This is a genomic window from Acinetobacter sp. ANC 4779 (genome assembly GCF_004331055.1).
Lineage (GTDB): Bacteria > Pseudomonadota > Gammaproteobacteria > Pseudomonadales > Moraxellaceae > Acinetobacter.
Window position 1 is genome coordinate 1 of sequence record NZ_SJNU01000018.1, and the last position, 83,719, is coordinate 83,719.

General features: G+C 36.3%; 85 protein-coding genes, 3 pseudogenes and 1 other annotated feature. Of the genes and pseudogenes, 32 read left to right on the forward strand and 56 right to left on the reverse strand.

All coding sequences use genetic code 11. The annotated features are described in order from the left end of the window. From E0H80_RS15555 to E0H80_RS15575, 5 genes are all read left to right on the forward strand, one after another. The coding region (locus E0H80_RS15555) for an MFS transporter (RefSeq protein ID WP_131367220.1) at nt 1-1,251 on the forward strand (1,251 nt) is incomplete at its 5' end. Then, nucleotides 1,244-1,927, forward strand: coding sequence for a 3-oxoacid CoA-transferase subunit A (locus E0H80_RS15560; protein WP_131367222.1), 684 nt, complete (start codon nt 1,244-1,246; stop codon nt 1,925-1,927). The genes E0H80_RS15555 and E0H80_RS15560, both read left to right, overlap by 8 nt. A 2-nt stretch (nt 1,928-1,929) precedes the next feature. Continuing rightward, nucleotides 1,930-2,583, forward strand: a complete 654-nt coding sequence (locus tag E0H80_RS15565) for a 3-oxoacid CoA-transferase subunit B (RefSeq protein WP_131367224.1) — start codon at nt 1,930-1,932, stop codon at nt 2,581-2,583. A gap of 81 nt (nt 2,584-2,664) precedes the next feature. Continuing rightward, on the forward strand, nt 2,665-3,828 hold the full coding sequence (locus E0H80_RS15570; protein ID WP_131367226.1) for an MFS transporter: 1,164 nt from the start codon (nt 2,665-2,667) through the stop codon (nt 3,826-3,828). Nucleotides 3,829-4,157: 329 nt separating this feature from the next. Beyond that, a complete protein-coding gene (locus E0H80_RS15575) occupies nt 4,158-5,036 on the forward strand; it encodes a SphA family protein (protein WP_165494328.1) in 879 nt (292 codons plus the stop codon). Between the two features lie 78 nt (nt 5,037-5,114). Here the strand turns inward: E0H80_RS15575 and E0H80_RS15580 are convergent, their stop codons facing one another. Genes E0H80_RS15580 through E0H80_RS15595 form a run of 4 tightly spaced genes read right to left on the reverse strand, consistent with a single transcriptional unit; the run spans nt 5,115 to nt 9,042 of the window. Next, nucleotides 5,115-6,644 (reverse strand): FAD-dependent monooxygenase, encoded by a 1,530-nt coding sequence (locus tag E0H80_RS15580; protein WP_171457843.1) that lies wholly within the window; start codon nt 6,642-6,644, stop codon nt 5,115-5,117. Nucleotides 6,645-6,654: 10 nt separating this feature from the next. Continuing rightward, complete coding sequence (locus tag E0H80_RS15585; RefSeq protein WP_131367230.1) at nt 6,655-7,473, reverse strand: alpha/beta fold hydrolase; 819 nt, start codon at nt 7,471-7,473, stop codon at nt 6,655-6,657. A 24-nt stretch (nt 7,474-7,497) separates the two neighbouring features. Continuing rightward, nucleotides 7,498-8,133, reverse strand: coding sequence for a TetR/AcrR family transcriptional regulator (locus tag E0H80_RS15590; protein WP_131367232.1), 636 nt, complete (start codon nt 8,131-8,133; stop codon nt 7,498-7,500). A 36-nt stretch (nt 8,134-8,169) separates the two neighbouring features. Beyond that, nucleotides 8,170-9,042: a VOC family protein gene (locus E0H80_RS15595; RefSeq protein ID WP_131367234.1), complete on the reverse strand. Its 873-nt coding sequence runs from the start codon at nt 9,040-9,042 to the stop codon at nt 8,170-8,172. Between the two features lie 145 nt (nt 9,043-9,187). Here E0H80_RS15595 and E0H80_RS15600 point away from each other — a divergent pair, with 145 nt between their 5' ends. Together E0H80_RS15600 and E0H80_RS15605 are read left to right on the forward strand one after the other, a co-directional pair. After that, nucleotides 9,188-10,096, forward strand: coding sequence for a LysR family transcriptional regulator (locus E0H80_RS15600; protein WP_165494329.1), 909 nt, complete (start codon nt 9,188-9,190; stop codon nt 10,094-10,096). A gap of 69 nt (nt 10,097-10,165) precedes the next feature. After that, nucleotides 10,166-10,870, forward strand: a complete 705-nt coding sequence (locus E0H80_RS15605) for an IS6 family transposase (protein ID WP_131367238.1) — start codon at nt 10,166-10,168, stop codon at nt 10,868-10,870. A 140-nt stretch (nt 10,871-11,010) separates the two neighbouring features. Here E0H80_RS15605 and E0H80_RS15610 read toward each other — a convergent pair whose 3' ends face one another. Beyond that, entirely contained in the window at nt 11,011-11,442 is a 432-nt protein-coding gene (locus tag E0H80_RS15610; RefSeq protein WP_131367240.1) for a MarR family winged helix-turn-helix transcriptional regulator, read from the reverse strand. A 6-nt stretch (nt 11,443-11,448) separates the two neighbouring features. Continuing rightward, on the reverse strand, nt 11,449-11,874 hold the full coding sequence (locus E0H80_RS15615) for an organic hydroperoxide resistance protein (protein WP_131367242.1): 426 nt from the start codon (nt 11,872-11,874) through the stop codon (nt 11,449-11,451). 215 nt (nt 11,875-12,089) lie between these two features. On the opposite strand from E0H80_RS15615, the gene E0H80_RS15620 reads away from it, so the two are divergent. Together E0H80_RS15620 and nadS are read left to right on the forward strand one after the other, a co-directional pair. Further along, nucleotides 12,090-12,410 carry a type II toxin-antitoxin system RelE/ParE family toxin gene (locus E0H80_RS15620; protein ID WP_131367244.1) on the forward strand — a complete coding sequence of 107 codons (321 nt, stop codon included), beginning with the start codon at nt 12,090-12,092 and terminating at the stop codon, nt 12,408-12,410. Next, the gene (nadS, locus tag E0H80_RS15625; protein WP_004896911.1) at nt 12,403-12,675 is read left to right on the forward strand and encodes a NadS family protein; all 273 of its coding nucleotides are present in this window, start codon (nt 12,403-12,405) and stop codon (nt 12,673-12,675) included. Before E0H80_RS15620 ends, nadS begins: the two co-directional genes overlap by 8 nt. A 396-nt stretch (nt 12,676-13,071) precedes the next feature. Here nadS and E0H80_RS15630 read toward each other — a convergent pair whose 3' ends face one another. After that, a complete protein-coding gene (locus E0H80_RS15630; protein ID WP_131367246.1) occupies nt 13,072-14,019 on the reverse strand; it encodes a LysR family transcriptional regulator in 948 nt (315 codons plus the stop codon). An 88-nt stretch (nt 14,020-14,107) separates the two neighbouring features. On the opposite strand from E0H80_RS15630, the gene E0H80_RS15635 reads away from it, so the two are divergent. The 3 genes and pseudogenes from E0H80_RS15635 to E0H80_RS15645 all read left to right on the forward strand — a co-directional run. After that, nucleotides 14,108-14,875, forward strand: coding sequence for an SDR family oxidoreductase (locus tag E0H80_RS15635; RefSeq protein ID WP_131367248.1), 768 nt, complete (start codon nt 14,108-14,110; stop codon nt 14,873-14,875). A 24-nt stretch (nt 14,876-14,899) separates the two neighbouring features. Next, nucleotides 14,900-15,349 carry a lipocalin-like domain-containing protein gene (locus E0H80_RS15640; RefSeq protein WP_228260011.1) on the forward strand — a complete coding sequence of 150 codons (450 nt, stop codon included), beginning with the start codon at nt 14,900-14,902 and terminating at the stop codon, nt 15,347-15,349. 372 nt (nt 15,350-15,721) lie between these two features. Then, a pseudogene (locus tag E0H80_RS15645) lies at nt 15,722-15,868 on the forward strand (addiction module antidote protein); the annotation flags it as partial. A gap of 101 nt (nt 15,869-15,969) precedes the next feature. On the opposite strand, the gene E0H80_RS15650 reads toward E0H80_RS15645, so the two are convergent. After that, the gene (locus tag E0H80_RS15650) at nt 15,970-16,536 is read right to left on the reverse strand and encodes a hypothetical protein (RefSeq protein ID WP_131367253.1); all 567 of its coding nucleotides are present in this window, start codon (nt 16,534-16,536) and stop codon (nt 15,970-15,972) included. A 493-nt stretch (nt 16,537-17,029) separates the two neighbouring features. Between E0H80_RS15650 and E0H80_RS15655 the strand changes: the two genes are divergently transcribed. The 5 genes from E0H80_RS15655 to E0H80_RS15675 all read left to right on the forward strand — a co-directional run bounded on the left by E0H80_RS15655 (nt 17,030) and on the right by E0H80_RS15675 (nt 21,833). Continuing rightward, nucleotides 17,030-18,019, forward strand: a complete 990-nt coding sequence (locus tag E0H80_RS15655; RefSeq protein WP_131367255.1) for a hypothetical protein — start codon at nt 17,030-17,032, stop codon at nt 18,017-18,019. Beyond that, nucleotides 18,016-19,119, forward strand: coding sequence for a hypothetical protein (locus E0H80_RS15660; protein ID WP_131367257.1), 1,104 nt, complete (start codon nt 18,016-18,018; stop codon nt 19,117-19,119). The genes E0H80_RS15655 and E0H80_RS15660 overlap by 4 nt, the downstream gene beginning before the upstream one ends. A gap of 48 nt (nt 19,120-19,167) precedes the next feature. Further along, a complete protein-coding gene (locus E0H80_RS15665) occupies nt 19,168-19,800 on the forward strand; it encodes a hypothetical protein (RefSeq protein ID WP_131367259.1) in 633 nt (210 codons plus the stop codon). A gap of 390 nt (nt 19,801-20,190) precedes the next feature. Continuing rightward, nucleotides 20,191-20,406 (forward strand): helix-turn-helix domain-containing protein, encoded by a 216-nt coding sequence (locus tag E0H80_RS15670; protein WP_131367261.1) that lies wholly within the window; start codon nt 20,191-20,193, stop codon nt 20,404-20,406. Continuing rightward, complete coding sequence (locus E0H80_RS15675) at nt 20,406-21,833, forward strand: hypothetical protein (RefSeq protein ID WP_131367263.1); 1,428 nt, start codon at nt 20,406-20,408, stop codon at nt 21,831-21,833. Before E0H80_RS15670 ends, E0H80_RS15675 begins: the two co-directional genes overlap by 1 nt. A gap of 43 nt (nt 21,834-21,876) precedes the next feature. On the opposite strand, the gene E0H80_RS15680 is transcribed toward E0H80_RS15675, so the two are convergent. The 20 genes from E0H80_RS15680 to E0H80_RS15780 all read right to left on the reverse strand — a co-directional run bounded on the left by E0H80_RS15680 (nt 21,877) and on the right by E0H80_RS15780 (nt 42,700). Further along, nucleotides 21,877-23,028: a DNA methyltransferase gene (locus tag E0H80_RS15680; protein WP_131367265.1), complete on the reverse strand. Its 1,152-nt coding sequence runs from the start codon at nt 23,026-23,028 to the stop codon at nt 21,877-21,879. 2 nt (nt 23,029-23,030) lie between these two features. Further along, the gene (locus E0H80_RS15685) at nt 23,031-24,293 is read right to left on the reverse strand and encodes a hypothetical protein (protein ID WP_131367267.1); all 1,263 of its coding nucleotides are present in this window, start codon (nt 24,291-24,293) and stop codon (nt 23,031-23,033) included. A gap of 230 nt (nt 24,294-24,523) precedes the next feature. After that, the gene (locus E0H80_RS15690) at nt 24,524-24,748 is read right to left on the reverse strand and encodes a transposase (protein WP_131367269.1); all 225 of its coding nucleotides are present in this window, start codon (nt 24,746-24,748) and stop codon (nt 24,524-24,526) included. Between the two features lie 10 nt (nt 24,749-24,758). Next, a complete protein-coding gene (locus E0H80_RS15695) occupies nt 24,759-25,145 on the reverse strand; it encodes a hypothetical protein (RefSeq protein WP_131367271.1) in 387 nt (128 codons plus the stop codon). 354 nt (nt 25,146-25,499) lie between these two features. Next, nucleotides 25,500-26,762 carry an LPD7 domain-containing protein gene (locus E0H80_RS15700; RefSeq protein ID WP_131367273.1) on the reverse strand — a complete coding sequence of 421 codons (1,263 nt, stop codon included), beginning with the start codon at nt 26,760-26,762 and terminating at the stop codon, nt 25,500-25,502. A gap of 21 nt (nt 26,763-26,783) precedes the next feature. Next, the gene (locus E0H80_RS15705) at nt 26,784-27,065 is read right to left on the reverse strand and encodes a hypothetical protein (protein ID WP_131367275.1); all 282 of its coding nucleotides are present in this window, start codon (nt 27,063-27,065) and stop codon (nt 26,784-26,786) included. Between the two features lie 10 nt (nt 27,066-27,075). Beyond that, nucleotides 27,076-29,502, reverse strand: a complete 2,427-nt coding sequence (locus E0H80_RS15710) for a type IV secretory system conjugative DNA transfer family protein (protein WP_131367277.1) — start codon at nt 29,500-29,502, stop codon at nt 27,076-27,078. Further along, a complete protein-coding gene (gene virB11 / locus E0H80_RS15715; protein ID WP_131367279.1) occupies nt 29,499-30,611 on the reverse strand; it encodes a P-type DNA transfer ATPase VirB11 in 1,113 nt (370 codons plus the stop codon). The genes E0H80_RS15710 and virB11 overlap by 4 nt, the downstream gene beginning before the upstream one ends. Next, complete coding sequence (gene virB10, locus E0H80_RS15720; RefSeq protein ID WP_131367281.1) at nt 30,592-32,016, reverse strand: type IV secretion system protein VirB10; 1,425 nt, start codon at nt 32,014-32,016, stop codon at nt 30,592-30,594. The genes virB11 and virB10 overlap by 20 nt, the downstream gene beginning before the upstream one ends. After that, the gene (locus tag E0H80_RS15725; RefSeq protein WP_131367283.1) at nt 32,016-32,909 is read right to left on the reverse strand and encodes a TrbG/VirB9 family P-type conjugative transfer protein; all 894 of its coding nucleotides are present in this window, start codon (nt 32,907-32,909) and stop codon (nt 32,016-32,018) included. Before E0H80_RS15725 ends, virB10 begins: the two co-directional genes overlap by 1 nt. Before the next feature lie 15 nt (nt 32,910-32,924). Further along, a complete protein-coding gene (locus E0H80_RS15730) occupies nt 32,925-33,692 on the reverse strand; it encodes a virB8 family protein (RefSeq protein ID WP_265937231.1) in 768 nt (255 codons plus the stop codon). 219 nt (nt 33,693-33,911) lie between these two features. Then, entirely contained in the window at nt 33,912-34,613 is a 702-nt protein-coding gene (gene virB5 / locus E0H80_RS15735) for a P-type DNA transfer protein VirB5 (protein WP_131367288.1), read from the reverse strand. An 11-nt stretch (nt 34,614-34,624) separates the two neighbouring features. Continuing rightward, nucleotides 34,625-35,650, reverse strand: coding sequence for a type IV secretion system protein (locus tag E0H80_RS15740; protein WP_131367290.1), 1,026 nt, complete (start codon nt 35,648-35,650; stop codon nt 34,625-34,627). A 23-nt stretch (nt 35,651-35,673) separates the two neighbouring features. Further along, a complete protein-coding gene (locus E0H80_RS15745) occupies nt 35,674-35,973 on the reverse strand; it encodes a hypothetical protein (RefSeq protein WP_131367293.1) in 300 nt (99 codons plus the stop codon). Nucleotides 35,974-35,975: 2 nt separating this feature from the next. After that, entirely contained in the window at nt 35,976-38,438 is a 2,463-nt protein-coding gene (locus E0H80_RS15750) for a VirB4 family type IV secretion/conjugal transfer ATPase (RefSeq protein WP_131367295.1), read from the reverse strand. A gap of 7 nt (nt 38,439-38,445) precedes the next feature. Next, nucleotides 38,446-38,772: a type IV secretion system protein VirB3 gene (locus tag E0H80_RS15755; protein WP_005407440.1), complete on the reverse strand. Its 327-nt coding sequence runs from the start codon at nt 38,770-38,772 to the stop codon at nt 38,446-38,448. Further along, a complete protein-coding gene (locus E0H80_RS15760) occupies nt 38,772-39,077 on the reverse strand; it encodes a TrbC/VirB2 family protein (RefSeq protein WP_131367297.1) in 306 nt (101 codons plus the stop codon). The genes E0H80_RS15755 and E0H80_RS15760 overlap by 1 nt, the downstream gene beginning before the upstream one ends. Nucleotides 39,078-39,209: 132 nt before the next feature. Further along, nucleotides 39,210-39,887: a lytic transglycosylase domain-containing protein gene (locus E0H80_RS15765; RefSeq protein WP_131367299.1), complete on the reverse strand. Its 678-nt coding sequence runs from the start codon at nt 39,885-39,887 to the stop codon at nt 39,210-39,212. Next, nucleotides 39,887-42,139 (reverse strand): type I DNA topoisomerase, encoded by a 2,253-nt coding sequence (gene topA / locus E0H80_RS15770; RefSeq protein ID WP_131367301.1) that lies wholly within the window; start codon nt 42,137-42,139, stop codon nt 39,887-39,889. The genes E0H80_RS15765 and topA overlap by 1 nt, the downstream gene beginning before the upstream one ends. Nucleotides 42,140-42,421: 282 nt before the next feature. Beyond that, nucleotides 42,422-42,700: a hypothetical protein gene (locus tag E0H80_RS15780; protein WP_131367305.1), complete on the reverse strand. Its 279-nt coding sequence runs from the start codon at nt 42,698-42,700 to the stop codon at nt 42,422-42,424. A 476-nt stretch (nt 42,701-43,176) separates the two neighbouring features. Here E0H80_RS15780 and E0H80_RS15785 point away from each other — a divergent pair, with 476 nt between their 5' ends. Next, the gene (locus E0H80_RS15785; protein WP_131367307.1) at nt 43,177-43,410 is read left to right on the forward strand and encodes a hypothetical protein; all 234 of its coding nucleotides are present in this window, start codon (nt 43,177-43,179) and stop codon (nt 43,408-43,410) included. A 354-nt stretch (nt 43,411-43,764) separates the two neighbouring features. Here the strand turns inward: E0H80_RS15785 and E0H80_RS15795 are convergent, their stop codons facing one another. Further along, complete coding sequence (locus E0H80_RS15795) at nt 43,765-44,037, reverse strand: hypothetical protein (protein ID WP_131367309.1); 273 nt, start codon at nt 44,035-44,037, stop codon at nt 43,765-43,767. A 1,185-nt stretch (nt 44,038-45,222) separates the two neighbouring features. Here E0H80_RS15795 and E0H80_RS15800 point away from each other — a divergent pair. From E0H80_RS15800 to E0H80_RS15845, 9 genes are all read left to right on the forward strand, one after another. Further along, nucleotides 45,223-46,419, forward strand: coding sequence for a replication initiation protein (locus E0H80_RS15800; RefSeq protein WP_131367311.1), 1,197 nt, complete (start codon nt 45,223-45,225; stop codon nt 46,417-46,419). Nucleotides 46,420-47,319: 900 nt separating this feature from the next. Next, the gene (locus E0H80_RS15805; RefSeq protein ID WP_131367313.1) at nt 47,320-47,451 is read left to right on the forward strand and encodes a J domain-containing protein; all 132 of its coding nucleotides are present in this window, start codon (nt 47,320-47,322) and stop codon (nt 47,449-47,451) included. Nucleotides 47,452-47,456: 5 nt separating this feature from the next. Next, a protein-coding gene (locus E0H80_RS15810; protein ID WP_107010335.1) for an IS5 family transposase occupies nt 47,457-48,279 on the forward strand; the annotation gives its coding sequence in 2 pieces (ribosomal slippage) (nt 47,457-47,837 and nt 47,839-48,279; 822 coding nt in all). 28 nt (nt 48,280-48,307) lie between these two features. After that, entirely contained in the window at nt 48,308-48,724 is a 417-nt protein-coding gene (locus tag E0H80_RS15815; protein WP_228260012.1) for a molecular chaperone DnaJ, read from the forward strand. Between the two features lie 766 nt (nt 48,725-49,490). Next, a complete protein-coding gene (locus E0H80_RS15825; protein WP_131367317.1) occupies nt 49,491-49,871 on the forward strand; it encodes a DUF6573 family protein in 381 nt (126 codons plus the stop codon). Between the two features lie 157 nt (nt 49,872-50,028). Beyond that, entirely contained in the window at nt 50,029-50,805 is a 777-nt protein-coding gene (locus E0H80_RS15830; RefSeq protein ID WP_131367319.1) for a ParA family protein, read from the forward strand. A gap of 3 nt (nt 50,806-50,808) precedes the next feature. Further along, complete coding sequence (locus tag E0H80_RS15835; protein WP_131367321.1) at nt 50,809-51,843, forward strand: ParB/RepB/Spo0J family partition protein; 1,035 nt, start codon at nt 50,809-50,811, stop codon at nt 51,841-51,843. A 211-nt stretch (nt 51,844-52,054) separates the two neighbouring features. Further along, nucleotides 52,055-52,726, forward strand: coding sequence for a plasmid mobilization protein (locus tag E0H80_RS15840; RefSeq protein ID WP_131367323.1), 672 nt, complete (start codon nt 52,055-52,057; stop codon nt 52,724-52,726). Further along, complete coding sequence (locus tag E0H80_RS15845) at nt 52,726-53,790, forward strand: relaxase/mobilization nuclease domain-containing protein (RefSeq protein WP_131367325.1); 1,065 nt, start codon at nt 52,726-52,728, stop codon at nt 53,788-53,790. The genes E0H80_RS15840 and E0H80_RS15845 overlap by 1 nt, the downstream gene beginning before the upstream one ends. Before the next feature lie 59 nt (nt 53,791-53,849). Here the strand turns inward: E0H80_RS15845 and E0H80_RS15850 are convergent, their stop codons facing one another. Next, nucleotides 53,850-54,935, reverse strand: a complete 1,086-nt coding sequence (locus E0H80_RS15850) for a hypothetical protein (protein ID WP_131367327.1) — start codon at nt 54,933-54,935, stop codon at nt 53,850-53,852. Nucleotides 54,936-55,001: 66 nt separating this feature from the next. On the opposite strand from E0H80_RS15850, the pseudogene E0H80_RS15860 reads away from it, so the two are divergent. Then, nucleotides 55,002-56,235: pseudogene (locus E0H80_RS15860) on the forward strand (IS3 family transposase). Then, nucleotides 55,291-55,407: a sequence feature (AL1L pseudoknot), on the forward strand. Its footprint overlaps the pseudogene before it by 117 nt. A 306-nt stretch (nt 56,236-56,541) precedes the next feature. Here E0H80_RS15860 and E0H80_RS15865 read toward each other — a convergent pair. The 11 genes from E0H80_RS15865 to cadR form a co-directional block, all read right to left on the reverse strand. Then, entirely contained in the window at nt 56,542-56,988 is a 447-nt protein-coding gene (locus tag E0H80_RS15865; RefSeq protein ID WP_131367329.1) for a hypothetical protein, read from the reverse strand. A 130-nt stretch (nt 56,989-57,118) separates the two neighbouring features. Further along, nucleotides 57,119-58,054 carry a hypothetical protein gene (locus E0H80_RS15870; RefSeq protein ID WP_131367332.1) on the reverse strand — a complete coding sequence of 312 codons (936 nt, stop codon included), beginning with the start codon at nt 58,052-58,054 and terminating at the stop codon, nt 57,119-57,121. 73 nt (nt 58,055-58,127) lie between these two features. Continuing rightward, nucleotides 58,128-58,517: a DUF192 domain-containing protein gene (locus E0H80_RS15875; protein WP_228260013.1), complete on the reverse strand. Its 390-nt coding sequence runs from the start codon at nt 58,515-58,517 to the stop codon at nt 58,128-58,130. A gap of 65 nt (nt 58,518-58,582) precedes the next feature. After that, nucleotides 58,583-59,878: a Y-family DNA polymerase gene (locus tag E0H80_RS15880; RefSeq protein ID WP_131367334.1), complete on the reverse strand. Its 1,296-nt coding sequence runs from the start codon at nt 59,876-59,878 to the stop codon at nt 58,583-58,585. A 24-nt stretch (nt 59,879-59,902) separates the two neighbouring features. Then, nucleotides 59,903-60,481 carry a LexA family protein gene (locus E0H80_RS15885; protein WP_114541742.1) on the reverse strand — a complete coding sequence of 193 codons (579 nt, stop codon included), beginning with the start codon at nt 60,479-60,481 and terminating at the stop codon, nt 59,903-59,905. Between the two features lie 191 nt (nt 60,482-60,672). Continuing rightward, nucleotides 60,673-61,572, reverse strand: coding sequence for a cation diffusion facilitator family transporter (locus E0H80_RS15890; RefSeq protein WP_016165559.1), 900 nt, complete (start codon nt 61,570-61,572; stop codon nt 60,673-60,675). Between the two features lie 85 nt (nt 61,573-61,657). After that, nucleotides 61,658-64,816, reverse strand: a complete 3,159-nt coding sequence (locus E0H80_RS15895) for an efflux RND transporter permease subunit (protein ID WP_131367336.1) — start codon at nt 64,814-64,816, stop codon at nt 61,658-61,660. Continuing rightward, the gene (locus E0H80_RS15900) at nt 64,806-66,041 is read right to left on the reverse strand and encodes an efflux RND transporter periplasmic adaptor subunit (RefSeq protein WP_131367339.1); all 1,236 of its coding nucleotides are present in this window, start codon (nt 66,039-66,041) and stop codon (nt 64,806-64,808) included. Before E0H80_RS15900 ends, E0H80_RS15895 begins: the two co-directional genes overlap by 11 nt. Before the next feature lies 1 nt (nt 66,042). Further along, nucleotides 66,043-67,410: a TolC family protein gene (locus E0H80_RS15905; RefSeq protein ID WP_004781067.1), complete on the reverse strand. Its 1,368-nt coding sequence runs from the start codon at nt 67,408-67,410 to the stop codon at nt 66,043-66,045. A gap of 49 nt (nt 67,411-67,459) precedes the next feature. Next, nucleotides 67,460-67,870 carry a hypothetical protein gene (locus E0H80_RS15910; protein WP_131367341.1) on the reverse strand — a complete coding sequence of 137 codons (411 nt, stop codon included), beginning with the start codon at nt 67,868-67,870 and terminating at the stop codon, nt 67,460-67,462. Nucleotides 67,871-68,012: 142 nt separating this feature from the next. After that, nucleotides 68,013-68,405 (reverse strand): Cd(II)/Pb(II)-responsive transcriptional regulator, encoded by a 393-nt coding sequence (cadR, locus tag E0H80_RS15915; RefSeq protein WP_004281856.1) that lies wholly within the window; start codon nt 68,403-68,405, stop codon nt 68,013-68,015. A 90-nt stretch (nt 68,406-68,495) separates the two neighbouring features. Here cadR and E0H80_RS15920 point away from each other — a divergent pair, with 90 nt between their 5' ends. From E0H80_RS15920 to feoB, 3 genes are read left to right on the forward strand one after another with little or no spacing between them, the layout of a single operon-like run. Next, on the forward strand, nt 68,496-69,776 hold the full coding sequence (locus E0H80_RS15920) for a cation transporter (RefSeq protein ID WP_005105969.1): 1,281 nt from the start codon (nt 68,496-68,498) through the stop codon (nt 69,774-69,776). An 11-nt stretch (nt 69,777-69,787) separates the two neighbouring features. Continuing rightward, on the forward strand, nt 69,788-70,048 hold the full coding sequence (locus tag E0H80_RS15925) for a FeoA family protein (protein WP_004665962.1): 261 nt from the start codon (nt 69,788-69,790) through the stop codon (nt 70,046-70,048). Further along, the gene (gene feoB / locus E0H80_RS15930; RefSeq protein ID WP_005105970.1) at nt 70,038-71,867 is read left to right on the forward strand and encodes a ferrous iron transporter B; all 1,830 of its coding nucleotides are present in this window, start codon (nt 70,038-70,040) and stop codon (nt 71,865-71,867) included. Before E0H80_RS15925 ends, feoB begins: the two co-directional genes overlap by 11 nt. Nucleotides 71,868-72,194: 327 nt before the next feature. On the opposite strand, the gene E0H80_RS15935 is transcribed toward feoB, so the two are convergent. From E0H80_RS15935 to arsC, 7 genes are all read right to left on the reverse strand, one after another. Further along, nucleotides 72,195-73,283 (reverse strand): ArsO family NAD(P)H-dependent flavin-containing monooxygenase, encoded by a 1,089-nt coding sequence (locus tag E0H80_RS15935; RefSeq protein ID WP_131367343.1) that lies wholly within the window; start codon nt 73,281-73,283, stop codon nt 72,195-72,197. A 106-nt stretch (nt 73,284-73,389) separates the two neighbouring features. Continuing rightward, nucleotides 73,390-74,343: a thioredoxin-disulfide reductase gene (gene trxB, locus E0H80_RS15940; protein WP_131367345.1), complete on the reverse strand. Its 954-nt coding sequence runs from the start codon at nt 74,341-74,343 to the stop codon at nt 73,390-73,392. A gap of 17 nt (nt 74,344-74,360) precedes the next feature. Then, nucleotides 74,361-75,065 carry an arsenical resistance protein ArsH gene (gene arsH, locus E0H80_RS15945; RefSeq protein ID WP_131367347.1) on the reverse strand — a complete coding sequence of 235 codons (705 nt, stop codon included), beginning with the start codon at nt 75,063-75,065 and terminating at the stop codon, nt 74,361-74,363. A 4-nt stretch (nt 75,066-75,069) separates the two neighbouring features. After that, complete coding sequence (gene arsB / locus E0H80_RS15950) at nt 75,070-76,110, reverse strand: ACR3 family arsenite efflux transporter (protein ID WP_010116223.1); 1,041 nt, start codon at nt 76,108-76,110, stop codon at nt 75,070-75,072. A gap of 5 nt (nt 76,111-76,115) precedes the next feature. Next, a complete protein-coding gene (locus E0H80_RS15955; RefSeq protein ID WP_005253624.1) occupies nt 76,116-76,589 on the reverse strand; it encodes an arsenate reductase ArsC in 474 nt (157 codons plus the stop codon). A gap of 4 nt (nt 76,590-76,593) precedes the next feature. After that, nucleotides 76,594-76,917, reverse strand: a complete 324-nt coding sequence (locus E0H80_RS15960; protein ID WP_058869063.1) for a metalloregulator ArsR/SmtB family transcription factor — start codon at nt 76,915-76,917, stop codon at nt 76,594-76,596. Nucleotides 76,918-76,961: 44 nt separating this feature from the next. Next, nucleotides 76,962-77,396, reverse strand: a complete 435-nt coding sequence (gene arsC / locus E0H80_RS15965) for an arsenate reductase (glutaredoxin) (RefSeq protein WP_131367349.1) — start codon at nt 77,394-77,396, stop codon at nt 76,962-76,964. A gap of 447 nt (nt 77,397-77,843) precedes the next feature. On the opposite strand from arsC, the gene E0H80_RS15970 reads away from it, so the two are divergent. Beyond that, nucleotides 77,844-78,299 carry a universal stress protein gene (locus E0H80_RS15970; protein WP_131367351.1) on the forward strand — a complete coding sequence of 152 codons (456 nt, stop codon included), beginning with the start codon at nt 77,844-77,846 and terminating at the stop codon, nt 78,297-78,299. Between the two features lie 77 nt (nt 78,300-78,376). On the opposite strand, the gene E0H80_RS15975 is transcribed toward E0H80_RS15970, so the two are convergent. From E0H80_RS15975 to E0H80_RS16010, 8 genes and pseudogenes are all read right to left on the reverse strand, one after another. Then, nucleotides 78,377-78,616, reverse strand: a complete 240-nt coding sequence (locus tag E0H80_RS15975; RefSeq protein ID WP_131367353.1) for a thioredoxin family protein — start codon at nt 78,614-78,616, stop codon at nt 78,377-78,379. Between the two features lie 21 nt (nt 78,617-78,637). Beyond that, on the reverse strand, nt 78,638-79,657 hold the full coding sequence (locus E0H80_RS15980; protein WP_131367355.1) for a permease: 1,020 nt from the start codon (nt 79,655-79,657) through the stop codon (nt 78,638-78,640). A gap of 10 nt (nt 79,658-79,667) precedes the next feature. Then, the gene (locus E0H80_RS15985) at nt 79,668-79,946 is read right to left on the reverse strand and encodes an ArsR/SmtB family transcription factor (RefSeq protein ID WP_131367357.1); all 279 of its coding nucleotides are present in this window, start codon (nt 79,944-79,946) and stop codon (nt 79,668-79,670) included. Between the two features lie 272 nt (nt 79,947-80,218). Beyond that, nucleotides 80,219-80,584 carry a hypothetical protein gene (locus E0H80_RS16935; RefSeq protein ID WP_228260014.1) on the reverse strand — a complete coding sequence of 122 codons (366 nt, stop codon included), beginning with the start codon at nt 80,582-80,584 and terminating at the stop codon, nt 80,219-80,221. Then, a pseudogene (locus E0H80_RS16940) lies at nt 80,548-81,098 on the reverse strand (cation diffusion facilitator family transporter). The gene E0H80_RS16935 and the pseudogene E0H80_RS16940 overlap by 37 nt, the downstream one beginning before the upstream one ends. A 362-nt stretch (nt 81,099-81,460) precedes the next feature. Further along, on the reverse strand, nt 81,461-82,027 hold the full coding sequence (locus E0H80_RS16000) for a recombinase family protein (RefSeq protein ID WP_131367359.1): 567 nt from the start codon (nt 82,025-82,027) through the stop codon (nt 81,461-81,463). A 500-nt stretch (nt 82,028-82,527) separates the two neighbouring features. Continuing rightward, nucleotides 82,528-83,280, reverse strand: a complete 753-nt coding sequence (locus E0H80_RS16005) for an IclR family transcriptional regulator (protein WP_131367361.1) — start codon at nt 83,278-83,280, stop codon at nt 82,528-82,530. A gap of 12 nt (nt 83,281-83,292) precedes the next feature. Next, on the reverse strand, nt 83,293-83,719 hold a 427-nt coding region (locus tag E0H80_RS16010; RefSeq protein ID WP_131367363.1), incomplete at its 5' end, for a VOC family protein.

Genomic DNA, 83,719 nt, shown 5'->3' on the forward strand with positions numbered 1-83,719 from the left:
TTATTTATTTTTTCTTTTCTCGACAGAATTAATATCGGTTTCGTTGGCAAACAACTTAGTGCGGACTTAGGTCTAACTGCATTAAGCTTTGGTCTAGCTAATACTATTTTTTATGTCTTTTATATTTGTTTTGGTATGCCAAGCAACCTGATGTTGCGAAAACTAGGTACTCGAATTTGGATTGGATTCATCATCATTGTTTGGGGGGTTGCATCAAGTTGTACTGCCTTTGCTACAGATGAAAAATCGCTATACATCATTCGAGCGATTGTGGGTATTGCTGAAGCAGGTTTTATGCCTGGCATGCTACTGTATTTAACCCAGTGGTTCCCCTCTAGCCATCGTTCTAGAGCAAATGCAATCTTTATGTTAGCTATGCCATTTACTGCGATGTTTGGTTCTGTCGTTACTGGCTATATCTTAAATATGCACGACTTTCAGGGTTTATCAGGATGGCAATGGGTATTTTTATTGGAAGGCTTACCATGCATACTCTTAGGTTTTATTGTTTTTGCTAAACTTCCTAATACCCCTAAAGAAGCAAAATGGCTGAATGAGGATGAAAAAAATATTCTCATAAATGCGCTGGAAAAAGAGCAGACAAATGAAAAATCTAAATCCACGGTAAAAAGTAGCTCGTTCTCTTTTATTAACTCTTCCGTTATCCGCTGTGCATTAGTCTATTTTTGTATCGTAACCACATGTGGCATGGTCAATATCTGGGTCCCTCAAATTGTTTCAACAGCTTTACCTAATGCTAGTACTGTAATGACTGGTATTGTTGTTGCAATTCCTCATCTTGTCACTATTTTTGCCCTATTTTTTCTATGCAGTCATTCCGATAAAAAACAAGAACGCTATTGGCACACCTTTATTCCAATGCTATTAGGCGGTATAGGGTGGCTCATGGCAGCATATCTTCAGATAGGAAGCCTACAACTGATTGGCCTATGTCTAGCTTGTATGGCAGGTTTCAGTACCATGGGTATTTTTTGGGCTTTTGCTGATGAAAGCCTTGATAACAGTGCCAAATTCCTAGGGATTGCATTTATTAATGCTGTTGGTAATTCAGCAACCATTGTTAGCTCATTCTTAATCGGCTTCTTAAAAGATCTAACTCAATCATTTGCAACAGGCATGCTTTACGGCAGTACTTTAATGTTTATTGGATCTGTCATCATGTTGAGTTTTGCACTGAAGATAAATCAACAGAGAAAAAACTTAGAAAACGGAATTTACATCAATGAATAAAATCACAACATCAATTGTGGATTTAATGCAAAACATCAAAGATGGTTCGACCATTTTAATTGGTGGATTCGGTACTGCTGGACAACCTGCAGAGTTAATTGATGTTCTCATCGAAATCGGTGCAAAAGACCTCACGATTGTTTGCAATAATGCCGGCAATGGTGATTATGGACTTGCCAAATTGCTTAAAGCAGGTCATGTCAAAAAAATGGTCTGCTCCTTTCCCCGCCAAGCTGATTCTTATGTATTTGATGAGTTGTATCGTGCAGGGAAAGTGGAACTTGAATTGGTTCCACAAGGAAATTTAGCCTGCCGAATTCAAGCTGCAGGTATGGGTCTTGGTGCTATTTTCACCCCAACGGGATTTGGAACATTGCTAGCTGAAGGCAAAGAAACCCGTGCAATTGATGGGAAAGACTATGTTTTAGAGCATCCAATTAAAGCAGATTTTGCTTTAATCAAAGCGCATAAAGGTGACCGTTGGGGTAATTTAATTTACAACAAATCTGCGCGTAATTTTGGTCCCATTATGGCAATGGCAGCCGAAGTTACCATTGCACAAGTGAATGAAATTGTTGAATTGGGTGCTTTAGACCCAGAACACATCATCACACCAGGTATATTTGTACAACATGTTGTACGGCTAAGTCCTGTAGAACTTAGCAAGGCAGGTTAACAATGAGCTATAGCAAACTTTCTCGTGCTCAAATTGCAGCACGTGTTGCACAGGATATTCCTGATGGTGCCTATGTAAACTTAGGCATTGGTTTACCAACTAAGATTTCAAATTATCTACCCAAGGATAAAGAAATTTTTCTACATTCTGAGAATGGGCTGTTGGCATTTGGTCCACCGCCTGAGCCAGAACAACAAGATGCTGACTTAATTAATGCAGGTAAAGAATACGTCACCATGCTTACAGGTGGAAGTTTTTTTCATCACGGGGATTCATTCGCAATGATGCGTGGCGGACATTTGGATATTTGTGTATTAGGGGCTTTTCAAATTGCAGAAAATGGTGACCTCGCTAATTGGCATACAGGCGCATCAGATGCAATCCCTGCCGTTGGTGGTGCCATGGACTTAGCTGTCGGTGCAAAGAAAGTGTTTATTACCACAGAACATGTCACAAAAAACGGGAAACCTAAAATCGTAAAAGAATTGAGTTATCCCGTGACCGGCAAGCAATGTGTAGATCGAATTTATACAGATCTATGTGTCATTAATGTCACAACTGAAGGACTAAAGGTTGTTGAGATCGTTGAGGGCCTTCATTTTGATGAGCTCCAAAACCAGACTGCAGCACCTCTCATCAATAGTCTTGAAGACTAACATCTCATACATCTTAAAACTTGAGCAATTGCAAAAATTGCTTATCAAATAACATAAAAATATTCAAATGGATTGAATTATATGAAAAATTTAAATAGTAAAACAGGAATACTTGCATTAATGAGTGCACATTGTGCTGGGATGGTAGATATTATTGCGTTACCAATCTGGATTGGAGTACTCATTAGCACATACAAGTTTGACTCCCAACAAGCAGGTGGCTTAGTCACATTATTTCTATTCGGTGCAACAATATCCAGTGTAATTTTAGCGCCATTATTTAACCGTATACCAAAGAAAATTATTGTTTGTTCAAGTTTTTTTATAGCAAGCCTTTGCTTTTTCTTAATTTCTATAAAAGTAGACTATATAGTTTTAGCTCTTTTGCATTTGTTTGGCGGTTTCGCAGTAGGTGCTGGCCTTAGTTTAACTCATGGCATGGTCGGGCAATCAAAGAATCCTCATAAGCTTTTTTCATTATTAGGTACAGCTTTAGGCATTTTTGGCATCATTTTTATGGGCTCTTCTATATTCGTGACCAAAACCTTTGGTGGTAATAATCTATTTATTGTTATCAGCATTATTATGTTTATTGCATCATTAACATGCTTTTTATTTTTCCCCCATTTAAATCATAATCACTCATTAAGCATTAAACATGCCATTCCGAAATTAAGAAAACATATATGGTTTTGTATTTTAGGAATTTCACTCCTTTCAATGACTCAAGCCATGACAATCAGTTTTTTTGATCAAATTGGTGAGTTTAGAGGGTTCAGTAGGGAAATAATTTCAATTGCTTTAATGATATATGTATCTGTTTGTATTTTTCCAGCTCCACTCGCAGCATTCCTGCAAAACAAATTTAATGCCACTACAGTTATCTGCTTAGGTCCTGTATTCCAAGCTATATTTGCATTGACCATTACACAAACAACCAACCCATTGATTTACTGTATTACCGGTGGGCTTATGGCTTTCACTATTCTCTTCACACATATTTTTGCATTTGGATTGCTTTCTAAATTAGATACCAGTAGTAGAGCTGTAGCTGCTACGCCAGCAATGCTAATGTTCGGATCAGCTATTGCACCAATTTTAAGTGGCAGTTTGGTTAAATATATCGGTTTCGAAGCCATAGGTTATGCTGCATGTCTTCTGGTATTCATCCAAGTTTGCTGTTTTTATTATGTAAGAACTAAAGTACAAAAAAGTTCAATTCTTGAAAGTTCGCTCAATGCATAATTAGCAATATAAAAATGGAGGGGAATTCCAAATTAATAATACTACACACTATTAATTTGGACCCTACTACATAAAAAATTAAATTATTATAAAACACAATAAATATTTAAAAAACAAACATCCTTTATTAATATTCAAGTTAAATTTTTAATAATAAAATCACCTAAAACACACTCAAAAAAAATAAAAAATATAATTTCTTTATAGGTAAAAGCTATGTATTTATAACATATAGCAATACATAGAAATAATACTTCAATATATTATAGATATATAATAAATTCATAATGTTTAAATCTATAAACACTAATCATCAAAAAGGAAAATTTATGATTAAGAATAAGATTTTTTTCGGGATTCTATGTGCTTTGAGTACAAGTGCATTTGCAGTTGAAAATGGCAATTCAAATTATGCGAATGGTGCTGAAAACTTTATGTCAGGTGTAGTACCTCCACCAGGGATTCATGGAATGATTTATACAAATCACTATAATGCTGACAGATTAAATGATTATAAAGGAAACAACCTTAATGTCCCAAACTTTGAAGTTAAATCTACAGCTATAGTTTCTCGATTAGTTTGGGTCACGGATAAACAATTTTTTGGTGGTAATCTCGTTTTTGAAACGCTTATTCCTCTTGTAGACCTAAAAGTCCAATCGTTGGATATGAGCCAAAAGCAACAAGGTCTTGGAGATATAACGATCGGAAGTGCATTGGGTTTTCATCACTCTCCTAATTTACATAGTGCAATTGGATTCGATATATTTCTTCCTACTGGCGAATATAACAAAAATGATTTAGCAAATCTTGGCTTAAATAGAACAACTATTGAACCGATGTACACAATATCCTATCTTAAAGAAAATGCTTTAAGCGCGGATGTGAAGCTAGGATATCTGTTTAACGGTAAAAATAAAGATACCAACTATTCAAATGGGGACCAATTCCATTTAGATTATTCTATCGGCAAAAACTATAAAAATATGACTTTTGGCATTGGTGGCTATTATTCAACTCAAATCAATAATGATAAAATAAATAATGAGGAAATTAAAAATAGTAAAACCAGTGGTTTTGCAATTGGTCCATCATTTAAATATCAAGGAAAAAAATGGTTTACTACTATTAAATGGGAAAAAGATTTAATTGCAGAAAATAAAAGTGAAGGAAACTCACTCTGGATCAAGACAGCACTTCCATTTTAAATATTTTTAATTAATAATATTTCATCAAGAAAATACCGCAAGTTAACTTGCGGTATTTTTATATTGATAAATTTTTATTTAAAATGTAAATGAAGGTCGATTTAAATTAATATCATCAGCCACAATAAATTTATCTGGACGGACCACTACTGTCTTCGCCTTATGCTGATTTAGCCAATCAATTAATGTGTTATTAATATCAATGATATCATCATAGCCTTTACCATCATCTTCAGCACTCAGTAAAGTAAAATATTTTACATTCAGCTGATCCCACTGTGAAATTTGTTCAGCGCTCATGACTAATTTCGGATCTATACGGTTGCCAAGCACGAAAATACTATCATCCGTAATATCGTCTAAATAACCCAGCTTCCCACGTGAATCCGTGACTTTTGGCTGCGGTAGTATTTTCCCTACTGCACTGCTTGATACATTTTGTACCCAGCCTGCTTCAATTTCAGGTAACTTCAAAACTGGCGGCTCTGCACTTAATTGTGGGCCAATCACAGCCATTTCTTCTTCTGTCACTTGTTGTTTAATAATTCGTCCCAATTGAACTGCAACCTGTGTATAGAACTCTACATTTGGTGCTCTTTCAATTTCATAGCTGTCTAATACAGACTCAGGCATGCGTTCATTTAAAACTTCGACCAATTTCCAGCACAGATTAAATGCATCACGGATACCGGACTGCATACCTGCGCCAGCCCAAGGCGGCATCATATGTGCAGCATCGCCTAATAGAAATACTCGGCCATCACGCCATTTTTCTGCACGTCGCACATGATGGCGGTAAAAAGCATGCTGATATAACTCTACTTCTTTATCCGTCACACCCATTGAGTTCAATAACGGCCAGATCTGTTCATTAGTTTGAAAGTCTTGTTCTGTTTCATGACTTTCTAATGGGATTTCCCAACGATGGTTGCTCAAAGATAAAGCAATATCAACAACTGGACGCTTTTGATCAGACCAGAAGGTTAGTAAATTACGATTTTTCCACCAACGCTTAACCCTTGCATCAATCACTACCCATTTGGTATCTACTGTATCCCCTACAAGCTGAATATTTAGGCTTTCACGTGTTTTACTCGATCCACCATCACAGCCCAAAGCATACTTTACACGAACTATTCGTTGCTCTTGATTTTCATCTATAATATTCAGCTCAACGCATTCCGCATTTTGAGAAACAGTATTTACTGTTGATCCAAAATAAATTTGACAATGATCCTTGTATCGTTCTACGCCTTTGCGCAATGTTTCTTCCATTTTCGGCTGGTAAATCGCGTACGAAGTTGGATGTTTGCCTAGAATACTTGGCGGGAATCCCATGCGTAAAATTTCTGTACCATCATATTTAATCCAGCGAAGGCCAGCGGTTTCATCCATATCCTTTGCAACTGCATCATCCAAGCCAATTGCTTGAAAGCAACGCATAGTCCAGTCGCTAACAGTAACAGCACGTGCGCGTGAATATAGGTCTTTATCTTTTTCAAAAATAATAGTTTTTATGCCATGCTTACCTAGAATATTGGCAGCTGCCACACCTGAAGGTCCATAGCCAATAATCGCAACATCAGCATCAAATTGCATTGTATTCATCCTTGAATCCTTATTTTTCATCTTTTAAAAATTGCATGACAGCATGGTTAAACCATTCTGGGTATTCAAACTGTACCCAGTGACCACATTTACTGATGACACGCAGTTCACAGTTCTCCAAACGTTCCACAGCGCTATATCCACCTTGAACTGGAAGTACAGCATCCTCTTTACCCCAAACCAGCAATACCGGTGCTTTAATATGCTCTAAAACTGGTAATAAGTTTTCAGGTAAGAAATTGCTTTGCTGTGCAGTTGCAATCACTTCAGGATTTTGCGCTTCTAAATAACGTTCCTGCAGCAGTTGTTCAGTCAGTAATGACTGATCATATGCAATCTGCTTTAAAAAACCGTATACATTTTCTTTTGAAGGATCCCCACCTAATGCTTTCAGCATAAGCAGTAATGCTGGTGATAAAGCACCACCCTTTTCCATTAAGCCACCAGGCGCCATTAAAATCAGCTTATCTACAAGAGATTGATCCTGCTCAGCGATTTTAATCGCAGTGGCACCACCTAAAGAATTGCCGATAAAAGATGCTTTATGAATATTGAGTTGTTTAAGTGCTTTGTAAATGTATTCACCTAGCGCTTGAAAAAATGAACCATTAATAACTGGCTTGTCTGATAGTCCATAACGCGGTAAATCAAAAATGATATTGGTAAAATTTTCAAAATATGGAAAGTTTTTAGAATAGTTGCTTAAACCATTTGCTCCGGGACCGCCACCATGCAGCCAAACCAGATAAGGGCCAGTGCCAAATGTTGAATAATGTATTTGTACATCGTCAACCTGAACAAAATTGGAATTGAGTTTGCTTTGTTTCATTAAAATACTCACAAGAAATGGAAATCATTTTTTGTACTCCGTTATCAACTGTTTAATGATTTTGACCTGCATTTCACAGCCTAGATCAATATTGACTTTGCCTGGTTCCAATTGATTCGCCAGAATAAATCCATCACCAATGGCCATCGCCATATCGGCAATTGCATTAATCATCTCAGTTGATAAAAGAGCGCCTTGTAGAGCTGCTAAACCTTGTATATGCTGCATCAGAATCTGCCGTGCATGTTCTCGAATACGTTGTACCGCACGCTGAACATTTTGATTGCTACCATCGCTTTCTAAACCAATCAGAAACATCATGCGCAAGACTTTCGGCGGATTTTTTAAAAATTCCGCATCAATCAGGGCGATGTGCTGTTCTATGCTAGCCATTGTTTTTGACCTGAATTTCAGCGTGCTATTCAGGTTTTCAATTGCACCATATTCCAGCGCTGCCAACAGCAACTGTTCCTTATTGCCGAAATGCCAATAAATTGAAGTTACAGGATAACCGCTCAATTCACAGATCATTGAAATACTGGTGCCGGAATATCCATGAGTAGACATCAGCTCCAAAGTTGTTTCTAAAATCTTTTTCGGGTTGGTCGGATTCCGCAGTCTTTTCTTTTGGGAGTCAACTTGAGCACTATCATTTGGCATATATAATCTAAATTCTAAAGCAGCTTATAGGGTTTATTATGCTCGATGTTGCTTATGCCCCCAAGAACTTAATTTTGAAAAGCTCTCAGTTTGCCAGTTTTCAAAATCAATAATTTTCCCTCCGTACCCTACTTCAACTGCAATTCCACTTGGAGACAGTACGTAGAAAGAGAACATTTCATCATTCGGATGCTTACCCAAGGTCATAACCATTGGGTCTTGTGCCTCCTGACATCGATCATAAGCTAAGCCAACATCATCCACGGATTCAACTTCGACCATTAAATGATGCAACCGTTTTGCTTCAGGAGGCATGGGTGCAAAAGCGAAAGAATGATGGCGCTGATTTACATGCATAAATGTTGCATCAATAACAATACCTGGCGCAATTTCTTCAGTAATGGTGTCTGTAATCGTTAAGCCTAAATTTTGGTAAAAATCGATTGAAGCCTGTTTATTTTGTGTCGAAATCAACACATGACCCAAACCTTGATCTGTTAGGTATCTAGATTTCAACTGCTGACTGGCAAATGGTTGCGAGGTAAGTTGCATACCTGTGACAAATTCATGCTGAATACCATTCAAATCGATGACACGGTATAAAGCATTTACATTGCGCTGTACGGCTTCCTCAGCACTAGCATGTTCAGCAACAATACCCTGTAGTGCTAAATTTTGAATATGTTTATACAACTCATCTTCATTTGGAAATTGCCATCCAATACTTTTCAGATCATCTAAAGGACCTTTAGAAATAATGATCCGATATACTTGCTGATCCATTCGAAGATGCATTTCATCTTCACTAATTTGAATTGTCTGAAACCCTAATCGGTTAGCAAATGTCTGCCAAGCGGGCAAGTCACTTGCTTCTATAACCAGATAACTGAGTGTTGAGATTCCTTTCATACGCCTTTCGTCCAATTTGATTGCAATTTACGCGTGAACAATTAATAATCATGTATGTAGCGCTCATTACATATTTTTAATATAGTTTTAAAGCGTAATGAAATAGTTAAAAGTTATGGATAAACACCTCAGCGGAGTAGGACAAATGGAATTAAGACATTTAAGATATTTTATTGCCGTAGCCGAAGAATTAAATTTCACTAAGGCTGCAGAAAAACTTTGCATCGTACAACCCTCCCTGAGTAAGCAAATCCGTGATTTGGAGGATGAGATAGGGGTGATTTTATTTGAGCGTGATAAGCGGAGCGTTCACTTAACGAAGGCTGGTTCAGGCTTTTTAGAGCATGCTTATAAAGCAATAGAAAGTGCAGAGCGTGCGATTGGTGCGGCCAAGCAGATTATATTATCTAGCAATAAACAGACAAAAATCGGTTTTAATCCTTTAGCTGAAATTATGATTGCACCGCATATCGTTGTGATGTTGCGTAATAATGGCTACCAAGCAGAATTCAAAAGCATGAGCTGTGGAGATCAAATCCAAGCATTAAAAAATTCAAAGCTCGATTTAAGCTTTACTCGCTATAAGCTGGAAGATTCTGAATATGAGAACATCTTAATAAAGAATGAGCCTTTATACTTGTTTTATAGAGAGAATTATAAAGATTTAGATGATTCCATAAAAATTGAAAATTTAGAAAAGAGTCAGTTCATTGCTTTTTCTGCTTATGAAGCTCCTGTGTTGTCAGAAAAAGCTCAGTTATTTTTAAAGAGTAAAAAAATCCATCCACAGCACAAAATTATCTGTACCAATATTATGCAGCATATCAATTTTTTAAATACACTGAATTGCTGGAGCATCATTCCTGAATACGCTATTGGTTTTTTAAAAGGAAAATTTAATGTAAAAAAATTAGATTTAACGGCACCCCTGTATGCTAATTACAGAAAACGTAGTAATAACAGCTCTTTAGATATTATTTTGCCATTACTTAAAAAACTAAATAAAATTGAAAATGATCTTTCTCTTCCTATAATTAACCTAAATCACAGATAAAAATTTGGGCACTGTTGCAAATAACCACTAATGGTAAGCTGAATGCTCTTTTAGCTAAAAGTGCAGCATATGAATCCCTTCCATGGTCGGCATTTTCAGGGTGAAATCATTCTTTGGGCTGTGCGCAGGTATTGTAAATATGGTATTAGCTATCGTGAACTTCAGGAAATGCTTTCCGAACATGGTGTGAATGTTAATCACACGACTATTTACCGTTGGGTTCAACGTTATGCTCCTGAAATAGAAAAACGTCTACGCTGGTATTGGCGTCATCCTACAGATCTGAGCTCATGGCATATTGATGAAACTTATGTAAAAGTGAATGGACGATGGGCTTATCTGTATCGGGCAGTCGATCTTCGTGGTCATACCATTGATTTTTATCTTTCTTCTAGACGCAATACCAAATCAGCATATTGTTTTCTTGGAAAAATCTTAAATAATGTGAAGAAGTGGCAAATTCCACAAGTGATCAATACGGATAAAGCACCCACATATGGAGGCGCTTTGTCACGGTTAAAACGGGAAGGAAAATGTCCACCAGACCTTGAGCACAGGCAGGTTAAGTACAAAAACAACGTGATCGAATGTGATCATGGCAAGCTAAAGCGGATCATCAGGGCCACCTTAGGATTCAAATCTATGAAGACGGCTTATGCCACAATCAAAGGTATTGAAGTCATGCGTGCACTACGTAAAGGACAAGCTTCTTCATTTTATTATGGTCAGCCTCAGGGTGAAGTGTATCTGGTGAATAGAGTTTTCGGTCTCTAAGCACTTTTTAAAGGGAACATCATCGACTCAAATCTCTATTTGCAACAGTGCCCTAAAAAGCCAGATCAATATGATCTGGCTTTTCTTAGAAAAACCAATTTTGAGAATGAGGAAAAATTATACAAAGAAAATAAAATTTCCTAGATTTTCTCTGATAAGGCTTTGACTAATAACTTTAATTGGTCTTTTAAATCACTTAAATTCTCAAGTTTAATACTTTGAGACAACTCTTTGGGAATCTTTTCTGCTGACGCTCTTAATTGTCTTCCTTTTTCTTTTAATGAAATAAGAACTCTTCTTTCATCCTTAGGATCACGTGAACGGCTGATAATTTCAGACTTTTCCATTCTTTTAAGTAATGGCGTTAATGTCCCACTATCCAAGTGTAAAATTTGTCCAAGATCACCCACACTTATAGAATCTTTTTCCCATAAAACTAACATAACCAAATATTGAGGATAAGTTAGCTCTAGAGGTTCAAGAAATGGTCTATACGCTTTCACTATTAAATTTGATGCCGCATAAATGGGAAAACATAGTTGTTCATCTAAGCAAAGCTGATTCTTGGACATATCTTTCTATTTTGTATGAACGGTTGTAGAAACCTGTATATTACCTCGAATAGCATTTGAATAAGGACAGACTTGATGAGTTTCTTCAACAATTTGCTCTGCTTCAGTTTGAGAGATACCCGAAATAGTTACATCTAAATTCACTGTTAAGGCAAACCCACCATTACCATTAGCTACCATACCAACAGTACTAAGAACCTCTACGTCATTATCATGGATTTTATGCTGTTTATTACGAGATACATGGATAATGGCATTACCAAAGCATGCTGCATAACCAGCTGCAAATAATTGTTCTGGATTAGTCTCACCCCCTCTACCGCCTAATTCTTTTGGTAGAGCTAAGTTAAGTTCTAAAATACCATCTTCACTATGGATAGTTCCTGAACGTCCGCCAATTGCTTTAACCTTAGTAGAATAAAGAGTACTCATTTTTGTTACTTTCCTAAATAATTAGATTGTGTACAATATAGTTGTACACAATCTAATTATTGTCAATTATTTTTTATTTAACATGATGACCATTACATGAAGTGAAACACAAAAAGGCTAGATATTATGTCTAGTCGAGAGAGTGAGCTTAAGGTTCTCGTTTTTTTATCTTAAAACTGCTAATATACCTATACGCCATTGACGTACTTTAATTCATGTTATTTATAGAAACTAGTTTCTTTACCAAGCAAATCAAAGATCTTGTCACTGATGAAGAATATCGTCAGCTCCAGCAAGATCTATTGGTACAGCCTGATAAGGGTGACTTGGTAAAAAATGGTGGAGGTATTCGTAAAGTACGTTGTGCTCAGGGCAATAAGGGAAAAAGTGGTGGTATTCGTGTGATCTATTACTGGGTCACAGAGGATGACCAGATCTTTTTCCTGGTGGCTTATCCAAAGTCTGTGAAAGATAATCTGACAGACAAAGAAACTTCGATCCTGCGTCAATTAGTGAAGGAGCAATTTCATGGATAATAACTTATTTGATGACCTGGTTGCTTCGATTAAAGAAGCTGGCGCCATCAAACGCAATGAAATGAAAGCAAGTCGAGTGACTGAGCTTGAGTTGCCGGATATTAAAGAAGTACGTGAGAAAACAGGCTTAACCCAGGCTGAATTTGCTGCACGTTTGCATATTAGCGCGAGAACCCTACAAAACTGGGAACAAGGCCGTCGCTATCCAACTGGTCCTGCAGCGACTTTAATCCGTATTCTTGATGCTCATCCGACTTTGATTTAAAAAATTAGATAACAAAAAACCCCGACATCCTGTCGGGGTTTTTTATTTTTTTGTTCCGAAACATCCTGTTCTTATATCTTTATGATATGAAAAAATAATTGAATCTGCTATCCGGCAAATCCCTAAATTGACGTAAGTATATGCTTACATATGCCTAAAAACTGTCCCAAATTTATCCGCAGAAATTGGGGATATTTTTTATCTTGGGAAGACCGGGAACATTGAAAAAATCCTCGATTTGATTAAAAAATAATCAATTTTATTGGCGGAATATATCAAAACTGTTTAAAAAAAAGCCGACTTGTTGCGAAGCCGGTTTTTTGGGTTTTCTATTTTAATATAATCAATTGATATTAAAAGATTATTACAATCGCGTTTTGTATAAGCGCCATTATGTTAAATGGTGGAGTTGTTACTTATAGTTTGTCCTTTAATTAAAAAATATATTTTATTTCTTAGCCATTGAATTGCAGGATTATTCTGCTTTTTAGAATGCCACAACATTCTTAGTTTATAGCGCGGTGACGTAAAAGGTAAATCCAAAAAATCCAATGGATAATTGGATTGTTGCACGAGATGTCTAGGCAAAGTACAAACAGATTGGCTTTTATATAAATATTCTGTCGCAACGGAAAAATGAGAAAGACTATGTTGAATATTGCGTTTATAGCCCAAACCTTTTAGCGTAATATCAGTATATCCACTAAAACTATTATCATCTGTATTTACAATGACATGCTGTAGAGAACAATATTCTTCAATACTTAACGATTCTTGAGTTTTAATCGGGTGATGTTTACCAAAACACAGTACAAAGTCTTCATCGATTAATAGCAAACTCGGCAATTGATCAGGTAGATTATTTTCCAAGTCAATTACAAGATCAATTTCATCCTGTTCCAGCTGTTTGTTTATCTGCTGTGGTACATAATGAACGAACTCTATTTTGATATTCCCATTGGGTAAATCACAGAGAAATTGAACAATCGTATTTGAAATACTGACGACAGCGCTATCCGAAACAGCAATTCTGAAAATCCGCTGATCAAGTTCTGGGTTGAAAGCCGGTTCCGTATCATGAATCAGATGTAATTGGGTGATTAAAATATTTAATGGCTCTATAAGCGCAAGAGCCTTTTCTGTCAGCACCATCCCCTTGCCATTGGCTGATGGAATCAGCAATGGATCTTGGAAAGATTTTCTCAGGCGCACCAATTGAGCTGAAAGTGCAGGCTGGCTGATATGCAGAGCCTGCGCGGCATGGGTCACATTCTTAAATTCTAATAACGTATGTAAGGATAATAAAAGATTTAAATCAAAATGGCGTAAAGATGAGCTATCCATAAAAGTTATATCTAGATATATATGCAATCAATTTCAAATATATCATAAAAATTTCTATATTACTGATATAGGAAATGAGGAGAATCAGATGAGACAACAAAAAGTATTAATCAGTGCTGGTGCATCAGGGATCGGAAAAGCGATCGCAGAAATCTTTTTAAAGCATGGTGCAAAAGTCTGCATCATCGATATTAATCAACAAGCCTTAGATGCTTTTCAGCAAGAGCAGCCAGAGATTCTTGCTTTTTCAGCAGATCTAAGCAATTTAGATGATCTTGCCCGTGTATTTCAAAATGCGATTCAAGCTTTGGGCAATGAACTCGATGTACTGATCAATAATACTGGTGTTTCAGGTCCAACGATGCCGATGCATGAACTGGATATTCAAGAGTGGAACAAAGTCATTCAAATTAATTTGAATTCGACTTTTCGTTTAACCCAACTGGTTATTCCTTATTTACAACAATCTGAAAATGCTGCCATTGTGAATATGTCTTCAGCAGCTGGGCGTTTTGGTTATCCGAATCGGATTGCTTACTCAACCACCAAATGGGGCCTTGTTGGCTTTACGAAAACTTTGGCGATGGAATTAGGAAAATTTAATATTCGTGTCAATGCCATTGCACCAGGGGCAGTTGATGGTCCACGTTTCCAGGGAGTGCTTGCACAGCGTGCTGCGGTGAGTGGTCGAACATTACAAGAAGAAACGATGGATGCACTTGCAGTACAGTCTTTGAAATATATGGTGAATCCACAGCATATTGGTGAGCTTGCTTATTTCCTGGCATCTGAAGCGGGCCGCTCTATCTCTGGGCAGTTAATTCCAATTGATGGTGATACGCAAAACGTCGGCTAAATATTTTTGATGAAGGTTATAGAAATGAGCTTAAGAGAACAGTTAATTGGTGCATGGAAACTTCAATCGTATGTTGAAATACCTGTAGATGATTCAGAACCCTTTTATCCATTGGGTAAGAATGCGACAGGTATCATTATGTACACCCCAGATGGCTATATGTCTGCGCAGTTGATGGGCGAACAGCGCCAGCACTTTGTAACAGGTGACTGGTTCAATGGTAGTCCTGAAGAATATATTGAAGAAGCAAAAACTTATATTGCTTATTCTGGACGTTTTTTTGTGAATGAAGAAACCCAGCAGCTGGAACATGAAATGATGGTCTCATTGTTTCCAAACTGGATTGGCCAGCAGCAACAGCGAATTGTATCTTTGGATGGAGATACTTTAAAACTGGGCCCAGCTTCACCAATAATGTCTAAAGGCAAACTTGTGATGAGCCAATTGATTTGGAAACGAGCCCAGGAAAATTAAATATAGTGTAATTTTTTAGGACTCTATTTTTGTAGAATTTTTAAAATTAACATAATACACGTTATACGAAATTCCATTGTTTTATCTTTTAAAATCAGTACAGTAAAACATTGCAAAAGCCCATTCACCCTCGAATGGGCTTTTTTATGATTTCTCATATTCCACGATTCTGATTAGCTTGACTGCTTAATCTAAACAAATGAGGGGGCCTACTTTATGAATAAGAACACACTCTGTACTCAAGTATGTAACTTTAAACTATAGCTCAAAGATACAAGCTTTACTGATCATCACGGCATAGTCTTTCTCATCAGGCGACACATAGAATGTCATTGAACGACACATAAGTTGTCATAAAAAAAGCCCATTCCAAGAGGGATGATCCAAATTGCCAAAGAGGCAGGTATTGGACGTGAAGCTCTTTATAAAGCACTTCGCCAGGACTCTGCACCTCGTTTTGATACTATTAATCGTGTAGTGAATGCTTTAGGTTTAAAACTTACAGTGCAACATGCTTAAAATTTAAAAAATTTGCAAAAATGGGAGCTTATGCTCCCATTTTTTTCTTTCGCATAAGGTGGTTTTTATAAGCATTTTAATAAAATTAAATAAAACCTTTTTTATTTATTTTGTTCCAACAAAACTTGCTTAGTTATTTTCCATCCTTCATCTTCAACAAGACTTACTGTATAACGAAATTTATTAGCTGGTCCCATATTTCCACTATCCACACCACCGAACTTATCATCGGCATAATCATATGAGACTATTTCAAATTCATCTGGGCTAACTTGTTTAATTGACTGGATAAAACGGTAATTTATTGAAGCTTTATCAGTATTCCAGAAAGCTTCATTGTTATCACCAAAAGCATCATTTGTTGTGACCAATAATGGTCTATTTGGTGAAAATCTAGAAACCTCAGAAACATAATGAGAGTGTGTCCCTGTTCCACCATTACATCCGATATCTCCATTCCAGAGGATATAGTAGATTGAGCCATTTTCAGAAGGCTTATCTATAGTAAAAATATCTTTTAATTCAACTTTATCATTCATACAAGAAATCGAAGATATGTAGTTATTCATAACGTGAACAACTTCTTTTTTTTCTGATAGCTCAGATGCATAAGCTACACTCAATGAAAAACTACTAAGTAAAATACTAGCAAAAACTTTTTTAAACATAAATTTCCCCTATAAATCAATAATTTTAAAAGTTGCCTATATTAACTTGAGTTCGATTTAAGAAAAGTAAAATTTCCCCAAAAGTTTCTTAGCTTTTATAAATGAATATTTCAGTAATTAGCCTGCATTTAACATACTGGAGGTTATACGAACAAACCTTGTTATGGGTATTGAATCTAAAAAATCATTTATCGAAAAATGACACAGGTTGAGTCGCAATATGATGTCATTATGGTTCGTTAGAAGAACTAAGATACTGATTTGATTATCCTGCTAATGATAAGCTATGTGTCGTTTGACGTTTCTGTATCGTCATGCGACACAAAATTTTCATTGAATTCATGAGTGTCAGTGACAAAAAAAAAAGCACTATTAAAAAAAAGTGCTTTTTAATTCTAAATAAAAAAATTTAAATTACTTTAATATTATCAAATTAAGTATACATAATTAGTTTAGAAAAAATTTCCAACAAGATTTGATTCAAGGAATACAAATGGCAGAAACTGAAAAAATAGCTCAGATGGCAGAGATTCTATCTAATGATTTATTCTCTGAATTTTTTTGGCAGAAAAGTGGTACGACGAATCATAACTGGACTTGTGAAAATCAAGAGAAGCACGGGAATAAAACCCATCCTTCTGATGTAGTATTTTATTACGATGAGCCATATTCACAATCAAGAACCTATATCAATTGTGATTTAAAAAGTTACGCAAAAGGAACTATCAAGGCGGCAGCAATAAAAGATGCTATTGAGAGTCTAGCCAAACAAGTTTCATGTGCAGAAAAAAGTCCAGAATGGAACCAACTATATATTCATGACCATGTAACTCCTGAAATTTGTGGTCTTCTTTTTGTCTATAATCATGATGGTGAATATGATAAGGATTTTTCTAACGTCTTATCAAACGTTAAAGCTGATCAACTAGATATTCCACGAGGATCTAAAATTGTAGTTTTAGGTCCAAAAGATATCTTTTGGTTAGATAACATTCGATATGATTTATGTATCTTAAGAGGAAAGTCTGGTTCAGATAAAATACCTAATGGAGATCAATGTAGATTTTTCTATCCACAATTAATTAGAAAAACAAATGTACAAATAGAAAAGGCTAAAGCAGCTACGTTAGAAATGCTTGTTGGTCCCTGGATTATTTTAGAATACAAAAAAGAAAATAGTCGAAAAGGATTTATTATTTATTATAAAAGAAAGGGGGAAACTACGGAAGAATTCATCTATTTGATTGATTATTTAAGACATTATCAAGTTTTATCTGATGACACAGACATTCAAATTCGAACATTAGATACAGCACCGATTGCTGCTGCCACTTTTAAAAAAGCCGTTGACCGTTATATTGAAGAAATGACTGAAAGTAATGAAGAAAGTGATTTTTCAAAGTTAGTCAGAAACATCAAGTTCTCCACAATGCCTCAAGTTATAAGCACGTTTTCAGAAGTCGAAATAGGGATGGATCTATGAATAAACTATCATTTCAACAACTATGTGCGACTGATCATGATATTTTTTCTTTATTAACATCTGGAAAACAACGCATAACTGATATTACATTAAATGAACTCGCAAAAGACAGAGGAATATTTTATTCACCAAAATCCTCACGTAATGATCTTATTGAAGAAATCTCCATTTGGACTCATGACTATAATGACATTACTGGATTAATCGAAAAGAGGGATTATAAAAAGCGTAATGAAAAAATGACATCTGTTATTTTACCAATTGAACTCACAGTTGAGGAAATGAAAGATATTGTTAAAGACTATAAAAAAGATGTTCAAAAACAAGAAAAAGTTACGTCTCATCAAAAAGGTGATGATGGCATTGTAATGAATACGGAATATGATGAATATGACTATTCAAAAACACGCTTAATTCAACGACAGCGTAAAGATGCCAGCATACATATTGAAAGTAAAAAAGGACAAACTATTATCCGTATGCCCGCTTCTGAAAAAGCATTAAACATCGTTGAAGGCTTTAAAAATAAAGTTGAAGCATACAAAAAAACTGAAATTCCTCTTAAAAAGATTGAGGTAGATCACTTATTAAGTCCTGAAGAAAGAAATAATTTCTTTATGAAATTAATATCAAACATACCAATGTTTGATTTAGAAACTGTGACTAATTTAAAAGTAGACTGCTTTGAGGAAGATGAGGATATAGATGATCAAGAGCTAGAAGAAGATATGGTAATAAAGCAAAATATGATTGGAGTTGTTCATAGTGCTGTTTTCCATGGTCAAAATCTAGTTGCAGCGGAGCAATATACTCAGCTACGAGATGGGGGCTTTTTTATTACATCAATCACATGGCGAGCAAAACAAAATAAAGCTCCTTATTATTTAGTCCAATTTGAAGCTTCATTTGAAAATGGAAAATTAGGTACTGGATTTAAATATGGAGCTAAATACTCAACTAGAATCGCAAATACTACTGAATATACTAAAAACTTTAAATCAGTAGAAGGTGAAGAAAAATCAGCTTTACTAGGCCTAATTGAAACATCCGCACGTAAAGTACTAGATGAATTATCTTCAAATCTATCAGCAGAGGAATAGAAAGCTATGAACAGATATCAATGGTTCAAGACAAAATGGCCTCTCTCAATGTCTGAGTTGGCAATAAAGTTAAGAGAATACTCCTTTGATGAAAATCAAATGAATGGATTTATTATTGATAGAGCTAGAGAGCACTTTATTGAAGCGAGGTACATAGAAAAATTTGAATTTCAAGAAATTATTAAAGACCCTTTTGGGAATGAAACTATTTACAACAAAATATCCTATAAGGAATCTAGTATAAGAATTTCAGATGACACATCTATAGGATTAGAATTTATTAACCCTCCTAGAGGCATTCAAGGGTTAATTAGCAAACTATTACAAGCTTCAAATTTTATGCTCACAATTACCCCATTAAAAATAGATCTATTAAAATGGATTAATTGTTTAGATAACGCTCTCAGTAAACAAGCTAATATTAAATCTATTCAAATTTCTGGTTTAGATTTAGGATCTGGTGTTTCAGCAAAAACAGTAATTAAAGGACAAAAAAATGTTTTAGAGGCCACTAAGACCCTAACATTAGAAAGAAAGTTCAATTTGGAAAAAATCCAAGCAACTTATAATGAATTAGGTTCAATTTTAATTACTAATAATGGTTGTGCGAAACTTGATAAAGATATTTACCATGGACACATACAAGCATTTAGACAATCATTATCTTTAATTATAGATTAATTTTGTTAAGAAAGGCTGAAGTATCAATGTCTAAGGCTTTAACTAATCCAATAACTCAATGAAATCTATTCTGTATTTTCTCAGAAGCCAACCTGCGTATCGAAATACTGATCAATTAAGCTGTCATAGATAAAAAAACCGCCATTTTGCCGGTTTTTTTATTTCTGGATGATCTTGAATAATCAACATGATGCTAATTTTATAAAATAAATCATAACTCATTGAGATCAAATATTTTTAAATTTCATGAGAAGCACTTATTCTTTATATAAAACCCTCTCATTAATATAAAAGAATATTAATCAACTTTGAAATGTGACTCATCGTCCGTGGACTCATAGTCTACAAAACTTATTATAAGAACAATCAAAAAATTGGACCGCTTCTGCAATGGAAGAAGAACTCCTAAAAAATTTTGGAAATCATCTAAAAACCCTCAGAAAAGATTATGGCTTATCTCAAGAAGCTTTAGCAGATAAAGCTTGTCTAGACCGAACCTATGTTAGTGGAGTTGAAACAGGGAAAAGAAATATTTCTTTAAAAGCTCTGAATTCCATTGCGAAGGCATTAGACAAAAACTTATCTCAGCTATTTGATGGTATGTAATGGTTATTGAATATACAGGAAATAAACTACCTGGGAAGACTCAGTTTTCTGGTAGAAGACGAACAACAACCCGAAAATCTGGATTTTCTAGTCATGAAAATTCGACGGGAGGAGAATATAAAATTGAAAATCAAGACACCTATATCTTAGAAAAAGGTGAATGTCTTAGCTTGATATTTAATATTCCAGATCATAATCCTGATGACTTAGTTGCTTTTGGTGGATGGTATTTTTCAGATCATTTCCTAGATATAAATATTGAATTGGGTGGTTTTACAAAAAAAACACTCACTGATTGGAAAGAGGGTAATTGGGCAAAATTTGGTTCTATGGGTTTTTCTAGCACCAAAGAAAACATTCCATGGACAAGAATATCGTTTAAAGCGTTAGAAGATACGAAAATATCTTTCTATGATATCGGATGTGGAATAGTTGCTCATAAGCATATAGATGCCGCTAAAGCTAATCCCGATAAGAAACATTTACTAAATAATATGTATCAATTTGCACCAGAAGCAAATTTCTACGTAACAGAGGGTGAGGTTTCAATTGTAATCAATGATGATAGAAATTTGGAATTAGAAAGTACAAAACCCACTTCTATATATCTAAAATCTTGCAATCGTTGCGCTAGGTTCTTGCCTATTAATATTAAAGACGAAAGATATCATTTAAGTTTTTCAAGTCATTGTGTGGCAAATGCTCCTTGCACTCACACCGGGTTTGGAAAACTTAAGAATATTCAAGATGAGACTTATTTAAACTTACATCATGGTTTTCAACTCGAATGTAGATACTGTAAAAAGTTTGAGGTTAATGCAGCACACAATCCTCAACGTACCGCAGATCAAATGAAAGAAGATGGTACTAGAAGACGACACTTTGAGTTACTTTTAACTCATCTTTTTAAAGGTAGTCCTCAATTAAACTATAGAAAAGAGAATCCTGGAAAAGAATTAACAACCGATATATGGGAGAAATTCGGGAAAAAATGCTTTAAATGTCAGGCCGATATTCCATCTGCTAGGGAAATGAACTTAGATCATACACGACCTCTAGCTTTACTTTGGCCATTGGATAAAACAGCTACTTGCTTATGTAAAGGATGTAACTCCCAAAAAAGGGATAGACCACCTTCTGAATATTACGCAGAAAATGAAATTGAAAAATTATCAGTTATTACAGGCATTTCTATTGAAGATTTAAATAATCCAGGACCAAATTTAATAGCAGTTAATAAATTAGTTTCTGATTTAGATTGGTTAATACTAGAGTTCTGTCACAAACCTGAGTTAGCAAAAGAAAGAGATGGAAAATTAACAGCTGAACTTTTCCTAAAGGCGTTGCAAAAGACATTAAATAAAACTGAGTTAGGTCAGGTTTATGATCTTTTAAAAATATATAATCAAAAAAATGCAGCTAAATAGCTGCATTTTATTTAAATAAATAAGATACCTTAAGGTATCTTATTTATTTTTTTGATAAAACTAGATATTGATGTCCTTTTACTCCACCTTTATCCTTAATCCCATGTTTTTCACAGTGCTCTACAGACTCTGTGAATATATCTTCAACTTTAAAGTATTTTTCAGCATAGCTCTTTAATGATTCAGCCATATCACACTTATCACTATGTCCCAAATGGAAGACGGCTACACCATTATCTACAAGACGCTCATAACTTTGTTTGAAAATAAAATCATAAACATCAAAATTCTTTTTCTGCATTACTTCTATAAAAGACTTAGGGTTTTCTTGAAAATTTTGCTTATTCCATCCACAAAACCAATATCTCATCCAATTAGTCATATAGAATTTTGTACTATCAAAGAAAGGAGGTGATGTAATAATCGCATCAACTTTTTGAATTTCCAGAGGCCATTCGTGAAGAATATCTGCTAAAAAACATTTAGCTGGAGCTAAATCTAATAATTCCTGAGCTTCAATAGATTTTTTTACTTTATTCGTTAGTTTTTCCACCACATTTTTATATATGAAATCACCTGTTGGTGCATAAGGAGTAATGGGATGACTATTACGGCTTAAAGCATATGGTCTATTTCCATGCAAAATATGCAACATACATGAAAAAACTAGAGACCAATTTTCTGATTCAGGCTCTTTATATTTAAGAAAAAACTCTCTAGCTAAGAGGATTTCTCGAAAAGTATCTTCATGAAAATATTCTGGAATTGTCTTATTAAAAGCTACTTCTTTTGATTCAGATATACTTTTTTCTTCGGGAGTATTATTACTGATAAAGTCACTTAGCATATCAATAATTTTAAAGACTTCTGTTGGATTATGCCTTTTCAATTTAGCATTTGATACTGATGTAGCAAGCAAACCAATATCCAAACCAAAAGAATAACGGCCATTTATAGCAGCCTCAAACGGAATAGTGCCTGAACCACTGAATGGATCTAAAACAGTATCCCCTTCTGAAGAAAATGTATCAATTAGATGGTATGCTAAAGCAGGTTTCATTTTACCTTGATAAGAACAAACTGAGTGTAAATCAGATCCCCAATTTCTTTTTGAGAATGGTTCATTCATATGAGGAAATTCTATTTTAAAGCTTTCCCATTTCACTAAAATGTCAGATAGTTTTGTACTATTCATATTTATTTACTATCCTCTTTTTTAAATACTAATAAAAACTGACCTAACTCAGCTCCACCGTTAGAGTGTCTTTTCCTTAATAAAATTTCTTCGTATAAAGAAAAACCTAGTTCTTGAGCAATTTTGATTAGAATTTTATGAGTTGGGATATATACATTTGCATAAATACTATCCCCAATATCAATGCATATCACACCATCTGACTTTGTATGATGCATTAGGCCTTCTAAAACTATTTTCATTTCATAAAAATATGCAGACATCATTTTAGCAATTCTAGAATCATATGCTTTTTCTAAGAGTTCGATATATAAATCAGATATTAAAGGTAGGATTTCTTTACCTTTATCTTTTGTTACATCATTTATTCCAGATGTTACTACCTGATCTCTAAAGGTTCGAAGACTTTTATTATTCAAAAGCTCTCTTATAAACCATAGTTCAAGCTTTGTATTTCTGAAATAATTGGTCCCATTCAAATAAGGAGGGCTAGTGATAACTATGTCTGCTTGAACACTTTTAATTTCTAAAGTTTCTTTTGAGTTATTTGCTAATAAATACATTGGAGCTATGGCTTGAGGACAATTTTTACAGTCTTCCATCATCAATTTTAGCTGTTTAATTACTGAAGAAATTAATTCAGGTACTCCTTTGGAAAGTTCTTTAGCTGTTTTAAAACGGACATCTCCTGATCTTTTTAATAAAGAGCACTTCACTAGACAAGATATTACTGCCACCTCCAAAGCCTCAGCTAAAAGTATATCTTTTGACAAAATCTGATCAATTAATGCTCTAAACTTTAGTACTTTTTCAAAGGTGTCTTGAGAGAAAAACACACTTTTATCAAAACAATCATAATATTTAGCTCTTAGCTCCTCAGAAGCTTCGATCCCTAGAATATTTTTACTTAGATTTTCACTTAATTCATTAATATTTATTAAAAAATTAACTTTATCCTCATCTGACAAATTAAGAATTTTATTTTTAATTGCAGTTACTTTCCGAAGAACAGGGTTAATTTCGCAATAATAAGATGTACAGCCTAAAATTGAACTATTAACAGGAGTAGTTCCAACTCCAGCAAAAGGTTCTAAAACAATTTCAGCATTAGGAGCATATGTTTTTAAAATTTGGTTAACAAATGATGATGAAAACCCTTCTAAGTATGAGTACCAATCATGTAAGTACTCTCCTTTACCACCTGAATGGGTAGTATGTTTACCTTCAATTTCAAAAGAGGATTTTTGGAACAGTTCTACTTGCATAATTTAAATAATCTATTAGCTAAGATTGAAACTCTTAGCTCTGAGCAATAAAAATAAATGATAACATTATGTTGCTTATAGTCAACATAATACGAAGATTATCCCCACTATTGAAAACTCATTTTCAGAAAAATAACACTGATTGTATAGCTAAACTTAAAAATTACATTATATGTCGCAATGTTATTTCAGTTACTGAATTCTAATTTTCGGAAGTGAAAACTTATGTATCACATAACATCCTTTTCTTCTTTTATATCTTCAGTGATTTTTATCATCCAGTACATAAGAGCAAAAAATGGAATAAGCAGAATTAAAAAATAGAGAACACTAAAATTCAGAAAGTATCTGGAAAAAGATAAGCCTGTCAGTAAGACCAATACAGAACAGACTGTATAGACAATTTTATTGCGCTTGCTAATCAGCTCGACAATAGAAAGACCCTCATTTTTCATTCAGTGTTCCTTAATAGCTTGTGCAGTATTGCACCTCTCTGTAGCCATGCAGAATATTCACCAAAACCATCAATTGATTAAGATAAGTGCATGGCAATCCATTTAATTCAGGAAATTTTTCCCACATTAATTGCTTATCTTTATAAAGAAATCCATTTTTAATAAATTTCTCCTGTCCAGATAGATTAAATTTCATCTGTTCAAGATTCTTAAAATGGCCGACTACATCGTCTGGAATTGGCATATTGAGAGCCACGCTCTTACCATTTAACCAGTATTGGATTGGTCGGACGTTGATAGATTCATTAAAGCCAATAGTTTTGAAATAATCCCGAATTGCTTCGGCATTATAGAATCCCAATGATTCAGTTAGCAGCTTAAAATCTGCATTTGTCATTATGTGCCGTCCTTATTTAGATTAAATTTGATTATATAGTCCACAGGTGGACAATACAAGCAATATTAAAAGTTTAACCCGCTATTAGTTTTAGTCAGATATAGACTGCAAACAAAGTTGTCTGGTACATATTTGCTAAAACGTCTAATTTCAATGCCTGGACAATCGCTGCAAGCTGCAGCAATTGTCCAGGCATCTACTTTACCCATTTACTTGAGATCCGCACATGGTAGATCAGAGCAAAGTGTCTACTTTCCGAACTGACGCAATCAGTTAAATTTCTCCCTCCCTGATTACCGTTTAATTTTCAAGCGAGATATAAAAAACCACCCTAAATAGGTGGCGACTTGGATACTATCGGGATATGTCTTTATTTTTATTTCTTTCTTGAGTTTTAACTGGTTGTTGTGCGGGTTGCTGTTTTGGCGAATTAACATCATAAGCTGTTAATTTTGGCTTGTGAAATTTCTGATTTTGAATATCGGCACTATGTTGAATCTGAAGCTTAGTTTTATCGTTTTTAGTTAGAGCTTTTTCTGTGGTTTCTTTCAGTTTACTTAAACTTTGAGCTTCCCACTTTCCTTTATTTGCTAGAGTTTGGACTCTTGCTCCTGTCGGCACTCCTGTTTTTGGATCAATTTCTTTTGTATTAACTTCGACTTTGCTAGAACCTTTATAGGTTAAGACAATATCATCATTTTTAATGATATTTTGTTCTTTCAGAGTACGTTCCAGATCTTTAGCCCAGACTGTATTTTTTTCACCTTTACTATTTTCAATAGTTGCAAAGTAACTGCTGCTATTTTTAGGATCATGCTGATATGGGGCTGCGCCATGATCAACTAGCTTTCCAACATGCATTTTTTTCTGATTAAGTTGATCAATTGCAACGTCTATACTTGCTGTCCGTTGCTTGTCTGTGAAGCCATCAGCTTTCATTTTTTTATCGAAAACTGTCAAAAGTACTTTTTCCTGTTCTGACAGATTATTCATTTTTTCCTTACGTTCCTGTTCTGGATTTGCTTTGGCCTGATCCTTTAGAGGTTTCTCTTTTTGGCGATCTGCGTCCTTATTAATAGTGTTTTGAACTACCTCTTTACCCTGTGATTTTTTCATATCATTGAGTAAGGCTATATCTATATCACGAGGTTCATAGCCTTTTACTTTCATGTCTTTCATTGAAGCTTCAAGCCAGACATTACGTTTAAATTCTTCAGATCCTTTAACCTTAATTGTTTCCCATTTTTTAGCTTGTGCCACTTCCACCATTGAAGCAGCTATATGTTTATCATCAATTGTGGTTTTTAAGGTTTTTCCAGAATCTTCAAATGCTACTTTTTCAGGATTACCTTTAAAGTGATATTTATCATCTACAACATAATATTTATTGAGTAATGCTTTTGATAAGCCTTCCTCACTAGATTCCTTATCATCATTTTTTAGCTTTTTAGTATTAATTACCTTTGTTTCTTCAGATTCCTGATTGATATCTTTTAAACCTTTTGAATGGTCTATATTTTCGACTTGTTCAATTGAATTAACTTCAGCTTTTTTAGTTTCTAAAGTTTGACCAAGTTTGGTATAGCCTGCTAATTGTTCTTTATTTGCTTCAGTCATGATCAAGTCCTTAATACAGTTTTATTGAATAGAGATATTTTGGCGACGTGCTGCTTCGTCAATAATCATTTTTGTTTGAATATATTTATCTGTTAAAAGCGCAATTTTTCTTTCAGTTTCAGTGCTTAAGTCTTGATTTTCCTGATACAAAGCTATGCTTTGCATATAATCTTTTACAGTATCAGGTTGATTAACCACTTTAGAAGAAAAGCCGTTAGGACTGGTCACAGCTTTATTTGAAGTACAGCCCACAACTGGAACAGATAGAGCAAGGCTAATTAATGTAAGAGAGATTTTTTTCATAATACTTTCCTTATTTAGAATCTAATTGGTTTGAAAACGCCTGATAAACGTCATCAATATCTGAATTAGTTATTTGTTGATCATCAACTGCAACCATGCTGGCCATTGGATCTGGTTCATCCACTGCAACCAGATTTTCCATTTCTGCAATCATGACCATTGGATCTGGTTCATCTACTGCAACCAGATTTTCCATTGGATCTGGTTCATCTACTGCAACCAGATTTTCCATTGGATCTGGTTCATCCATTGCAACCAGATTTTCCATTTCTGCAATCATGGCCATTGGATCTGATTCATCTACTACAACTAGATTTTCCATTGGATCTGATTCATCTACTACAACTAGATTTCCCATTTCTGCAATCATGGCCATTGGATCTGATTCATCTGCTGCAACTAAGTTTTCGACTTGATCAGATTCATCTTCAGGACTAGCTTCGACCTGGCTAAAGAAGTCATCAACAATACTTTGCGCTTCAGTATCTTCTTCCCATACAACAGCCCCAAAAAATTGGTCTACAACTTGCAGACATTCTTCTTCTTTAGGATTTTCTGGATCTTTAAATACTGATTTATCGAGCTTAAATTCAGGGATAACCAAGCTAGAAATATCTAACTGCTCCGCCTGTTCTACTGTAGTAATTGCAGTTATACGCTTTTCAATTTTTGCCTTATGCAGCTTTACGTCCAGATCAGGAATAGGAATTGAAAGTTCTAGATCTTCAAAGGCAATCTTTTCTAATTGTTTATGGGTTGGAAAACCTTTAATTGTTGACATGCTAGGAGAAACTGACTTTAAGCGATCCACAAAAGCACTATCATTAAAATATTTTGCCTTCTCACACATGATCGGCTTTGTACTTTCCATAAAGATAATTTCTTTATCTTGTGACAATTCTTTTAGCTCTTGAGGAAGCATCAAAGCTCGTCTTTGGTCTGATTCATTTTCTGAATTAGAGCCACCTTGCCCCCATGCCATAGAACGGCTTTGGCCTTTAGATTTTGCTTTAAAAGTGAAATAGCCAAGCATTTCGCTATATTCATTAGCATCTCGTTGTTCTCTCGGCGGGTAGATGATTTGCAAAGCATGGTTAGTCACCAATCCTCTAGTTTGGGTTTTATAAACGTCCTCTAACTGGCCAATAGACTGAATAATTGTTAATAAACGAATGTTATAACCCGCAATAAATGAGTTGGCGTCTGCAATTTTCGCCACTTTACCAACAGCCGTTGCTTCATCATTTACAACCAAGCACTGATATTTTAAAGATGAATCTTGTTGTGGTAGGGTTTTCAAATTCACATCAATCAATAGTGAATAGAATAGATTGATTAAGTTTTTAGCATCCCCTAAGCGGTTCGGTTGGACACCAAAGTAAATAGACATTCTTTGTCTACGTACATCTTCAAGTCTAAAATCACTTGATGAGGTTGCAGCATCCACAATCGGGTTTGCAAAAATTGTTAGAGGTGATGTGAAAGTAGAAATGATGTTGCCGAGTGTATTATCTGGTGAGCTTAAAAAACGGTTTAAGGCATCTAAACAGGTATCACTTAACGGCTTATCACTTTGCTGTCTTTCTTCAATGATAGATCTAATATGATCTTGAATCGGCTTGCCTTTACCCGAACTCTGTCTTAAAACTTCCCCCATAGTTACAGGCAGATCTTCAGTTTCAAATAGGTATAAAGCTAATCCAAGAAATAAGTTATTAGCATTGTCATTCCAGAAGTCAGTTTTCGCATCACCAGTCACAGGGTAAAAGCTTCGCCCAATAGCGAGAATTTCACCTACTCTAAAATTTTCGTCATGACTAACTGTGTCAAATGGATTCCATTTATGAGATTTCAGATCTTCAGAAAATGGGCTGAATAGATAAACTTTCTGGCCATTTTTAGCTCGAAATTTAGAAGTTAAAAGAAAGTTTTCGAGCTTCAGATCCAGTACAACTACACTATCCGAATAGTTCAGAAGATTAGGAATAACAACAGCTACACCTTTACCGCTTCGTGTCGGAGCAGCCAGAAGTACAAATTGCTGACCGCCAAGCATTAAATACTTATTGTTATATTTACCTACCAAGATTCCCTTATTTCCCATTAATCCTGATTTCTGAATTTCTTTAGTAGTGGCAAATCTGGCATCACCGTGTAAGGACTGCTTTTTATTAAACAGGCTAGCAATGATTAAAGCAGGGAGAACAAAAGTGATGAATAATGCAGCGACCAAGGCACCTTGCAGCTTTTTCTTTTGTGCAGGTGCAGTCTGTGAATATAAATCCCAATAATAGCCCCAAGTCGAAAGATTGACTTCAGGAAATGGATTGGTTTTATTGGATAAGTAATAAAGAACACCGGCCAGATACTTAGCGATAAAGAAACCAACAACCGCTAGAAAAAGAGCAAGGAGCAGAATCAGGATTTTTTTGTTCATGCTCGATCCCCGACAATGATTTCTGCATCTCCAAATTGAGCTTTAACTTTAGACACAGGATCAAATTTTATTTCAGAGATAAAGCGTTCTTTACCTATTAAATTGCTTTCATCATCGTATTTTTTCTTCACTTCAACATGAACAATAATATCAATTGTTAAAGCAACTAATTCTTTCAATGTGGTGGCATCATAGATATTCGCTTGCTCATGTTCTTTGCACATAAAAACATAGCGATCATAAGCCAGTGAACAGCTTTCAGCATGATAACTTGTGATAGAGCCACTGTGACCAGTTGTAAGCAGTTTCAGAAAGTCAAAAGCTTCCCCACCTCGTAATTCCGCAAGTAATACACGGTCTGGCTTCATACGCATATTACTGGCGATTAAATCTGATGGAGTTACCTTAGCTTTACCTTGACCACCTTTGGAATACAATAAGTGAACCTTGTTTTCATGAGGAACAAAAAGTTCACGTACATCTTCAATCGTTACAAGCCGTTCATCTTTAGGAATGTATTGACAGATTGCTTTCATGAAGGTGGTTTTACCCGATCCAGTATCACCAACAACCGCAATATTTTTTTTACATTGAACAGCGAATCTGAAAAACCCCTCAAGATCTTTATTTTCTAAAGACTGGACTAGCTTTATATCTTCAGCACGTAATACAGATTTAAACTGATCAAATTCTTTAGATTTCCCATATCTGAAGTGATCAAAAAATCCTTGTTCTTTGTATTCCTGAAAGGATCTGTTCGATTCATCAGGAATACGGATCGTCATTGATACTGTTCCATGTTCAATTGCTGGCGGTAAAACAATTTGAATACGCTCACCGTCAGGCAATTGAGCAGAAAGTATAGGATTCTCTTGGCCAATTCGTTGATTGGTATAAGTGGCAATAACATTTGCTAAAGCTATTATTTGTCCCATATCCAGATTAACAGAGTGTTTTTCCCATCCCTTATTTGATTCTGTCCAAACTTCATTTGGGGTGTTAATTGCAATTTCTGTTACCCCTTTAATTTTTAAGAATTTCTCTAAAGGAAGTAATAGCTGTCTAACCATTACATCCTTACTTAAAATATTATTTTGCGCGGAGTTCATACACACCTCTAAAATCAATATCTTTGGCCACGTAAATTGAAGCTACATCACCCTGATTTTTATAAATTGTTGGCTTGATATTGATTGTTTCATTCAACACTGTTTCAGCCATCGACTTACCCATGTCTGAAGTGTTTTGAAGCATGTACGGAGTGCTATTATTTCCCCCTGTTTCTTTAGAAATACCGTAAGCAATAGCATCTTGTACTAAAGAAAGCATGAAAGCTGCACCGATACGTGCGCCCCAACGGTTATCGACTCGACCACTTAAACCACCAGTGCCTAGATGATCTGCTGCGGGAGAATCAATATCGACAATTACACCATGCGGAGTTTTTAGGCGTGACCAAACAATCCCTAAGCGTCTTTGTCCTTGTGCTGCAATGCTTTTATATTCTCCAATGACTTCAGATCCCGCTTCAGCAAGTACTACACGACCATTATCAGAATAAACAGGTTGTGGAAGGACACATGAAGCCATCCCGCCAATTTCTGAAACAACTTTAACTGACAGGTTGCAACGTATTACACGACCTTTAGCAATTAAGTAATTTCGATCCCCGATGAAACGAGCTTGAACTTTATTAGATGACAGTCTAGCCATGTTTGTCGGGGCTTGTTGTGGTTGTTGTTGATGTTGCTGCACAGGTTCATCATCATGAGCCAAAGACATCAAACCAGATCCAGAGAAACTACCTGAACGACCAGTATTATTCTGATCCTGTTCATATTGACGCATCATGCCTGTTACTTGGTTATAAGCTGCTTGATGATTCGTGCTAGATGGTTGGCCAACCGCCCCGCCCTGTTGCGAAGGATTCACGAAGATCCCGCCACCGTAACGGCTACCGTTGTTTAAAGGTACATATTGAGCTTGTTGTTGTGGCTGTGGCTGAATCACTACAGGTTGTTGATTTACTTGTTGCTCAACTACTGGCGCAGCTTCAGATTGTCTTAAAATCTGCTGACCATTCTGGCATTGAAAAACCAACATACCGTTATAGGTTAAAGCATTGCCGTTATTGTCCGTTAGCTGTCTAGGAATACTTTGATCTTGGCATATGTCTAGGCTTTGAAATTGAGCATTTTGATTTGCATCCATTGGAACAGGATCAGTATTAGTAAAATCCCGTCTTTTAGTTGAAGCATCTAAGCTTGGATCTATCTGATTATCTTTTAATTGGGCTGCTTCTTCAGCATCACTACTATCTGAAAAAAAGTTATAGGCAAAGACAGCTAGAACCGTAAAAAGCACCGCCATAACTGCAATAAACGCTATTTTTTTACCTTTTCCATCTTCCTGATCCCCACGCTCATTTACAGACACAATGCCATTTTCTGAATCGTCAAATTGTTGATCAGGAGCTTGTTGATCATTTAATGGTTTTTCATCATTAATATTCATTAGTTCATATCCCCAGTAATGACACGCTTAACACCATCTACAGTAGTGCCATCTTGAGGAGCGACACCCACAGGATCATAAGATTCATTGAAAATGCTCACTACGCCTTTCCCTTGACTTAAAACAAATTTTTTAGCTAGAGCTTCAACAATTAAGAGTTTTGGATCTTCTTTACTGATGTGGAAATTAACTTTTTCTTCCCCTTCTGTACCTTCAATAAATACGACTGGAATATCTGTATTTCCTTTGAATCGCATATAAGTAAAACGTCCGTCATCAAATAGCATTTCTGGAACAAAATGCTTTCCTTTGCTGTTTGCAGATTGACGGTAATTCCAGTTTTTAGGGATTGGTGCGGCATTGGCCAAACGATGCTGTAAAACCAAAAATTCAGTCAGTTGGTTTTCTTCTTTTAATTGTGCTGCATAGGCGTTATAGCGTTGAGCTTCTTCCTGTTTCCGTTTTTCTTCTTCTTCTTGTGGATATTTAAAAACGACACGGTACATCGGTTTTTCTTTTGCATTACTTAGAACTTGAAAATCAAAACTATAATCACGCTTATTAGTGCGTAATTCTAAGTTATTCCGAGTAGCCTTATCCTTTGGCTTTACCCATACTAAATTTGATCCAGTATCCGCAAAAATACACCAATTAGTGTCATCCTTTTCACAATCTGAAGGGTATCCAGTAGCAGCACCACGTTCTAAAATTCTTTCGCCTTCACTCAATACAATGCGGGTTACAGTGCCTTTTTTAACAGTAATTCGATAAACATCATTGGGAACATAATTAATTGTTCTAATGCGTGAATCGGTAGGTAAAGCTTTAGGCGTAATGGCTGCATAAGAGATTCCATTAACAGCCAAGCCCAAAGCAAGAATTAATTTTTTCATGTAATGATCCTTTTATTACATTCCTTGTTGAGCTTGTGGAGCTTGTTGTTGAACAGCCGCCCCGCCTTGTTGGATCGGTACATAAACTCGCTGATTAGGTTCAACAACCGTAGCTTGTGCTACAGGTTTGCTAGGAGATAATTCAGGATCGACACGATAGCCCACGACCTTAAAGCCGAATGGATTTTTAATTAGATCTTTTTCTACCAGTTTATTTAGATTGTTCGGAGCATATTCATATCGAATACTTGCAATATAATATTGTGGCTGTTCATCACGATTAGCTTCGACTGAATGTAAAGTCTTAGTGAAGCGAACACTAGCGGTAAAGCCTGTTTCATCCTGATTAGTCTGGACAGAAATCACATCGACCTTTAATTCATATTGCTTGCCGTATTTTTTATCTCTGGCACTGTCACCTTCATAAAGTGAAGTAAAATCATTGCCTACCTGATTACTACTCATAGTCATGACTAAATCATAGTCTGGCTGCAATAACGGATAGAAATAACTCTCACGAGCCGTTACATAGCGAGTAATGTTATTTTTATCAATTAATTCTTGTTTGCCTTTCACTTGCTGATCATCAACAATCCCCACGTATTCAACATTTCCGTGAGCTTTATCTACTGTAAAAACAACAGGTACAGTTTGGCGCATCGGAGCTAATGTGACTAATCCTATAGCTTCTAAAACAGCCACGCCCACCGCTACTTTTGCAACAGTCCAAGCTTTACGTTCTGACTTGGCACGTATCGCATTAATATCTGCTTCCCAATCCATAGCTTTTTCATAACTTTTTGATTCTTCAGCAGCAGATACTTTTTTAAGTTTGTTCATGATAGACCCGATAGACCCTATTAGAGTTATTTCTCTAAGTATGCCAAAAAATATAAAAACCGTAAACCAAAATAATATATTTTGGTTTTAATAATTCAATGTTTTATGAAAAATTTCAAAAAAAATACCCATTTCAAAAGAAATGGGTTTTTTTTTAAAAGATTAGTTACCAGTATAGCCGTCAAGAATGTTGCCCTTTTGAGCAGCACGTTTTAAACGGCCTTCGATTTCAAGTTGCTGTGCTGCATCTTTTTGAGCTTGCGCTTGTGCCTGCATCAAAGCAATTCGGTTTGCATCATTAGCAACTTGTGTCTGTTCTGCTTGAATCCTAGCTTGTAATTCAGCAATAGCTTTAGCATCAGTAGTGTTATTGATCTGTTTACGCAGATTATCAATCTGCTCAGTACGCAGATCTGCAACCCCTAACGCTTTCTGATTTAAAGCCTGTGTTTGTGCATTGTTATTCAATGCAGCTTGACAGGCTTTATAGTTCTGGCCAGTTCTAGAAGTACAGTCATAAACCATTGTGGCATCACGAATGTTTCTAGCTGCTGAAGTCATTCCATTGACACCACCGTCTTGGATGCCTCTATAAATGTCAGCAACATCACTTGGAATCACATCATTAAGATATGGATTATTAACAGCATCACCGAAACCACGAATACCAGTGATTGAATCGTATTGCTGTTTTGCCTGTTGGATCTGGTTCACCATCTGATTGTATTGCTCACCCCAAGCCACCACATTTTGAACGGCTTGAACAAGGTTAGCACCGTCAATGACAGGAATACCTGTAGCATTGGCTTGACCACTAATGAATAAAGATGAACCTAAACCCAAAGCTAACAATTGTTTTTTCATTAGAAAAATTCCTATTTGTTTCTTTTGAGGTTAGAAAGAGTGTGTCGTTGATATAACGGCTTAGATCCTCCTGTAGTGGAGCTATTGGAATTATTAGAGCTGCTAGAATTCCCTTGAACACTTCCACCAGTCGTAGAAGTAGCTGATGAGCTATCAGATTTAGAGTTACTTCCTCCACGGCCTTTAGTCATAGCTTGAGCTACAGCACGACCAACACCTTGAACACCCGCCCCACCTGTTATGGCTGAAGCCATTGTTGGAATGTTCCACATAATCACTACAAGAATTCCCGCAACAATACAGAGAGAAACTACTGAAGTAAGAATGTCACCCGCATCAAAGTTATTTGTGATTTGCGTACACATGCCTGAAACGAAGGCAAAGAGCATACTGATAATTGCTGTGATAAAGCCTATTGTGAAAACATAGCTAAGTGTCTGGGAAAGCCAACTTTCAAAATATTTTTGTGTAGCAGGGAACATCGCACACAGAATGAATATGGGACCAACGCCTAAACAAAGTTGCAGACTAATTTTTGCCAGTAGATATAGACCAGTACCAATAAAGAACAATAAGAATTGAGCAGCAGAAACAATACCAGCAGATAAATACAAGCCAATATCAGGGAAAACACCAGAAGCTGATTGAGCTTCTTCACCTAATTTCTGGATTAATTCACCCCACGGCACACTTACCTGATCCAGTAAAGCACCTAGCGAAGTTTCACCACCTGGACTAACAATCTGAATTAAACCTATGGTCAGTCCGTTAATGGCTTCAACTACAAAGGACTGATAAACCCCTGCACTTAAAGCAATTCCACCAACAAAAGCTATCTTAAAAAACTTCCATAAAGCGGTATAAATGGAATCCTCTTGTGCGCCAGTCGCAATGTTGTAGCCAATAATCAGGATATAAATTGTTGCAGCAGTCAAAGCTATAGGAACAATTGCAGAAGCAATATTACTACTAACACCTGTAACGTAACTTGCTAATAAAGAATCAATTTTTGTTTCTAATGTAGTAATAATTGCCATTGCAATCCCCTATAAATCCTTAATTATTTTGAATCTGGGTTATATCCATCGAGGATATTTCCCGAACCCTTTTTAGTATCTGGTTTTGTTGGTTTTGGGGGTGCAGAAGGATCATATCCATCAAGGATATTCCCCTTTTGTGATGCTCTTGCTTTGCGCTCTTTCAATTCTTCTTGCTGTGCAGCACTTAAATCTTGAGGTTTCAATTGTTGTTCAGCCTTCACTTCTTCTTTTAGCTGTTTAACCTGTTCCTTATCATCGGAACATGCAGTTGTTAAAGTAGAAATAACTAACAAGCTTGAAACTACTAAAAACTTAGTCATGACTAAGACACTCCTTTTTCTGAAATTAATTTTTTACGGTCTGCAACACGTTGTAAGAAAATATCACCCCAAATATCAGGATCTTCACCAACTTCACTTATGATATTTTCGAGTAATTCAACATTATCTTTTGATCCAGAAATGATCTGTAAAACGTCACGCATTTCGCCTAGATCCATCTTACAAAGTGCGGATCGGCTACCTTGTTTAACTAGGAACATGCGTGAGTTTTCTTCTAGCTCTTTAATAATTTCAAATTCTTGCGGAGTGACTTTAAAGCCTTTTACATAGTCATCGTAATCAGCGCGAGGGTTCGGTAAAAAGATTTGAGTAACGCTTTGCTCAACCATTGTTTTACCAATGTCAGAATCTAAAACGTCACTTGGCGATTGCGTCATAAACACACCTAGACCATTCAATTTACGAATAGTTTTTTGCTTATCTTTGGCAAAGTCTTTGAAATATTCATCTGTTAATGGCTTCCAAAACTCGTCCATCCAGTAAATGAACGGATTACCATCAATCAAGGAATCTGTGATGTGCAATAGATAGGCCATGATTGGTGTACGGACTTCTGGATCATCCAAAAATTCCGTGTAGTCATAACCGAAAATTGGCATTTTGGCTTGAGAAAAGTCTTGAGTGTCATAAGGGTTATCGAATACCCACGATAAATTCCCTTCATGATCGCCAGACTTACACCATTTAGTTAAGCGGTCTTGTAATGAATCACCGCCACCAGTCACCCTTAAATTCATATATAAAGCTGAAAGTCTGCGAAGTTCTAACGGCATATCATCACGCATAATGGTACGGACAGCCTGACTAATTTCCAGATCTTCGGCAGCATTACTAACACCACCTACCAGAATTTTTACAAGCTTTTCTACAAACTGAATATTTGTTTCTGTGGGCGGTAGCTGCAACGGATTAAAGCCAGTTGGTACACCACGCTCTAAAGCATAGTATTGACCCCCTATCCGTCTAATACCAATCTCTGCGCCCCTGTCTTTATCAAAGAAAACACCCTTCAGATTTTTATACTTACAAGCAAACATCATCATGGCCATGACTAGGGTTGTTTTACCCACACCAGTTGTTCCAATGACACACGTATTACCTGGCATCTTGTCATCTGTAGAATCTTGCTTATCTGGGCTAACATGATGATTAAAGTAAAATGGTTGGCCACTTGGAGTTTTAAATAAAGCTAGTGCTTCACCCCAAGGATTGCCGTCCCGCTTACCTCTTGCGAAGTTATGAAAAGGGCTTAAAGCAGAAAAATTTAGGCTTGTGAGATATGCTTCTCTTGGACGCATACTGAAGTTACCTGCTAATTGCGAGAACCATGCACATTCAGGAACAGTGTCAATAACAGCCATTTTAAAACCTGCTTCATCTGATAAAGCAGTTCTGGCACTCGAAACATTTAGAGCAACTTGATTTGGTGAATCGCCAAAAATCGCAAGCGTATAGTGATATTCGCCTAACTGAAAATTCCCGCTATTAGCTTCACTCATAGCCAGATCAATATCACGAATCTCTTGATCTGAAACGTCCTCTACAGAATTTAGTTGGCCTTTAATTGTTTTTAATTTATCTACAGCATCACGCTTGCCATAAACCGTGAAACTTTGAGTTTCAATGTATTCATAGTTTCCATACAGGATGGAATTGCACATTCCTGATTCTGATAAACGTGGAAATTCTTGAATATCCAGAAAGCCTACATATTTTTGCGCTTCAGGATGTTTGATCTGTAAATAGCCGTTTTTGTCACCAAAGAACAAGCGACTACTTGGAATATATTGATCAAGATTAGCCTGTCTTAAAGGGATTTCTTCCCAAACTCCATTAGTTAAGAAACCAAGCAGATTACACATTTCCGAGTAGACAAAACCTTTCTTGGTATAGGTCGCCAGACGTTCTGGATTGTAGTGATATAGACTTGCTTCAACCTGTTTGGCTACATCATCCAAAATATCGAGATCCCGCTTAATCTGCTTTTTCAGGGCTACTGGATCACGACTAGCTTTACTCTTAAAAATCTTTGTTAATCTGGAAATTTCAGGACGATAAAGAATTGTTAAATACAATTCAGTAGCCATCTGTTTATTCTTTTCACCCTGAAACTGCTGATAATATCTTTCATTAAAATCAGCAATAAAATCATTTTCATAAACGCCATTTAGACGTTCATTAACTCCCCTACGAATCTTATGCGTCCAAACAGCAAAGTGACCGCCACCTAAAGCACGATAAAAATTATTTAATCCTTCTTTACGGATTCTAATAATATCGGCTTCAACTGTTTCAAACGAAATGCCTTCTAATTTCCATGTAGCAATGTATTCACCATTTTTAAGCTTAATAACATTGTTGGAAACATGATTACCAAACGGCAGATAGTCTGAAATAGCGACTTCAGCATTTGCGCTATCTTTAACTTGCTGTTTTGAACGCATGATATTGTTATTTCCTTTTCTTTAATTTAAGTGGCGAAAATGAGATTGCTCCCCATTTTTGATGGTTCTGGATCTGTTTCCCTCTTATGCGCCACCGCATCAATACTTGCTTTAGTCGTTGGTCATCTACTTTTGTTATTGCCCGCATCCAGAAGTAAATAGGCACATAAATAGCTGCTATAAATAAAGTCACATAGGCACTAAGTAGATAAAAAGACCAACCAGCTAAAAGAATTGCTACCCCCGTCACCAACAAAAAAGGCAACATTGGAACGCCAAAAAGCATGGCAGGACGAGTGCAACCCCTGAAAATTGGATCAGAAAAATTCGACATTAGTTAATCAGCCAAGCAGCGATACCCGCAGCACCACCTACCAAAATGCCCCCGATAACGATGTTAGAAATGTCTGACCACTTCGCTTGTTGCCAAGCCAATTTAAAGCCAGCCCACATAATAGTGATGGTAAATACAGTTACAGCCACACCCGCCAAGACAGACTGAACATTAGCCATAACCGTATTAACTTTTGAGATTTGAGCAAAAGCAGGACTTGTGATTAACGTCATAAACAACATCAACGCGCTTGCTTTGATACCAGTCGTTTTAGTCGTTGTTATTTGCGTTTGTTTTGCCGTCATTATTTTCTCCAAGAAGCAATTAAAACCTAGCGTGTTAAGTACCAATAACAATATTTTTGGAAAAACAAATACTATTAATTGGTGCTCAATATTTAATATATTACACTAAGTTTTAAACTTTTTGAAAATATTTTAAAAGATCATTGAAGATTTATAACTTTTTTCTTTTTCTTTGAATTCTGCGCCATTAGTTAAAAAAAATGAAGGCCGTTTTTCCACTACTGGAAGGCTTTGAAGATCTGTATTTTCTGTATATCCATTGGAATTAGGCATATCTGCATTAGCAGCAAAATATGCAAGCTGTTCAGAGCTATTCATAGGAGTTGTGGGAGGATTAAATTTTACAGGCATGGTACTCAGTGAGCCATGAGTAAAATAATTCAAATTTCTTGATACCTTAGCAACGTATCCATTTCTGAACCCTGCTGCATGATTGCCAGTGTTATAGCAAGACATAGCTTTATAAATATCTTTACCTTTTGCTCTATTTCGGCAGTCATTAAAGATAACTTGCATTGCGTTTAGATTATTGCAGGGATCAAAAACTTGTTCGACACTAAGATTTAGTCTTTTGAAATTGGCACTGTTAATTTGAGCAAAACCAACATCAATATTTCTTCCCTGGCTAATTAATCTTTTGGCCACAGATACAGCTTCATCATAGCTAGTAGGCTGTTTTTTAAGACCTGCGGCACGATTAACCCCTATCGCAAAAGGATTAAATGAGGATTCAGATTTAACAATTGCAGACGCAATATTTACATCAACTTGTGGCGCACATTGTTGTGCCAAAACTACGAAATCAATCATTACTTTTTCACCTCAAATTTTGGCTTACCTTTTTGATCTGGATAAGTAGCGGAGCATCCATTTTTATAGTTGGTACACCCCCAAAAATAGCCATTTGCCCCATTGATCCGTCTTAAATCACTGGCACATTGAGGACATGAATAAACTTCAAGGAGGGGCTTTTTATTCAGTTCAGGCAAAAAGACTTTGCAATCTGTTTCCCGATTAGGACAGAACCAAATCGGATCTTTACCTTCTTTTTTGGATCTAAATAATGGCGTTGAACATTTAGGGCAAGGATATTTGATCTTCTCTATTGGCTGACCTTTATTGTCATTCATAGAGTGCTTACATTCTTGATCGTTGCAGATCCAAAAGAATTCTTTAGTCTGGGAGTTTTGAAATTTATTTAAGCGACCTGTTTTACATTGAGGACATGAATGAATAACCTTTTCGACTGGCTGACCCTTGTGGTCATCCATCGAGTGCTTACATTCCTGATTGCTACAGATCCAAAAAAAATTGTTTGTTTTAGTATTCTTGAACTTCTTTAACTGACTTTTACATTTTGGACAAGGTAGTGCATTTAAAGCTTTTAGTTGTGAAGCCGTTTTTAGCTCTTGGGCTAGTTGAGTATATAAAGCCGAAACAACCGAATTATATGAAGCTTCACCAGATGCAATTTTATCAAGCTGCGACTCCATCTCTTTTGAATATTTCAGATCCAGAAAACTAAACTTAGCTTTCAACAGGCTACTAATTAAATCATTACCTAACTTGGTTGGTTTTAAAACTTTCTTTTCTACTTCAAGAAAGCCTTTATTTAAAATATTGGCCATGATGGATGAATAAGTCGAAGGGCGACCAATTCCACAACTTTCCAACTTCTTAATTAGTGAAGCTTCTGTATAGCGTTTGGGTGGCTTAGTTTGCTTTGCGATAACTTCACCACTTTCAACATCAATTACTGAACCAACTTCTAAGGCAGGCACCATGCCTGAAGGCTCATTTTCATCTTCATTCAGGCAATCTTTACCAAAGATCATCCACCCTTTTTTTATTAGCTCACGGCTTTTAGCATGGAAGTTATATTTTCCATCTTCAGACAATAATTCTAAAGTAACTGCTTTATATTCGGCTTTAGCCAATTGGCTTGAAAGGGTACGTTCCCAGATCAATTGATATAGGGCTTTTTGTTCTGGTGTCTTACCTAGCTCTTTATCAGCTATATGGACAGGTCGAATTGCTTCATGGGCATTTTGCGCCCCATCTTTTTCCTTAAATTTATTAGGCTTCTCAGGTAAAGAAAATTGATGTTCATTAGCATAAGTAAAAATTTCTTCTACACTTTCATCCGCAATATTTAAGCCATCCGTCCGAATGTAAGTAATTGCACCCTGTTCAAATAACGCCTGTGCCGCTTTGGTTGTTTGCTGTGGACTAAGCCCTAACGCTACACTGGCAGCCTGTAATAGTAATGCTGTAGAGAAAGGTGATGGTGCATTTGAATATTCTGTTTTTTCAGTGCAATTCAAAACTTTAACTTTCTTCGTTTTTGCAACTTCTTCAGCTAAAGCTCGATCTAAAATATAGGGCTGATCTTCAGTTACAAAATCAGTAGTAACCCATTGGGAGATCCACTTTTTAGGATCTTTATCAAAATTCAAATTAATGCCAAAATGGTTAGTAACTTTGAATTTTTGTATTTCAATTTCTCTAAGAACAACGATTAAAACGGCAGGAGATTGTACCCGCCCCGCAGATGAAGGCTGTCCCATAATGTTAGATATAATAGGAGAAACCAGATAGCCCACCAGACGATCTAAAGCCCTACGCGCTTCCTGTGCATATACAAGCAGATAATCTAAACCACGACCATTATTGACGGCTTCTTTAATAGCTTTTTCTGAAAGCTCATTAAACTCTATTCTTTCAAATTGACCATCTTCCAAACCCAAACATTCTTTTAAATGCCATGAAATAGCTTCACCTTCCCGATCTGGATCGGTAGCTAAATAGATCTTGTCTGCTTTACTCAAAATGGCTTTTATTTTTTCAATGCGCTTTTCGCCACCGTCAAAAGTCCTGTCATTTACTTTGGCATCAGGAATAAATGAATATTCCATTTCAAAATCATTGGCTATATCAATTCCTAAGCCTTTTCTTGGTAGATCTCGAACATGGCCAACACTAGCCACAACTTTAAAATCAGAACCTAAAAAACTTCCAATTTTCGAACATTTATTAGGAGATTCAACGATTACAAGATTCATGGGTTATTTCCAAATTGTAAAATTTAGGAAACTCGAAAGCCCACAAAGAAAAGATGAATATAAGAAAGCAACTACTTGAAATTTAGTGAAATCTACAATGATTTCTAAAAGCTGTGTATCTTGTGGCATGAAGCCCACAAGATAAACACATGAAATAATTAGAAAAAATATTACAAATTTTCCATATTTATTTAAACTTATAGCCATTTTCTTAAATCCCATCTTAGAGCTTTAAAGAATACAATCCAAAATATACCATATTGGAGATGGCTTTCCTATTTTTTACTTGATTCTTATTATTTTTACTTCTTCTGTATAAATTTTTTCTCTCAAAAACTCATTAAGCCTAGTCAGATCCTTAAAAATTCTAGCTTTATCTTTTTCTCGTCTGGTTGTTAAAGTCCAAACTTTTTCGCCAGACCATGCCAGTTTTGCAGTTATAAAAAAACCGCTATCAAACTCATTGATCATTATTTCCTTGATAAACCCTTGTTTATTAGATTCTTCTAACACTAATTCAGAAATAGAAAAATCAGGATCAATATTTATAAAATCAGTCATCCATAAAACCTTTTTTTTAAAGCACCCATTACAAAGGTTCATTATCAACAATTTAGGTAATTTTGGTAAAGTCTTTTAAAATAATTTAAAAAAATTAAAATACTTTTCTTATATCAACCTTAGTCATGACTAATAATCCCGATGCTTGGACAATCGCTGCAAACTACAGCAATTGTCCAGGCATCTACTTTATCCATTAGTTGAGATCCGCAACATGGTAGATCAGAGCAAAGTGTCTACTTTGCGAACTGATGCAATCAGTTAAATCTCACCTTCCCTGATTACCGTTTGATTTTTAAGTGAGCTTTAAAAATCTGTGATTTTTAAATAGTGACCGCAAAAAATAAACTACTCCCCTTCGATCCAGTAGCGGGATCTGCAAAGCAATCACGAATGGGTAGCGACAAGATACAAGTAGTAAATTATTAAAAAACAGCTTAATATCCACAGGTGGACATAATCAACTGGAGTGAGTAATGAGTGAAGAAGCGATTGCTGAAGATAGAAGAAAGAAATACAGAGCCAAGCCTACTACTAAAACGCCACTTTCAGTTTATTTCAGTATGGACGTTCCTGAAGATGTAGAAGCGCATGAAGCTTTAGAATACTTAAAAGATATTTATGGTGGAGAAAAAAACGGTAAAAGCAAAGCTGTTAAAGAAGTATTAAGAATTTTTTATAAACAACTAAAAGAAAAAAAGCCTGATTAATCAGGCTTTTTTCTTGCAAAAATTTAGGACTTTTAATTGTAGTAACTAACTTGTCATCTACATACAGATAGACCCGATTATTATGTGTATAAGATGAGATCTTAGATTGATCATCATGCCCTGTAGTAGATCCGTCTTGAACGTTGCTGACAAAAGAACAATGGGGAAAGCTTTTACCTTTAGCTAAGTCTTTTTTTACATCACGAATTGTAGATTAGCATTCAGAAATATTAATACCGCCAACAAAACACATAAAAGCACTACAGCCATAATTTTCATCTTTAGCTGCTACTAAGGCAGAAATACTAGCTAAAGTTAAACCTAAGATAAATTTTTTATACACAAGTAGTCACTCTATTTAAATGAGTTGTCCAGTACGAATAACTTGCCTTCGAAGTTTAGAGATATTGTCTTAGCGTTACCGCACATAGAACATAACTCTTGAATCAAGAAGGGTAAATTCCGTGTAAATCTGATTTTGCCTGATGCAGTATGAATGATGTGATCAACATCATTTACTTTTACAGTTACAAAATATTGGAACTGTTCATTCATACCAATTTCAACACCATAATTATTTGCGTTGAAATCATCGACTGTTTTCAAGTCATTCATCGTTAAAGCCATTTTTGCAAGATCCCTATTTTTAAAAAGTGAAGTGCGGATTCTTACAAAATATAGTTAATTTAAAAATGTAACTGAAGTGTAAATGTATGTAAAAGACACAAAAACATCAATTATTTTTAAGTACTTTAAATATACATTAAAAAGTTTAAAACTTTAGCGAAAAGTTTTAAACTTTTGTTAAAAGTTTGTATATCTAGAAGCTTATATTTTTTTCAAGAATCCCTCACTTTTTGTCATGTAAATATCTCTTTATAAATCTCATAAACATTTCAATAATTTTTTTAAAAAAACTAAAACAAAGTTTAAAAAGAGTTTAAAGAAAGTTTAGGGGTGTTTAGAACAGTTTAAGAGCTATGAATTATTTTTATAAAACATAAGCTTATAAACCCATAACTATACATTTTGTCGCTTCAACTATACATTTTGTCGCTATAACTATACGTTTTGTCGCTTCAACTATACGTTTTGTCGCTTCAACTATACGTTTTGTCACATAACTATACGTTTTGTCGCAAACAGTCCACATAGTTATCAACAACATACAAAAAGCTTCTAAATTATCCTTTAAAATCAGTAATTAATTAGTTCTATTGCTCTAACTTATTGTGATTTTGAGTGTTTTTCAGCCTAAAGGTATTGTCCTATCTCAAAACTATACGTTTTGTCGCAACTTCTCTCGATATCCATACAGATTGTCGCACCCCTGCAATCAACCCACTGGATTATGATTATATATATTTTTCAGAAATTAACTAGTTCTATATTCATTCATTAAGTTATTGTTTTATATATAAATAGATCGAAAAAAAGAATAATTCTCCTTTAGTTGGTATGGATATAATTGTATAGATATAAAATCATATCTATACGTTTTGTCGCAATATAAGTAATTGTTTTATATCAATAAATAAGAAATAAGCAAAATTGGATATTTTTTATTACTTTTCTGTGTTAAAAATAGCCATACGTTTTGTCGCATCGTAAGTATTTGAAATAAAACAAAATAGCTATGTTGGAAAATCTTTTATTTTTTTTACCATTAAAAAGTTAAATACTACTATTATTGTTTTTTTATAAATAAAATTAATTAAAACATATACTTAATAACTAATTTTATAACCATACTTGATAAATATACTTGTATAGTTATAATTTGATTAAAAGAAATTACGGATTTACAAAAAAATGCAGAAAATTATTGGCGCACAAGGCTTAGATGACTATACCCAAACCAATACAAGGGCAAAATTGACCGATCTAGTAGTGACACGCAATGATTTTCCTACAGCTAGGTACAGTATTGATCTCAACCTAGAGAAGCTCATGTACTGTGCAATGATCATCGTAAGAAAAAATGAGCTTAAGAATAAAACATCATTTACCCATGACGATTTTATCTATGTGAGTAGTGAAAATTTTGGTGAATTGACTTCGCCAATGGCCAGAAAAGAAGTGCTTACAGTTACAGATAAGCGTGAAATTCAGAGAAATGCAGAAATTGCTTTAAAGCGTATTTATACAAAATTTGATAACCCAACTATGTTGGTAAAAGATGGTGAATCTGAAGAACCTGCTAAAGTTCCGATGATGACCTATTGCCATTATGACAAGGCAACTAAATGTATCAAGGTTAGATTTGCGAAAGAATTTTTTGAATATTTTTATGAGCTGGTCAAAAAAGTTGATGAAAAAACTAAGTCATTTAGTAGTCATGAACTGAAGCACATTATCTTATTTAATTCGAGCTATTCACTTCGCTTGTATCGAATTTTGTTGAGCTATATGTGGAGAACATCTGAAGTAACTATTGATCTGAATGAATTAAGATGGATGCTTGAATGTGAAGATAAATATAAGGAATTGGCTAACTTTAAAAGTCGTGTTTTAAATGTAGCAGCCGATGAAATTAATAAGCTAAGTAATATTAATGTCAATTTTGAAAACGTGAAAAACGGAAAAGAAGTAGTCGCTATTAAGTTTATTTTTAATTTAAAGAGTGAATATAAAGAGCAAGACCAACTCAAATTCATTGAGAAAATGAAAAAGGCTTATTTAGCTGCTGCAATTCCATTTAGTGATGATGGTTCACATTTTAAGTCACCTGATAGGGTTCACTACTTCAAAGCACCGCTAAAGCTATCTTCAAAGCAAATTAGCACCTTAGTTAATTGTCCAGAATTTTTATTAGATTATGGCTATTTCTTAGGGAATTCAGATGAAGATACTTCTAAGGTTATTATGAGAACTTTACTAACCGAAAAACTAGGAAAGCTTAATGCTCATAAGCCGATAGATTTAGATTATTACTTCTGGTTACAGGTAAAAAGAGGGATTATTAAGAATGGCGATAAAGATAAAAAGCATGAGGATGATCAGGAATAATATCTAAAAAATATAACCACCATATTGTCTTAAATAGACTTCACTAATTTAAGACAATATGGTGGTGTAATTTAAAACCTTTATATAGTATTAATTCATAAAAAAAGCGTCTTTTCCTTAGTCATGACTAAATATTTGTTCTTAGCCTAAGTGGAGAATTTCGCCCATTTAAAACGGTTGTCAAAAATATAGATATTTAAATTTTTAAATAAAAACAATGGTTTATATTTTTTCTAAATTACCAGGATATAAGCTATTCAATGCAATATTATGCCAATTAAATTTTATAAACTATTGTTTATTTAGCTTAGTTTTATCTGGTGCTCCCATTCTCTATTTTTCTTAAAGTCATTATTTAGAATTGATTTCTATCTTGTCGCCACCCATTCGGGATGGCTTTGTAGATCCCGAAATAAAATTAATGGGAGCAGTTTATTTTCTGCGGTCGCTATTTAAAAATCACAGATTTTTAAAGCTCGCTTAAAAATCAAACGGTAATCAGGGAAGGTGAAATTGAACAGATTGCATCAGTTCGCAAAGTAGACACTTTGCTCTAATTTACCATGTACAGATCTTGCTAAATATCATTTTAATTTCTTAGTCATGACTAAGAAAAAATTATCTATTTATTCTGTCTGATTTAAGTCAATTATGGCGCTTTTAATGTTCGGTTAATGGGGGCTTCGGGTATAAAAAGGGCTGTTAGCAGCCTTAGAATCGCAAATATAAGCATTGAAAAAGTAGTTTAGCTAGGGTTTTTTAAATAGTTATTTTTCTTACAATTTATCCTATAAAAAACTTAGTCATGACTAAATTTTACTTGAATGTCCACAGGTGGACTGATATAATACTTTGTATCAGGACGCATCGGGCGACCTGAAATAAAACAGGTATTTAGTTATGAAACACTTTTCAGCAGTTGCATCATTAGACGAATCAAAACGCCAATACAAAAAACTAGCTTTTAAAAATCATCCTGATCGTGGCGGTAATACTAGATCTCTTGCGAAAGTAAAAACCACCTCAATCTAAGTTTCATGAGATATCAGAACTTAAACCGTTTTTCAGATTCTGAATTTAAACGCTTGGTTGGCGTACCTCGACCAGTTTTTACCGAAATGGTAGAGGTTTTAGAAAAAGCAGAATCACTCAAAAAGAAATCAGGTCGTCCTCATACTTTAGCTATAGAGGATCAGTTGTTATTAACGCTCAATTACTTACGCAACTACAGTACTCAACTGGAATTGGCGGCACACTACCATATCGCTGAAAGTAATGTGAATCGAACCATTAAAAAGGTTGAAGATGCATTGATGAAATCAAGATGTTTTACTCTGCCAAAACGAAGCATTACCACAGCAGACGAACACTTTAACTGGGTCATTATCGATGCGACAGAATGTTCAATAGAACGCCCGAAAAAAAAATCAGAGTAAGTTCTACAGTGGTAAAAAGAAGAAACATACGCTAAAAGCACAAGTGATCTATCATCCGAAGAGCAAACAAATCATAGGGCTAGATATATCGAATGGCAGTCAGCATGACATTAAACTGGCAAGAAAAACGGTTAAGAAATTCAAACATTGTGAATATGTTATGACCGATTTAGGGTACTACGGATTAGAGCAAGATGGCTTTAAATTATTGATGCCAATAAAGAAAAAGAAGAATATACCCTTATTTGATGTTGAGAAAAAGTACAATAAAATGATTGGAAAAATACGAGTTGTGATCGAACACATCAATAGTCAATTGAAGACATTTAGAATATTAAGTGAACGCTATCGAAATAGACGGAAAAGATTCGGTTTACGCATTAACTTAATCGCTGCACTGGTAAACCGGATAAATTTTCAATAATGACTTTCGCAAGAGATCTAATGAAACAATGCAGGAGATTAATAACGAATATGAAATGCTTTTAAATCGCTTTATTAATGAAGCTTCAAAAGATCAATATCAAGACAGTTCCGAAAATGGTCGCGGCTTCTGGTCAAGCCGTTCAGAACATTCTGAAGTTGAGAAAAAAGTAAAACAGGCTATTGATGCAATTATCAATTTAGATGGATTAGATATTGAAATTATTGGGGTCTGGGTTTGGGTTTCTGGTGACACTAAGCCACACAAAGAAACTCTAAAAGAGGCGAGTTTTGTCTGGAATCGAGTTCAAGCTAAATGGGTGTTTATTGGTAAAAAATCTAATGGGCGTGGAAAAATGACTTTGGATCAAATGAGAGATTTACACGGAAGCCAAAAAATTAAAAAAACAAGAATGGCAGAAGATAGACAACTTTTAACAGCTTAATGATGAAGTCCCCGAAAGGGGGCTTTTTTTTTTAAAAATATTTCTTAGTCATGACTAAACTTTTTTATTGAATGTCCACAGGCGGACTTGTATAATACTTTGTATCAGGACGCATCGGGCGACCTGAAATAAAACAGGTATCAATTATGCGAAATACAATAGTAGCCATCTTTACAAATTATCCTTCAGGTAAGCTGATTCATTTTTGTTGTCATGACGTTCTATCTGGATCTAACTCTAACATCTGGTTTCCAATCTTCGATGAAAATACACTGTTCCAAGAAATTGAAAAGATCATGATTAATTGCCGAGTAGGCCACAATGTTACTTTGATTGAAAGAATTGTAAGAGGTGACAATAAAGACGGTTATTTTGAAGATTATAGAATTACTTATAACGCACTTTAAGCCGAACCTCCCATTATGGGAGGTTTTTTATTTGTGGTGATTTTTTGGTTTTTAGCTTGTCTAAAAAACATAAAAAATTGTCTATTTGTTTTGCGTTATTTAGGCTCATGCTGGCCTGTTTTGGGTTGGGTTGGGAAATCCTGCTGCGGATATGAAAAAGGGCTGTCAGTAGCCTTTAAATCGCTAATAAGAGCAATTAGAAAAGCATTTAGCTAGGTATTTAAATAGCTCTTTTGCCTGTTAATTTTTCATATAAAAAACTTAGTCATGACTAAGTTTTTATTGACTGTCCACAGGTGGACTGATATAATGCTTTATATCAGGACGCATTGGGCGATCTGCAATTAAGGGTAAAAATTATGGAAAACTACATTTCAGTTTATACACGTAAGCAAGCCATTGAAGATGGTTTTTTAATTGATATTAATTCACTTAGTCCCGCACTAGATAAACTTGCAAAAGAGCATTATAAGTTTTCTATTTGCTTTACTTCTGCTCTTTGGGCGGTAGTTGATAAAGCAGTAAAAAATAAAAAATGGATGAATGATTTAGAAGGAATTATTCATGATATTTTGTGGATGAGTAGAGCTTATAAAATGACTTTAAGCCCTAGTTCAGTCCGTTTTACTGTAATCATTACAGGTGCAGGCAGAAAGCGAAATCATGTTTTAGAATTGCATGTGCATGGTGGGGATGAGGGAGAACCAGTGATAACAATTGGCTATCCTGAAGATTTCTAATTAAGATCCCCTTTAATAAGGGGATCTTTTTATAAAAAAACTTAGTCATGACTAAGAAAATGCTTGCAAAGTCCACAGGTGGACGATAAAATATATCGTATAAGGACGCAATAGGGCGACCCTTAATAAATGGGTAAAGCCATTAAACAGGTGAAATATGAAAAAAGTTGTAGCTTCAAATCAAAAAGGCGGTGTAGGTAAATCTGCTATTGTTTGCCAGTATGCACACTATTTAAATTCTTTGGGTTTGCGTGTCCTAGTCATTGATTTAGACCACCAAAGAAATACATCAAAAGCCTTAATTACTGGCGGTGCTGTGACTGTAGCTAATGTATCTTCTTTCGACATGCTAACCAAAGAAGATCAAACTATTTTAAATCCTGAAGCTTTTACTCTAGTACAAGCAACATCAGAATTAACTGCTATTGAAAAAAATGGCACTATGCACAATAGCTTTGCCACGAACTACCAAAAATTTTTAAAAAATGTTGATTCTTTATTTGATGTTTGCCTGATTGATACCAATCCAAATCCCGACATTCGACAAGTAGCTTCACTGATTGTTAGTGACTATGTATTAAGTCCTATTCAATTAAATCAGGAAGCGATTGATGGCATTGGTGGGCTGTTAAAGCAGATCCAAGCGATCAACCAAAAATTAAACCCAAATTTAAAATTGATCGGTATTCTCCCGAATATTGTTGAACCAACTCCATTCCAGAAAGACAACTTAAAAGCTATCGTTCAGCATTTTTCTAAGTTCCTGATTAAAAACTCCGATGGCAGTTATGCTTTTGTTAAAAAAACTACTGCAATCGCTGAAGCGCAAGCACAAGGTATACCTACAAATAAATTGGGTAAAACTAGCGGTTTTACTGCATGGGCTGAATTAAAGACAGTTTTCGAAAGCATTAACAAGTTTATGGAGATTTAAGAAATGAGCGGAATTGATTTATCAGCATTTGAAAATTTTGATCTGGGCGCAGTAAATAACCCGACACCTGTAGCAGATGGAACACCTAAACAAATTTCACTTACAGATATTCTTGAAGATCCAGAGCAGCCGCGTGTTGAATTTCCTGAAGATCAGATGCAAAAAATGGCCGAATCAATCAAAGAGCGTGGAGTGAAAACACCTATCAGTGTTAAACCTCATCCAACAGAGCAAGGGAAGTGGCTTATCAATTATGGAGCTAGACGTTTTAGAGCTTCAATCATGGCTGGTAAAGATACTATTCCCGCTTTTGTTGATAATGATCATGATGATTTTGATCAGGTGATGGAAAATAAGGAACGCCTTAACCATTCACCTATTGAGCTTGCATTGTTCATTCAAAAGAAAATTAAGCAAGGCGTGAAAAAAAATGTAATCGCTAAAAGGCTAAATGAAGATCCTGTTTTTGTATCTACTCACTTGGCTTTAGTGGATATGCCAGAGTGCCTGACTAAAGCTTATGAAGCAGGTTTTAAATCACCAAAGACCTTATATGATTTACGTAAACTTTGGGAATCATTCCCTGAAGAAGTAGAAGCTTGGGTTGATGAATCTTTAGAGAACGGTCAGGACATTATCAGATCCAGAGTGCAGGTATTATCTAAAAATTTAAAAGAACCTAAACAAGCTGTAGAGCCTGAAAAAACAGATCCAGAACCACAGGCACAAGAAAGCCAAGAGCAGACCACTATTATTGATGATAATGAATCTTTCAATTCTGGTAATGATGATCAAGCTGAAGTTAAAAAACTGATTGATCAATCAAACTTGAAAGAGCAGCCAGTGGCTAAAGAAGAAGATCCAGACAAGATTAAAAAGCCGCTATTAGTTGTCATTCATGATGGCCGACAAGCAAGCCTGATCTTAAATAAAAAGCCTATTTCTCGTGGTTCTGTGTGGATCAAATACGAAGATGGATCAGAGCAATCTGTAGACTGTAGCACTCTTGAAATAGATTATTTACAAGAAGGCAGCTAAGCTTCAAAAATGGAAAAACCTTGCAGATGCAAGGTTTTTTTTTGCGGATTTCCCGACCTGATTACATTATCCTTAGTCATGACTAAGGATAATAGGGGGAGTATAGGAGATATTTTTTCTAGGGCAGGATAGGCAGCAGCCGTTAAAAATGCTATTTTGTTAACAAAATAGCAGTGATCGAAAATATAACTTTCGATGCAGGTAATTAGTTATGACAAAAATCAAAACGTATGGTCAGGTTATAGGTGTTCGAGTTGATCAAAATATTTTTGATTGGTGGGAAGCTAAATGTAAGAAAAAAGGCTTAAAAAAAGGTGAACCTTTAAAAAAGGCATTAGAGCTTTCTTATCAAAAAGAGAATGATCCTGAATATTCAGGACAAGATTTTTCCTTAAATCTGGAAAAAGATTTAGCCGAAAAAATCTATCAGTTGGCCAAGTGTCATGAAATAGATCCAGACGACCTGATCAAAAAAATGATCAATGAAAAGTTATCTGAAATAGAAAAAGCGAATGATATTTTAGATGTATTTGAAAAAACCTCACGTAAGGAACTCAGGCTTAAACCAAGCCTAATGAAAGCCATTAATGAAAAAGCGGCACAGGTTGGCATGAAGCCGAATCAATATATCATTTCGGTTTTAACGGCTAACGTCACAAAAGATTCAATATTCTTTAGCCAGGAAGAAGCTCTTAAACTTGGCGAATCAAATAGTCAGCTTTTGGCAATTGGTAGGAACTTAAACCAAATGGCCAAGAATATGAATCAGGGTATTCATGAATCTTACGATAGAGAATTTGTCGAGCGAGTGCATCAGTTAGTAAAAGCTCAAGTTAGGCATGTTTTCTCTCTATTAGAGCGAAATAAAAAGAGGTGGGAATAATGGCTAACGGAAGCAGCAAGACTACCAGAGATGTGCAAAGCACTTTGCTTACTCATGGTGAGCAGCTACTTAACGGCTCAAAAGTTAAACGTGTTAATCAGACCCAAAGTTTAGATACTTTTTTAAATGATCTATCCAAGCCTAAAAACGGTTCTGGCCATTCAGCTAAATCAGCCCCTAAATCATCTCCAAATAGCGTTAAAGCAACTTTAAATAGAATCAGTAAAAAGACCCCTGAAGTAATGATCAAGGTTACTGGCGGGGGTAATTCTATGGGGAAGGTAAAAGCCCACATGGGATATATCACAAGGAATGGACAATTAGAGGGAATTGATCAGGACGGAAATAAAGTTAATGGCAAGGATGATATAGAAGATACTGCTGAAGATTGGCAAATGTCAGGTACGCCTATTTCTGATGAAGAATCTAAATATAAGCAGGCTTTTAATATTGTGCTATCTATGCCGAAAGGTACGGATGAAAAAGGCGTTTATGATGCTGCAAAAGAATTTGCAGAGGAGCATTTTAAAGACCATAAATACATGATGGTGCAGCATACCTTTACCAATGACCCTTCAAAAGATCCGAGTGAAAACCCGCATGTGCATGTTGTTGTTAAAGCTGTTTCTGAAAAAGGGGATCGGTTAAATATTAGGAAAGCTGACCTTCAGGAATGGAGAGAAAGCTTTGCCGAGAAATTAAGATCCAGAGGGATTGAAGCTAATGCAACAAAACGTATTGCTAGATTGCAAAAAAATAGAAGTGAAAAGCAATCAGTCAGACAGATGAAAGAGCAGGGCAAATCGTTTAAGCAGTATGGTAAAAATAAGGCCATTCCTGAACGTATTCAGAAAGCTAAACTGCAAGAAAAAGAAGCATTGACACATTATAAGGAAATTACTAAAGCCTTATCACAATCACCACATGCCCAAGATAGAAAGCTAGCAGTCGATCTGGTGGATTATTTAAGTAAACAGGTAGAAATTAAAAAGCCTATACAGCAACCAGAGATTCAGCCGACTAATAAGCCTGATCCTCAGAAGGGGAAAGAGCAAGACCGTTAATAAGATAAGGCACAATACTGTGCCATTTTCTTGAGCTATTTTGCAAAATGAGGTTGAAACTACTTAGCCATACTTTTTAACCAATCATAAAGATATGGATCTTTTTTCAATAGACTAGCAATCATTTCAACGCGTTTTGATTTATCTAATTTTAATAGAATGCTTCTGAGATCAGCATTTATAGATTTCTCTGGCGCACCTCGGTCACGTGCTTTGCTATACCAATCATGTCCAAGAGTATATTCATGGTTTTCCATGTATATAGCTCCCAATAAAGTAAATGGTCTATAGTCTTGAGAATTATTTTCATGAGCTTTTACGCCACATTCTATTGCTGTATCGACTTTTTTAATATCTCTCTTAACTCCCCCCAATGTAGTGAAATACGCTGACAATAACTTTTTATTTTTGTTTAATGAGATTTCAGTATTTTCTAAAAACTTTTCAGCCTCTTTACTTTCTTTAGCTTTTCTTAATTGACTAGAGGCATTAATAGCATGCCAATGTGATTTAGTTGTCTTATATTCATTAAGATAAAAATCAGCTTCTACACGATGGAATTTTATCTTAAGTTCATCTGTAAAAAACTGTCGTCCTTCCGAATTTAACCAAATAGCATCTTGTTCAGATAATCTCTGATTATTATCTAATAATTTCAATATATTAATTAACTTAGATCTATGCTTATCCACTATGTCATAGAAATAAACATCATATTTTTTTATTAGATTTTTTTCTTTTTGCCTCTCTATATATTTAGGGTCAGATTCCAACTTTTTTCTACGTTCACGTTCAGCTTGTTCTCTAACTTTTCTTTCCTGGGCTAATTTTTCTTGTTGTTTCCTTAACTCAATTAGTTCTAATTCTCTGACTTTTTCCAAGCGTAATTGTTCTGCCTCTAAGTGTTCTTTATGCTTTATTCTGTCATTAACAACTTCTTTCTTATATTGATTAAAAGAAATTTTACCTTCAACTAGACTATGTAAAGCATTAAGATTTTGGCGAACTAAATAAGCTCTTTCTTGCAAAGTTAAACTATCGTTCTGCTTCGTTTTTAACTTTTGAATTATTTTATGAAGCATACTATGCGGAATCATTGAACTTTCTATGTGATCTACACAATAAAAAACGGCATCTTTTTTCATATCATCAAGATATGTTTGAACCGTACCGGGTTTGTCGGAGACCAACTTTCCTGAGAGAATGCCCCGATGAAAAAAGTAAAATATACCCCTGAAATCAGAGATAGAGCGGTTCAACTTGTGATTGAATCCGAAAAAGATTATCCATCGAATTGGGCTGCAATCACAGCAATTGCACCCTGAGCAGTATACTGCGCAAGGGTTGTACTCCTGAAACACTACGTGTTTGGTATTTAAAACATCTCGATCAACAAAATCCAGTTAAAGTACAGCAACTTTCAGATCAAGAACGGATTAAACAACTCGAACGTGAAAATAAAGAACTGCAACGTGCTAACGAAATTCTACGTAAAGCAGCTGCTTTTTTCGCCCAGGCGGAGCTCGACCGCCCACACAAATAATGGTGGATTTTATCCATCATAATAAAGAGCTGTACGGAGTCGAGGCGATTTGTAGAATTTTACCTATCGCACCTTCAACCTATTACCGGACTTTAGATCTCTGTGAAAATCCAGAACATCGAGCGAAACGAGATCTACATGATGTGCATCATGCTGAGCAAATCAAACGAATTTGGAAAGAAAGTTCAGGTCGATATGGTGTACGTAAAGTCTGGCAAAAGTTGAAACGTGAAGGCTATATTATTGCGCGCTGTACAGTTGCTCGATTGATGAAAAAGCTAGGTATACAAGGTGTTTGGCGTGGTAAGAATAAACAAACCACCCGTAGCCGAGATGATCAAAAAAGAGCAGATGATTTAGTGAAACGGGATTTTAGTGCAGATCAGCCTGACCAGCTATGGGTCGCAGACTTTACGTATATTCAAACAAATTCAGGCTGGGTATATACCGCCTTTATTATTGATGTGTTCTCACGAGCAATTGTTGGATGGAAAGTATCTACACGGATGAATACAGATATGGTACTCGATGCACTTGAGCAAGCTTTACATGCTCGAGACATGCCAAAGAACGTGATTCACCATAGTGACAGAGGCGTACAGTATCTTTCCATTCGCTATACCAATCGTTTAGAAGCAGCAAATTTACGAGCATCAGTCGGTACGACTGGTGATTCATACGATAATGCTTTGGCTGAAACAGTGAATGGCTTATACAAAACAGAGGTGATTAAATATTTAAAAGCAGATTGGCAAGGTTTAGCGGATGTACAACTTGCGACACTAAACTGGGTAGATTGGTTCAATAAAGAGCGTGTACATAGTGCACTAGGTTATGTGTCACCTTTTGATTTTGAAGCAATGTACTATGATAAAATTAATCCGTTAGGTCAGGTGGCCTAACTTAAATAAAAAGTCTCCGACAAACCCGGTACGGTTCAGTTTGATGTTTAACCGCATCTTCAACAGATACTTTCCCTTGATAATTAGAATGATACGTTTTTTTAAAAAATCTACTTCTGCTCATTTCAAATGACTCAAAAATTATTACCATTCAATTAAAAATGGGGATAGAACTTATGCTCTAAGAGAGTAGATTTTTTAAAATCTAACCTTGGAATGCAAATAGTCTTTTCTTTTAAAGGCTATACGGAATAATGTGTGTAAGCCTACACCGCATAGCATTGTTGAATTTACTCTTTTAAGAACTTACTGTTTATTCAATTTAGTTATTAAAGCAATTGCTTCAGACTTAAATGTGGTTGGATCAGAATCATCAGGGTCAGGGAGGCTAGGGAAGATATTTTTTAGAGCAAATGAACTTTCATATCCAAATGGGCTGTTTTCTAACTGATACAATTGATATTGAATCTTTTCCGTAAATTCAGGCAATTCTTCAATCAAGTTATCAATATTTTCATCACCTAGATAATCCTCAATACCTTCCGAACTTGATATATTACCGCCTTCTAAATGAACATTATAATAATCAACACCTTCCTCTGCTTTTGCTTCTTCATCAAGGGACAATTCAATAATATAAAAATCAGCTTCACCATCATCAGGTGTATAAGCTACACCTAAAACACTAGCATCAGTATTAAGTAAAGATTGATGATGTTCTCTTAAATAAGCCAATGCTTCTCTTAATTCCACTTTTAACTCCATTTATTAAAAAAGATTTATCTTAAACTGTAAATTCCACAACTTATTCCGCAGAGCCCTTTTAAATAGTTTTAAAAATTATCAATACCCCACCTTTGCCACACAATCAAGAAGTGCCCTTTTAAAAATCCTTAATTTTCTGATCGGGCATACCTAATTTAAACATTCTGTTAAGCTCCAAAATTGCATATTTTAAATCTTTTTCAGGAATATTCTTAACATCAAAATATTCAATTTGCCCAAACCTAGCTTTATATAACGCAATTCTTTCTATTCTGTGGCGTTGCATCTGCACTGTTGAAGACATAATTCGATCCATTAAATAGAATAAGTAATACGATGTGATCTGCATACTATCTTTAATCATAAAGCATTGATTTTTCGTGCTTTTATAGTCATATAGTGTTTCATCAATACAAATATCTGCATCTATCCCACCTAGTACAACACGAATATTTGCAGAATATCTAGGATTGTATGTGATCAGACTATCAGGCTTAATAAGACCATTCTTAATGAATACATTATCAAAATTTTTGACTAAGGAAGATATATCATCGTAAACCACTTTATCCGTTGGTTTTAGTATGTCCTTCTTTGTTGCTACTGGTAGAAATCCTGATCGCCATAGATTTTCCAATTTAGCCATAAGAATAATGCCACCAATAAACTCTTCACTTATCTCTAAACTGTTTGATTTATTAGCTAGTAAAGAATCTATGTGATTTTGCATTTTTTTATACAATGCCAAAATGCTTTTGTTTTTAGTTTCCTCTAGAAAGCTAGTAATTTTAGGTTGCTCAAATTCCTTAGCACTCAATTCGGTATTCGTGTAGTACGCACAAATTATTTTAGATAAGTAGTCAAATGCTGTACCAACCAAGCCTGAATCATAACTACTCGTTAATTTATGTTCACTCATCACTTCATAATTAGTAAAAGGAGGAATACCACTGTAAGTTTTAAAATCTGTTTTTTTGGGTGCAACACTTTTTATAATTTCTTTTACTTCTTTGCACTTAGGATCTGATGATTTAAGTATCGACATTAAAGACATATTTTATACTCTTTTTTTCCAAACATTTGCCATTCAAGTCCTTTTAGGGGTACTAAAAACTAGATTAAAAAATCTAATTTTTTAATATTTCTAATGCAAATAGAATCTTTTCTTTAGGACAAATTTTTTTTTGAGAATACTTTTCCATTACAGCCGATCCAATAATTTTTTTATCTGCATTAAAGAAAAATATCTCTAAGTCATAAGGTACATTGACCATATTAAAGCAAGTATAAATTGGCTTTTTCCATGTAAAAACCAAAGGCCTTAATGAAGGATTTTCTTTAAAACCTATTTCTTGATCATGTTCCCTATAGAGATAAAGAGCCGTTAATTTTTCATCTTTGAAGTTAAATGTCTTTACTTCTTTATCGTGATCAATGTATGGGTTATAAGCCAATTTAAAGGCTATAACTGACACTATTATCAACAGAGCTATAAATACTGCATATTTTAATTTCAATTCCTGTAAATCCTTGTTTACCAGTAGCAAGCCAAATGCAGCAAATTTTCCTTAGTCATGACTAATTATTTAACACTCATAAGTTGATCCCATTTAAAGTAATTGGGAGTTAGTTGGCTGCGTGACATATTCCAATTTCTGTTAGGAAGCATACTGGCACCTAACCCTATTTTCTTCTTACCAAACCTATTTTGTATATTATCGAGTGAATCCATAAGTTGATTACTGGATTTAACTTTATTCATGTCGGTGAACAGGTCATAGCTATGAGTAGCTTTAGGTTCAAGAAAAGTTAGGATAACCCCACATTTTTTGAATCCTATATTCTGCTGATATAGCTGATCAATCATTGTCGTAGCAATTTTAGTTAGTAATAAGCTATTGTCTGATGGATCTGGCAAAGCGTATGACACAGATTTATTGTAAAAAGGTTCAGAGCTATCAAAAGGATTAGATTGAACAAAACCAAGAATACAGCCACATAGTAAATTTTCGCTTCTTAAACGGCTTACTGCATCCTGGACATAGAGCGTAATTGCTTCTTTAAGATCATCACGGCTATAGACCTTTTGGCCAAAGGAACGGCTCGCAATTATCTGTTTTTTAGCTTTTGGACTTTGTTCAATCTCAATACAAGAAATTCCCTGTAATTCTAATAATGTTCTGTGCATGACAATAGAAAATTGATTTCTAATCATTAAGGGTGAAGCGCAAACAAAATCTAAAACTGTATTAATGCTTAGGCTATTCAACTTTTCAGTATGTTTTTTCCCAACGCCCCACACTTCACTCACTTCTATAGTTTGATATAAGCTTTCAATTGAGCAATAGTCCATTGAAACAAGGTTACATACACCCTTTAAATAACTATTCTTTTTGGCGATATGGTTAGCCATTTTTGCTTCTGTTTTAGTCCGTCCAATTCCAATACAGGCCGGCAAACCTAGCCAACGTAAGAGCCGATCTAGAATTAAATGAGCATAGGCAGTTAAATCATAATTTGAAGCATAGGCAGTTAAATCTAAAAAACATTCATCAATAGAATAAATTTCTTGTTCTTGAGGTGTAACAAATTCAGATAGGACTTTTATAAATCTGCGGGACATTTCCGCATATAGAGCATAATTACTCGAAAGAACTGTGATGTTATGTTGCTCTACAAGATCCTTGAGCTGAAAAAGAGGTACACCCATCTTTATACCTAAATTTTTAGCTTCCTGTGAACGAGCCACAGCACAACCGTCATTATTAGATAATACGATTACTGGTTGATTGTTTAGACTTGGATTAAAGACACGTTCACAGCTTACATAACAGTTATTAATGTCTACTAAAGCAAAGATTTTATTTTGACTTTCCATGTAGGTTAAACCGATAGGATTAGATTATTTGTGTTTCCTAAATGGCTTAATGACAAAAGTCACTACACCCCATATCAATAATTCTTGGCAATCTTTAAGGTGAATATCGTCATAATCTGGATTTTCCGCTTTAAGCCAACACTTATCACCTTCAACCATTAACCGTTTGACTGTGAACTCATTGTCAATTAAGGCAACAACAATGTCCTCATGTTTGGCTTCAAGACTACGATCCACTAGAAGCTCGTCATCAATTTCAATTCCTGCGTCACGCATGGAAAGAGAAGCTACCTTGACAACAAATGTTGCAGCTTCATTTTTCACAAGGTGTTCATTCATATCTAAAGTTTTATCAATATAATCTTGTGCGGGAGATGGAAAACCAGCAGCTATTTTTTCAGAAGCTAAAGGAATACGTTTAAAAGTTGAAGGATTAATTAACGTAATAGAAGCTACATCATTTAAAGTAGTCTTTTTATTACTAGCTAAGAACTTCTTAATCTCTACAATACGTGATACTGGTACACGCATAGTCTTAGTTGGTTCATTGTAAATTGCCTTCCTTCCTGCACCTTCCCTATGACCACCTTTATTTCCATTCATAAAAGCCCCTTTGATTTTGTGACAAAATCAAATAGTAAACTTTAAATCCTTGGAATAACAATAGAAAAGTGATGAGTGGTTATACGGTGATACTAATAATGATATTAATTTTTAAATGCTCCCCCTAAAGTTTAACTGAGTAACAAAAAGGGGAGATGTATATTTCATGCAGAAAATAAACAACATTCTAATTAATGTTTATGCTGTTCCAATGTATTACATTCCGTACTTTCTATTTGTAACGTAATTTCAGTAATACTATGATTATGTTTTAGAACGTCTAAGGCCTTTTGATAGAGCTGATCTGGATCGCTATTAGGAGCAACTAAATGAGCAGTTAAATGAATGTTTTTTGAAGATATAGCCCAGACTTTCAACTGATGAATCCCTTCAACACCCTCTAGCATCAATAAATCATTTCTTAACGACTCAATATCAATCTCATCAGGAACCCCTTCAAGCAAAATATGGATACTTTGTTTTAATAAAACCCAAGTTCGAGGTAAGACCCAGAAGCCAATTAACACAGCGATTAAGGTATCTACCCACATCCACTGGGTAAAATAAATGACCACTCCTCCGATAATCACGCCTATCGATCCCAGTGCATCACTAAGAACTTCTAAATATGCGCCTTTCACATTTAGACTTCCTTCAGCACTCGCAGAAAGGATTTTCATTGAAATCAAATTTATGACCAAACCAATGACTGCGACAATCATCATTCCAATACTTTGAATTTCAGCAGGATTCGTAAAACGTTGGTAAGCTTCATAGACAATATATATCGCCACCACAAAAAGCATCACCGCATTAAACAGAGCCGCTAAAATTTCGAATCGCTGATAGCCAAAAGTTCTTTTATCATCTGCGGCTTTTTTACCAATTTTGATAGCAGCAAGAGCAATAGCTAATGCGGCTACATCAGTAAACATGTGAGCGGCATCAGACAGTAATGCTAAACTTTGGGTAATAAAAGCAGCGACAACTTCTACTATTAAAAAAGTAGTCGTTAAACCCAAAGCAAACATTAATTTCTTACTATTTCCTTCAGTAACAACCGCATGGCTATGATCATGATGTTCTGACATAAAATTTTCCTTATTCAATCCATGATTAGCAGAGATACTTGAGACAGACCCAATATCTCTGCTAAAAATTGCTTAATCTAATGGATTAAGAAGCTTTCTTTTCATTCATCCACCGGTACAGTACAGGCAATAAAACCAATGTAAGCAGGGTAGAGGAGATAATTCCTCCAATGACTACAGTCGCTAAAGGTCTCTGTACTTCTGCCCCAGTACCGGTTGCCAAAGCCATCGGAACAAACCCAAGGGAAGCAACACAAGCGGTCATTAACACAGGTCTTAAACGCAATATTGCACCTTGCCACGTTGCATAATAAAGGTCATATTGCTGTCGCAGCTCTTTGATAAAGGTAAGCATCACTAAGCCATTCAGTACAGCCACCCCCGATAGTGCAATGAAGCCAACGCCTGCTGACATGGATAATGGAATGTCACGCAACCACAACGCGATTAAGCCTCCACTCAAGGCAAACGGTACACCACTAAAGACCAGTAAGCTTTCTTTGATGTTGTGAAATACAGCCATCAATAGAATAAAGATCGTCAACAATGCGAGCGGAACCACCAATTGCATACGCGCTTTTGCAGACATCAGATTTTGAAATTGACCGCCATAATCTATCCAATAACCGCTTGGTAATTCCTGTTTGGATAACGTGCTCTGAAGCTCTGTTACGAATGAGCCTAAATCACGTCCTTCTACATTTGCAGTAATAACCACTCGACGTTTACCATTTTCACGGCTGACCTGATTAATACCCAGGATATTTTCAACGCGTGCCACATCTTGCAGTTGGACTAAGCCACCATTCGGCAATTGAATAGGAAGTACCGCTAACTGTTCAGGACTACGTTGGGAGTCATCTAGACGAATCACAAAATCAAAACGCTTGTCTCCCTGTAAAATGGTTCCAACATTTTGACCACCGACACTTGTCGCCACCAGATCCTGAATTGCTCTTACCGACAAGCCGTATTGTGCTGCTCTGGACTTATCAACTTCTACATTCAACAAGGGTAAGCCGCTGGTTTGCTCTACATTAACGGCTGTCGCGCCTGAAATTGATTTAATTTTCTGAGAAATCTTATTCGCTTCACGATTCAGAATTTCCATATCATCGCCAAATAACTTGACACCCACATCACTTCGCACCCCTGAAATTAACTCGTTAAAACGCAGTTCAATGGGTTGCGAGAACTCACTGTTATTTCCCGGCAATGTCGCTAAGAAAGTAATCATTCTTTGGCGAAGCTCATCAATCGTTTGTTTTGGATCAGGCCATTCATCATGAGGTTTTAACAGTACCACGCCATCTGAAATGTTGGGTGGCATGACATCTGTGGCCACTTCTGCTGTACCGGTACGGGCAAAGATTGCTTTAATTTCAGGAAATTCTTTCAACAGTAACTTTTCAGTATTTTCCTGCATTCTCAGTGACTGTTCTAACCCTGTACTTGGGGAACGCATTTGCTGAACAGCAAAATCACCTTCACCCAGTTGAGGTGCAAACTCGCTACCTGTTTGAGTAGCTAGCACACCCGTAAGCACTAAAATACAGGCAGCCACAATAGTCACAAATAAACGAAGCTCATAGGCTTTATCTAAAAGCAGTTCATATTTGGTTTTAAGCCAATGCATCCAGCGACTTTCGGTTTCCTTGACTTCTCCAGTGACAAATAGGGCAACTGCGGCTGGCACAAAAGTGACAGATAAAATCATGGCCCCAATTAAAGCCAGTACAACCGTCATTGCCATAGGATGGAAAAGTTTGGCTTCTACACCCGTCAGGGTAAAGATAGGTAGATAAACCACCAAAATAATTAACTGTCCAAAGATGAGAGGACGACGCGCCTGTTTTGCAGCCAAGAAGACTTCTTTAAATCTTTCAGAACGGCTAAGTAAACCACCTTTCAGCTTCTGAGCTTCTGCTAGCCGACGGATACAGTTTTCTACAATAACCACTGCACCATCAATAATAATACCGAAGTCCAGTGCCCCTAAACTCATCAAATTTGCACTAATCTTCTGCTCTGCCATTCCCGTCAAGGTAAACAGCATTGACAGTGGAATAACGCAAGCCGTGATCAGCGCAGCACGGAAATTACCTAGAAAGAGAAATAAAATAACAATGACGAGGATTGCACCCTCAATCAAATTTTTCTGAACGGTTTTGATCGCCCGATCAACCAAATGCGTACGGTCATACACAGTCTCAATCACCACACCTTTAGGTAGCGATTGCTGGATCGATTGCACCTTTTCATCAATGGCTTGAGCAACGGTACGGCTATTTTCTCCCATCATCATCATGGCAATACCCAATACCGTTTCTTCACCATTATAGGTTGCAGCCCCTGTTCTTAAGTCATGACCAATTGAGACATTGGCGACATCTGCCACCCGAATCGGATAGCCGTTTTTATTGGCAATACTGATGTTCTGGATATCTTCAATCGTGTTTAAAGTGCCGGGAACACGAACCGTTAGCTGTTGTCCATTTTTCTCAATATAGCCAGCACCACGGTTTTCATTATTCTCTGTTAAGGCAGTTTGTAAATCAGACAAAGGAATTTGCAATTGTTGCAATCGGTTCAGATCTGGGGCAACCACATAGGTTTTATTAAAGCCACCAATGCTGTTGATCTCCGCAACGCCTTTTACGCGCTGTAATTGTGGCCTTACAATCCAATCCTGAATTTCACGTAAATCCATAGCCGAATAAGCGGTCCCATCCGGCTTTTTAGCATTTGGTTCGGCTTTAATCACCCATTGATAGATTTCACCTAAACCTGTCGAAATAGGTGACATGTTAGGTTGCACATCTTCAGGCATTTCTCCCATTGCTTCTTGCAAGCGCTGGTTGATAAGCTGTCTGGCCCAGTAAATATCCGTGCCATCTTCAAAAATGATGGTCACTTGTGATAAGCCGTAGCGTGAAATAGAGCGGGTTTGTTCCATTTTCGGCATGCCTGACATGGCATTCTCAATTGGATAGGTAATCCGCTGTTCCATTTCCAAAGCCGTAAAGCCATTGGCTGAAGTGTTAATCTGCACCTGAGTATTGGTAATATCCGGTACAGCATCAATCGGTAACTTTTGATAACTATAAATACCAATAGCAATCCAAGCCGCAATAAACAGCATGACCCAGATTGCGTTATGGATAGAAAACTGGATCAGTCGATCAAACAGTCCTTCAGGTTTTACCGATTCGTGGTCTGGAATTTGAGGAGTTTCAGTGCTCATGTGAAGCCTCTCCTTTTTCCAGCTCGGATTTCAGTAAAAAACTGCCTTGAGCGGCATATTTTTGTCCCTGACTAAGCCCACTCACCACTTCAATCCATTGGCTCTCCCCAGATGATTGCCCTAATTTCACAGGTTGCGGACTGAATTCAACTTTTTGTCCATGCTGAGTGGCGACAAAAACCACATCTTTTCCATCGACATTCTGAACTGCGGACTTAAGTACCCGTAATGCGGTACTTTCACTCCGTTGTTGCAACTGTACGTTCACCATCAAGTTTGGACGTAATTCGGTTGCATTCGATTCAACTTTTGCTCGCACCTGAAGACGACCTGTTTGAATATCCGCTTCAGTATTTAAAGTCTGAATAACAGCTTGATAAACCTTTTCTGTTTGCAAGGATTTAAATTCGATCTTTTGATTCGGGGCTAAGCCCACAATTTCAGAATTTGGAACAATAAACTCAAGCCAGAGCTGATCTAACCTGTCTATCGTAAAGAGTTGACTTGCTAACTGAACATTTTCTCCTAGCACCAAATCCTTTTTACTAATCACGCCGGAAATGGGGGCTTTCAAAATATAGCGGCCATTACTGGCATTCACTGCACCAAATGCACTTAAACGTGATTGGGCCGCTTGAACCTGAATTTGTGCCCGTTTATAGGCGTTGGAAGCACGTTGATAGTCTTGTTTTGCTGAAATACCCTGTGACCAAAGCTGACGCTCACGATCGAAGTCTTGTTTAGCCAGTTCAAGGTTGGTTTGTTCCATTTTAAAATTGGCCTGTTGATCGACTAAGTCAGGCACAAGCAACGCAGCTAAAGGCTGTCCTTTCTGAACTTTTTGGCCGAGTTCTACATAGACATTTTCTACATGACCGCTAAAACTCGGTGAGACATGCGCTTGCTGATCCGTATTCACATTGAGTTTGGCAGGATAAGAACTTAATTTAACCACCGGACCTTGATCGACCGCTGATAACTGTATACCTTGTTCAACCAGTTGCTTGGCGGTCAGGCTCACGCCTTCGGCATGCTCTTCAGTTTCACCGCCATGTTCTTCTCCGCTTTCTTCCTCTGCATGTTCATCTGATGTTTCCGATTTATTCTTACCAGTTAAGATCAAAAAAATACTGAGGAGTACGGTAGCGCCGATAACCAAACTAATCAGTAGAGGTTGAGAGATTTTTCCGCTCTGTTTTATTAAGCTGTTTTTAAGATCGAACATGTTAATTTCCCCCACCAATGACAGGCATGGCCTGTATGTCTTGCCATAAATTTTGATTGATTTGTGCAATAGCATCTTTCGACATGACTTCACTTGGGCTAATGCCTAAGCTTAAACTTTCTGCTTCGATGGCCTTTTGCCAGCCCTCCCGTAACAACTGGACTTTACGTAGACGGATGTCTTGTAATTGAAGCGTGGCTTGCTGAACATCGGTTAAAGCAAACTTTCCTGCCAGAAAACCTTGTAAAGTTTTACTTTGAACTTGAGTCGCCAAAGGAATTTGAGTCTCGTCAACGACTTTGAATTGAAGCTCTAAACCCTGCAACTCGGTTAAGATCGTGCCTATTTGCAGCGCATTTTGCTTTAGATAAAAGTCTTTCTGACGCTCTAATAAGTTCATTTTTTCTTGCGCGATTTTTATGCCATTTTGCTGACGATCGAAAATATTGAGCGGTACACTGACTCCAACCACCAGTTGATTTTGTGTTGAGTTATCCAAGGATTGGGTGCGGTTAACGCCCAGGTTTAAAGTAGGATTAGGACGTGACTTTGCTTTCAGCTGATCAACCGTTGCTTGAGACTCTAACACCTGTAAAATCCGATATTTCTCAATGTAGTTATCCGCTAAATATTCTTGAACCTGCCCATGAGTCGATTTTGGCCAAAGCTTTTGCGAAGAGAGGTTTACCTTCAATGACTTATCAGAGGTTCCCCATAAATTTGATAATTGTTGGGTTGCCACTTGTACCTGTAAGTCGGCCTGTCTAAAAAGACGGATATTTTCAGCATGACTTAAACGTGCGCGATTCACATCTACTTGCGCGATACTGCCTGCATTAAAGCGCTTTTCGATTGCTTGAAGGTTTTCTTCGCTCACCCGAAGTTGTTCATTGACAATGTTTTTTTCAAGTTCGGCAATGGCCAGTTGCGACCATACATATTTCACTGCAAGCTCAATTTGTGCTTGATAAATCTTCTGTTTCAGCGCTGTTTTATCTATTGAGAGACTGGCTAATTTTTGGTTTGCTCTTCGCTCACCAAAAATATCCAAAGGTTGTGATATACCGATGGCAAGCTCTTTTTCATTATTTGAACCAAAGCCCGTTTGTTCAACTGACAATTCAGGATTTTTAAACAGCTTACTTTGCTGAAGATTCGTGGCATTAATACTATTTTGCGTTTCCCAGAAATTTTGGGACGCTTGATATTGGTTAACCTGCTCAATAGCTTGCTGCAGCGTTAAATCTTGAGTACTGGCGACTACGGAAGTACTGAAGCTGATCATTGCAGATAGCAAGATACCGCTACCTAAGGCTGACCAGGATAAATTCAGGATGGAGGTATCCTGATGTAATTTGTTTTTTGACATGAAAATGCCCCACGCATAATGAAATTAGGAGTGGTGGGCTTTTATAAGACTACCCCACCAATAGTAGGGGCAAATCGGGAGGCGGGGTTAATTGATTCAGATAAGGGGATTTATAAAAAGTTATTCCCAAATAAGTTGGGGTAATGCCGGTCTCAAAATTAGCTTTAAGCTTCAGATCATCGGGTGGGTCAATCTGAATGACGATTGTATTTGAGAAATGACTGCACTTTTCGTTAAAACAAACCTTCTGACAATAGTCATAGATTTCTTTATAGTTTTCTAGGGAATAAAGTGCTTGACGAGGACTATCACTCTTTTCGTCTAAATCGATTGGATTAGAGAGTATTGAATTGGGTATGTTTGGCATTTCATGCAGACAAGCAGCCTCTGCCACACTCCAAATATTCTGGAATGTGAATAAGAGTACCAATATCTGGATTAGAAATGTTTTTCTCTTCATACACAAATCTGTATTTAAAACACCAATCGGAAGCTAACCAAAGCTATCTAAGATCTGATCACAAAATTTAAGTCACCTTAATCTTTTTGCAGCCTTAAGTAAAGATATACAGAGTTTTTGAAAAAAGCATAGGTCTAGATAATCAAGCTAGATTTTTTAGAACTCCACATTGGTCAATTGTACATAAACCATCACAAGTACCTCTTAAATCAGATAATTGTTCAATAAGCTTTTGTTGCTTGATTATATTTTCTCTGATAGCACTGACATGTAAGTCAATTAATTCATTCACATCTGAACAATTTTTCTTGGGATTATCTTTATAGGTGAGTAATTGACGAATTTCATTCAAACTCATATTTAAAGTTCGGCAATTCAAAATAAACTTAATTCGCTCAACATAGCCTATATCGTAAAGGCGGTAATTTCCTTCCGTTCTTTCGGGTTCCGGAATTAAACCTTCCTTTTCATAAAACCTAATTGTTAATACTGAACATGAGGTTTTTTTAGAGAGTTCACCAATTTTTAAATGCATTGAGTTGGTATTTCCAAAAAATCTTGACTCTATAGTAACTATAGGGATTCTAATATTCAAAGTTTATAAATTTTTTTAATGGGTATAATTATGAGTGGTTGTGGATGTAGTAAAGAAACACCATGCAAAGATAAGAAATCTCAACAAGAAAATCATCCATCAATTGCAGAAGCAAACAATTCAAAGAATTGTAATAATACGCTTAGCTGTTGTGGTGAAGAGGAAGAAGAAAAATCTTCATCTCCTTGCTGTAACACTTCAAACAGTTGTGAAGATACCGCTCAATCCTGTTGTGGTTCTGATCCCAAAGAAAATTTAAGCACTGAAGACGTTTTAAAAAATTCGCACTACATGAGTGAATACTTAGTTCCCAAAATGGATTGTTCTGCGGAAGAACAGATGGTTCGTATGGCGCTATCTTCAATTGATGGTGTTCAAAAACTCATCTTTGATTTACCTAACCGGTCTTTAAAGGTTCTACATAATCAAAAAGATGAAAATATAACTACCAAACTTGAAGCTTTGGGTTTTGGTGCAAAGCTTGTGAAGACTGAAACTTATATAAGCAATCAACAGGCTAAGCAAACAAGTACCTATACCATTCCTAAAATGGATTGCTCTGCTGAAGAGCAAATGGTCCGTATGGCTCTTGCAGATATTGAAGCAGTTAAAGGTCTTACTTTTGATCTTCCCAATCGAAAACTGAAAGTCTTCCATAATGAAGGGAGTCAGCAAATTACGGCCAAACTTGAAGGACTGGGTTTTGGGGCGAAACTTGATGAAACACAGCTTTCTTCAGGCGATATACCTAATGAACCTGATCCTGTGAGACAAGCTAAAGTACTTAAACTGTTATTAGGCATTAATGCTCTACTTTTCTTTATAGAATTCATCAGCGGAATTATTGCTGCGTCTACAGGATTGATTGCTGATTCTCTAGATATGTTTGCCGATGCAGCCGTTTATGGTATTGCGCTATATGCCGTCGGAAAAGCTGCGAAATATCAAGTGAAAGCAGCCCATTTCGCAGGTTGGATTCAGTTATTACTTGCTGTCATCGTGATTATTGATGTCATTAGACGATTCATGTTTGGAAGCGAGCCAGAATCAACGCTCATGATTGTTATTGGCCTGCTCGCACTTATAGCTAACGTGACATGCTTATATCTTATTTCTGGTCATCGAGAAGATGGCGCACATATGAAAGCCAGTTGGATTTTCTCGGCGAATGACGTTGTCGTAAATATGGGCGTTATATTTGCCGGTGTACTCGTGGCGTGGACGGGATCAGCTTACCCAGACTTAATCATTGGCATCCTGGTTTCTTTATTCGTGCTTAATGGTGCTCGAAAGATTTTGGCTTTGAAGTAAGAGTATCGAAAATGAATCTATTTCAAGTTAAACAAAATCAGATCGTCAAAATTAGAGATCTCAAAAAAGGTAATCAATACAGTCATACCACTGATCCCGTATTGGAACGGCTCCAACTATTAGGTTTTAGAGAGGGTGAAACTCTACAAGTACTCGCTAAAGGTGTTTTTGGCGGAGATCCTGTTTTAGTTCAAATTGAAACTTCAAGATTCGCATTAAGAAAGAATGAAGCTGAAAGAATTTTTGTAGAGTTAGTATCCAATGAAGATTAAGAACATTGCATTAGTCGGTAATCCAAATTGTGGAAAAACCTCTTTATTTAATACGCTTACTGGTACGCGACAAAAAGTTGCCAACTATGCTGGAGTTACCGTAGAAAGAAAAGAAGGTTCTTTTAAATTACCTTCTGGTGATGCAGTACGAGTATTGGACTTACCCGGAACTTACAGTTTAAAACCTAGTAGTTTAGATGAAGAAGTCACCAGGGCAGTTTGTTTGGGCGAGCTAAAAGGTGAAGTTCTACCCGATATTTTTATATGCGTTGTAGATGCCACAAATTTAAGCTTACATTTGAGCTTGGTTCTCGAAGTTCGTGCTCTAAATCGCCCTATGATTCTTGTATTAAATATGATGGATGAGGTCAAAAAGCGTGGTATTTCCATTGATAAGGATAAACTGTCTCAACTGTTAGGTATCCCTGTAGTTGAAGCTGTCGCAGTTAAAACAAAAGGAATTCAAGATTTAATTAATCAATTAGATCAAAAAAATCTTTTTATTACTCCTTATCATTCTGAATTAAGTCATTTTGAACAGGTCAAACAAATCACCAAACAAGTTATTTTAAATAATGACAGTGGTGATAAAAGAACCGCATTTCTAGATAAAATTTTTCTACATCCTGTATTGGGTTTAGTAATCTTAACTTTAACCATGTTTGTGATGTTCCAGGCGGTATTTATATGGGCAACGCCTTTTATTGAATTCATTGAAAATTTTGTCGCATGGCTCAGTGATTTTATTGGACCACTAATCCAACATCCTCTATTAAAAAGCTTGGTTGTGGATGGGGTAATTGCTGGTGCAGGTAGCGTGCTTGCATATATGCCTCAGATTTTGATTTTATTCTTCTTCATTTTAATGCTTGAAGAGTCAGGCTATTTACCCCGGGCAGCATTTCTTTTAGATAAATTAATGTCTAAAGCCGGGCTTAGCGGCCGTTCATTTATTCCTCTGCTATCCAGTTTTGCTTGTGCCATTCCCGGAATTATGGCAACCAGAAGTATCAGCTCTGAACGGGACCGATTAGCAACAATTATGATTGCACCCTTGATGACCTGTTCAGCAAGATTGCCAGTATATGCTTTATTGATCGCGGCATTTATTCCGAACCAATTAATCTACGGCTGGTTAAGTCTGCAAGGATTAGTCCTTTTTGGTCTTTATATGTCGGGAATAGTCTCAGCGTTATTAGTTTCAGTGTTTCTGAAATTAGTTCGAAAAGATAAAACTGAAAGTATTTTTATTTTTGAACTTCCCACATACCGAATTCCAGATATTAGAAATATTGCATTAGGCTTATATGATAGGGCAACTATTTTCTTAAAACGAGTTGGTGGCATTATCGTTGCGCTGTCTATCTTGTTATGGGTGCTAGTCACGTTCCCTCAACCACCAGATAATGCAACCATGCCGGCCATTAACTATAGTTTAGCTGGTCAGTTAGGGCATTTAATTCATCCTATATTTGCGCCTATTGGGTTTACATGGGAAATATGTATTGCACTCATTCCTGCTATGGCAGCAAGGGAAGTTGTAATTGCTGCTCTTGGGGTGATTTATGCGATGTCAGGTGATGAAGATACAGTAACTCAAAGTCTGTTAAGTCAAATTTCAGGCCCGGATGGATGGGGGTTAGCCACAGGTTTATCATTATTGGTATGGTTTATTTTTGCTCCCCATTGTCTTGCTACGTTAGCAACAATTAGACGAGAAACTGGCAGCTGGAAACAGCCCATCATTATGGCAACTTATTTGTTTGCATTAGCCTACATCTTTTCATTCATCACATATCAAGTTGCGAGTAATTTTTAATTAGCAAATGAATAAAATAAGGGAGCTAGCTCCCTTATTTTATTGAAATACTCACTATAAATGAAGCGCTTTTACAAGAAAAACTGTATAGATATCAATAATATTAAACAGCTTCCTAAGAAAACTTCTAATTTAATTATAAATTATGAAAGAGTTCCCTCTTTTTAGTGCAATTCATGAAATTAGGTTTAAATATCAAAAATTATGGCTTAATGAATAGCATGATCTTGTAGACACTTTTAGTGAAATAATAATCAAAATATTGGAATGCTCCCAGTAGCCTAGACACAAAACCGATTCTAAAATTCTTATACTCGATATGGATAATTATTCTGAAAATTTTTTAGTATTAATTTCTTGTAGATAAGTGAAGATCTCATCTACTGTAGCCCTCGCTGTTCTAGAAACGCCAATTAATGTTGCAGATGCCATACCTGTCCAATCTCCATATCCAACTAACCACAAGTTAGGTAACTTAATAGACCTTCCATTTTGAACTTCTACAAAGTTATCTCGCTCTACTATATCTATACTTTTTAGATGATTTAATGAAGCCTTAAATCCAGTACACCAAATAATCACATCAATTTTCTCTTTTTTTCCATCTGGCCAAATAACTGCATCTGTAGCTAAAGATTGAAAAGGTGGACGGCTATGTAAGACTCCTCTATTCCTTGCCTCTTTGACACTATCGATCATCACAATATCACCCAGCCCACCAATCGGCTGATCGATGGTCCGGCCTTCGAGTTGTGCTTTTAAACGTTCTGTAGCGCGTAAAAACAGCACCCGTCCATCGACATCATCGGCAAGGAATTGTGGCTCAGTAGGTGTAATCCAAAGCGTATCAGCTACCTGAGAAACTTCAGCCAGAATCTGGGCACCAGAATTACCACCACCAACGATCATGACGCGTTTATTTTTAAAAGCCTCTGCATTTCGATAATGGGCAGAATGCAGTTGTAAGCCCTTGTAATTCTCTTGGCCTGTGTAATGCGGAATATAAGGCTGACTCCAGGTGCCCGTTGCACTTACAACGGCCTTGGCTTGCCAGAACTTGTCCCCGGCATAGACCTCTAAATAGTCACCATTGGATTCTACCCGGTCGACATGCACAGGACGTACAACAGGAAACTGATAGCGCTGCTCATAGGCTGACAAATACTGGATGACCTCATTGCGGGTCGGATAGTTTTGTTCAGTAGTCGGCATCATCCAACCGGACAAAGAACTCCAGCTATTTGGAGAAAAAAGGCGTAATGATTCCCAGGCATGTAACCAGGCACCACCAGACTGCTGTTGATCATCGAGTAGAATAAATGGAATTTTTTTGCGCTTTAAGAAATAAGCAGTAGATAAGGCAGCCTGCCCACCACCGATAATAATGACATCAGTTTCAGTCTGTTTCTGATTCAAAGCCTTCCCCTTTTGTTATTTATCTCTAATTTCTTTAAAGTAAAAACCCAATCTTGAAGACTGGGTTTTTACTTTCATTCGCTTTTCACTTATGACAACCTACTCATCAATTCAGATTATCAAGATATTTCTCGGCATCAAGTGCAGCCATGCAGCCTGAACCCGCAGAGGTAATCGCTTGACGATAAATACTGTCGGCAATATCGCCCGCAGCAAATACCCCATGAATCGAAGTTTGAGTTGCATTACCCGCAGTACCACTTTGTACCTGGATATAACCGTCACGTAACTGTAACTGACCTTCAAACATCGAGCTATTTGGCTTATGCCCAATGGCTACGAACATCCCAGTCACGTCTACATTTTGAGTTGATTCATCTTGAGTCGATTTAAGGCGAACTGAAGTAACACCTGACGTGCTGTCACCAAGAACTTCGTTCACTTGATGATTCCAAATGATGCTGATTTTACCTTCTTTCTCTTTCTCGAACAGATGATCTTGAAGAATTTTTTCTGAACGTAAAGAGTTACGACGGTGAACTAGAGTCACGTGTGAAGCAATGTTGGATAGATAAAGGGCTTCTTCAACAGCAGTGTTGCCACCACCCACAACCATAACTTTTTGGTTTTTGTAAAAAAAACCATCACAGGTTGCACAAGCACTTACACCTTGACCCATAAATGCAGCTTCAGATTCAAGGCCTAAATATTGCGCTGTAGCACCCGTTGCAATAATCAGGGCATCACAAGTGAACTCTTCCATATCACCTTTCAGAACGAATGGACGAACGCTTAAATCAACTTCGTTGATATGGTCATAGACAATGTCAGTACCAAAGCGTTCAGCATGCGCTTGCATACGTTCCATGAGTGCAGGACCAGTTAGACCTTCAGGGTCACCCGGCCAATTGTCGACTTCGGTTGTTGTGGTCAACTGACCACCTAGCTGTAAACCGGCAATCAGCGTTGGCTTTAAGTTGGCACGTGCAGCATATACAGCTGCGCTATAACCTGCAGGGCCTGAGCCAAGAATGATTAATTTAGAATGTCTCTTTTGCATTTAATATCACCTAGCGTTTACAAACTACGCTGATTCACACGTTTAGATAATTCTTCAGCCGATTCCTTGCGTTCAGAATAACGATCAGTAAGGTATTTGCTTTGACCACGAGTCAGTAGGGTGAACTTAAATAACTCTTCCATGACATCCACAATCCGGTCATAGAAAGCTGAAGGCTTCATTCGTCCATCTTCTTCGAATTCCAAGAAAGCTTTCGGAATTGAAGACTGATTTGGAATGGTGATCATCCGCATCCAGCGCCCCAAAATACGCATCTGGTTCAGGCTGTTAAATGACTGTGATCCACCACTGACTTGCATCAAGGCAAGGGTTTTACCTTGGGTGGCACGGATTGCCCCTCCTGCCAGTGGAATCCAGTCTATTTGTGATTTAAAAATTGAACTCATAGAACCATGGCGCTCAGGTGAACACCAGACCATGCCTTCTGACCATGCTAAAAGTTTATGCAACTCTTTTACTTTTGGATGCTCAGTATCCGCATCTTCTGGTAAAGGAAGCCCTTTAGGATGAAAGATTTTTACTTCCGCCCCAAAATGCTCAAGGATTCGACCGGCTTCAAGAACGGCAAGGCGACTGTAAGAGCGTTCTCGATTCGAGCCGTAAAGGAGCAAAATGCGAGGGGGATGAGCAAGTTCTTTTGCCTGAACTTTTTCAAAAGTCGGTTGCTCAAGAAGATTAAGATCTACGTTTGGGAGATTCATAGAATTAGGCCTCTTTAAAAACTTTTTTTCTCAGCCAGAGCGAAACACTCACCAAGGCAATCAACACCGGAACTTCGACCAATGGACCAATAATCGTGGTAAAAGCAACAGGTGAAGCGATACCAAAAGTGGCAATTGCGACTGCCAGTGATAATTCAAAATTATTCCCGGCTGCAGTAAATGCGATTGCTGTGGTCTTAGGATAGTCATTGCCCATCCATTTACTCATGAAGAAGCTGATAAAGAACATCAAAACGAAGTAAATGGTTAAAGGAACCGCGATTCGTAAAACTTCCAGTGGAAGACTCACGACATCACCACCTTTTAGGCTAAACATGGCCAGAATCGTGAACAGTAAAGCCATTAAACTCAGCGGGCTGATTTTCGGAATAAACTGAGTTTCATACCACTCTACCCCTTTTTGTTTCACCAGAATCCAACGCGTTAAGAAACCCAACAGAAATGGAATACCAAGATAAACGAGAACAGCATGGGTGATGGTCCAGAAATCAACATTAATGACCTGTGAAGCAACACCGAAATAAGGTGGCAGGAAGGTCAGGAATAACCAGGCATAGGTACTGAAGAATAAAATCTGGAAGATACTGTTAAAGGCAACTAAGGCTGCAACATATTGATTATCACCACAAGCTAGGCCATTCCAAACCAATACCATGGCAATACATCGAGCTAGACCAATTAGGATGACACCAGTCATATATTCGGGATAGCTATGTAAAAATATAATAGCCAGAGCAAACATCAGTACTGGGGCAATTAGCCAGTTTTGTATTAAAGATAAAGTTAGTGTTTTTTTATCTTTAAATACTTGTGGCAACGTCGCATAGTTCACTTTTGCCAGGGGGGGATACATCATCAGAATAAGACCAACTGCAATTGGAATATTCACAGAGTTGATACTTAATTGATCGAGTGCGACAGAAGCTTGCGGAAAGAAGTTTCCGATTGCAATACCTAGAGCCATGGCAATAAAAATCCATAGCGTCAGGTTACGATCTAAAAAGGATAAGCGTTTTTCAGACATATCTCTTACTCAACATTCGAAATTTTATTGATTTCAGCAATGAGTTCAGGACGAGAAAGTTTATTTACATCTAGGGCAAATAAAGCATCTAAACGACGGTTGATATGTTCAACAGTGGTCATAAAAGCTTTCATTTTTTCTTCTTTATTTACTTCCAGGTGTGAAGGATCAGCTAGGCCCCAATGTGCCTTGATTGCTCCACCCAAATAAAGTGGACAGGCTTCTTGAGCAGCAGAGTCACATACCGTGATCACAACATCAGGTTGGTACTGTTCACAGTCATCAATCGTTTTACTCCATAAACCTTCAGTAGATAACCCTAAGTTTTCAAGGGTTTCTATGGTCAGCGGGTGCACTTGTCCTGAAGGCTTACTCCCAGCGCTATATGCTTTCCAACCTTCCGGGGCACGGCTATTAAACAAAACTTCTGACAAAATGCTACGGCAGCTATTTCCGGTACATAAAAATAAAAATTTCATTGAATTACTCACAATAACTATTTACAGAAAAGGGTTGTTGATCATCCAGCTTTGGCTGAGATTGAACTGTCTTCAAAATATCTAAAATTTCATAACACCAGTCGGCCAATTTTGGACTGATACTGTAGTAAACCCATTGGCTTTGTCTGCGATCTTGAAGTAGTCCTGCAGCACGTAAAAGGGCTAGATGTCTTGAAATTTTAGGCTGACTTAGTTGTAGTTTTTCAATCAAATCACACACACATAGTTCTTTATTTTCAGCGATTAATGTCACTATATTGAGACGTGTTTCATCTGATAAGCATTTAAAAAAATTAACTTGATCCATATAAGTCTCCTTCACATTGTTCCCATCCAAGAGATGAGAACGTGCTATTTAATTCTTTGACCATTTTCATCAATAATTTTTTCACCATCTTCTTTGCTAAACGCGCCTTTTTGAGGTAACGGGAGAATATCCAGAACAATTTCAGAAGGACGACACAAACGTGTACCTAAATCCGTCACAACGAATGGGCGATTAATCAAAATTGGATGTTGAAGCATAAAATTTAAAAGCTGTTCATCAGACCAATCTTCCTGATCTATTCCTAAATCAGAATATGGAGGTACATTTTTACGAATTGCTTCTCTAACACTTAAACCAGCACTACGAATAAGTTCAACTAATTCTGCTTTCGAAGGTGGGGTCATTAGATATTCAATAACAATTGGTTCAACACCCGAATTACGGATTAAAGCCAAAGTATTGCGTGAAGTTCCACAAGCGGGATTATGATAAATCTTTATGACGCTAGAATTATTCATTTTCCGATTAACTCAAATTCAAAATATCTTTATATATGAATATCCGCATATATTCAATAAAACTGCTGTATTTTTTTATCCAATAGTAAGGGAATAAGACTTTAAGTTATTAATAAAAAATTAAATTTTGAATAAAAATATATATCAAGCTAATAAAGACTAAAAAAGGCTTTGTTGCATAAACCTATGTTTGAAGGTATTTTCAACAATATTTTTTGTGATTTATGATCTTCTCAATCTAGCAGTTAAAAAACTCAATACGATCCATAGATCCCACATTTGATAATGCAAATATCCACATATCTAGTAAATAATATAAATAAAAATTAGAAAATAATGTCTTTAGTATAATCCAAGCTGGAAAAGTCGGATTAAAATTGTCCGCATTTCCATGCTGTGCTATGAATAAAATTGGTTTTAAAAATTATGGGTATTAAGGATTGTTCAATGGCTAATAAGAATATTTTGGTTCCTATCGATGGCTCTGAGAGTGCCTTCGCCGCTTTAAAACAAGCCACAATTTTGGCCAATTCTCTTGAGAGTAAACTTACTATTATTAGCATTGTAGAAGAGAATCCCTTTGTAAACGCTGACTTTTATTATTTCGGTGCAGATGCTAAGACCATGAAAGCATATTTTGATGAAGCTTGTCTCAATGCAAAGCATGCTTTAACAGAAGCAGAGAAAATATGTGCTAATCAAAGCGTGAGTGAGTTTGAAACAAAAATAATTAAAGCTGAAGTTTCTGCAAAAAATATTGTCAAAGTCTCAGAAGAACTGGATGTTAGCCTCATTATTATGGGATCTCATGGACGTAAGGGTATACAGAAACTGACTCTAGGCAGTGTAGCTGAAGAAGTATTAAAAATCTCACCATTGCCGGTACTTATTGTTAAGCAATAAATCTGCTCTTATTCATTCAAATAAAAAACCAGTTGCCGGAGCAACTGGTTTTTAAACTTAAATTTCAATAACTCAATTTACTTGTTTTTTTCAATTAACTCAGCCACTGCTTGAGCTTCTAATACTTTACCGCTTGAGACAATTTTATCATTAATGACTAGACCAGGCGTACTCATCAAACCTGTTTCAGCAATCTTGATCATGTCGGTGACATACTCAATTTCAGCCTGTACACCACTGTTTTTCACTGCTTCTTCTGTCGCTGCTAGTAAAGCCTTACATTTACGACAACCTGTACCCATAACTTTAATCTGCATTTCTAATCTCCTGAGACTGCTTTATATAAAGAACTGACCAACTAAATTTAGACTATATCCAATGATTAAAATACCAACAAAAACAATCGCGACAAAAAGGCTGAGCAATTGTTTCTTCACGACTTGCTTTAACAAAATTAACGATGGCAGCGAAAGTGCTGTCACCGCCATCATAAAGGCCAAAACTGTACCTAAGCCCACACCTTTAGCGACCAATGCTTCTGCGATAGGTAAAGTTCCAAAGATATCTGCGTACATCGGCATGCCGACCACAGTCGCAACAAGCACTGAATACCAGTTATCTTGTCCTAATAAGGTCGTAATCCACTGTGCTGGAATCCAGTTATGAATCGCAGCACCAATACCGACACCGATCAAGACATAGATCCAGACTTTCCGGAAAATTTCGACCACCTGCTCCCAGGCAAATTCGCGACGCTCTTTCGCGGACATTTTAAAATCTTCATCACCTTGCACCGCAGAATTTTGAGTGACAAATTCAGCGACATACCTTTCCATTTTGAAAAAGCTGATGAGTGAACCACCCAGGACTGCCAGAATCAGACCGAGTACCACGTAGATCATGGCAATTTTCCAGTTGAAGATACTGGCTAATAAAATGATCGAAGCTAAATCGACCAAGGGAGAGGAAATCAGAAAGGAGAATGTCACGCCGACAGGCAAACCGGCCCGAGTAAAACCAATAAAGATAGGAATAGATGAACAGGAACAAAATGGGGTAATGGTTCCCAGTAAGGCACCCATGATATTGGCTTTAATACCTTTCATGCGTCCCAGAATTTGTCTGGTTCGTTCTGGAGGGAAATAGCTCTGGATATATGAAAGTGAATAGATCAGGACACTTAAAAGTATAAAAATTTTAATGACATCATAGATAAAAAAATGCACGCTGCCACCGACTTGTGTGGCAATCGATAAACCTAAGATATTTTCAACGAGCCAGGCAACCCCATCCGATAGCCATGTCATTTTCAACAGGACGCTATTTAACCAAGCAAAGATTGCAATAATACTGTCCATTTAAATCCCCCTAACCTTGACCGACTAAAAGTGTTTTAGTGAATGAATACAGCTGTTCGGTACAAGGGGTATTTAGTGAATAATGCATCCAGCGTCCATCTTTTCTCCCCTTGACTAGACCAAGTTCAGTCAGGCACTTCATGTGATGTGAGAGCGTAGATTGCGTAATTGATAAATTTTTCAATAGTTCACAGGCACAACATTCACCTGAATGCAGTGTTTGTAAAATTTTAATCCGCGTTTCGTCGGTTAGAGCTTTATATAAATGACAGGCCTGAAGATTGTTCAATCTACACATTCCTTGATTGAGTCTAATATAACCAGTATGTAAATTATATTGATCACTGTCAATGTGATATGGAAAATAAAAAAGCCCATTTTTCTGGGCTTTCACAATAAATTATTTTTTTATTTTAAATGCTTACCATTTCCATCAATAATGATTTTTCCATCTTTTTTAATAAAAGTACCTTACTGTGGCAAAGGAAGAATATCTACAACCACTTCTGATCGACAATACAAAATATAGGGTTTCTGCAGGGGCTGCTAAATAACACATGTCTATGAAACATGATCTTTATGGTTCATCTCACAATGTTCAGCATAATCGATGGATTCTAGCTGTACAGTCACATGGTTGAGATCAAAATGATGATGTAAAGATTCAGTAATTACTGTCAACAAGGCATCCGCACTTTGTAATTTTTCATCATAAACCACATGTACTGTTAATGCGTTCTCCAGGGTACTCATACTCCAGATATGTAAATCATGCAAAGTCACGACACTCGGTGTATTCAATAAACAGTTTCTCACTTCCAAAAGATTGACTTGATCTGGCACACCATCAAAAAGTAAATGTAAAGATTGCTTGAATAATGAAAAGGTTCCTAGAATGATAATAATGGCGATAACCAGCCCTGCCATAAGTATAAAGCCCCAGCAATCACCACCCCGACAGAAACAACGGCATCTGCCGCCATATGTAGAAAGGCTCCTCTGATATTCAAATCATGCTGACTATTTTTTAGAAATAAAAAAGCTGTACTCAAATTCACCGCCACGCCGATTGCCGCCACCACCATAACGGTGATTGCTGCTACAGGACTTGGAGACTGAATACGTTGTATAGATTCCCATGCTAAAGCAAACATGGCAAATAAAATCAAGACTGCATTAATAAAGCTTGCCAGAATAGAAGCTTTTTTCCAGCCATAAGTATGCCGTCGATTAGACTGCAGCTTAGCTACACTATAGGCAGCCCAAGCCAAAAGTAACCCCCGACATCAGTTAAGTTATGCCCTGCATCTGCCAGTAAGGCCATAGAGCCCGTATGCCAGCCATAAATTGCTTCAATTGCCACGAATCCTAAATTTAATACAATACCTATTGCAAAAGCAGTTCCATAATTGACTGTCCCGTGGATATGAGAATGAGACATAATCAGTAAATATTCCAAAGAAATTATTATTAGTAATTAAAGCATTTTAAACTTCAAAGCAATTTCTTATTTTTCAAAGGAATCTTATAGCAACCGGCTATATACCAAGAATAGTAAACGTAACTCAGATATCCCTTCACTAACAGGTTCAGTATCTCCGAAATTTCTATCTTCTACATAGTCAATCCGAACTCGTATTCGTCTTTTAGCTTGTTGATCTTTTAATTTATAAAAATAAAAAATCAAATACTTAGTGTGAATTTGGTATTCTAAAAGCGGACATTTTTACTTTGGAGAAACCGGACATTTATATTTTGGGCTTACATAAGCTAAACTAAATATAGTCGTAAAATTCAATTGAGTTATTCATCGGCTTTTAAATAACGGTATACCGCTTGGCGACTAATTCCAAATGCCTGGCCTAATGCCATTTTTGAAGGATACTTCCCTTCCTTCCATGCTTGTCGCAAAGCGTCAGCTTGATCAGGCTTCAATTTATGTACCCGGCCTTTGTACTTCCCTTGAGCCGAGGCGAGTTTAATTCCTTCCTTTTGCCGTTCCAGAATAATTTCACGTTCGAACTGTGCAAAAGCTCCCATCAGTTGCAGCATCAAATTATCCATCGGGGTAGATTGGGCGGTAAAAATAATATTTTCTTTTATAAACTGGATGGCGATCCCTCGTTTGACCAGTTTATCTACTTCAGTGACCAAATCTTTCAGGCTTCGCGCAAAACGATCCATGGAATGAACAATCACCCTGTCCCCTTCCCGAACATAGTTCAACATTTCTTGAAATTTCGGTCGGTCAGTATTTTTACCTGAAGCGCGGTCGACAAAAATCCGGTCGACTTCAATTCCCTCAAGTTGACGCCCAGTATTTTGCTCGACCGAACTCACCCGGACATAACCTACTTTTTGACCTTTCATTTTTTCACGCCCCAATTAGATAAAAATGAACAATTTTGTAAATTATAAATCTTTAATATCAAAGTTACATGTTATATATGGTTAAAAATCATTTAAATGATACATGGTTTTACCAACTTTCATATTGTTACTTTAGGGTACAGTCTAAAGTAACAAATTTTTAATAAAGATTTTGGTTTGACTCATAAGTGGCAGATAAAGTTATTAGTCCAATTAAGTCATTAAGCTAATCAAATTCGTGAAACATGGGTTAGAGATTAAATGCGGAAAATAAAAAATCATAAAAAAGCCCAAACAGGAATGTTTGGGCTATAAAATTTAAAATAAGAATTTGAGCTAAAAAATGTTCAAACCCATTTAAAGTGTCTAGCTTATTATGGTTTTTATCACCATGAACTGGATATACATATGCTCAAATGGTAAATTTCAGTCCTGTAAACACTAAATAACTTTACGTACATTAGTGGAATCTAGATGTAATCAAAGTACACCTCTTATACCTAATCAGAATCTATTTTCTTGAATTCACTTTCAATAAATTTTGCAGATTGACTCAATATATCGACAATAGTTTCAACATTTATAAGATTGAAACGTTTTACTGACCCCACAATACTGAGTGAGATTGGAAAAGCTCTATTTGAATAAATGATTGGGACAGCAATTGCGCCTAAATGCGATTCCAATTCACCTTTTGAAAAGTAATAGCCCTGCTTTTTAATTTCATTCAGCTTTTGAATAAACGTCGCTTCATCTTGCGCAAAATCTGATGTAAGAAATTGCTCATTGTATTTTTGAAAGATTGATTTTTGAATTTTCGTGGCAGTATTGGCTAGGATAACTTTTGGTGCTGCACCCGCATACGCTGGTCTTGGTCGGCCCCGTCCATATGCTAATAAAGTCGTTTCCTTACAACTTTCATGATAGATATCCAAACAATAGTCTTCATAAAATTGTGTTAAACAGCAATTGAATTCCGTCTGTTCCACAATATCTTTCATTAGCGGAATACTTAACTGAATAACAGGATTAGAGCGTTGGGCAATATAATCCATTACTGAAATACGTGGACCTAAAGTATATTGTCCCCCATACAAACGCTCCAAAAGACCATGTACCACCAAGTCTTTAATATATCGGTAACCTGTAGGTTTTGAAAATTCCAATTTTTCACAAATGGTGTCTGCATCCAAAACAGGTTGTTCTATTGTGAATAAGGTCAAAATTTGCAACATATTGTTGGATGTAGACATTCTTTCCTCTGTTTAGCTAGCTGACATTAATTGTTGCATTCTACCTTCCCACTCCACTCTTGGGCAAAAACCTGGTAGTTCTCGTGCATGACCTTCCACAATACTCATGATTTTTTGAGCATCTAATGTCAAATCTAATGGAACTTTCATTGGTTGTGAAACATACCAAGGTGTGTCAATAAATAATTCTAAGCGATTCCCTTCAGGATCTGGCGCATAGAATGAGATTGCATTGCCATGGGTAATAGCATCAATATTTGGGACATTCAATGCTTTAAAATTCAAAAATAATTCTTGCAAGGTTTCTAAAGAATCTGCTTCTAAAGATATTTGATTTATCGGATTAAAAATATTTTCTTCTGGACGTCCACTTGCCAACACAATTTGATGATGTGTTTTTGGATCACGACTTAAAAACACCAGCTGTACTTTACCTCGT

Bases quoted from the DNA above. Each gene is read 5' to 3' on its own strand.
- E0H80_RS15560 (WP_131367222.1), top strand. From the start codon at position 1,244: ATGAATAAAATCACAACATCAATTGTGGATTTAATGCAAAACATCAAA.
- E0H80_RS15565 (WP_131367224.1), top strand. From the start codon at position 1,930: ATGAGCTATAGCAAACTTTCTCGTGCTCAAATTGCAGCACGTGTTGCA.
- E0H80_RS15570 (WP_131367226.1), top strand. From the start codon at position 2,665: ATGAAAAATTTAAATAGTAAAACAGGAATACTTGCATTAATGAGTGCA.
- E0H80_RS15575 (WP_165494328.1), top strand. From the start codon at position 4,158: ATGATTAAGAATAAGATTTTTTTCGGGATTCTATGTGCTTTGAGTACA.
- E0H80_RS15580 (WP_171457843.1), bottom strand. From the start codon at position 6,644: ATGAATACAATGCAATTTGATGCTGATGTTGCGATTATTGGCTATGGA.
- E0H80_RS15585 (WP_131367230.1), bottom strand. From the start codon at position 7,473: ATGAAACAAAGCAAACTCAATTCCAATTTTGTTCAGGTTGACGATGTA.
- E0H80_RS15590 (WP_131367232.1), bottom strand. From the start codon at position 8,133: ATGCCAAATGATAGTGCTCAAGTTGACTCCCAAAAGAAAAGACTGCGG.
- E0H80_RS15595 (WP_131367234.1), bottom strand. From the start codon at position 9,042: ATGAAAGGAATCTCAACACTCAGTTATCTGGTTATAGAAGCAAGTGAC.
- E0H80_RS15600 (WP_165494329.1), top strand. From the start codon at position 9,188: ATGGAATTAAGACATTTAAGATATTTTATTGCCGTAGCCGAAGAATTA.
- E0H80_RS15605 (WP_131367238.1), top strand. From the start codon at position 10,166: ATGAATCCCTTCCATGGTCGGCATTTTCAGGGTGAAATCATTCTTTGG.
- E0H80_RS15610 (WP_131367240.1), bottom strand. From the start codon at position 11,442: ATGTCCAAGAATCAGCTTTGCTTAGATGAACAACTATGTTTTCCCATT.
- E0H80_RS15615 (WP_131367242.1), bottom strand. From the start codon at position 11,874: ATGAGTACTCTTTATTCTACTAAGGTTAAAGCAATTGGCGGACGTTCA.
- E0H80_RS15620 (WP_131367244.1), top strand. From the start codon at position 12,090: ATGTTATTTATAGAAACTAGTTTCTTTACCAAGCAAATCAAAGATCTT.
- nadS (WP_004896911.1), top strand. From the start codon at position 12,403: ATGGATAATAACTTATTTGATGACCTGGTTGCTTCGATTAAAGAAGCT.
- E0H80_RS15630 (WP_131367246.1), bottom strand. From the start codon at position 14,019: ATGGATAGCTCATCTTTACGCCATTTTGATTTAAATCTTTTATTATCC.
- E0H80_RS15635 (WP_131367248.1), top strand. From the start codon at position 14,108: ATGAGACAACAAAAAGTATTAATCAGTGCTGGTGCATCAGGGATCGGA.
- E0H80_RS15640 (WP_228260011.1), top strand. From the start codon at position 14,900: ATGAGCTTAAGAGAACAGTTAATTGGTGCATGGAAACTTCAATCGTAT.
- E0H80_RS15650 (WP_131367253.1), bottom strand. From the start codon at position 16,536: ATGTTTAAAAAAGTTTTTGCTAGTATTTTACTTAGTAGTTTTTCATTG.
- E0H80_RS15655 (WP_131367255.1), top strand. From the start codon at position 17,030: ATGGCAGAAACTGAAAAAATAGCTCAGATGGCAGAGATTCTATCTAAT.
- E0H80_RS15660 (WP_131367257.1), top strand. From the start codon at position 18,016: ATGAATAAACTATCATTTCAACAACTATGTGCGACTGATCATGATATT.
- E0H80_RS15665 (WP_131367259.1), top strand. From the start codon at position 19,168: ATGTCTGAGTTGGCAATAAAGTTAAGAGAATACTCCTTTGATGAAAAT.
- E0H80_RS15670 (WP_131367261.1), top strand. From the start codon at position 20,191: ATGGAAGAAGAACTCCTAAAAAATTTTGGAAATCATCTAAAAACCCTC.
- E0H80_RS15675 (WP_131367263.1), top strand. From the start codon at position 20,406: ATGGTTATTGAATATACAGGAAATAAACTACCTGGGAAGACTCAGTTT.
- E0H80_RS15680 (WP_131367265.1), bottom strand. From the start codon at position 23,028: ATGAATAGTACAAAACTATCTGACATTTTAGTGAAATGGGAAAGCTTT.
- E0H80_RS15685 (WP_131367267.1), bottom strand. From the start codon at position 24,293: ATGCAAGTAGAACTGTTCCAAAAATCCTCTTTTGAAATTGAAGGTAAA.
- E0H80_RS15690 (WP_131367269.1), bottom strand. From the start codon at position 24,748: ATGAAAAATGAGGGTCTTTCTATTGTCGAGCTGATTAGCAAGCGCAAT.
- E0H80_RS15695 (WP_131367271.1), bottom strand. From the start codon at position 25,145: ATGACAAATGCAGATTTTAAGCTGCTAACTGAATCATTGGGATTCTAT.
- E0H80_RS15700 (WP_131367273.1), bottom strand. From the start codon at position 26,762: ATGACTGAAGCAAATAAAGAACAATTAGCAGGCTATACCAAACTTGGT.
- E0H80_RS15705 (WP_131367275.1), bottom strand. From the start codon at position 27,065: ATGAAAAAAATCTCTCTTACATTAATTAGCCTTGCTCTATCTGTTCCA.
- E0H80_RS15710 (WP_131367277.1), bottom strand. From the start codon at position 29,502: ATGAACAAAAAAATCCTGATTCTGCTCCTTGCTCTTTTTCTAGCGGTT.
- virB11 (WP_131367279.1), bottom strand. From the start codon at position 30,611: ATGAACTCCGCGCAAAATAATATTTTAAGTAAGGATGTAATGGTTAGA.
- virB10 (WP_131367281.1), bottom strand. From the start codon at position 32,016: ATGAATATTAATGATGAAAAACCATTAAATGATCAACAAGCTCCTGAT.
- E0H80_RS15725 (WP_131367283.1), bottom strand. From the start codon at position 32,909: ATGAAAAAATTAATTCTTGCTTTGGGCTTGGCTGTTAATGGAATCTCT.
- E0H80_RS15730 (WP_265937231.1), bottom strand. From the start codon at position 33,692: ATGGATTGGGAAGCAGATATTAATGCGATACGTGCCAAGTCAGAACGT.
- virB5 (WP_131367288.1), bottom strand. From the start codon at position 34,613: ATGAAAAAACAATTGTTAGCTTTGGGTTTAGGTTCATCTTTATTCATT.
- E0H80_RS15740 (WP_131367290.1), bottom strand. From the start codon at position 35,650: ATGGCAATTATTACTACATTAGAAACAAAAATTGATTCTTTATTAGCA.
- E0H80_RS15745 (WP_131367293.1), bottom strand. From the start codon at position 35,973: ATGACTAAGTTTTTAGTAGTTTCAAGCTTGTTAGTTATTTCTACTTTA.
- E0H80_RS15750 (WP_131367295.1), bottom strand. From the start codon at position 38,438: ATGCGTTCAAAACAGCAAGTTAAAGATAGCGCAAATGCTGAAGTCGCT.
- E0H80_RS15755 (WP_005407440.1), bottom strand. From the start codon at position 38,772: ATGTCGAATTTTTCTGATCCAATTTTCAGGGGTTGCACTCGTCCTGCC.
- E0H80_RS15760 (WP_131367297.1), bottom strand. From the start codon at position 39,077: ATGACGGCAAAACAAACGCAAATAACAACGACTAAAACGACTGGTATC.
- E0H80_RS15765 (WP_131367299.1), bottom strand. From the start codon at position 39,887: ATGATTGATTTCGTAGTTTTGGCACAACAATGTGCGCCACAAGTTGAT.
- topA (WP_131367301.1), bottom strand. From the start codon at position 42,139: ATGAATCTTGTAATCGTTGAATCTCCTAATAAATGTTCGAAAATTGGA.
- E0H80_RS15780 (WP_131367305.1), bottom strand. From the start codon at position 42,700: ATGACTGATTTTATAAATATTGATCCTGATTTTTCTATTTCTGAATTA.
- E0H80_RS15785 (WP_131367307.1), top strand. From the start codon at position 43,177: ATGAGTGAAGAAGCGATTGCTGAAGATAGAAGAAAGAAATACAGAGCC.
- E0H80_RS15795 (WP_131367309.1), bottom strand. From the start codon at position 44,037: ATGGCTTTAACGATGAATGACTTGAAAACAGTCGATGATTTCAACGCA.
- E0H80_RS15800 (WP_131367311.1), top strand. From the start codon at position 45,223: ATGCAGAAAATTATTGGCGCACAAGGCTTAGATGACTATACCCAAACC.
- E0H80_RS15805 (WP_131367313.1), top strand. From the start codon at position 47,320: ATGAAACACTTTTCAGCAGTTGCATCATTAGACGAATCAAAACGCCAA.
- E0H80_RS15815 (WP_228260012.1), top strand. From the start codon at position 48,308: ATGCAGGAGATTAATAACGAATATGAAATGCTTTTAAATCGCTTTATT.
- E0H80_RS15825 (WP_131367317.1), top strand. From the start codon at position 49,491: ATGGAAAACTACATTTCAGTTTATACACGTAAGCAAGCCATTGAAGAT.
- E0H80_RS15830 (WP_131367319.1), top strand. From the start codon at position 50,029: ATGAAAAAAGTTGTAGCTTCAAATCAAAAAGGCGGTGTAGGTAAATCT.
- E0H80_RS15835 (WP_131367321.1), top strand. From the start codon at position 50,809: ATGAGCGGAATTGATTTATCAGCATTTGAAAATTTTGATCTGGGCGCA.
- E0H80_RS15840 (WP_131367323.1), top strand. From the start codon at position 52,055: ATGACAAAAATCAAAACGTATGGTCAGGTTATAGGTGTTCGAGTTGAT.
- E0H80_RS15845 (WP_131367325.1), top strand. From the start codon at position 52,726: ATGGCTAACGGAAGCAGCAAGACTACCAGAGATGTGCAAAGCACTTTG.
- E0H80_RS15850 (WP_131367327.1), bottom strand. From the start codon at position 54,935: ATGAAAAAAGATGCCGTTTTTTATTGTGTAGATCACATAGAAAGTTCA.
- E0H80_RS15870 (WP_131367332.1), bottom strand. From the start codon at position 58,054: ATGTCTTTAATGTCGATACTTAAATCATCAGATCCTAAGTGCAAAGAA.
- E0H80_RS15880 (WP_131367334.1), bottom strand. From the start codon at position 59,878: ATGGAAAGTCAAAATAAAATCTTTGCTTTAGTAGACATTAATAACTGT.
- E0H80_RS15885 (WP_114541742.1), bottom strand. From the start codon at position 60,481: ATGAATGGAAATAAAGGTGGTCATAGGGAAGGTGCAGGAAGGAAGGCA.
- E0H80_RS15890 (WP_016165559.1), bottom strand. From the start codon at position 61,572: ATGTCAGAACATCATGATCATAGCCATGCGGTTGTTACTGAAGGAAAT.
- E0H80_RS15895 (WP_131367336.1), bottom strand. From the start codon at position 64,816: ATGAGCACTGAAACTCCTCAAATTCCAGACCACGAATCGGTAAAACCT.
- E0H80_RS15900 (WP_131367339.1), bottom strand. From the start codon at position 66,041: ATGTTCGATCTTAAAAACAGCTTAATAAAACAGAGCGGAAAAATCTCT.
- E0H80_RS15905 (WP_004781067.1), bottom strand. From the start codon at position 67,410: ATGTCAAAAAACAAATTACATCAGGATACCTCCATCCTGAATTTATCC.
- E0H80_RS15910 (WP_131367341.1), bottom strand. From the start codon at position 67,870: ATGAAGAGAAAAACATTTCTAATCCAGATATTGGTACTCTTATTCACA.
- cadR (WP_004281856.1), bottom strand. From the start codon at position 68,405: ATGCATTTAAAAATTGGTGAACTCTCTAAAAAAACCTCATGTTCAGTA.
- E0H80_RS15920 (WP_005105969.1), top strand. From the start codon at position 68,496: ATGAGTGGTTGTGGATGTAGTAAAGAAACACCATGCAAAGATAAGAAA.
- E0H80_RS15925 (WP_004665962.1), top strand. From the start codon at position 69,788: ATGAATCTATTTCAAGTTAAACAAAATCAGATCGTCAAAATTAGAGAT.
- feoB (WP_005105970.1), top strand. From the start codon at position 70,038: ATGAAGATTAAGAACATTGCATTAGTCGGTAATCCAAATTGTGGAAAA.
- trxB (WP_131367345.1), bottom strand. From the start codon at position 74,343: ATGCAAAAGAGACATTCTAAATTAATCATTCTTGGCTCAGGCCCTGCA.
- arsH (WP_131367347.1), bottom strand. From the start codon at position 75,065: ATGAATCTCCCAAACGTAGATCTTAATCTTCTTGAGCAACCGACTTTT.
- arsB (WP_010116223.1), bottom strand. From the start codon at position 76,110: ATGTCTGAAAAACGCTTATCCTTTTTAGATCGTAACCTGACGCTATGG.
- E0H80_RS15955 (WP_005253624.1), bottom strand. From the start codon at position 76,589: ATGAAATTTTTATTTTTATGTACCGGAAATAGCTGCCGTAGCATTTTG.
- E0H80_RS15960 (WP_058869063.1), bottom strand. From the start codon at position 76,917: ATGGATCAAGTTAATTTTTTTAAATGCTTATCAGATGAAACACGTCTC.
- arsC (WP_131367349.1), bottom strand. From the start codon at position 77,396: ATGAATAATTCTAGCGTCATAAAGATTTATCATAATCCCGCTTGTGGA.
- E0H80_RS15970 (WP_131367351.1), top strand. From the start codon at position 77,844: ATGGCTAATAAGAATATTTTGGTTCCTATCGATGGCTCTGAGAGTGCC.
- E0H80_RS15975 (WP_131367353.1), bottom strand. From the start codon at position 78,616: ATGCAGATTAAAGTTATGGGTACAGGTTGTCGTAAATGTAAGGCTTTA.
- E0H80_RS15980 (WP_131367355.1), bottom strand. From the start codon at position 79,657: ATGGACAGTATTATTGCAATCTTTGCTTGGTTAAATAGCGTCCTGTTG.
- E0H80_RS16935 (WP_228260014.1), bottom strand. From the start codon at position 80,584: ATGGCAGGGCTGGTTATCGCCATTATTATCATTCTAGGAACCTTTTCA.
- E0H80_RS16000 (WP_131367359.1), bottom strand. From the start codon at position 82,027: ATGAAAGGTCAAAAAGTAGGTTATGTCCGGGTGAGTTCGGTCGAGCAA.
- E0H80_RS16005 (WP_131367361.1), bottom strand. From the start codon at position 83,280: ATGTCTACATCCAACAATATGTTGCAAATTTTGACCTTATTCACAATA.